We start from the raw sequence: 112,771 nt of genomic DNA, 5'->3' as shown, positions 1-112,771 counted from the left end.
GGGTGGTCAGCGTCAGGTTCAGAATATTCCAGGAGTTGGTCAGGTATTCCAGCTGTTGTTTATCAGTGATCTCTTTTAACAAGTCCTGAATATTGTTTTCTACATCGGGCAGGGCGTCGAGGGCGGTGCGCAGTTTTGTGTTGTGTTCCTTGAATTGATCAACCAGTTGCGACTTGTTTTGCACGGCGTTGAGGTAGCCCTGTCGGCGATCATTCCATAAGGTGGACAGCGGGCCGGAATTGTTCAGTTTATCCAGTTGGTCCCATCGGTTACCTGATTCGGCGGGCGTTCCCAACTGCAAGCTACTGTTGATGCCGATTTTCGCCCTGAGGATTTTCACCGCCCAGTTGGCATCCAGTTGCTTTAGTTGACGAACAAAGTCACGGGATTCGAAGTAGGTTGAAGTTTCATAGGAATACGACTTTATAAGCAGGAATATGAGTGCCGCAAAAGTTGTAAGCGTTATGGCTGTCAGGACGGTCCATTTGTAACGGCTGCTGATTTGCATAATGTGCTTCTACTCCCTGTAAACGGAAAATACATCCATCACGCAAATATCAACGTATTTCATATTTTAGTCGTGCGCTGGGAAACTGCGCGGAATGAGACGGAAAAGCCCCGGTGCCTGAAAAAGGCACCGGGGCTTTTTTGCCGAATACGATGTGGCGACTGCTGTGGATGCCCGGCGCGGCCGCTACGTCAATGGAAATCAGGCAGCCATTTGTTGCTGCAATTGCAGGTTGCCATCCACATCCTTGACCAGCCCACTGGCCAAAAACAGAGGCATCAGGCGCTTGTGCAATTGCGGCTCGACGAACTCCTTGACGGTCGCCAGCGCCAGGCTCCCGTAAACCTCCAGCTCCGCTTTGGTATACGACAACCAGGCCTTTTTCAGCGCCATCAGCACATCGCTGCCGGCGGTGGAGGCGAAGCGGCGGTTGACCACTTGTCCTTCAAGATTGAAGGTGTGCTGGTACTCGTAACCGGTCTCGTCGCCCGCGCTATCGACACAACGGATGCAGGTGCATTTACCGTCGCCGAAGGCCGTGCGCAGATAGCTGTTGAAGTCCACCACGGGCTTGAGCCCCAGGCGCTTATCATCGACTTCAAACAGATCCCCGGTCAGTTTTTCTTCAGTACTCAACGTTCATTCCCTCACTGTCATGCGGTGTTGTTTCACAGCGCTGCACAATACCAGCCGGATCGGCCCTGCGGGTATTTTCCACTTCTGCGAAATGCGCTGGCGGGGGCATGCCGGTTTAGCTGACGCCCTGGTCAGCGGCCCGAATGAAATGCTCTCGAAGCCATTGATGCGCCGGGTCTTCATGGGACCTCGGGTGCCAGGCCATGGCGACATCAAACGCGGGCAGATGGATAGGCAGGGGCAAAATATCCAGGCCAGCGGCATACCGTTGCAGCAATCGATCGGGGAGTGTGGCGACGCAGTCCGTATCCTCCAGCACCAGGGGAATCTGGTTGTAACCGGAGACGGTCAGCGCGACGTGGCGCTGATGGCCCAGATTTTCCAGGGCATTGTCCACGCTGCTTTTGAATTGCCCCTCTTGGGAAACCATGACGTGAGTGAGCGCGCAGTATGCTTCCAGATCAGGATTTGCTGTACCTCGGGGATGCCCCTTGCGCTGGGCCAAACGAAAGGTATCTTGCAGCAAGAATCTCGACTTCAATGCCTCGGGCACTTGTCGTGTCAGACCGACATAGAGATCAATCTCACCTTTTTCCATCCTGTACGTCAGGCTTGCCTCGATCGGCGTCACAAAGCTCAGGCGTATGCCGGGTGCCTGATGCGCCAGCACCGACTGCGCGACGCTCAAACCCACCAGCGTGAAAATATTGTCGTTCACGGCCACGACAAAATCACGCTTGGCCGTCAGCGGCTGGAAGTCTTCACTCAACGCCACGGCACCCTGAAGATCCAGCAATGCCTGATGCAGTCGGGGTTTAATCGCCAGGGCGCGATCAGTCGGCACCATGCCACGACCGGCTTCTGACGGGACCAGCAGCGGATCATCAAACAGATCTCTCAATCGCCCTAACTGCGTGGATAACGCTGGCTGGCTGATGTTCAGTCGCTTCGCCGCGCGGGTGACGTTTTGCTCTTCAAGCAGCGCATTGAGTGAAATGAGCAAAGGGAGATCCGAACGCCGGATATCCATATTCGATATACCTCGTATAGGGAGATGCAACTCACGGCTGCGACTATGAGGCATTAGGGTGTGGATTGAACCGATTTTGCCTTATGGAGTTACTTATGCGAGTGAACAGCTTTTTCGTTTCGAGTGTGCTGGCGGCGTCGATAGCAATGATGGGGGTTATTACTTCAGGCTCAGTGGCGGCGGCCGAGGCCCAAGCGACGCCGGCCGCCCAAGTTCACGCCCAGGCCCCCGGCGTCTACCGTTACCGAGTCGGCGATTTTCAGGTGACTGCCTTGTCCGATGGTACGGTGCCCCAGAACCTGCATGCGCTACTGACCAATACAACGCCGGCTGAAACGGACGGTTTGCTCAAACATGCCTTCTTGTCCAATCCGGCTGAGGTATCGATCAATGCCTTCCTGATCGACACTGGCACCCGGCTCGTGTTGGTGGACACGGGCGCTGGTGCGCTCTTCGGTCCGGGCAAGGCCGGCAAGCTGCTCGGCAGTTTGAAATCGGCGGGCTATGCGCCGGAGCAGATCAACGACATTTTGCTTACCCATATCCACACCGATCATAGCGGCGGCCTGGTCAGCGAAGGGCAACTGGTTTTCCCCAATGCCACCGTTCACGTGGGCAAGCCCGATGTGGATTTGTTCCTTGATCCGAAGAACATCCATGGCGTTAACGGCTACGACAAGCGCTACTTCGAGGAGGCGGTCAAAACCGTCGGCCCCTATGTTAAAGCCGGAAAACTCGTGCCGTTCACTGGCGTGACCCAGTTGTTCCCGGGGGTTGAAGGGATTCCAACGCCGGGCCATACACCTGGCCACAGCTTCTATCGATTTGAAAGCAAAGGTGAGTCAATCGAGTTCATTGGCGACATCGTGCATGTTGCGTCGGTGCAGTTCACGAAACCAAAGATCACGATTGTTTACGACGTCTCACCTAAAGAAGCCGCGGCCCAGCGTGAGAAGCAGTTCGCCAGTGCGGCTTCTCAGCGTGAACTGGTGGCGGGCGCTCACCTTCCTTTTCCGGGATTGGGGCATATTCGAACTGAAGGTGAGGGTGGTTTCACGTTCGTGCCGATCGAATATCGCGATCGCGATCAACCTTAAAGTCTTCTGCGAAGACAAAAACGCCACTCATTGAGTGGCGTTTTCGTTTGTGCACCGTGGGTGGTCAACTCATCCAGTTCCCACCATCCACGTTATACGTCTGCGCCACGATGTAATCACTCTCGGCCGACGCCAGGAAAATCGCCATCCCCGCCAGGTCTTCGGCGGTCGCCATGCGTCCGAATGGTACTTCCTCGCTGACCAGTTTTTTCTTCTCCCCGAGCGGCCGGTTTTCATACTGGGCGAATAAGGCATCGACACCGTCCCAGTGTTCGCCGTCCACCACACCCGGTGCAATGGCGTTCACATTGATACCGTGTTTGATAAGGTTCAGACCGGCCGATTGCGTGAGGCTGATCACCGCCGCTTTGGTCGCGCAATACACCGCCACCAACGCTTCACCGCGTCGGCCGGCCTGGCTGGCCATGTTGATGATCTTGCCGCCATGGCCCTGGGCGATCATTTGCCGGGCGGCGGCCTGCAAGGTAAACAGAGTGCCGGCCACGTTGATCGAAAACAGCCGCTCGTAGCTGTCGCGAGAGATGTCCGTGATTGGCGCGAGATCAAACAGTGCCGCGTTGTTGATCAAGATATCGAGCTTGCCGGTTTTCGCGACGACGGCTGCGATTGCGCCGTCTATCGATGCCTGATTCGTAACGTCCATCTCGACCGCATAAGCCTTGGGGCCCAACTCGGCAGCCGTGGCTTGTGCCCGTTCCAGGTTGATGTCGGCAATCGCCACGGTCGCGCCTTCGTGGATGTAGGCTTGCGCGAAGGCTCTGCCGATGCCACGGGCCGAACCGGTAATGAGGGTGCTTTTTCCTTCCAGACGTTTCATTTATTCCATCCCAATGACTTGGTTTTTACCGATGACTGCTTCGCAGCAGACCTGTGAAGATCCAGTGTGGAAGCGAGCCCTGATTATTTGGGATACCCGGCGCGTTTCATCTCGCGTTCGGTGCTCTGTTGGGCGCTGGCCAGGGCCTGCTCGACCGACATCTGCCCGGTGAGCGCCGCGGATAACTGCTTGCCGACCGACGTGCCGATGGCCTGGAATTCGGGGATGGTCACGTACTGGATCCCGACGTAGGGCACGGGCTGCATGGACGGGTGCGCCGGGTCGGCGTTCTGCATCATCTGCAACGTGACTTTGGCGAAGGGCGCGGCCTGCAAGTACGCATCGCTGTAGGTGGACATCCGGGTGCCTGGCGGAACATTGGCAAGGCCATCCTTCGCGGCGACCAACTGGATGTATTCCTTGGAAGTGGCCCAGGTGACAAAGGCTTTGGCTGCATCCTTGTGTTGCGAGCTGGTGGGGATCGCCAGCGACCAGGCATAGAGCCAGGACGAGCCCTTGTCCGTGACCTGCGTAGGCGCGGCGACGAAGCCGACCTTGTCAGCGACATTGCTCTGGGTTTTATCGGTGATGAAGGAGCCCGCAACGCTTGCATCGACCCACATAGCGCACTTGCCGCTATTGAACAGCGCCAGGGTTTCGTTGAAGCCATTGCTCGACACACCGGGCGGGCCGTAGCGCTTCAGCGTATCGACGTAGAAGTTGGCGGCGGCAGCCCACTCAGGCCCGTTGAGTTGAGGTTGCCACTTTTCGTCGAACCAGCGCGCCCCGAAGGCATTGGCCATGGTCGACAGCAGCGCGATGTTTTCACCCCAACCGGCCTTGCCGCGCAGGCACATGCCGTATTGCTCTTTGTCCGGGTGGTGCAGTTTGCCGGCGAACTCCGCAAGCTGGGTCCAGGTTGGGTGCTCGGGCATGGTCAGACCGGCGTCCTTGAACAGATCGGTGCGGTAATAAGTGACGGTGCTTTCGCCATAAAACGGCAGGGCATAGAGCGTGTCGTTGACTGAAAGCCCCTGGCGAACCGAGGGAAAGATGTCCTCGACGTCATAGTTGGCGGGCAAATCCTTCATCGGTTCAAGCCAGTTTTTGGCAGCCCACAGTGGCGTTTCGTAAGTGCCGATGGTCAGCACATCGAACTGACCACCCTGAGTAGCAATGTCGGTAGTCAGGCGCTGGCGCAGGACGTTCTCCTCCAGCACCACCCAATTGAGCTTGATGTCCGGATGCTCGGCTTCGAATGTTTTCGATAGCTTTTGCATGCGGATCATGTCGTTGTTGTTCACCGTCGCGATGGTGACGGTGTCGGCTGCCTGGGCGAGCAGGGCGCAGGAAAAACCGGCGGACAGAAAAAGTGCGTTGGGCAATAGCTTCATCGTGTTCTCCGCTCTGCGGCGTGGGCAGCAGAATCTTTTATTGTTGTAATCCGGGATGGCGAGCCGATTACAACAGCTACCCAAGGGCCTAACAAATGAACGGCATACGCCACACTGATACTTTTTTAACTGCTCGTGCGCGCGGAAAAAAAGTATCAGTCGCCCCCCATCATTGCGCTAGGCAACCCACACTGCTTAGTGGGAGTCTTGCTTAACCTACAAGAACAAGAAGGACGCGATAGTGATAAGCCATTACGCCACCGCGGACAAACAGCCTGCGCTCGAAGTCATCCTGAACGAACCACAACACAGCTTTCGCTGGTATCAGCATGACTATCCCTTCGACCTGGCTCGCTGGAATCATCATCCCGAATTCGAAATCCACCTGATTCGTGAAGGCAGCGGCCGGTTGTTGGCAGGGGATTACATCGGCCTGTTCGAGGCCGGGCATGTGGCGCTGATCGGGCCGGGGCTGCCGCACGACTGGATCAGCGATCTGGGCAAAGGTGAGTTGATTGCCGGCCGTGACGTGGTGTTGCAGTTCGATGGCCAGGCATTGATGCAGTTGCGCAACCTGGTGCCCGAGCTCAATGAACTGCAAAGCCTGTTCCGGCAAGCCGCTCAGGGCATCGAGTTCTGCGGTGCGACCCGCAGGAAAGCAGCCAGCCTCCTGGAACAGATCGGTCAGAGCCAGGGATTCGAGAGGTTGTGCCTGTTCCTGGCGTTGCTGCAGTTGCTGTCCTCGGCACCCGAGGCCGAAAGAAAAACCCTCGCCAGCCTGCAATATGCGCCGATGCTCGACGCCCTGACGGCCCAACGCATGAGCATCGTCTTTGACTACATCCTCAACGACCTCGCCGAGGAGTTGCGCTTGTCCGTCATCGCCCAACGCCTGGAGATGAGTGAGCCGGCGTTCTCCAAGTTCTTCAAACGCGCCACCGGCCATACCTTCGTCGATCTGACGCGCAAGCTGCGGGTCCAGCGGGCGTGTCGGTTGCTGGCGCAGAGCGACCTGAGCGTCGCCAATATCTGCTTCGAAGTGGGCTATGCCAACCTGTCGAATTTCAACCGGCACTTTCGCCATGAAATGCAGGAAACGCCGAGTGAGTATCGACAGCGGTTGCGAAGGGCGGTAATGGCAACATAACTATTTATGCCGACTGTTATAAAAAGTCGAAAACATGTAAGTGCTGGCAACTCATTGAACATTTAGTTTTAAGTGGGCTGCATAAAACAGCGCAAACAAGCGCGCGGTTACGGGCATTTTATAACATCCCGTTAAATTCACTGTATAAGGCATTTTACTTCTCTGTCGGTCTGATAGATTCATTCGCGAAACAAAACGACAGGCCACCGGCATGCCGTCATCAGTTTGAACACTCAAAGACTAACCAGACCTTTCAATCGAGAGCGTCTAACGGAGGATTAATGGATTTTTGGACGACCCTGCAGGTATTGATATTAGGGATGGTCGAAGGCCTCACGGAGTTCTTGCCCATCTCCAGTACGGGACACCAGATTATTGCCGCGGACTTGCTCGACTTCGGGGGGGAGCGAGCCATGGCCTTCAATATCATCATTCAGTTGGGGGCTATCCTGGCGGTCGTCTGGGAGTTTCGCCGCAAGATTTTCGAGATCACGACGGGATTGCCAACCCAGCGAAACGCCCAACGTTTCAGTTTGAATGTGTTGATCGGGTTCCTGCCGGCGGTAGTACTCGGGGTGATGTTTGCCGACAAGATTCATGAGTATCTTTTCAATCCCATCACTGTGGCCGTAGCGCTGGTGGTGGGCGGGATTGTCATGTTGTGGGCAGAACAACGCGAGCATGTAGTGCGCGTCGATCACATTGACGATATGCGCTGGACCGATGCCCTGAAAGTCGGCTTTGCCCAGTGCCTGGCGATGATCCCCGGCACTTCGCGCTCGGGGGCGACCATTATTGGCGGGTTGCTGTTTGGTCTGTCACGCAAGGTGGCGACCGAGTATTCATTCTTTCTGGCGATGCCGACCATGGTCGGGGCCGCAGTCTACTCTGGCTTCAAATATCGTCACCTGTTCCAGGCCAGCGACTTGCCGGTGTTTGCCTTGGGATTTGTGGTGGCGTTCTTCTTCGCGATGATTGCCGTGCGTGGTTTGCTCAAGTTCATCGCCAGCCACAGTTATGCGGTGTTTGCCTGGTACCGGATCGTATTCGGTCTGTTGATCCTGGCGACCTGGTGGCTGGGCTGGATTCAGTGGTCTGAGCACCCCTAGACAGGTGAAGCCTGCCGCCAATCACTGGCGGCGGGCTTGCGCAAGCGCCGGGGATATCAAGCGTTACAGGAGGCCATCTGCAGCGTGCTGACCCCTCTCAACGGCAGGCAGATTCGCTGTTCGCGCTGCAAAAAATTCATCAGCACGATCACTCGCTCTTCACCGTCCATGGCCAGGAACACCGCCTCGAGTTCAGCAAAGGGGCCTTCATTGATGCGCACGAGTTCTCCGGGCTTGAGCAGCGTTGTCACGATGGCCTGGTTGTCCCGTTCCTGGAGGTCGTCGACCAGCGCATCGCTGATCGGCAGTGGTTGACCGCCGAAGGCGACAACCCGCAAAACCCCGCGCGTCGAGCGCAAGGGTCCCCAACTGTCCTGCAGGCTCAATTGAATAAACAGATAGCCGGGAAACAGTGATTCGCTGGTCATGTGGCGCCGGCCTTTGAGCAGGCGTTCACGTTGGTAGGTAGCGCGAAAACAGGCATAACCCTGGCGCAGCAGATGCTCTTCGGCCCGCTCATCCTGTCGGGCTTTGCACTGGACCAGATACCAGGCTTTGGCCGCGTGTTCGGTCATCGCATTCATGAGGTGTGCTTCCTTTGTCGGTGTCTCATTCGGCCCCAGCGCCGATCTGCTCCAGGAGTTCCGCGGTTTTCAGCTGCATCAACTCGATGTCGCCGCGACTTTCCACATTCAGCCACGTCGTGCGGCCGTTGCCCGCGAGTTGCAAGCTGAAGCGCCAGTCGGCAAAGACCAGGTTCAGCCCGTCGTTTTCCCGGATTTCCAGTGCATTGCTGGCGTAACGGTTCTTTATTCTCGCCAACAGTGCAGGTCCATCCTGGACGTGCCGGCGGATCTCCCCGGAAGAAGGAAAGGCACCGATGCGCTCCACCAGCAGCACCGGTGGTTTGCGCGTGCGCGGGAAGACCAGCTCCGACGCATAGGCACGGACGATGAGGTACGCAAGGTTGTTTTTGAGCTCAGCGCCATACGGCTGACGACCGTCACGCGTCTTGAAACCGCTTAACGTATTCATAGGGTGCTTTGATGCAGGTGTTCGAAGCAGAAATTGGTCGCTTCGATGTAACCTTCGGCACCGCCGCAATCGAAGCGTCGGCCCTCGAACTTGTAAGCCAGCACGCAGCCGTCCTGGGCTTGTTTCATCAGCGCATCGGTAATCTGGATTTCGCCGCCCTTGCCAGGTTCGGTGTCGGCGATCAGGTCAAAGATGTCAGGGGTCAGAATGTACCGGCCGATGATCGCCAGGTTGGAAGGCGCGTCCTCCGGGCGGGGTTTCTCGACCATGCTGTTGACCCGGTAAATCCCCTCGCTAATCAACTGCCCGGCAATCACGCCGTACTTCTGAGTGTGCTCGATAGGCACCTCCTGGATCGCCACGATCGAGCAGCGGAACTGCTCGTAGAGCTTGAGCATCTGCGTCAGCACGCCGTCACCGCCTAGGTTCAGGCACAGGTCATCCGCCAGTACCACCGCGAAGGGCTCGTCACCGATCAGTGGGCGGCCGCTCAAAATAGCGTGTCCCAGGCCCTTCATTTCTACCTGGCGGGTATAGGAAAAACTGCAGGTGTCGATCAATTCCCGAGTGCCCGCCAGGAACACTTCTTTAGCGGTGCCGCGAATCTGATGTTCCAACTCGAAGCTGACATCGAAATGGTCTTCCAGCGCTCGCTTGCCACGACCGGTGACGATGGCCATATGTTGCAGGCCGGCATCGCGCGCTTCCTCGACGGCGTACTGGATCAGCGGCTTGTTGACGATTGGCAGCATCTCCTTAGGCATGGCCTTGGTGGCGGGCAGAAAGCGGGTCCCATAGCCAGCAGCGGGGAACAGACATTTACGAATCATGAAAGCGTCCTTGAAAGTAGACTGATGTATTGGCAGTGGCAGTAAGAAAACTCGAACCAGGTTGAGGGAACCGACAACGCTGGGTGAACGGCTATACATTATCCATTCTCTAAGTAACGCGTAATTTAGAGGGATCGCCCGCGGGAAAGCCGCAACTGTTAGAAACTGTCGGAATAAATATCGATGCTGGCCAACTTCTGCCGGCTAAAGGTCGAAGTGTTATTTATTGTCCGTAGAAAAACTTGAGTGAATTTCAAGTGCCATGGTAATAAATATGTCCTTGGTTTTTTAAAACCGATTCTGCAATGACCGGGCAAACAGATGCCCAGGTTTTTCCGTGGCTAAAAACTCTTATGTTCGGCAAGTGCCGTGTCACCGCCAATGTTGACAAGACGGGGAAGTTTATCTTGCTTAAAAGAGTTTTGATTGTCTGTGTTGGCAATATATGCCGTAGCCCCATGGCGGAAAATCTCCTGCGCGGGGCACTCGCTCATTCCGATATCGACGTCAGTTCCGCCGGACTTGCCGCATTGGTCGGTGAGTCGATCGAGCCTACGGCGCGCGCGGTACTCGAAGCGCATGGGCATTCGCCCAATGAGCACCACGCCACGCAACTTGTGCCTCAAGCGATCAGCGAGGCGGACCTGATTCTGGTGATGGAGCGAAAGCATGTCAGCGGCGTGCTCAACATGGCTCCCGAGGCACGGGGCAAGGTGTTGATGCTGGGGAAATGGCAAAACGATCGCGAGATCGGTGACCCCTATCGGCAAGGCAAACCTGCCTTTGCGCACGCTTATGCGTTGATCGAAGAAGCCGTAAACGCATGGGCACAGCGTCTAGTACGTTGATCGCCACTGCTTTCTGAATCGTAATAAAGGCAAAGAATCCGACTTATGCAGCAAGCGCCAGTAGTCACCGTACGGGAAGACGACAACGACGAGATTGATCTCCTCGGTTTGTTTGGAACACTTATCGACCATAAATGGTTGATTGCCGCGATCACGGGCGCCTTTATGGTGACAGGGGCGGCTTATGCGGTGCTGGCAACCCCGGTTTATCAGGCAAATGCGTTGCTGCAGGTGGAAGCGAAAAAGAACGACTTGCTGGGCTTTTCCGATGTCAGCAGCATGTTGGGCAAAGAGTCGCCTTCCGCTACCGAGATTGAGCTGATCAAGTCACGTGCAGTGATTGGCAAGACCGTCGATGAACTGAAACTGGCCATTATCGTAGAGCCCAATTACTTCCCCGTCATCGGTGAGTTCTTTGCGCGCCGGTTCAAAAATGCAAACCCTGACGAAGTCTCCAGCCCATGGTTGGGGATGGCGGGTTACGCATGGGGAGGCGAGTCGTTAAAAATAGCTCGCCTGGATCTCCCGCAAGACAAACTCGCGAAAAAACTGACCTTTATTACCGGCGAGAATGGCTATTTCAAGCTGCTCGATGAAGATGACCAGCTATTGGTCGAAGGGCAGGTCGGCGAGCTTGCCGAGCAACGCGGCGCCAAGCTGTTTGTCGAAGAGTTGCGTGCCAACCCCGGCACCCGGTTTCGTATAGTCCGTAAACCACGCCTGACTAGCATTCTCGATTATCAAGAGGCGCTAGACGTCATTGAGCGCGGTAAAGAGTCGGGCATTATCGGGTTGGCATTAGAGAGTACCGAGCCAGAGTTGGCGGTGAAAATCCTCAACAAGATTTCCGAACTCTACGTCGAGCAGAACGTGCAACGCACGTCGGCTGAGGCGGCTCAAAGCCTGGAGTTCTTGAAGGAACAGCTGCCTCAGGTCAAGAGTGACCTGGAAAAGGCCGGGAATGCGCTCAATGCGTACCAGACTCGCACCAAGTCCGTGGACATCAGCCTGGAAACCAAAGCGATCCTGGACCAGATTGTCTCGCTTGATACCGCCATCTCTCAGTTGAAACTCCAGCAAGCCGAGATGGACAGAAAGTTCACCCGCCAACACCCGGCCTACCGTGCGTTGATTGCGCAGATTGGTGAATTGAGCAGCAAACAACAAAGACTGTCAGAGAAGGTTCAGGACCTTCCTTCTACGCAGCAGGAATTACTCAGCCTGAATCGTGATGTCGAGGTGGGCACGGCCATCTATACGCAACTACTGAACAAGTCCCAGGAGCTCGATGTCATGCGCGCCGGGACGGTGGGTAATGTGCGCTTGATTGATACGGCGGATGTAAACCTGATCAAGCCGATCAAGCCGAAAAAGATCCTGATTGTTTTGGTCGCAACCTTCCTTGGCGGGTTCCTCGCGGTGCTGCTGGTTTTACTGCGCAAGGCATTGAACAGAGGCATAGAGAGTCCGGAAGCCATTGAGAAACTCGGGCTGCCGGTCTACGCGTCCATTCCCTACAGCACCCTGCAAAAAGACGAAGAAGAAAAAAATACCCGGACGGGGAAACGTCTGAGTCGTGGTGTCTCGCTGCTGGCCATCAACCACCCTACAGACCTGGCCATTGAAGCGCTTCGCAGCTTGCGCACCAGCCTGCATTTTGCGATGCATGAAGCGGACAACAATCGATTGATGATCTCTGGTCCCAGTCCGCAGGTCGGTAAAACGTTCGTGTCTGTCAATTTGGCTGCGGTAATCGCCCAGACAGGGCAACGCGTATTGGTGATCGACGTCGATATGCGCAAAGGCTACATCCATAAAGTCATGAACACCCCCAGCACCAATGGGCTGTCCGATGTCCTGGCCAAACGCTGTGATCTGAAAACCGCTATCCATAAAACGGAGATCGACAATTTCGACTTCATTAGCCGGGGGCAGATACCGCCGAACCCTTCGGAGTTGCTCATGCATCGCAACTTCAGTGAACTGCTGTCGCAGGTCAGTGGGATGTATGACCTGGTCATCCTCGACACCCCTCCGTTGCTGGCAGTAACAGATGCCGCGATTGTCGGACGCCAGTCAGGAACCAACCTGATTGTCACACGCTTCGGTTTTAACCCTTCCCGAGAAATAGAACTCACCATTCGCCGGTTCGCGCAAAACGGAATCGAGCTCAAAGGCGCCATTTTCAACGGTGTCGAAAAGCGCGCGTCAGCGAAATACGGGTATGGCGCTTATGGTTATTACAACTACGAGTACAAATCAGATCTGAGCTGATCCGGATAGGCTGATTTATCAGCTGTTTTAACTGTGTATGGCATCCGCTGAGCGGGCAGGGTGCCATCAACTGATGCAAATGTTGACCCTTCAGTAACGACATCGTGTTCTCGGGAAAATGACTCTAAATCCTGGGGCGGTAGCGTGGGAAATTAAAATAAATCTGTCGAGAAGCCTGCATCCAGAGTTCAGGAAGTTGGGATGTGATGGGCGTGTAGTTCATTGAGTTCAGGTAGTTCCTCCTGATAGATATTGAGAAAAAGATGGCAATAGCTAATAAACAGGGATTCTACGTCGAGCTGGAGTCTATTCGGGGGGTGATGGCGTGGTGGGTCGTTTTTGGGCACCTATACTCCTGCTTCCGTCAGGCAGTGGGGAACGTTCCTCCCATGATCAACGAAATTTTATTGGCCACCGCTATTCCGGTGGACATCTTCATTTGTCTAAGTGGCTTTTTTATCGCGAAAGCCTTAAGTGGAAAAAATAGTGGTTACGGGCCGTATATTATTCGGCGCGCTTTCAGAATCATTCCGATCTACCTGCTGGCCATTTCCATGGCTGCATTACTGTTCAATGACCGGATGAGCGTTCGCATGGACATGCCATGGAATACACCGGGTCAAATAGCCGCCATCGAAAGTTACTGGACCAGCATCAGCGCAAATATAACGGCATACCTGGTTCCCTGTCTGATGTTGCTTCAGGGCGTCATTCCAGATCAATGGCTCCCCCATGCGGGAGATGCCTTTTTGGCCCCGGCCTGGAGTCTTACCCTTGAGTGGCAGTTTTACCTGATCGCGCCGTTGATCGTGGGGGGCTTCGCGCTTAAACGAGGCAAGACACTAATCGTTGGGGCAAGTTTGCTTGTACTGATGCTCCTGGCCAATTCCGGCCTGACCTTCTCCTACGGCAGTTTCATTTTTTTGAAGTTGCCAGTGTTCATCATTGGCATGTTGACCCACGATTTGATTCGTCGTGATGAAGGTGAGTTGAAAAATGCCATTTTGATTATGCTCATCGTCCTCGCGGTGGGGCTCATTACCCGATCCTTCGCCAGTTTTGCCTCTGTCGCTTTATGGGCTGGGTTAGCGATTGTGTTCAAACTCAATAGCACATTGGATCTGCCGTTGCTTACCAGAACATTAGATCTTTTTAAAGCGCCACTAAGGAATAAAGTACTGGTAAGGCTGGGGGTGCTGTCGTACTCCACCTACTTGATTCATATTCTGATTATCGATTCGGTGATGATCGTCGCAAGAAAGTTGGGTGATCTAAGCGCTGATCAGGTGCCTTTGTTTATCGCGCTCTCAATAATGCTCACTTATGTGACCTCGTCGGTGATCCATCGGTGTGTCGAGATACCCTTTATTGATGTCGGTAAAAGAATAGCGGCGTCTGTCTATTCTCGAGAGTTAAAATGCGAGTAACGGCCCTTGTAAACTATATGCTGTTTCCACTGCTGTTGGTGGCGACGGCGTTCAATCTGCGGTATCGGCTGACGGGTGCTGATATACACCTGGGGGGCGCCGAGTTGTCTATTGCGCCCTATGATATTTTTCTTTTTCTGATTCTGGTTTCAATCGTCTTTTTCAGTAAGAAAATCAATCTTGAAAAAATCAAGATTGATCGAATTACTGCAATGGCCATGTTTTTTGTCGTGTTGTCCTCCGTATCACTGATTAATTCGGAGGCGGCAAATTTCACGCTTTATGAAATTTTCCGGCACTGGAAAATTATCGTCCTGTTTCTTGTGGTGCGGTCGGTATTCCAGGATGGACAGTCGATGGATAAATTCACCAGGGTTGCGGCGTTATTGATCCTTTTCGAAACGTTGTATGCCGCCTATCAGTTGGCAACAGGCGATGTCACTGAAGATGCTCAACAAGTAAAAGAATTATTCGTGGAAAATGGCATCACCCGAGTCACCGGTACGCTACGGCATCCGGCATTGCTGTCCCTGTTTACGGTGCTGTTATTGCCGTTCTGTGTATACGGTGCGGTTAATGGACGGGGCAGGCTGCTGTACATCGGTGCGATTGCCGCTGGCTTTGTGGTTATTTGCCTGACCTACTCAAGAACGCAGATTGTGTTGTATTTCTTTGTGGTGGGGCTGTGCCTTTTCTATTTCAAGCGTCCGAATGGCCGCTCGATTTTAAGAAACAAAAAAATCATCTACACCTCGGTGATCTTTTCCTTGGTGATTATGGCAGGTGCCATTTACAACCTTGAAAACCTCTATGCCCGATTCTTTGATGCGCCTGAGTCGAGTACGACTTCGAGGCTGATTTTGGCAAAAATCGCACTCAATATGTTTGTAGAGCACCCAGTCATTGGGGTGGGTTGGAATAATTTTGTCGATGTCATGGAAAAGTATGATGAGTTTGGCGCCTCGAAGAGCTTTAGATATCCCGCGCACAACATGTATTTACTGGTCATGGCCGAGACGGGACTCTTGGGGATCATCAGCTATCTGGCGCTTATATTCGGTATCTACAAACTTCATAAAAACACCATAAGGAGAGGCGGTGATGTTTCCATTAACAACGCTTCCGCAGCCGCGCTGGTGTCCATTATCGCGATCCTGATAACCGGTATTCAGGGCTGGTCATTTAGAGCCGACAGCATCCAGGCCATTATCTGGATAAATTTCGGAATAATTTGCGGCCTTAATGACCGAGCGAAACGACATGCTTAGAAGAACCTTCTTATGCGTATTGCTGCTGGTCATTGGATGCAGCGCTCAGGCGGCCAACCGGCAGGCGCAGGATTATAAAGCCGGCATGCCGCTACGGGGTTTTAATATTGATTTGAATTTAACCGAGCAGGATTTCAAAAATCTTGATGACTTAAATGTAAATGCGGTACGTGTTGCGTTTGCCTCACATCCACTGTTTGACGAAAAGGGCGGGTTGGATAATACGGCGGTTGCTGTGCTTGATCGCTATGTCCAATACGCGAAAAAATACAATATTCTGATGTTGGTCGATGTTCATACCTTTCCTGGTAATGTCAAAAAATATTCGGGGTCGGTTGAGGACGAATATTGGCGTAATGCTGACTTGATGAGCAAACTGATCGAAAGCTATGGACAGCTTGCAGAAAAGTATAAAGATCAAAGCATGGTGATTGGGTACGACATCGTAAATGAACCGGCCCCCACTGAACTTTCTGGCTATCTGGATTTTTTAAAGGAAGCCTCGGCAAAAATATTAAATATTTCACCAGGCAAGGTTGTGCTTATCCAGCCACGCATCACCATTCAACCCAACGGTATCCCTAACGGACAGCGCTCCAACTGGCATGAAATCACCCGCCTGATTGATGACAAGCAAATAATCGGAAGCCTGCATTATTACGACCCTGGTTATTTTACTCACCAAGGCGTCCGAGGCTTTCCAACGGATCAGCGTTTGCCATTTTTACTAAGAGGTGAACGAAGCTTGAGTCTCTATTTTCGGAAGACACTGTCCCGTGTCTTAAGGCATTCCGGGCCGGTTATCGTCGGGGAATTCAGCGTGTCGAATTACAGCCCGGTGGATGACGCTGAGTTGTACATGAAAACGTTGATTGATCTGTTTGAACAAAATCGCTGGAGTTGGTTTTATCACTCTTACAAAGAAGCGGATATCTGGAACCCTCAACTGTCACTGACCAAAACAGGTTTGGCTGCAGATTCGGCATCAAAGAAATATTTGCTTTTGAAGGAGTATTTTAAATTGAACGACCGCTTTCAGTCCCTTGACTGAAAGCGGGCAGGAGTTTTTTCTTGAAAGCGATTCAACTGCTTATCTCATCGTTTGGCGCTGCCGGCGCAACGTTTTTACTCCAGGTCATACTCAGTAGAACTCTGGATGCTGCCAGCTTCGGCCTTGTGTCGTTCTCTAACGCGATCACTATCACACTCGGAGCGTTGGCGTTCAGTGGTGTAAACAGCTTGCTGTTGCGACGCGTCAGCAGGGCGCCGGGTGACTATGCGCACTATATGAAAGTTGCGTACGTCTGCCTGCTCATCAATACGCTGGTCGCCTACGTCGTCAGCATTGCGCTGTTGTATGGCGCCGGAATAGATATTTTTGCCGCTACAGCGCTGGCAACGGGCGTAGTGGCCCTGGCGGCTCAGTCGATCGTCATCACGCAAGGTCAACTCAAGAGCAGTCCCCTGCGGATTTCCCTGGGCCAAGTCGTCGTGCCGCTCTCAAGAATAATATTCGTCGTCGCGATTTTTTATTCCATGGCTGCCAATTTAATGAGCGCCGCTGCGGGATTAGGCGCCGCCAACATTTTTTGCGCACTGCTGTGTTTGGCGTTAATAACGCGTCATGGGAAGTCTGCAGGAATAAGGATTGGCGGGTTTCTGAAGGACTCTATTAAATACTCACTGAATGGCGCTCTGAATATTGCTCAGCTGCAAATCCCCATTTCATTGTTGGGGCTTATTTATGGATCGACCTATTCTGGTTATTTGGCTATTTGCAATACGTTGCTCACGGCGCTGTATATCGCGCCTAACACTGTATTCAATACCTACCTGATAAAGAAATATCATGCGCTGACCAATAGCGAAAAATCCTTGCCCATAAAGCACGCACTTTATTCATGCGGCGTAGGGGTGATAGTGGGTGGTTGCCTGAGTGTTTATTCCCATGATCTTGTTCATCTGGTTTTCGGTGGCGAATACGCTTATGCCGCTCAGGTATTACAAATAGCCGCCTTGTCCATTGCATTCAGGTTTTTTGCGACACCTTTAGGTGCAGCACTGTTGAGTGAAGAGTGGGTCAGCAAAAAAATAATCGTTGCCAGTATTGGGGTAGCACTGCAAGTCGGGTTGTTTGTTTTGTTGATGCCGTTTGAAGCAAAGGGCATTGGCGCAAGCATCGTGGTTAGCGAGTTTTTCATAGCCGTCTCGTACTACATTCTTTATAGAAAGAGCATCCGTGCATGAATGTTTCTGTCATTGGGTATTATGGAAATAACTTCGGTGATCTTTTAATGCTGAAGTCGCTGCTGTCTGTGCAAAAGCCGGGAGTGGTGTATACAGTCTTGACGTATGGGGATGGCGAATCGCTTAAAAAACAAAGTTTCATTAGCGCTGGCAAAATCGGCGTAGTGGATCTTAATAAGGCAAACAGATTGCACGCCTATAAAAGCGTTATTAAAAGCTCCGCGATTGTCTGGGGTGGCGGAACGTGCTTCATGGATGAGGGCGGGACGGGTGGGATCAAGTACATGGCGTTGGCGCGCGTGTTTGGCGCCAAAGTTATTTATGCAGGCATCGGCATAGATAATCATGAAAAATTGAAAACCCGGTTGATTTTGTTTTTTGCGACACTGATATCGAAGGCCCTTTATATTCGAGACTCGGCCTCACTTCAGGCCATCAAGAAAATCAACCCGTGGATTCGTACCGGCAAACTAAAACAATCAGTGGACCTAGCGTATGCGTTGGATATTGACGACAACGGCTCTGTGGAGAATCTGGAAGCTAGCGACAATTACATCATCGTGTGCCTGCGCGATCTTGAACACTATGGCGGTCAATCCAGTGACGACATATACAGTCAGCTGCTGGATGTTTCGATCAGGATTTGTTGGAAATTGGGTGTCAACAAAATCGGTATATTTAATGCCGATGCGGAGGTGGACGCCGGCGTGTCACGCTACGCGGAGAGTGAGTTGAGGGACAGGGGCTTTACGGTATTCAAAATCGAGGGCTCCGATATTGACAGTTCCATCGCTTATATAAAACAGGCGAAGCACATACTCAGCGCACGCTTGCATCCGGCGGTGGTCGCCTACTCAATAGGTACGCCGTTTTCTTTGTATAACTACTCGGATAAAAACAAAAAGTTCACCGCTGAAACGAATACCGAGTCGTGCTTGATTAACCGAGGCGCAATCGATGAATTCGTACCGGATTACACGCCTGGTTTTACAACTGGAAAAAGCGCGCATAAACAGCTGGCGCAGTCGACGATTAGCGAAATATACCGGTTGTTAAATTGAACTGAATAAGGATTTTCTCATGGGTCATTTGAGTTATTTCATTATTGAACCAGTCGGCGGGCATGGCGGGATGAATTATTACAATACCGGTCTAGGGCAAGGACTGGTTTTGAATCGCGCTCGCGTCAATCTCTATACGTGCCCTGAATCGCAAGAGCAAAGCTCCGACAATTTTACGATCAATAAATTTTTCAAAGGTGTTTACGGCAAATCCAATAAATTCGTCAGGCTTGCACGCTTTGTTATCGCGCTAATGCGGTCCATTGTGGATATCAAGAAAAAAGGCGGAAAAACCTGTCATCTGCATTTTTTTCAATATTCGCTGCTTGAGTTGATCACCTGCAATTTGTTGAAAATGAGCGGGGTAAAAATCATTGCAACTATTCACGATGTTGAATCATTTTCAGGGAACTCGCTGACTCGCACCCATGCCTCTATTTTGCGAGCGCCGCAGGAATTTATTGTGCATAACGAGTTTTCGCGGCAAGAGTTACAGGGCGTGATTGCTGCGCAAGGTCTCAACCGCAAAATATCCGTTATTCCTCATGGTAATTATCTTCCGTTCGTGAAGCGGCAAGAGGCGGTCGTTTCACGCCAGCGTTTACTACTGCCTGAAAACAAAAAGATCATTCTGTTTTTTGGGCAGATAAAAAAAGTAAAGGGGTTGGATGTACTGTTAAGCGCGATGGAAACTGTCTCGAAGCTTGAGCCCGACGCCGTGCTATTGATTGCAGGGAAAGTGTGGAAGGACTCATTTCAAGACTATGAAGACTTGATAAAGTCGAAAAATATATCGGACGTGGTTATTCCACATATTCGGTACATCAAGGACGAGGATGTCGACTTTTATTACTCCGCCGCCGACATAGTGGTCCTGCCCTATAAGAAGATCTACCAAAGTGGCGTACTGCTGATGGCCATGTCGTATGGCTGTATTACCGTCTCTTCGCGTTTACCCGCCATGGCGGAAGTTGTCGATGAAAACAACAATGGTTTCTTGTTTGAAACGGATAACCCGCAAGATTTGGCGCAACAGATACTCGTGGCGCTGGGGTCAGACAGTGCAAGACAAATTTCGCAACGTGCCCAAACCACGATGCAGGAAAAACATGATTGGAAGCGTGTAGCGCATCTGCACATTAAGGTGTTTGAAAACTATGAGTAGGCACTTGTTGATTCTTGGGATAAGAGGCATTCCGGCACAACACGGAGGCTTCGAGACATTTGCCGAAAAACTGGCAGTCTATTTGAAAGCCAAAGGCTGGAAAGTAACGGTGTACTGTCAAGACAGCGGAAGTGGCGCGGTCACCGAAACAGACTGGAACGGTATTCGTCGTGTTCATATACCGGTTTCCAGAGAGGGCGCGCTGGGAACGGTTATTTTTGATTTGAAGGCTGTCTGGCATGCATTGAGCGAGCGCGGGCTGTTTCTGACGCTGGGCTATAACACGGCCATTTTCAATCTGCTTCAGCGACTGAAAGGCCAAGTCAATATCATCAACATGGACGGTATCGAATGGCGTCGGGAGAAGTGGGGCGCAATTGCCAAGACCTGGTTTTGGTTGAATGAAAGAGCGGGTTGCTGGATCGGCAACCATCTGGTGGCTGACCACCCGAAGATCAAGGAGCATCTTGCGACGCGCGTCAGCGCCGACAAGATCACCATGATTCCCTACGGTGGAGATGAAGTGAAATTGGCATCCACCGATGTATTGACGGCTTTCGCCCTGGAGCCGAACAACTTCTCGATCATTATTGCGAGGCCCGAACCGGAAAACTCGTTTTATGAAATGGTCGCGGCATTCAGCTCGTCGGTGAGAAATCACAAACTGGTGGTTCTTGGGAACTTCACTCCCGATACCAATGAGTACCATAAGAAAGTGCTGGATGCGGCCAGCGATGAGGTGATATTCCCAGGCGCCATCTACGACGCAAAAGTTGTTCAGGCGCTGCGTTACTTCAGTCGTTTCTATCTACATGGCCATCGTGTCGGCGGCACCAACCCATCACTGGTCGAGGCGCTGGGCGCTGGCTGCGCAATCATTGCACACGACAATTTATTCAACCGTTGGGTAGTGGGTGAAGGCGCCGCGTACTTTGCTGATCAGCAGGCTCTTTCCCGGTTATTGGGTGAGTTGCTGGGAGACCCGCAAACCATTGCGACATTGAAACAAGCCGGTGCGGCGAGATTTGCCGAGTGTTTCAAATGGGAAAAGGTACTGAGTGCCTATGAGCAACTTTTCATTGAATGGCAGCCCTCGTAAGCCATTCATCACTTCAATCCAGTCCAAACTTTTACTTGTCGATGAGGTGTTAAATGATTCCGGTTATTTTATCTGGAGGCACGGGCTCGCGCCTATGGCCACTCTCCCGTCAGTTGAACCCCAAACAATTTCTGTCGTTAGTCGATACTGAGCTCTCCTTACTTCAGGCCACTATCCAGAGGCTGGACGGATTGGAGATACGCACGCCCAGACTTGTTTGTAATGAAGAACATCGTTTTCTCGCCGCCGAGCAGCTGCGAAAACTGGGTTTGGAAGGCGCGAACATATTGTTGGAGCCCGTAGGTCGTAACACCGCGCCGGCAGTGGCGTTGGCGGCGTTGCAGGCGACTGCCGAGGGTGAGGACCCGTTGCTGTTGATCTTGCCTGCGGACCATATGGTCAAGGATGTTGCTGCGTTTCAAGCCAGCATCCGGACAGCAATCCCGTTGGCCCTGGATGGCAAGTTAGTCACCTTTGGCATCGTCCCTGCGTACCCGGAAACGGGCTATGGCTATATCGAGAAGGGCGAGAGTATCGGCGACGGCGGTTTTCGCGTGAACCGCTTTGTCGAGAAGCCCGAGCTGGTGGTGGCTCAGGAATACCTGCTGACCGACGCCTTCTTCTGGAACAGCGGTATGTTCCTGTTCCGCGCCAGTCGTTATCTGGAGGAGCTGGAAAAATACCGCCCGCAAATCCTCTCTGTCTGCATTGAAGCCTTGAACAACGGCTCCCAGGATTCGAGTTTTACCCGGGTTGACCGAGCCTTGTTCGCGACGTGCGTCGAGGACTCAGTCGACTACGCGGTAATGGAGCAGACCGCCGACGCGGTCATGGTCGCGATGAATGCTGGCTGGAGTGATATCGGGTCCTGGTCCGCACTCTCAGATACCTTTGTCAAAGACACTGAAGGCAACGTGTTCAAGGGTGATGTTGTTGCCGAGAACACCTTCAATACCTACGTTCATTCCAATAGCCGTTTGATTGCGACGGTGGGTGTCGAGAACCTGGTGATTGTTGAAACCAACGACGCGATCCTGGTTGCGCACAAGGACCACGTGCAGGATGTGAAGAAGATAGTCGAGCAACTCAAGCAATCCGAGCGCAACGAGTACGTCAACCACAGGGAAGTCTATCGCCCGTGGGGCGTGTATGACTCGATAGATAAAGGCCACCGCTATCAAGTCAAACGCATCACTGTGCAGCCGGGAGCGAAGCTGTCTGTGCAGATGCATCACCACCGCGCGGAGCACTGGATCGTCGTTAGCGGTACGGCCAAAGTGACCAATGGAGAGAACACCTATCTGGTCACCGAAAACCAGTCTACGTACATACCCATCGGCCAAGTGCACGCACTCGAAAATCCGGGGGTCATTCCCCTTGAACTGATCGAAGTACAGTCTGGCTCTTATCTGGGCGAGAACGACATCGTGCGCTTTGAAGATAAGTACGGCCGGGCATGACAGTCCGGTCATCCGCTAATCAATAGCGGGTGTCTGACATCGATCTGTTGTTTATCTCATCGTCAGGAACTCCACTCATGTTTAAAAAAATCCTCGTTACCGGTGGGTCCGGTTTCATTGGGTCAGCAGTGGTACGCCACCTGATTAATGAAACCACTTGCAGGGTCGCGAACGTTGACAAGCTGACGTACGCGGGCAATCCCGACTCGCTGTCCAGTGTCGACGAATCCGAGCGCTATCACTTCTTCAAGGCCGATATCTGTGACGGTCCGGCACTGGATGAAATCTTCACGATGTTTCGCCCGGACGCGGTGATGCATCTGGCTGCGGAGTCTCATGTCGATCGCTCTATCGACGGCCCCGCTGAGTTTATCCAGACCAACATTGCAGGCACTTACACGCTGCTTGAAGCGGTTCGGCGCTACTGGAACGGGCTGTCGCCGCAGCTTAAACAGACATTCCGTTTTCACCATATTTCCACGGACGAGGTCTACGGCGACCTGGAAGGCACCGACAGCCTGTTCAGTGAAACGACACCTTACGCGCCCAGTTCTCCCTATTCAGCGTCCAAGGCCAGTTCGGACCATCTGGTTCGGGCCTGGCAACGGACTTACGGTCTGCCCGTGCTGGTGACCAATTGCTCGAATAACTATGGCCCTTATCACTTCCCCGAGAAGTTGATTCCGCATGTGATTCTGAATGCCATACACGGCAGGCCTCTGCCGGTATATGGCGACGGGTTACAGGTTCGCGACTGGTTGTTTGTGGAGGATCACGCGCGTGCGCTGTGTGAAGTTCTACATAGGGGCTCGATCGGCGAAACCTACAACATTGGTGGGCATAACGAGAAATCCAATATCGAGGTGGTGCAAACCCTTTGCGATCTGCTCGAAGAGTTGGCGCCCGACAAGCCCGCCGGCGTCGAGCGTTATCGCGATCTGATCACCTTTGTTAAAGATCGACCAGGCCATGATCTTCGATATGCCATTGATGCCGGCAAGATTGAGCGCGAAATCGGTTGGCGGCCGCAGGAAAGTTTTGAAAGCGGCATTCGAAAAACCGTTCAGTGGTATTTGCAAAACACCGAATGGTGGCAACGCGTGCTCAATGGTCAGTATCGGCCAGAGCGCCTGGGCCAGAACGTTTGATACCGGCAGACCTGCCCCAGATTTCGACACGTTTAGAAGGGAATCCCTCCATGAAAGGCATTATTCTCGCGGGCGGCTCCGGCACCCGTTTGCATCCCATTACCCGCGGTGTATCCAAACAACTGCTGCCCATTTTCGACAAGCCGATGATTTACTACCCGTTGTCGGTGTTAATGCTGGCGGGTATTCGCGAGGTATTAATTATCTCCACCCCTCAGGACTTGCCCAACTTCCGCAACCTGTTGGGCGATGGTTCTGCTTTCGGTATTGAACTCAGTTATGCCGAACAGCCGTCCCCCGATGGTTTGGCACAAGCCTTTATTATCGGTGAGCAGTTTATTGGCGACAGCAACGTCGCGCTGATTCTGGGCGACAACATCTTCTACGGTTACGGTTTCAGCGCCTTGTTGCGCGAAGCGGCGCAGCGACAGAGCGGCGCGACGGTTTTTGGCTATCGAGTCAGCGACCCGGAGCGTTTTGGTGTTGTCGAGTTCGACAGCAACGGCAAGGCGATTTCGATCGAAGAGAAGCCTGCGCGTCCCAAGTCCAACTTTGCGGTCACAGGTTTGTACTTCTACGACAACGACGTGGTGAACATTGCCAAACAGGTAAAACCCTCGGTTCGCGGCGAACTGGAGATTACCGACGTGAACAATGCTTACCTGCAACGCGGCGATCTGCACGTCAGTGTACTGGGGCGTGGTTTTGCCTGGCTGGACACCGGGACCCATGAATCATTGATGGAGGCCGGGCATTTCGTCCAGACCATTGAAATGCGCCAGGGATTGAAAGTTGCTTGTCTTGAGGAAGTGGCCTTCCACCAGGGCTGGCTGTCGGCTGAACAACTGGATAAGCAAGCCACGGCTCTACACAAAACCGGGTACGGCCAATACCTGGCGCAGGTGCTCGCTTCGGAGCCCGGGAAATGAACGTCATCAAAACCAGATTGCCTGGCGTACTGATTATCGAGCCCAAGGTCTTTGGCGATGCCCGTGGATTCTTTCTTGAGAGTTATCACCAGCAGCGTTATCGCGACATCGGTATTGAACTGCCTTTCGTGCAGGACAATCACTCGCGCTCCCAACAGGGTGTATTGCGTGGCTTGCACTTCCAGCGCAGTCGGCCTCAGGGCAAGTTAGTGCGGGTAACCCGCGGCGCGGTTTACGACGTGGTCGTGGACATCAATCCGGCGTCGGCAACGTGCGGTGAACACGTGGGCGTTGAGTTGAACGCCGATGATCATCTCCAGCTATGGGTGCCACCGGGTTACGCCCATGGTTTTTGTGTGCTGAGTGATGTGGCTGACTTTCAGTACAAATGCACCGATGTGTACGATCCGCAGGACGAGGGCGGCCTGCTCTGGAATGATCCGGAGCTGGACATTGCCTGGCCTGTGAACTCGCCGCAACTTTCGGAAAAAGACCAGCAGTATCCGCGCTTGCGCGAGTTGCTGAGCGGGGACTGACCATGAGGGTTCTAGTGGCCGGTGTGGTATTGCAACAATCGGGAAAAACAATCTCCGATATTTGAACGCTATAGGGGCCATTGTTATTTACGGTCTATATAGAACCGCCAATGTTATTCTTTGACGCTGTTTTTTCAGGAACTTTCACCTATTCAAACCTCCTGAAGCAGAATAGGTCAAAAAATTCCTGACGAATAATAACAATGGGCGCAAGGCCTGAATGACGCCCATTTGAAACTTTGCGCTGAAAACCCTCGTTTCGGCGGTAGATGTCGCAAAAAGTCGTCAATATCCATCAATAAGTACCGGCGGCGCCAAGGTGTTTCGACACCCGCATCGCGCCGGCCGGTCTATGGTGCGTCACACCTATAAATGACATGCTCCAAAGGAGGCAAAGTGCAAGGTCTGGCTCGTTATACCTACGGAGGTCAGTTCATATGCATGCTGCCGCCAATTCACAATCCCTTAGTTACTTGTATAGGGTCGATGTCGAGAAGGAGTCTGATATGAAGAAGCTATTTGCCGCCGGATTGCTGTCTCTGTTGAGTACTGCTGCACTGGCCGTAGAACCTGTGGCCGAAGAACCGCTGAGCCTGAGCACCCCGGTGCTGGGTTCAGTCACTGTCGCGCAAACCGCGCTGGCGGCCGTGGCCATTATCGGCACGGCGGTAGCCGTCTCCAGCTCCGGTGGCAGTTCCAATGGCGGGACGGCTGGTTCCACCGGTACGACGGGAACTACCGGAACTACGGGTACCCAGTAATCCCCCTCTGAAGTGCGTTGTTCAAGATCACTCATAACGGTATGAGTGATCTTGTTTTAGACTTGCCCTCGACTAGTGTAGTGCCATTATGATCCGTAGGTTTTCTGTTGTGATGCTGGCAAGTATTACCTTGCACGGCTGTATGTTTTCCCCTGGTCAACATATGGATACCGGTCAATTGACGCGTGACGGTTCTCCCGAGAGTAGTCGGGTGGAACTTATTCCCATCACGCCTAAGTTGATTGCCATGGACGCCGCTCTGCATGTTCGCGAGTCGGTTCCTCCCGAGTTGTTGTCTTATGCTCCAGGTGGTTATCGCGTGGGCGCCAATGACTTGTTGTTTATCACGGTTTGGGATCATCCCGAGTTAACGGCACCTTCGGGGCCACAACAACAACTCGATGCCAACGGTCGTCTGGTTCGTCCGGACGGCACGTTGTTTTACCCCTATATCGGCAATGTCCAGGCCGCGGGTAAAACCATCGAAGAGTTACGGGCCTTTATCTCCGAACGTTTGTCTCAGTTTGTTGAAAGTCCTCAGGTGGACGTCAGCGTATTGCGCTTCGCCAGCCAGATCGTGGTGATTTCCGGTGCCGTGGTAAAAGCGGGCCAGCAGCCGATCACTACCACTCCGCTCAGCGTGGTGGAAGCTGTCGGAGCGGCCGGGGTGGACACCTCCAATGCGGACTTGTCAGGGTTGACGCTGACCCGTGACGGTCGAGAGTACAAGCTTGATCTCGATACGCTCAATCGCCAGGACTCGCAGTTGCACCGGGTCTACCTGAAAGGGGGCGACCAGTTGTACTTGCCCTATAACGATCTGAAACGGATCTACGTCATGGGCGAGGTCAACCAGCCTCGTGCGCTGAGTTTCAAGAACAAGTCGATCAACCTTTCCGATGCTCTGGGCACGGTGGGTGGCTTGAACCAGACCACCTCCAATGGCAACGCGGTTTACGTGATTCGGGGCGCGGATAACCTGGAAACCGAACCGGCCAAGGTGTTCCAGCTTAATGCCGAGTCACCTTCAGCCCTGGTCCTGGCCACTCGTTTCGACCTGCAGCCGCAAGATATCGTCTATGTCGGCCCGGCCGGCGTGACGCGCTGGAACCGCCTGATCAGCCAGCTTCTGCCTACCGCCAGCGTCCTCGGGACCGGGGCCAGCTCCGTCAACGATCTCAGTGAAGCCAACAGCAGATAAGGCTTAATCAATCCGTGAAAATTTTGCATACCTGCGCCTGTCTTACGACGGCGCTACTGCTGTGTGGGTGCAATCCGTTGATGACGGCCTCTTGGCAGACGATTAAAGCGTCTGCCAGCGGGCCTGCTTCGATCGAATTGACCCGTGCTCAAGTCGATGCCGTCCCTTATCCGCAGATTCTGGTCACCACCACCAGCAGTGAAGGGGTGATGGCCATGGCTCGCCGGCGGGGCGACCTGGAGTTCTGGGTCGCCTCCGGCAAGCAAGTATTGATGATGCGTGACGGTCTGGTGGTGCGCAGTGTCGGGCTGGGTGTTGCCCTGGATGGCACTCGCTTCAATGGCGAATCCCCGTTCAAACGTGGCCTTCAGCGATTGCCCGACGGCTACACCAGCACGCGCTGGATCGATATCTACGAGGGCTATCGCGTCGGTATCGCGGTCAATAGCCGGTTCAGCACACACGACATCGAACGCATCAGCATTCTGGACAAGGATTACGCCTTGCTGCGGGTCGACGAGCAAGTGGATGCACCCGCCCTGGATTTCCATGCCACCAACCGTTACTGGGTCGACCCCCAAGACGGTTTCATCATGCGCAGCGAGCAGCATCTGACGCCGCAGATTTCCCTGAAGATCGTGCAGTTGCGCCCTGAGCGGGGAGTGGTTCGGTGAAGTGTCCAAACCTTTTGTTGCTCGGCCTGCTCTTGATCGGTGCTGACGTGAGCCAGGCCGCCGTCACCGTCAGTGGCGATGTCCGAAGTCCCGGTGAAGTCGCCATCACACCCGGCGCACGCCTGCGGGACGTCATCAGTGCCACTCAACCCAATGCCGAAAGTTACTGGCTGGGCGCGGCATGGCTGCACCGTTCGCTGGAAGCCAAACAGACGCGGTTGAAGGCCGGGGTGCTGTTCGATCTGAAACTGTTGCAGCGGGTTGCCCTGCTGGATGGGCGAGACACGCGGGCAGCCTTGAGCGCGCGCCTGTATGAGCAAGTCGAGCAGCTGCCGGTAACCGGACGCCAGGTAGCGGTGCTCGATCCGATTGCCCTGGAAGTCGGGTTCGCGCTCAACGCGTTGCTCGATGATGGCGACCGCCTGATTTATCCGCCCCGACCGTCCACCGTGGAAGTCTGGGGGGCCGTCGCGCAACCCTGTCATGTGCCTTACAACGCGATGCAGCAAGCCCGGGTTTACGCCGAACACTGCACCATTCTTGGCGACGCTGAACGCGATTATCTGTGGCTGATCCAGCCGGACGGCCAGGTACGGCGTGTGGGCGTGGCGGCATGGAATCGTGAGGAGGGCGTTGTGCCTGCTCCCGGCAGCACGATCCTGGTGCCGATCAGAAGTGACGATCTGGAATCGCCAACCCCTGAGCTCAATCAACAATTGGCCGAGTTTCTCGCCACTCAACCCTTGGCTGAGGTGGCCCCTTGAAGCTACGTTTTGCTGCTGTTTTGCTCCTGCCTTGTGGATTCGTTCATGGCGAACCGCGTTACACCCAGAATGATTTTGGCGGTGTCGGCCTGTTGCAGACACCGACCGCGCGCATGGCCCCAGCGGGGGAGTTGAGCGCCACGGCCAGTCGTACCGACCCTTACTCGCGCTACAGTTTTTCCTTGCAGCCGTTCGATTGGCTGGAAGGCTCGTTTCGATACACCGCGATCACTAACCGCAAGTACGGCACCGATGCGTTGAGCGGCGATCAGAGTTTCAAAGACAAGGCCATCGACCTGAAAGCACGGCTTTGGGAAGAAACTCATTGGGCCCCACAAATCGCGCTGGGGGCCCGGGACATCGGCGGCACCGGATTGTTTTCGAGCGAATACTTCGTCGCCAACAAGCGTTACGCCGACCTTGATTTCAGCCTGGGTATTGCCTGGGGTTACTTGGGTAACCGGGGTGATTTCAGCAACCCGCTGGCGGTACTGGGCAGCAAGTTCAATGACCGGCCGCAGAGCAGCGCGGCTGTCGCCAGGGCAGGGGGTGTGAACTCCAATGCTTACTTCAGGGGACACCCTTCGTTGTTCGGCGGGGTTGCCTATCAAACGCCCTGGGAACCGCTGAGCCTGAAACTCGAATACGAGGGCAACGACTACAAGAACGAGCCGCTGGACAACCCGATCAAACAAGACCTGCCGATCAATATTGGCGTGGTCTACAAGTTGGCCGACAGCGTCGATCTGAGTGCCGCCTGGGAGCGCGGCAATACCGCGATGTTCGGCATCACCTTGCACACCAATTTCGTCAGCCGCAAGGCTCCGGCCAAAACCTACGACCCTCCTGCCGAACCCTTGCCGGCGCAGGTGCCATCGACCCCGCCTGACCAAGTCAACTGGGCCAAAGTCGCCAGCCGATTGCAGCAAAATGCCGGCTACAAAGTGAAACGCATCGCCCAGCGCGGTCCGGAGTTACTGGTGTATGGCGAGCAGTCCCGCTACTTCTACCCGGCCAAGGCCGTGGGGCGGGCCAGCCGGATTCTCGACAACAGCGTCAATCAGGACATCGACTGGTTCACCTTGGTCGATCAGCGTTACGACATGTCGATAGAAGAAACCAGCGTGCCGCGCGAAACCTTCCGTGCGGTGCTGAACAATGACCAACCGCTCAAAGACCTGCACCGTACGACTGAGGTCAATCCGGCGCTGGCTCACCAGGAAACCACGCTCTATACCCAAGCGCTGGACCCGTTCAATTATGGCTTCGGCCTCGGGTACAAACAGAACATTGGCGGCCCTGACGGACTGCTCTATCAGTTCACCGCCGATGCCGATGCGCAGTACCGTTTTACCCGGGACATCTGGTTGAGCGGCATGCTCAGCGCCAACCTGTTAAACAACTACGACAAGTTCACCTACGATGCGCCGAGCGGGCTACCTCGCGTGCGCACCGATCTGCGCAAATACCTGACCACCTCCGATGTGACGATGCCAACATTCCAGCTCAACCATGCGGTGCAACTGGATCAGAACCTGTATGGCATGGTCTACGGCGGCTATCTGGAATCAATGTTTGCCGGGATCGGCAGCGAAGTGCTTTATCGGCCTGTGGGGCAGCGTTGGTCTGTGGGCGCGGACTTGAACTTCGTCCGCCAGCGCGACTTCAATCAAGGCTTTGGATTGCGTGATTACCAGACCGTGACCGGCCATGTGACCAGCTATACAGAGCTGCCCGGTGATGTGAAAGCGGCCGTCAGCGTCGGGCGTTATCTGGCGCGTGACTGGGGCACCACCGTGGACCTGTCGCGCGAGTTCAATAACGGCGTGAAGTTTGGCGCCTGGGTGACGCTGACCACGGCGTCGAAAGAAGACTATGGCGAGGGCAGTTTCGATAAAGGGATCTATATTTCCATACCGTTCGACGAAATGATGAGTACCTCGACGATGCGTCGGGCCAATATCGTCTGGGCTCCACTGACCCGCGATGGCGGTGCGCGCCTGAACCGCGCCTACTCGCTGCAGACCATGACTGACGGGCGTGACGGCGACCTGTTCTACAACAACTTCGAGAAGATCACGCAATGATGGTATGGGTCAGGCGTTTGGTCGAGTTGCCATTCTGGTTTCGCGGGCTGGCCTTTGCCGCCGTCACCCTGGTTCTGTTGGTTGCGGGTTTGCGCCCGCAGCCAATCCCGGAACTGTTCGTCCAGGAGGACAAGCTTCATCACTGGATCGGTTTCCTGGTCTTTGCGTTTAGTAGTCGCCTGGCTTTCCCGCGGCAGAAGTGGTGTTGGTTAGCCTTGGGTTGTTTGCTCACCGGTGTGCTCATCGAGGGCGCGCAAGGTTTACTGCCGCTGCGCACGGCATCGCCCTACGACATGCTGGCAAACAGTTTTGGCGTGTTGACGGGGCTGCTGCTGGCTTGGCGCTGGCTGCGCTGAGAAGAGGGCGGGACGGGGTTGCTACCCCGTACCCGCCCTTTGTTTTGTCATATCGAGGCGCTGGGTGCGTCTGTTTGAATGCAAGTCATTGTGCCGCCCAGGTCAGCACTTCCTTCCTGACCGCTAACACCGATGCCTTCGTGCATGGGGTTATGTCTGTCTTCACCCGCCAGGGTAAACCCCTCCAGCAATCCACCTGACTTCTCTCAATGTCTGCGGGCGAATAGCCTGTGCGGGGATCACGGCGCCGAAGCGCCGTTGGGAAGTTGGGAGCCGGGTTCAAGTCTTGGATAGCGCTGAACGCGCCTGAGGCGTTGTTAATAGATGTCTTTGGAAAACAACGTGAAGGGCGTCTTGATCAAAATCTTTATGTCGAGCCACAACGACCAGTTGTTGATGTAGTTGAGGTCGATTTCCACACGTTTCTGCATCTTGTCGATCGTCTCGGTTTCACCACGGCAGCCGCTGATCTGCGCCAGGCCGGTAATGCCCGGTTTGATCCGGTGCCGTGCCATGTATGCGCGGATCTTGCCTGTGTAGTAGTCGTTGTGGGCGACGGCGTGCGGGCGCGGCCCTACCAACGCCATATGCCCCTGTAGAACGTTGAAAAACTGCGGCAACTCATCAATGGACGTGCGTCGTATAAAGCGCCCGATCGGCGTTATACGGGTGTCCTGGCGACTGGCCTGCTGAACCTGATGATCATCGTGCAGGCGCATCGAGCGGAACTTCCAGACCTTGATGATCTTGCCATTCCAGCCGTGACGCTCTTGTTTGAAGATGACTGGGCCGGGTGACGATAGCTTCACCGCGAGCGCAATCACCAACAGCAGCGGACTGAAGCCGATAAGTGCCAGGGCGGCCAGGCTTCTGTCGAGCAGCGCCTTGCTCAGCGCCGCCGTCGGGTAACTGGTCAGCGGGCTTTCATTGAGATGGATGGCCGGCAAACCATCCACCTCGCTGATGGAGTGATTGAGCAACGTCATGCTGCCCAGGTCGGGTACCCAAACGACGTCCACGTTCGAGTCAAGAAGATCGATATACAGCGCTTCGACCTGTTTGGCTTCACTCAGCGACAACGCAATGTACAGCCGCCGGATATCGTGAACCCTGATGAGTTCGCGCAGCTCCTCCAACGGGCCCACGACTTTGTGTGTGTTGAGGTTGGTCGACAGCTGGTTCGGTTTAGCGCTGATCAGGCCAATCAGCGGCGGATATTCAGTCATCGCCAGCTTGTCCGCCAGTTTTACCGCCAGTGGGTCGGTGCCGATAATCAGTGTGTTGTTCTGGCTGTGCAACTGCCGATGGTAGTGCCTGGAGATGCTGTGCAACGGCAAGTACAGCAACGCTTGCAGACAAAAACCGGCCAGCGCCCAGATCAGGATGACCTCCCGGGAAAACAGCTCACTGGTTTTGCTGAGAAATCCGATGCTCGTCAACCCGGTTAACGTCAGCAACCAGCCGAGCAGCAGGCGTCCCAATCCGGTGAGGTAGCCGTGGCGTTTGTGATAGACCTGCAGCAGCGAGTAGGAAGGCACCGAACCCAGGAAGGTGAGCACCGCAAGCACACGGTAGTGGGCCTCGACTTCACCGGTTTGATAAAAGGCGAGGGCAAATAGCAGCGCATTGACCGACGTGATTGCAATTGCCCATTGTCCCCAGAATGTAAGTCCTTTGGTGATGCTGTTGCGATTAATACGATGATGTTCCATAGCGGTATCCCTCGGGCGTGCGCCACGTTGTATTCGAGTCGACGGTTAATAACTGGCAGCCACGCACAAAGAGCCAATACACCGCCATCAATGTGTATTGATAGGCGTGTATAACGGCGGGCCTGAAAGAACGAGTCGGGTAGTTTTGTTGTTTTGTTTGATGTCGGCTGGCACGTTTCTTAGTGGCCGGTTTTATACTAATCCCTTACTCTTTTCGGGTATCAGACGATTTATAACGGGTGCACTCTTGCTCGGGCAGTTATAAAACGTCGTACAGTTCTAATAGGCGGGCGGTCAAAAAAAAGCTATAAAATTTCGACCGCTATGTATGGGTTTGGCAGTGGGGGTATGGAGCAACATGAGGAAATGGCGTGCACCACTGTATTGCGCATGACAGTGCAATCGTGGCGAGGAGGCAGGTATTAAAACGTACGGCGTGTCGATGCAGATGAGGTGTCGCATATATTGTTATTTTTGTAGTTGCGACGTCAGCAATCAGTGGGCTACTCGAATCCTTTGTGCCAGGCAATAGCCGCGATTTCTGACTGAGCGTAAGAGCCGTGCGCCATTCGCCGCGTTTTTGAACTTAGTTTGCAAACGGCTCAAGCACATTTCGAGGCCGCTGTAGCGTTCGGGATCTTTTTCAATACGCAAGATGAGATCGGTTTTGCTCAGAACACGCCGGTCGTTGAGTACCAGTTGTGTGAGCATCAAGGCTTCCGTGCCGGTAAGAGCAATAGTGATATCGTCTTTGATCAATGTGCGTTCGTCACCATTGAACCACCAGGTCTCCGGGTTGTTCAGTAGTTCTTTACTGCGGCTTACTGCCGAGATGAACTCTTCATCGGCCAACGGCTTTTTCAGAAAGCGGTCTATTCCGAAATGCGAGAAGTGGTTAAGTTCGGAGTGTTCCGAGTTGAGCGTGATCAAGATGATTTCCGCATCTTTCTGATTTTTCCGAATGAAGCTGACATCGTTCAAGGATATGTCAGCCTGGTCGAGCAATATATGACTGAAGCGTTTTTTTCTGATCTGTTCGCTGCTGAGTTTTCCAGACTCGATTTCAAAGTGGGAACACAAGCGCTGTGCGAGAAGAGACTCGATGGCTTGTCGTGCAAGTTGATCGCGGGTGAAGATCAGAAAGTTATTGCTGGGGGTATTCACAATTAAGGCTCCTTCCTAGATAGGTGAAATGGATGCGGATTAAATAATTTCGGTGGGTGAGTAGTAGCGACCTTGGAAAAAGTCGAATGGCATGCTCCGGGCCAGCGTATGGAGAGCTCTATGCTCCACGCGGTCCGCGATGAATTTGATTTTGCTGTTATGGATCATGCTGCTCAGGCAGTCATAGGATCGGTTGAAAAAGTCCTGACTGTTGTCGACCATGATGTCAAAGTTTGATTTTGTCAGATCAACTTTCACATAGTCGAAAAAGTCCAGGCTGATCAGAGACTCGGCGCTGTCATCGCTCAAGTCATACCCCTCGAACGCAATTTCGACCCCGTTATCCTTCAACAAATGAATGTGACTGATAATGGTTCTTTTTTCTTTTAGGTTGTTTGCCCTGAACGATCCCACCTGAATGCTGGGCACTAATTGTTGTTCGTGGGCCTTCAATGTCGCTTGAATGCTGTTCATCTCCTTGATCAAGGCGTTATCCAGTAAAGCGGAGTGGCTCATCGTTACAAATTTTCTGTTTGGATTATTGGCCAATGCTTCTGGATGGGGCGTCGATTGCGGGACGGTATTTAACCGGATGCGCGCCAGTACTTCGCGATAAAGAACCAGCGGATGATTGTCGCGCCGTGGTTGATAGGCATTAAGGTGTGCGTGATGTTTTACGGCCTTGGCATAGAACTCACTACCAAACAAATCATTGTTTCTATTGAGTATCGATTGCCTGAAAAAACTTAAAGTAAAACTTTCTTGAATGGCGTGTTGCTTGCTCGGTTCCATGACTTAGCTCCTTTGAGAGTTCCCCGTATGCTATTTGACCGACATGACCCCTCGTAACAGTCGGTAGCCATAGCCTCTAACGCTGTAAATTGTGTTGATGCCGAAATGTGTCTTTATTTTGTTTCTGAGTCGACTGATGGACTTTTCGAGGACGCGTGAGTCGTAGAGCTTTATATTAAGCCCCATGGATTCGGCAATGCTGTCATGGTGCAAGATATGGCCTTGCGCATTAATCAGTGCGTCCAGTACTTTTACTTCCTGATAAGCAAGATCAAGTATTAGGTTTTCGTCGCAGACATGCAGGCATGTGGAGTCCAGGGTTAACTTGACTGAGGAACTCCATTCAGGGCTATTGAGAAAAGCAGAGACCAGTTGTTCTTTTTTGTTCGGGTCGTTGGAGACAGAAATACAATGATCGGCACCCGCCTGGTAACATTCAATCTTGGCGTGAGGAGCGCTATAGTTAATGTTGGTGACGATAATTAACCCGGCATTGTTCTCGCGCAACTTTCTGATGAGCGTCAGGCTATCATCAAGATCGGCAGGGGTGGCGACCTCTATTAATAGGGCGTCAGGTGCGTCGCCTTGAACATCACTTTTAAAGGCGTTAGTGCGATCTAATGTAGAGTTGTGTAGAGGGTTTGTTACGATCAACGGTTCTAACGTACCCGTCGAACTCCAGGAGTTCCCAATGGCAATAATGCTCTTTTGGTTACTTTTGATCTTGCTATCCGTATTCATCATGCTAATGACTCATATGTGCTGGCGTCGCAATCTTAATACACAAAATACTGGAGTTATCTGACGTTTTATAACAATCGCTTCCGCTGTCTGAGGCCTGAAATTGATCATTTCGCCGTGATCAATTTCATGCTGTTCAACGACATAGCTACTTGCAGAAGCTGTATCTCGCTTGTTTTTGTGATAGGCGACTAGTTTGATACGTAGCCTCTCGGGCTACCGGGGGATCTGTGGGTTGACTTTTCCACGGCTGCACTAGGCAATGGATTCAATAGAGGGAGATGTATGATGTCCAGTAGAGGGCGCCATAAGGGGGCGGATACGCGAAAATTTGCGTATAAACTGTGCAAGGTTCACATTTTTGAGCATTGAAATTGACTTATAAGATTATTCCATAGTGTTCTATGAGTATTATCAGTGCGCCTATCATAGTGATCAACACAATGATTGCCTCTTTTTAGGGCGCAAGGATGGGCCGCTTATTTTAGTTCGTTTTTTTTGTATTGAATTTGTAATTCGTTGCAACAAATGTCTGCTTTTTTGAACAGGTCGACATTTTTCTCTGATCATCTAAGAATGCCAAGAAGTGATATCAATTAGATATCACCTCTTGAGTTGCTGAATAACTTTGCGCGAATATCAGCGCTTGGAAGGCGCAAGGCACGGACGGCGCTTGCGCATGTCCTGACCGCCAGTTCGATCAGGTGAGGCTGCAGAGGCTGCGGTTGCAGGCCAGCGCTATCGTCCAGGTGTCGCCAGCCATTCGCCGACAATTTTCTGATAGTTACCGGTGACCTTGCTCAGGTGCAGCCACTGATCGACGTACTGTTTCCAGGTGATGTCGTCGCGCGGCAGTAGATAGGCTTTTTCGCCGTACTGGAAGTACTGGCTCGGGTTGACGGCACACAGCCCCGGTTTGAGTTTTTGCTGGTACAACGCCTCGGACGCATCGGTGATCATCACGTCGGCTTTTTTGTCCAGCAGCGCCTGGAACAGCGTCACATTATCGTGAAGCATTAGCTGCGCCTTGGGCAGGAAGGCATGCACAAACGCTTCATTGGTGCCGCCAGCCGGTTCGATCAACCGCACCGTTGGCTGGTTGATCTGTTCGATGGTCTGGTAGCGCGACTGATCTTCGCAGCGCACCAACGGCACCTTGCCGTCGACGTCGAGGGTGCTGCTGAAGAACGCCTTTTTCTGCCGCTCCAGCGTTACGGAGATGCCGCCCATCGCGATGTCACATTTGCCCGCGAGCAGATCGGGCATCAGGGTTTTCCAGGTGGTTTGCACCCATTGCACCTTGGCCCCCAGGCTGTCAGCCAGTGAGCGGGCCATCGCAATGTCGATGCCTTCGTACTCGCCGTTTTCGTTTTTGTAGGTGTAGGGTTTGTAATCGCCGGTGGTGCAGACCGTTAGCTGGCCCTGCTGGATGACGCTGTCCAGATGCGAAGGCGTTTCCTGTGCGTGCACGCCCCAGGGCAGGGCGAGCAATCCGCAGAGGATCAAGGTGTTTTGTTTGTGATTCATATAGTCGGCGCTCACTTTCAAATCCTATGAGAGGTGCGCCGAGTATCGCCCAAAGCAATAGCTGTTTGTTGCTTCAACGCTTGAGTTGCGAAAGGCATCCCAACCCTGCCAGGGTCGCTTCGACTGCGTGCTCCAGCGGCGTGTGCGGTTCACTCCCGAGCACCGCCAGCAAACGACTGTTGTCCATGCGCAGCGGCTGCTGCCACAGGTAACGCATCTCCAGCAGTTCGCGCAGGGTGGTCACGAACGGCGAGACGAGACGCGCCAGCCACCAGGGGAATGCACGCACTTTCGCCTGGCCGCCATGTCGTTCGACGCATCGGGCGATGGCGGCGGCAATCCGGGTGCCATCCGCGTCCCAATGCCCGGCCATGTGGAAGGACGAGAAGGGCGTCAGGTTTTCCCGAACATTCAGCAATTGCACGATGGTCTGCGCGGCGTCCGGCAAATAGGCCCACTGATGGCCCACGCCGGGATCGCTCGGCAACTGAATGCGCTTCACCGCTTGCCCGGGCTTGATCATCCCTTGGGAAAACCAACTGTTGCCGGCCCGTGGACCAAAAAAATCCCCGGCTCGTAGCACAATTGCCCGCGCGCCTTGCTGCGTTGCGGTGAGCAAGCGTTGTTCCAGTTCAACGCGGATCAGGCCTTTGCGGGTCTGCGGGTGCTGAGGTGAATCCTCGGTCAACAGCGGGAAGGCATCCGGGCCAAAGTTGTAGACCGTGCCTGGCAACACAATGGTGGCGCCTTCCTGCCGGGCCGCCGCGATGGAGTTGTCCATCATCGGCAGCACCCATTCATTCCAGCGGCGATAGCCGGGCGGATTGACCCCATGGATCAGCACACTGCAACCCCGGGCGGCGTGCATCACGTCCTCGCGGTTCAGCGCATCGCCCCGTAGGTAGAGAATGCCCTCGCGGGTTTCGCTGCTTTGGCTGAGCCCGCGCTGCAGAGCCTGGACTTGCCATCCCGCATCGCGCAATTGGCGTGCCACTTCACCGCCGATGCCTCCGGTGGCTCCCAGTACCAAAACCTTATTGCTGTGCGCCATAGCCGCTTCTCCCAAATTGAGAAGTCATTCTCGTGCCGCAGACAGGATGAAAGAAATTGCTGAATATCCACGACTAGCTATACATTTATGTATGACTAAATCGATTGGCTGGGAACTCTATCGAAGCTTTCTGGCGGTGCTGAGCCACGGCTCGCTGTCCGCTGCCGCGCGTGCGTTGGGCATTACCCAGCCCACCGTGGGCCGGCACATTGCCGAGCTGGAAGCGTCGTTCAAACAAACGCTGTTCACCCGTTCAAGAACCGGGTTGATGCCCACCGAGGCGGCATTGACCCTACGCAGTTATGCCGAGGCCATGAGCAGCAACGCGGCCGCCCTGGAGCGGGCGATGGCCGGGCATGGGCAAACCACTGGCGGCACGGTGCGCATTACGGCCAGCGAAGTGATTGCTGTGGAGGTACTGCCACCCGCGTTGGCGCAGCTACGGCAGGCGCATCCGCAACTGATCATTGAAGTGGTCGCCAGCAACCGCGTGCAGGACTTGTTGCAACGGGAGGCCGACATTGCGGTGCGCATGACCCCGCCGAAACAGGAACAGCTCATCGCGCGCGGTGTCGGTCACGTCGGGATCGGGCTCTACGCGCAGGCTGATTATCTGCACCGGCAGGGCACGCCTGAGCGGCCGGCGGATCTGGCGCGGCACACGTTGATTGGTTTCGATACTGAAACGCCGTTCTTGCGTGCAGCGAGCAAGCAGGTGCCGGGATGGACCCGCGAAGCGCTTTCACTGCGTTCTGACAGCGACCTGGCTCAGCTCGCCTTGATCCGGGCAGGCGCCGGCATCGGGTTTTGCCAGTCGCCGCTGGCCAGGCGCGATGCCAACCTGGTGCGGGTATTGCCCGAACACTTCAACTTCCAGCTGGACGCCTGGGTCACCATGCATGAAGACCTGCGCAACAGCCCGCGCTGCAAAGTGGTCTTCGATGCATTGGTGCAGTGTTTACTGGCGCATACCGCTATTTAACCGCATACACCTTGCGCACATACCGCGTGCTTTTCCACGCACACGGCGCTCCTTGCGGCACGAACACCGTGTCGCCGGTGTTGACCGTTACGCTTGATCCATCCGGTGCGAGCAGGGTCACGCTGCCTTCAATCAAGTGCATCAGCTCATTGAGCTTGTGCGCTCGGCCATGGCGTTCGTAAGGCGTCGAATCCCAGACGCCTACGCGCAGATCGGTTGCCGCGTCTTCGAAGGCATTGCGCGACCGACATTGCGGTGTCGGGCCGATCAGTATTTGCGGCTCCGGCGCTGCTGAAGGCGAGAGCATTGCCAGCGGGTCAATCAAGGTCAGGCCGGGTGTCGGCACCTCGGTTTTCATGGCACAAAATGCCCACTGTGTGCCGGGGTGCGCCTCGATTCGCAGCGTCGTGCCGCGACCGATCACCGCGCTGGCGCCAACCCCCAGTTCCAGCGTCTGCTCAGGGGTTTTCAGTACTACGTGACCGGCGTGGACTACCAGCACTTCGGTGTGCGGAAAATCATCGAGATCAAACACGTCTCCGGTTTCGACGATGCCTGCAGACACGCCATCGACACCGGACCAAGCGAGGTGGCGAGTATCGATAAACGGATCGGCCGCACTCAGTGCCAGCGTTTTGAAAGGCGTGACAACGCGGCTGCCGTCGGCGCGCGCCAACAGCAGAATGGTAGGTTGGGACATACGGGTGACGCTCCAGACAATAAAGGTGTGGTTGTGATCAGCCGATGGCCTGGGTGACCAAAGCGAACTGGGAGATGCCGTTGGCCGCTTGCGGTGGCGTGCCACGGGCCATTTGCGCCACGGTATCGACCTGCTTCAGGCCAGCGCTTTCCAGCCAGTCGCTCAAACCGCAATCCGCCGGGATGTCGATGCGCACGAAGGTTTCCGGCACCTGGGCCAGCAACTCTGCGATCAGGTGTTGGGCCTGCTCAAGATTTTCGGCAACCACCGGGCCGATACCTCGCCCCCGGCCGTAGGGGCGGAGCATGGCGAAGCTGCGCAACTGGCCGTCGCGCTCGATGCCTACCGAAGACTCGATGACATCGAACAAATCGGTCATCACTGCTCGGCGATCCAGCCCGGTCCCGCCGTTGGCCAGTTCCAGCACCCGCGCCTGATCAGCGTTACGCAGCGGCCGACAGGTTTCACCCTCGGCCAGCGGCGTAGGGGCAGGGGGTTGCACCAGGCCCTGATGTTGCTGAACCCGACCAAACTCGACAAAACCCTGGCTGACGTACAGCGGCGCGCCGGCGAGGGTCGCGTTTAAAATCGGTGTGCGTGACTGGCACGCCTCAAGCGCCAGTTCCATCAACTTGCGACCGATGCCCTTGCCCTGATAGTCGTCACTGACAATCACCAGCCCAATGGTGGCGAAATCCCCTTGAGGGCAGGCGAACGCCGTACCGATCAGACGCTCGCCATCCAGCGCGACAAAGCCATCGCTGATGCGCAACACCATCGCCCAGTCGTCCAGCCGATGGGGCCATTTCAACTGCACCGACAAGGCATGGGCGGCGGTCAGATCGGCGTCGGTCATCGGGCGATAAAGGTAGGGGGCGGACATGGCGAGTCTCCGTTGAACAGTGTGCAGGTGCGGCCGATTTTCCGGCGTGATGGTGCCTGTATCCCATCTGCGTGAAGGCCTGACAAGAGGGCTCGAAACATTCGGCAGATTCCGCGAGACAGAGGCCACAAGACCACACTTGCTGCTTAATTGCACCGCAAGGTCGGCAGCAAATGCTTGGGCTTTTTTTCTACGATGGAAGCCTGAGTCAACGACTCGCCGACCCTATTTGGAGTGCTCCATGGATAGCTTCGATCCTCGTCTTATCGCTGTGCGCAGCGCTCACTTTATCGGCGGCCAATACCGCGACGCTCAACCGGGACTGGAGGTGGTGCGGCCCTCGGATGGCCAGGTGTACGCTGAGTTGCCGATTGCCGATGCCGACCTGGTGGACGAAGCGGTCAACAATGCCTGGCAGGCCTTCAACCGCAGTGATTGGGCCAGCCGCCCGCCCCGGGAGCGCGCGCGAGTGATGCGGCGTTGGGCCGATTTGATCGAAGCGGACGCCGAGATTCTCGCACCGTTGGAAGCCGTCGGCTCGACCCGCCCGCATAAAGACGTGATCGCCTGGGACATTCCTTATGTCGCCGAAGGCATTCGTTTTTTTGCTGAGCTGGCGGACAAGCACGGCGGCCAAGTCGCAGCGACCCAGACTGAGCGACTCGGCATGCAGATCGCCGAACCCTACGGCGTGATCGCGGCCATCGCGCCGTGGAATTTTCCGCTGAGCATGGCTTCCTGGAAAGTCGCCCCGGCACTGGCGGCAGGCAATGCCGTGGTGCTCAAACCGTCGGAACTGACGCCGTTCTCCAGCCTGCGTTTTGCCGAACTGGCGTTGCAGGCGGGCGTTCCGGCGGGGATTTTCAACGTGGTACAGGGCGATGGCCGCACCACCGGCGATGCTTTGTGCCGTCACCCACGCATCGGCAAAGTGACCTTCACCGGTTCCACCGCGACCGGGTCGAGCATTATGTCCACCTGCGCACTGGTGGGGCCCAAACCGGTCACGCTGGAGCTGGGTGGCAAGAGTCCGCAACTGGTGTTCGCCGATATCCCGGACATCGCCAAAACTGCGCGCACCGTGGCGCTGGCGATTACCGGTAACGCCGGGCAGGTCTGCGTGTCCGGTTCGCGGCTGTTGATTCAGCGCTCGATCATGGAGCCGTTTGTCGCGCACTTGCAGGCGTATTTCGAAGAGCTGCGCCCCGGCCCGACCTGGTCGCCGCAGAGCACGCTGTCACCGATCATTTCCCGGCTCCAGGCCAGTCGTATTGACGGCATCGTCCAGCGCTCGCGCCAGGCCGGGGCCGAAGTGCTGACCGGCGGCGGATTGTTTGAAGGGCTGGGCGGTGCTTACTACCAGCCGACGCTGCTGGCCGGCCTCGACAATCAGAATCCGGCGGTCTGCGAAGAGATCTTCGGCCCGGTGCTGACGGTGCAGGCGTTCGATGATGAAGAACAGGCGCTGAGCCTGGCCGCCCACGCCACTTATGGATTGGCGGCGGGGGTGCACACGGCCGACATCAACCGCGCCTTGCGGCTGGTGCGCAAGCTGGAGGCGGGGACGGTGTGGGTCAACCGTTACGGGCGCAGTAACGACTACATCCTGCCGACTGGCGGCTACAAGCGTTCCGGCATCGGCAAGGATCTGGGGCGTGAAGCGTTCGAGGCCAATTTGCGCTTCAAAAGCGTGCTGATCGATATCCTCCAATAACTCACAAATCCCCCTGTGGGAGCGGGCTTGCTCGCGAAAAGGGAGTGTCAGTCGACATTAATGCTGGCTGACACACCGCCTTCGCGAGCAAGCCCGCTCCCACAGGATCTCGGCAGACAACAGATCTTCAACAAGCCAAACGGGCGCTTCCTCAAGGAAGCGCCCGTTTTTATTCCGTCCGGCGCAGTTTCTGCGGCCAATCGCGGCACACGCAGGTCGCACAGGGCTATAAAGGTCCATAAGAGCGCACAAATACGGGGTTTGCCCAAGGCTGGAGCGAGCCGCAAAGTCTGCTGAGGGGGGTGGCTAAAACGGTGGTTTGTATCGGGCAGAGGCTGCTTTTAACGCCATCTGCTGATTTCACGGTGTTGTAATGACGGTGTGCTGCAGCGTTGCATCAGCGCTTCGCAAATGAAGCAAATGCTCGTCGCGCCATGACCTCAACGAACTTCAGGACCGCACTCAATGAGCTTTCTTCGCCCCAAATTCATTACGTTCGACTGCTACGGTACGCTGACCAATTTCCACATGGGCACGATGACTCGCGAGCTTTTCGCTGATCGCGTTCCTGCCGAGCAGATGGATCAGTTCGTCAAGGATTTCTCGGCCTATCGCCTGGACCAGGTCATGGGTGACTGGATGCCCTACGACGAAATTCTTAAGACCGCCCTGGCTCGCACCTGCAAGCGTTGGGGCATCGAATACCGCGACGAAGGCCAGCTGTATTACGACGCCGTACCGACCTGGGGCCCGCACCCGGACGTGCCGGCCGGCCTGTCGAAAATTGCCGACAAAATCCCCCTGGTGATTTTCTCCAACGCCAGCAACAGCCAGATCATGTCCAACGTCGACAAGCTCGGCGCGCCGTTCCACAAGGTCTTCACCGCGGAACAGGCCCAGGCCTACAAACCGCGTCTGGCAGCGTTCGAGTACATGCTCGACAACCTCAACTGCGGCCCGGAAGACATCTTGCATGTGTCCTCCAGCTTCCGTTACGACCTGATGCCGGCCCACGACATGAAGATCAAAAACAAGGCCTTCGTCGCCCGTGGTCATGAAGTCCCGGGCAATGCCTTCTACGGCTACCAGCAGATCACCGATATCGGTGGGCTCGCGGCACTGGTTGGTCTCTGAGTCACTACCGCAAAAGGGGTTGGACATGGGCAGTGAATCCTACTGGCTCGACACCGCACCGGCCTTCACCGGTGCCCAGCTCGGCGCATTGCCGGGACAGGTCGACGTGGCCATCGTCGGTGGTGGTTTCACCGGTCTGGCGGCGGCCCGGGCGTTGGCCCTGAAGGGCGCCAGTGTGGTGGTGCTCGAAGCCGGACGGGTGATCGGCGAAGCCTCGGGGCGCAACGGCGGTCAGTGCAACACCGGGGTGGCCCAGGATTACGCCGGGCTCAGCGCCAGCCTCGGTGCCGACAAGGCCCGGGCCTATTACCAGGCCTACGAAAGCGCCGTGCAAAGCGTGGTGTCACTGGTGGAGCAGGAGCAGATTGCTTGCGACCTGATCCGCAACGGCAAGCTCAAGTTGGCCGCCAAGCCGATGCACTACGAAGGCCTGGCGCGGACCTGCGAATTGATTCGCAAGGAAGTCGATGCCGAGGTCGAGTTGCTCTCCGCCGAGCAGACCCGCGCTGAAGTGAATTCGGCGCAGTTCCACGGTGGCTTGCTGCAGCGTAACGGCGTGCAGATGCACGTCGGGCGTTTCGGCGTCGGCCTGGCCGAAGCGGCGGCACGCCACGGCGCGCTGATTCATCAAGGCACCTCGGTGCTGGACTGGAAAGCCCTGGCCGGCGGTTATCAGGTCAACACCAGCAAAGGTTCGCTGCACGCCGGGCAGGTTTTGCTGGCCACCGGCGCCTGTCAGCACGGTGGTTTGGGCTGGTATCGGCGGCGCATCGTTCCGGTGGGCAGTTTTGTCATCGCCACCGAAGTGCTTTCAAAAGAGTTGATCGAGCAACTGCTGCCGGGCCGTCGCGCTTATGTCACCAGCCGCATGATCGGCAATTACTTCCGCCTGACCCCGGACAACCGCCTGCTGTTCGGCGGCCGTGCCCGGTTCGCGATGTCCGACAGCGTCAACGACGCCAAGAGCGGCAAGGTGCTGCAAGCGGCGATGGTGCAGATGTTCCCGCAGTTGGCCAACGTGAAAATCGATTACTGCTGGGGCGGGTTGGTGGACATGACGTCCGACCGTTTGCCTCGGGCCGGCCAGCACGGCGGGGTTTATCACTCCATGGGCTACAGCGGCCACGGGGTGCAGATGTCGGTGCACATGGGCCAGGTCATGGCCGAAGTGATGGCCGGCAAGGTCGAGGCCAACCCGTGGCGCGAACTCGACTGGCCGGCGATCCCCGGGCATTTCGGCAAGCCGTGGTTCCTGCCGTTCGTGGGCGCCTATTACCGCTTCCAGGATTATTTGCATTGAGTTGATGTTGTGGCGTCACCGTCGTTTGCGTTTCAACGCTCCGGACAACCCGAGCCTTCTCATTATCGACAGGTACAACTGATATGACTGACAAAAAGATCGACTCCCCACTGATCTCCGGCCAAGAAAGCCTGCGAGTGTTTGAAGGCCTCAATCGCGGCATGTCGCGCCGCAACGCTCTGCAAATGCTCGGCGTAGCGGGTGTCGCCGCAGCGGGCGCCGGCAGCCTGTTTGGTGCCGCCGGCAAACTGTTCGCCGAAGAAGCCGCCACCCCCGGCAAAGGCAAGCCAGGTGGGCGGATTCGTGTCGCCGGCATGTCCAGTTCCACCGCCGACACCCTCGACCCGGCCAAAGGTGCGCTGTCCACCGACTACGTGCGCCACTTCATGTTCTACAACGGCCTGACCCGTTTCGACACGCACCTGGTGCCGCAACTGGAATTGGCCGAGCGCATCGACAACACCGACGCCACGCTGTGGACCATCACCCTGCGCAAGGACGTAACCTTCCACAACGGCAAGACCCTCAGCGCCGCTGACGTGGTGTACTCGCTGTCGCGGCACAAGGACCCGCTGACCGGTTCCAAAGTCATGCCACTGATGGAGCAGTTCGCCGAGATCAAGGCCACCGGCACCAATGAAGTACAGATCCGCCTCAGTGCGCCGAACGCCGAGCTGCCGTCGATCCTCGCCGTGTCGCACCTGCTGATCGTTCCCGAAGGCACAACTGACTTCAACCAGGGCATCGGCACCGGGCCGTTCAAGGTCAAGGAATTCAAACCGGGCGTGCGTTCGATTGCCGCGCGCAACACCGGCTACTGGAAACCCGGTCTGCCGTACCTCGACGAGATCGAGTTCATCGCGATTGCCGACGAACCGTCGCGAGTCAACGCGCTGCTGTCCGGCGACGTACACATGATCAACGAGGTCAACCCGCGCTCCACCACCCGGATCAAGGCCAGCGCCAAGCACCGGGTCGTCGATGCGCCATCGGGCAACTACACTGACTTGATCATCCGTCAGGATCAGATGCCCGGCAAAAGCGCGGAATTCACCCAGGCCATGAAGCACCTGATGGACCGTGAACAGATCAAATCCGCCGTATTCCGTGGCTTTGCCGTGGTCGGTAACGACCATCCGATTGCCCCCGGTTCGCGCTACTACAACGCCGACCTGCCGCAAACCGTCTACGACCCGGAAAAAGCCAAGTTCCTGCTCAAGAAGGCCGGCATGGAAAGCATCAGCATGCCGCTGGTCGCGTCGCCAGCCGCCACCGGTTCGGTGGACATCGCCGTGCTGTTGCAGCAATCGGCGAAACAGGCCGGGCTCAAGCTCGACGTCAACCGCTTGCCGAGCGACGGCTACTGGTCCAACCACTGGATGAAACACCCGCTGAGCTTCGGCAACATCAACCCGCGACCGAACGCCGACGTGATGTTCTCGCAGTTCTTCCAGTCGAAGGCGCCGTGGAACGAGTCCGGTTGGCAGAACGACCAGTTCGACCAGTTGCTGATGCTTGCTCGCGGTGAAACCGACGACGCCAAGCGCAGCAAGATGTACGCGGACATGCAAACCCTGGTGCATGACCACAGCGGCATCGGCGTGCCGGTGTTCATCAGCAACATCGATGGCGTCGACCAGCGCATCAAAGGCTATGGCAGCAATCCGCTGGGTGGCTTCATGGGTTACATGTTCGCCGAGCAGGTCTGGCTGGACGCTTGATGGGTAGTTGGGTTGTACGTCAGGGACAGTGCAGGAGGGTAGGCGATGAATAGCAACACACTGTGGTTGATCGGCCGGCGTCTGGGCGCCGCGATCGTGACTTTGTTGATCGTGTCCATGGTCGTGTTTGCGATCACGGCGGTACTGCCGGGGGACGCGGCGCAACAATCCCTCGGGCAGTTCGCCACGCCGGAACAGGTGGCGGCACTGCGCCTGAAACTGGGGCTCGACCAGCCCGGTGTGCTGCGTTACCTGCACTGGTTGATGAACCTGCTCAGCGGCGACATGGGCCTGTCGGTGTCCAACGCGATGCCGGTCGGCGAGTTGATGGCCGGCCGCGTGCCCAACACCCTGATGCTGGCGGCCGCCACCGCGCTGGTTTCGGTGCCGGTGGCATTGATCCTGGGCATCGGTTCGGCCATGGGCCGGGGCGGGCGCATCGACAGCTTTCTGAGCTTCTTCACCTTGGCCATGGTCGCCGTCCCGGAGTTTCTGGTGGCGACCCTGGCGGTACTGATATTTGCGGTGAACCTTGGCTGGTTGTCGGCGCTGTCGTATGCCAGCGACATCACCTCGCCGTGGCAATTCATGCGCACTTACGCTCTGCCGGTGATGACCCTGTGCTGCGTGATCGTCGCGCAAATGGCCCGCATGACTCGCGCCGCCGTCATTGATCAACTCGACAGTCCTTACGTGGAAATGGCCCGGCTCAAGGGTGTCAGCCCGATGCGCATCGTGCTGCGCCATGCCTTGCCCAACGCGATCGGGCCGATTGCCAACGCCATCGCCCTGAGCCTTTCGTACCTGCTGGGCGGGGTGGTGATTGTCGAGACGATCTTCAACTACCCCGGCATCGCCAGCCTGATGGTCGATGCCGTGACCAACCGTGACATGGCGCTGGTCCAGGCCTGCACCATGCTGTTTTGTACCGCGTACCTGGGGTTGGTGCTGATTGCCGACCTGTGCGCGATTCTGTCTAATCCGAGGCTGAGAAACCAATGAACAATCTCATTGTGAAATCGACGCCTGCGACCCCTGACCTGTCGGTTGGCAAGGTGTCCCATGGCCCGGCGTGGCTGGGTCTGATCGGCGCCGCGATGTGTGTGATCTGGTTGCTGGTGGCGGTTTTCGGCCCATGGCTGGCGCCGCACCCGGTGGGTGAAGTGGTCTCCGATAATGTCTTCGATAGCATCAGTGCTCTTTACCCGTTTGGCACCGATTACCTGGGCCGCGACATGCTCAGCCGTGTGCTTGTCGGTGCACGGTTCACCGTTGGCCTGGCGTTGATCGCGGCGGTATTGGCCAGCGGCCTGGGCACCAGTTGCGCGTTGCTATCAGTGGTATCGCCGAAATGGCTGGATGAAGTGATCAGCCGTTTGATGGATGCCTTTATCTCGATCCCGAGCAAGATGCTGGCGCTGATCATGGTTTCGGCTTTTGGTTCGTCGGTGACCTTGTTGATCTGCACCGCCGTCCTGAGTTTCACCCCCGGCGCATTCCGCATTGCCCGCAGCATGGCGGTGAACATCGAAGCCCTGGAATACGTGCAAGTCGCCCGTACCCGTGGCGAGCGCCGCTTGTACATCGCTTGCGTGGAAATCCTGCCGAACATGCTCAACCCGGTGCTAACGGACCTGGGCCTGCGTTTCGGTTTCATCGTCTTGCTGCTCAGCGGCATGAGTTTCCTCGGCCTCGGCGTGCAACCGCCGGATGCCGACCTCGGCTCGCTGGTGCGGGAGAACATCGGTGGCCTCAACCAGGGCGCGCCGGCCATCGTGATTCCGGCGCTGGCCATCGGCACCCTGACCATTGGCGTGAATCTGTTCATCGACAGACTGTCGTCCCGACGTAGTCGCCGCACGGGAGGGCATTGAAATGAGCGAATTGATTCGAGTCGAAGACCTGCGCGTGGTCGCCTGTGGCGAGCGCGGTGAAACGGAAATCGTCAAAGGCGTGAGCTTCGCCCTGGAAAAAGGTGAAGTGTTGGCACTGATCGGTGAGTCCGGTTCCGGCAAGACCACCATCGCCTTGGCGCTGTTGGGTTATGCGCGGCGCGGCTGCCGGTTGTCCGGCGGCGTGGTGCAGGTCGGCGAGCACAACATGCTCGCCCTCAGCGAAAAGGAATTGCAGGGACTGCGCGGCAACCGGGTGTCGTACATCGCGCAAAGCGCGGCGGCGGCGTTCAACCCGGCGAAAAAGTTGATTGATCAAGTGGTGGAGGGCGCATTGATTCATGGCCTCGGCACTCGCGCCGTGCTGGAAGCCAAAGCCATCCAATTGTTTCGCGACCTGGCGTTGCCGGACCCGGATCACATTGGCCAGCGCTACCCGCATCAGGTGTCGGGCGGGCAACTGCAACGGGTGATGGCGGCGATGGCGTTGATCAGCGATCCGTTGCTGGTGGTGCTCGATGAGCCGACTACCGCCCTCGACGTCACCACGCAGATCGACGTGCTTCGTGCCTTTAAACGGGTGGTCCGGGAACGCGGCGCGACGGCAGTCTACGTGTCCCACGACCTTGCGGTGGTCGCGCAAATGGCCGATCAGATTGTCGTGCTCAACGGCGGCCAGATCTTCGAACAGAGCGCCACCGCGCCGCTGCTCAAAGCGCCAAGCCACGAATACACCCGAAGCTTGTTGGCGGCGGCGCGGCCGGACACGACGATTCGTCCGCCCTGCGGCGTAGCCGAAGACACGCCATTGCTGACCATCCAAGGCCTGACCGCCGGTTACGGCAACAAGAACATGCACGGCATGCCGGCGATTCGCGTGCTGGAAGACATCGACCTGACCGTGCGCCGAGGCCAGGCCATCGGCGTGATCGGTGAGTCGGGCTCGGGCAAATCAACCCTGGCCCGAGTAGTCGCGGGCTTGCTGACCCCAGCGCTCGGCGGCTTGACCTTCGACGGTCAGCCCTTGGGCGGCTGCTTGTCCGAGCGCACCGACGAACAGTTCCGTCGCATTCAGATGGTGTTCCAGAACGCCGACACCGCGCTCAACCCGATGCACAGCGTCAGCACCATTCTGAGCCGGCCATTGAAGATGTATTTCGGCCTCAAGGGCGCCGCGTTGCGCGAGCGCATCGGCGAGTTGCTGGACCTGGTGCGCTTGCCCCGGACCCTGGCCGAACGGCGGCCGAATGAGTTGTCCGGCGGGCAAAAGCAACGGGTCAACCTGGCCCGGGCGCTGGCGGCGAAACCGGATCTGATCCTCTGCGATGAAGTGACGTCGGCACTGGACACGGTGGTCGGCGCGGCGATTCTCGAACTGCTGCGCGACCTGCGTCAGGAGCTGGGCGTTTCCTATCTGTTTATCAGCCACGACATTTCTACCGTGCGTGCGCTGTGCGACGACATTGTGGTGATGTACAGCGGCCACAAGATCCAGGCCGGCACCCGCCAATCGTTTGCCCAGGCGCCGTTCCATCCGTACACCGACCTGTTGATTCATTCGGTGCCGGAACTGCGTCAGGGCTGGCTGGAAAACTGTGGCACCACTTGCGCTGAGCTGCCGCCGATTGGCGCCAAGGCCAACGTGCCGGAGCTGTGCACTTTCCTCAGTCGCTGCCCGGTGCGGGTCGATGGCCTGTGCAATCGCACCGCGCCGAACCGCCGGACCATCGATGGCGGCAGTGAAATCCTCTGCCACCACGACAGCGCCGAGTTGCTGAAAACCCAGCAGGATGTGATCACCATGAGCCACGGAGCCTACGCATGAAGGGACGTTTTGTGAGGCTGGCCGAGCAGGGCCGGCCGACCGTCAAGCTGCAAGTGGACGGCACCGCCATCGAGGCGTTGCAGGGCGATACCCTGATGGTCGCGTTGCTGACCCAGGGCAATGCGTTGCGCCAGTCGGAGTTCGATTCCGGCCGGCGCGCCGGTTTCTGCCTGATGGGCGCTTGCCAGGATTGCTGGGTCTGGACCCGCAGCGGCGAGCGTTTGCGTGCCTGTTCCAATGAAGTCCGCGAAGGGCTGGACATCGTCACCACACAACCGGAGGCGACATGGCCACTGCACGGATAGTCATCGTCGGCGCCGGGCCGGCGGGTATTCGCTGTGCCGAAACCTTGCTGGCGGCGGGGTTCAAGCCAATCCTGATCGATGAAAATCGCCGGGATGGCGGGCAGATTTATCGTCGTCAGCCTGAAGGATTTACCCGCAATTACGCGACGCTGTACGGCACCGAAGCGCGCAAGGCCCGCGACCTGCACGACAGCTTTGATCGCCTGCGCGGTTCAATTGATTATCGCCCCGACACCTTGGTGTGGAACCTGACGCCGGGGCAGTTGTGCTGCGTCAGCCAGGGCAAACACTCGACGGTGGATTACGACGCGCTGATCCTCTGCACCGGCGCCACCGACCGCTTGATGCCGATTGAAGGCTGGCAACTGGCGGGCACCTACAGCCTCGGCGGGGCGCAGATTGCGCTCAAGTCTCAGGCAGTTTCGATTGGCCACAGCGTGGTGTTTATGGGCAGTGGGCCGTTGCTGTACCTGGTCGCCAGTCAGTACGTGAAGGCCGGCGCGAAGGTGGCAGCGGTGCTCGACACCTCGCCGTTCAGCAGACGTATTGGAGCCTTGCCAAAATTGTTGGCGCGGCCCGGATTGCTGTTCACCGGGATGAAACTGTTGGCGCAGTTGTATCGGGCGAAGATCCCGGTGCATTTGGGGATCAAACCTTTGCAAGTACTGGGCGATGCGGCCAGCGGTGTCAGTGGCGTGCGAGTGCTGACGGCGCGTGGCGAGGACTTGTCCGTCGATTGCGATGCCGTGGCGCTGGGTTATCACTTGCGCCCGGAAACCCAATTGGCGGACCTGGCCGGTTGCCGCATGCGCTTCGACGAGGCGTCCGGCCAATGGTGGCTGGCAGTGGATGAGGAAGGCCGGACCTCGGTCAGTGGTGTGTATGCCGCTGGCGACGGCTCAAAAATTCGTGGTGCAGATGCCGCTGAACACGCCGGTCGGCTGGTGGCCATGGCGCTGCTGGAAGACCTGCAGCAACCGGTGAACGCCGGATTACGCGACGAACAACGCCAGGCCTTGGCGGTGATGGACCAGTTCCGTCTCGGTCTGGCCCAGGCGTTTCCCTGGCCCACCGAACAAGCCAAAGCCTTGCCCGATAGCGCCATCGTGTGCCGCTGCGAGATGATCAGCGCCGGTGAACTGCGCCGTACCGTCAGCGAGAAGGGCGCCTGCGAAGTCAATCGGGCCAAGGCCTTCAGCCGGGTCGGCATGGGCCGTTGCCAGGGCCGTTATTGTTCCCAGGCCGGGGCCGAGGTGATTGCCGCAGCGGCGGGCGTCAGCGTGCAACAAGTCGGCCGCCAACGCGGTCAGGCACCGGTCAAACCGCTTTCGATGCTCACCGAGGAGGTGTCGCCATGACCGTACAGAAAGCCGATGTGTTGATTGTCGGCGGCGGCCTGATGGGTTCGGCGACGGCATTTTTCCTGCGCAAGCGCGGCCAGTCGGTGATCCTGCTGGAGCGCGACCAGATCGGTCAGTACGCCAGTGGCGTGAACTTCGGCAACGTGCGGCGCCAAGGGCGTTACCTCGGCCAACTGGAATTGGCCAACCGCTCCTGGGCGTTGTGGAAACGTTTGCCGGAACTGATCGACGATGATCTGGAGTTCATTGCCAGCGGTCACATGCGCGTGTGTTATCGCGAAGATGAAATTGCCGAGCTTGAGGCCTATGCCGCAGCGCCTGAGGCGGCGCAACTGGATCTGAAGATTTATCGCGGTGCCGAGCTGCACCAGCGCTTTCCGTTTCTCGGGCCGGATGTGAAGGGCGGCTCTTATGCGCCTCACGACGGTCACGCCAACCCGCGTCTGGCTGCACCTGCGTTTGCCCGTGCAGCACGGCGACTCGGCGCGCAGATTGAAGAGCAGACCGAAGTCGCCGAGGTGCAGAAGGTTGGCGGCGAATTCAGCGTCACCACCACGGACGGCCGTCAGTTCAGTGCCGCACAACTGCTGATCACGGCCGGTGCGTGGGGGCAAAAGCTCTCGGACCAGTTCGGCGAACCGGTGCCACTGGACACCCACGGCCCGCAAATGGCCGTGACTGAACCGGTGCCCTACGCCTTGCCGACGGTAATCGGCGTGTACACCAAGATTCCGGAGGAAGTGATTTACTTCCGGCAGATTCCGCGCGGCAACATCGTCATTGGCGGCGGCTATCGCAGCAAACCCGACATGCTCAATCGCCGGGCCTACGTCGAGCCGCGCAGTATCCTCAACCAGATGAATCAAATGCGCCGCCTGCTGCCGGGTGTCGGCAACCTCAACATCATCCGCGTCTGGAGCGGCATCGAAGGTTATCTGCCAGATTCCTTGCCGATCATGGGGCCGAGTGGCACTGTCGACGGCTTGTTCTACGCGTTCGGCTTCTGCGGTCACGGCTTCCAGCTCGGTCCTGGCGTCGGCGATGTGATGGCCGAGCTGATCAGCACCGGCAGCACCAGCACTTCGATTGAGCCGTTTTCCATTCGCCGGTTCGCCCATTTAGCCGAGCAACGGAGCAAGGCCTCATGAAACCCCGTGTACTGGATATTCTCAAACGCCTGATGGCCTTCGACACCGTGTCTTCGGAGTCGAACATGGCCCTGATTGAATACGTGCGCGATCTGCTGTTGAGCAAGGGCATCGAGTCGCTGATCGTCAAGGATGAAACCGGCAAAAAGGCCAACCTGTTCGCCAGCACCGGCCCGAAAAACCTGCCGGGAATTCTGCTGTCCGGCCATACCGATGTGGTGCCGGCGGCAGGGCAGGCCTGGACCGTGCCGCCGTTCCAGGCGACGGTGCAGGACGGCAAGATCTACGGGCGCGGCAGCTGCGACATGAAAGGCTTTATCGCGTTGGCCATCGACGCCATGCTCGACGCCGCCGACCATTCGCTGAGCCGGCCATTGCAACTCGCGCTGTCCCATGACGAAGAGACCGGTTGTGTCGGCGTGCGCCGCTTGCTCGACGTGCTGCACCTGACCCCGGTGCGGCCGTTTTTGTGCCTGATCGGCGAACCGACCAACATGCAATTCGTGCTCGGGCATAAGGGCAAGGGTTCGTATCGCACGTATTGCCGGGGCCTGGAGGCGCATTCGTCGCTGGCGCCGCGCTCGGTCAACGCAATCCACGTGGCCTGCGATTTCATCGCCGCGTTGCGTCAGAGTCAGCAGCAACTGCAAGAGCAGGGCGCCCAGGACGCTGATTACGACGTGCCTTACAGCACCGTGCATGTCGGGCAGATTGGCGGCGGCCGGGCGCTGAACATCGTGCCGAATTTGTGCACCCTGGACTTCGAAGTGCGCAACTTGCCGGCGGATAATCTGGATCAGTTTCTGGAGCAGATGCAGGAACGCGCCGAAGTGATCGTGCGCGAGGCGCGGTTGCTGTCGAGCGTGGCGGCCATCGAGATCGAAACCCTTAACGTCTATCCGGGCCTCGACACGCATCCGAGCGTTGAAGCGGTGCGCTTCCTGAAAAACTTCGCCGCGCCGGATACCGGGACGGCCAAGGTTTCGTTTGGCACCGAGGGCGGGTTGTTCAAGCAACGACTGGATGTGCCGGTGGTGGTGTGCGGGCCGGGCTCGATTGAACAGGCGCACAAGCCGGACGAGTTTATCGAGATCAGCCAGATGGAGGCCGGGGAGCGGTTTCTTGAAGGATTGCTCGGTTCCCTGAAGCTGTAGAGATCCAATGTGGGAGCGGGCTTGCTCGCGAAAGCGGTGTATCAGTCAACGATGATGTTGAATGTTAAACCGCTTTCGCGAGCAAGCCCGCTCCCACAGGGTTTTGTGTTTGATCGTTCCCACGCTCCGCGTGGGAATGCAGCCCGGGACGCTCCGCGTCCCATCCAGAGCCGAACGCGGAGCGTCCGTTGAGGCATTCCTTTGCTGCGCGTGGGAACGATCATCTGCTGTGGCGCGGCGAATTTCAGCATCCGACACTGTCCTCAAATCGCTTTCAGCATCCTCATCTGCCACACCTCCCTAGACTGGAGCATGTCTCGGATCAGGACTCGACCATGCTCAAGAATTGTTTGAAAGACCCCAGCCTTCTGGCAGAACTCGCGTATGTGAACGGGCAGTGGATCGGCGCCGATAACGCCGCGACCCTGGACGTTATCGACCCGGCCAGCGGCCAGTTGCTCGCCCGTGTGCCGGCCATGCAAGGCGCAGAAACCCGACGCGCCATTGAGGCTGCCGACAAAGCCTGGCCGGCCTGGCGCGCACGTCCGGCCGCCGAGCGTGCGGCGCTGCTGGAGCGCTGGTATCAGGCCATGATCGACAACCTCGACGACCTGGCGCTGATCATGACTTGCGAGCAGGGCAAACCACTGAACGAAGCCAAAGGCGAAATCCGCTACGGCGCCGGTTTCGTCAAATGGTTCGCCGAAGAGGCCCGGCGGGTCTACGGCGAAACCATGCCGGCCCCCAGCGGCGACCGTCGATTGCTCACGCTCAAACAACCGGTGGGCGTCTGCGCAGCGATCACACCGTGGAATTTCCCTAATGCGATGATCACCCGCAAATGCGCACCGGCATTGGCGGCGGGCTGCCCGATTATCGTCAAGCCATCGGACCTGACACCGCTGTCGGCCCTCGCTTTAGCGGTATTGGCCGAGCGCGTCGGCATTCCGGCCGGGGTGTTCAACGTGTTGACCGGCATGCCCGCCAGTATCGGCGAAGAGCTGGCCAGCAACCCGACGGTGCGCAAGATTTCCTTCACCGGTTCGACTGCCGTGGGCCGCTTGCTGATGCGCCAGAGCGCCGAACACATCAAGCGTTTGAGCCTGGAACTGGGCGGTAACGCGCCATTTATTGTGTTCGACGACGCGGACCTGGAGCAGGCAGTAGCGGGGATCATGCTCAGCAAGTTTCGCAACGCCGGGCAAACCTGCGTCTGCGCCAACCGGATTCTGGTGCAGGACGGCATCTACGAACGCTTCGCCCAGCGCCTGGTGGAGGAGGTCGGCAAGCTCAAGGTAGGCAATGGCCTCGACGCCGACGTCACCATCGGCCCGCTGATCAACCCGGCCGCTGTCAGCAAGGTCGCCCGGCACATCGACGATGCGCTGAGTCAGGGTGCGACATTGCTCTGTGGCGGTATTCCCGAGGGCGACAACCAGTTCGTCCAGCCCACGGTGCTTGGCGACACCCACGCCGGCATGCTGTTGGCCAATGAAGAAACCTTCGGCCCGGTCGCACCGCTGATGCGCTTTACCGATGAAGCGCAAGCCCTCGCGTTGGCCAACGCCACGCCTTACGGTCTGGGCGCCTACTATTTCACTCAGGATCTGCGTCGTTCATGGCGTTTTGGCGAGGCGCTGGAGTTCGGCATGGTCGGCCTCAACACCGGGATCATTTCCATGGAAGTCGCGCCGTTCGGCGGTATCAAGCAATCCGGTCTGGGGCGCGAGGGCAGCAAGTACGGCCTGGATGAATACCTTGAAGTCAAAGCCTTCCACATCGGCGGGCTGTAATTCACAGACACTGGGGGAGGCATATTGATGAGCAAGACATTCAGAATCGCCGCGATTGCCGGCGATGGCATCGGCAAGGAAGTGTTGCCGGAAGGGTTGCGGGTGCTGGAGCAAGCGGCGAAGAAATGGCAACTGGATCTGAGCATCGAAGTGCTCGACTGGGCGCATTGCGATTACTACCTGGAACACGGGCAGATGATGCCCGATGACTGGTTCGAACAGCTCAAGGGTTTCGACGCGATCTACTTCGGTGCCGTCGGTTGGCCGGACAAGGTGCCGGACCATATTTCGTTGTGGGGGTCGTTGCTGAAGTTTCGCCGCGACTTCGACCAGTACGTGAACATCCGCCCGGTGCGACTGTTTCCCGGCGTGCCGTGCCCGTTGGCCGGACGCAAACCGGGGGACATTGATTTTGTGGTGATCCGTGAAAACACCGAGGGCGAATATTCCTCGGTCGGCGGCAAGATGTTCGAAGGCACCGAGCATGAATTCGTGCTGCAAGAATCGGTGTTCACCCGCCGTGGCGTGGACCGGATTCTCAAATTTGCCTTCGACCTGGCCCAGACCCGACCGCGCAAGCGGCTGACGGCGGCGACCAAGTCCAACGGGATTTCCATCAGCATGCCGTATTGGGATGAGCGCACCGCATTGATGGCGGCGAAGTACCCGGAGATCACCTGGGACAAGCAGCACATCGACATTCTGTGCGCGCGGTTTGTGCTGCAACCGGATCGGTTTGATGTGGTAGTGGCGTCGAATTTGTTTGGCGACATTCTTTCCGATTTGGGGCCTGCGTGTGCGGGGACCATTGGGATTGCGCCGTCGGCGAATCTTGATCCGGAGCGGCGGTTTCCGTCGTTGTTCGAACCGGTGCATGGTTCGGCGCCGGATATCTATGGGCAGAACATCGCGAATCCGATTGCGATGATCTGGTCTGGGGCGTTGATGCTGGATTTCCTCGGCAATGGCGATGAACGCTATCGCGCGGCGCATGATGGGATTTTGCAGGCGATTGAACGAGTGATTGCGGACGGGCCGATCACCCCGGATCTGGGCGGGAAGGGCTCGACGCAAGACGTCGGCAAAGCCATCGCCGACATTCTCTAACCTCTCGCCCGCCCCCCCTGTAGGAGCGAGGCTTGCCCGCGAAGGCGTCGTGCCAGTCAATATTAATGTCGTCTGACACACCGCTTTCGCGAGCAAGCCCGCTCCCACAGGGGATTTGCGCCGCTAAGAAGTTCTCTGTCAAACATCGACTCAGTGTGGGAGCGAGCCTGCTCGCGAAGGCGGACTAACATTCAACATGCAAGTTGACTGACATTCCGTCTTCGCGAGCAGGCTCGCTCCCACAGGGGTTATGGGTTTTGTTCAGTAACCCTGGCTGCGGTCGATCTGGCCCACCATTGGCTCGCCTCGCTCAAACCGCCGAATATTCTCCAACAACACCCCAAACGCACTCTCTGGCTGAGTCATCGCCGCAATATGCGGTGTCAGCAGAATCTGCGGATGCGCCCAGAACGGATGATCCGCCGGCGCCGGTTCCTGCTGCAGCACATCCAGCACCGCGCCGCTGAGTTGTCCGCTGTCCAGCGCCTCCAGCAGATCACCTTCCACCAAATGCCCACCACGCCCCATATTGATCAACGCCGCACCGTGGGGCAGTTGTCGGAACAGCTCTCGATCCAGAATTCCCTGGGTCTGATCCGTCAGCGGCAACACACACAACAAAATGTCGCACTGGCTGAGAAACGCCGGCAGTTGCTCGCGACCGGCATAACAATCCACGCCCGCAACCTGATGCGCACTGCGCGCCCACCCCTTCAACGCGAACCCCAGCGGCTGCAATGTCGCCAGAATCTGCTGCGCCTGCGCACCCAGCCCCATCACCCCCACCCGACGCTTGCTCGCCGGTTGCAGCAAGTGCGCCTGCCAACACCGCGCCATCTGCTGCTGCCGATAACGCAGCATGTCCCGATGCAGGCTGAGCACGGCAAAACTGGCGTATTCGCACATGCCACGGGTGATGCCCGGATCGAGTAATCGCACCACCGGCAAACTCGCCGGAATGCGGCTGAGGTCCAATTGATCGACCCCAGCGGACAGCGCAAACAAAACCTTCAGGTTCGGCAACAACGTTTGCAGATCATCCGGCGCCTGCCACGCGGCCAGGTATTCAATCTGCGAAGGATCGCCAATCTCCGGCCAGGCGCGCCATTCGATATCCGGGGCGTGTTCGGCGAACAGCGCTTGCCACTGTTCGCCGCGCACGGGGTCAGCTTTATAAAGCAGGGCCATGGGCAATTCCTGAATGGATGAAGGTGCTCTCATCATCGCGCAATGCCAGCGCAGGATCTGTCGAAAGCGCCGGGTTAAACGGCTCGGGCCACGTTGTATCGCCAAGGCTGCGGCAGATTCGGCGGGCTGAAGGAATCTGCCGTTTGGCAGGGTGAAAACAGTCGATCCGAATTTCTCAGGGGCCAAGTTCGGCGTAGTTCGTTTCGCTCAAGCCTTAATCTGAACACCATCGCAACCACCTCCCGGTTGCCGGACTCACGATGGGAAATGCCATGAATAGCAAAGTCGACGAAACCCCTCATTTGCTCCGTCAGCGCGATCAATTCGTGCCGCGTGGCCTGGTCACCGCTCACCCGTTGGTGATCGATCGCGCCCTAGGTGCCGAGTTGTGGGATGTGGACGGCAAGCGCTACCTGGATTTTGTCGGCGGCATCGGCGTGCTGAACATCGGCCACAACCACCCGAAAGTGGTCGCGGCGGTACAAGCGCAACTGCAAAAGGTCTCCCATGCCTGTTTCCAGGTGGTCGCGTACAAGCCTTATCTGGACCTGGCCCAGCGCCTGTGCGAAATGATCGGCGGTAAAGAAGCCTATAAAGCGGCGTTCTTCACCTCCGGCGCCGAGGCCGTGGAAAACGCGGTGAAGATCGCTCGCGCGCATACCAATCGTTCGGCGGTGATTGCGTTTCGTGGCGGCTTCCACGGTCGCACCTTGCTCGGCACCACGCTGACCGGCATGAGCCAGCCGTACAAACAGAACTTCGGGCCGTTCGCACCGGAGGTGTTCCATACGCCGTATCCGAATGCCTATCGAGGCGTCACCAGCGACATGGCGCTCAAGGCACTGGACGAATTGCTCGCTACTCAAGTGGCGCCGGAGCGGGTCGCCGCAATCATCATTGAACCGGTGCAGGGCGACGGTGGTTTCCTCTCGGCGCCGGTAGAGTTCCTTAAAGGCCTGCGCGCACTGACTGAGAAGCACGGCATCGTGCTGATCCTCGATGAAATCCAGACCGGTTTCGGCCGCACCGGCAAGTGGTTCGGTTTCCAGCACGCCGGCATCCAGCCAGACCTGGTGACTGTCGCCAAGAGCCTGGCCGGTGGCTTGCCGCTGTCGGGTGTGGTCGGCAAAGCCGCGATCATGGATGCGCCGCTGCCCGGTGGCCTCGGTGGCACCTACGGCGGCAACGCGTTGTCGTGCGCGGCGGCACTGGCGGTGATCGATGCGTTCGAGGAAGAACAGCTGCTGGCGCGCGGTGAAGCGTTGGGCGAGCGTCTGCGTCAGGGACTGCTGAAATTACAGAGCCGTCACCCGCAAATCGGTGACGTGCGCGGCGCCGGGTTCATGCTGGCGATTGAGCTGATCAAACCGGATGAGGCGCGCACGCCAGACGCCGACCTCAATCAGCGGCTGATCGATGAAGCGCGCAAGGGCGGTTTGCTGGTGATCAAGTGCGGCGTGTACCGCAACGTCCTGCGGTTCCTCGCGCCACTGGTGGCGACCGAAAGCCAGGTCGACGAAGCGCTGCAAATTCTCGAAGCCGCTTTGGCACGCGTCTTGAACTGAGCTCCTGCAAGCTTCGGGCGCTGCTGCAAGGCAGCGCCCGTGAGCGTTTATGGAGCATGGATTGATGGAATGCATCATCGGAGGCTTTGCACACCATGGGGCTGACTGAATATCGCGCGCTGCTCATCGATTGCGATGAAGTCCTGGTCGATCGCGACTCGGGGGTCTGGGCGGCGTTGCAACCGCTGCTCGACAGCCGGGGCGGGCACCCGGACAAGGAACAGGTGCTGGCTGAATACGGCGAGGTGGTGCGTGCCCTGTATCCGCGCTTCGGTGAGCTAGGCTTCAGTGGACTGCTGTGTTTCGCCCATCGCCAGTTGGCCGAGCGCTGGGGCCTGAAAGCCAGTTGGGAGGAGGGCATGAGCTTCGCCCGTTCGGTGGCCGGCTGGTCGCTGTTCGAGGACGCGCCGGGGGCAATGTTGTACCTGCGCAAGTTCTATCGCCTGCTGGTGCAGGGCGACCGGGACGCCGAGGACCGCGGGCAGCTTTGTGAACGTCTGGGGATCATGCCCGATGACTTTATCTCGCTGGCCAGCGATCCATTGCAGGACGCGCAATGGCTAGAAGTTAACGCGTACAAGCCCGGCGAGATTCTGCAAGTGACCCGGCCTTCCGCCAGTCGGCAGGCGGTCAGCGATGTGTGCCTGATCTGTCGCGGCCGGGTCAAACACCCGACACCGTGCGCGGCGGATTACTGCATCAACAGCATGGCGGATCTGGTGGCTCAGCATCAGCTGTCTTTACGGCGCTGATTTTGCTAGAAGATTGTCTTACAAACGGCAGTCAAGAGGTACGCAATGGAAGGTTTAGTAAAACTGGACCGAATCGATATCAGCATCCTGGTTGAGCTGCAAAAGGATGGGCGCATGACCAACGTCAGCCTCGCCGATGCCGTGGGATTGTCGGCCAGCCCCTGCCTGCAACGGGTCAAACGGCTGGAATCGGCCGGGTATATTTCCAGCTACAAGGCGCACCTGAACCTGGCGAAAATCACCGATTCAGTGACGGTCTTCACCGAAATCACCCTCAGCGACCACAAGCGCGAAGACTTCGCCAAGTTCGAGTCCAACATTCGCCTGGTGGATGAAGTGCTCGAATGCCATTTGATCAGTGGTGGCTACGATTATCTGGTGCGTTTCATGACCCGCAGTATTCAGCACTATCAGGAAGTCATCGAAAGCCTGCTGGACAAGAACATTGGCATCTCCAAGTACTTCAGCTACATCGTCATCAAGTCGCCTGTGCTCAAGGACGGCGTGCCGTTGCGTAAGTTGTTGCGGCACTGACTGGCAGCATTCCCACCCCCAACACCAATTTCCCTGTGGGAGCGGGCTTGCTCGCGAAGGGGCCGTGTCAGTTGATAGAAATGTCGACTGACACGGCCCCTTCGCGAGCAAGCCCGCTCCCACATTGTTTTTTAGTGCTGCATGCACCGCGTTTGGACATGAGTCCGCTAGAACCACCTATCCCGCCTCATCCTGGCGCAAGCCGCATAAACCACCGTTTCCCGCCGTAAAAACAGTTTCCGATAGCCCCTCACGCACTGATTTCAGAACAACGCGCAAAAGTCTTCGCGCTGTAATGCGTACAGAGAGAGGGGCGCGGTTTGTGATGTCGCTGATTTCGGGAGGATGAAGCGGCTGTAACGAATCGCTGAATAACACCAATCGGAGCCAAAAAAATGCGAATGAGCAACGCAAAAGCACTGTTGGGTTACGGCGTTTTCCTGCTGGCTGGCAGCAGCGAGGCGCATCAGATCTGGTACGAACAGCCACCAGGGCAACCGCTGGCGTTGTACTACGGGGAATACGACAAGAACATGCTGGAGGTGACGCCGGGCGGGATGGACCGGTTCCAGCAACTGAGGGGATGGTCGATCAGCAACAATTCGAAACCATTGAATCTGACCTTGCAGCGTCAGGCGTTCGCGGTGGCGCATCAGGCCAAGAGCGATGACTCACTTCTGGCCCAAGATCCGCATTATCCGATCTTCGACCTGCACGAAGCCGACAAGACGCTGAAAACCCACTGGACGCCGGCAACCCGATGGGTCGGCGATTTGCGCGGGCGAACCCCGGAACTGACCCTGGACATCGTGCCCACCGGCATCGTTGACACAAACAAGGCGCAGTTCCAAGTGTACTATTCGAAAAAACCGCTGGCGGATCAGGACGTTATGCTGGAAACCGGCTCCGGCGAAGTCTTCACCCAGCGCACCGATGCGTCGGGCAAGGTCAGCTTCGAGTTGCCCTGGCAGGGCACGTATGTGGTGGCCGTCGAATACAAGGACCGCACGCCCGGTGAACGCGTCAGCCCCCAAGGCAAGGCCGAGCCGTACGACCTGAAGAGCTTCAGCTCCACGCTGTCGTTCTACCGGGCCGAGGGCAAGCCGTCGTTGCCACGGGCACCGTCGCAGCTGCCGGCCTCTGAAGTTGCCCGGTTAAAGAAACAGGCCTGATTCGTCGCCCCCTAAAGGAGTCACCACTATGTCCCAATCTTCAGGATTGGCCGGGCAGGCGGGAAGTATTTCCCCGGCGCTGGCCACCCCCGCGGTAGAAGCCAACACCCGGATGTTGGCAATCGATGCCCTGCGCGGTTTTGTCATGCTGTTGATGTTGATTGACCACGTGCGAGAAACCTTTCTGCTGCACCGTCAGGTCACCGACCCGATCGACGCCTTGAGCGTCACGCCGGACCTGTACTTCACCCGCATGCTCAGCGAAATCTGCGCCCCGGTGTTCATCTTCCTCACTGGCCTGTCGGCTTGGCTCTACAGCCAGAAACACACCGCCAGCGAGACCTCGGTGTTCCTGCTCAAGCGCGGGTTCTTCCTGGTGTTCCTGGAAATCACCTTCGTCTGCTTCGCCTGGAACGCCGAGTTCCCGCCCAAGACCCTGTGGCTGCAAGTGATCTGGTGCATCGGCATCTGCATGATCGTGCTCGCGGGGTTGCTGCACTTCAAACGCAGCTGGTTAATTGTGCTGGGGCTGGTCATCGTCGCCGGGCATAACCTGTTCGATAACGTGGTGGTCGGGCCGGAATCGCCATTCTATGTGCCGTGGTCGATCCTGCATCAGAAAGTGTTTATCGACATCACCGAGTTCACCCGGGCGCGCACGACGTATCCGGTGCTGCCGTGGATCGGCGTGATCCTGCTGGGCTGGGCCATCGGGCCATGGTTCGGCAAGGACATGGAACCGGCGGAGCGGATTTCACGTCTGGTCAAACTTGGCGTGGGCTTGCTGGTAGCGTTCGTGTTTATCCGTTACCTGAACGTCTATGGCGAGAAGCCGTGGGTACAGACGGGGGATTCGTTGCGCACGTTCATGAGCTTCATGAGTGCGAAGAAGTATCCGCCGTCGCTGATGTTCCTGATGCCGACCCTCGGTCTGGGCCTCCTCCTGCTGGCGCTGTTCGAGAAGCTGCAGGATCGCTGGTCCACCGCGACGCTGGCGATCTACGGCGGGGCGCCGATGTTCTTCTATTTGCTGCATCTATACGTGCTCAAGGCCATGTACCTGGTAGCCGTTGCAATCTGGGGCGCCAATCAGGGCGCGTATTACGGCTTCGATAACCTGCCGACGGTGTGGCTGTGGAGCGCGATCCTCGGCGTGTTGATGTTCTTTCCGACGCGCTGGTTCGCCAGCCTCAAGCAGCGCCGTCGCGACATCGCGATCCTCAAATACCTCTGAGTTGACCAAGGGTGTCCCGCATCTGGCGGGACACCTTGCAGACCCTGAATTTCGTGGAGTTGCCCTGTGAAAATCCTATCGACACACACCCTGCTCTTGGCATTGGGCGGGCAGTCGCTGCTCGCCCTGGCTTCAGAGCAAGACAACGCAAAAGGCTTTGTCGAAGACAGCCAGTGGAGCCTGCTCAACCGTAGCGTCTACGACCGGCGCGACTATCAACACGGTGCCCTGAGCAACGGCGCACGCAATGCCTACAAGCCGCGCGCCCAGCGTAGCGACCTCGCCGAAGAATGGGCCTACGGCTTGATGGCCGATTTCGCCTCTGGCTATACACGCGGCATCGTAGGTTTTGGTCTCGACGCTCACGCCTATTCCGGCTGGGAACTGGACAGCGGAGGCGGGCGGGCCGGCAAGGCGCGGTTGCTTGGCGTGGACAATGACGGCCATCCCAAGGATGAATTCAGTCGCGGTGGCGCAGTGGCCAAATTGCGCTTCTCCTCGACTGAACTGCGTTACGGCGAGCAGCGGGTGAAAACCCCAGTGTTCGGCTCGTCCGACAGCCGCCTGCTACCGGAAACCGCCACCGGCTGGTTGCTGACCAGCCGCGAATTACCCGCCACCACGCTATACGGCGGTCACTTCAACGAAAGCACTGACCGTAACGCCACCAGTCATGACCAAGGGTTTGTGGTCAATTACTCCAATGGCAAGCAGGGCGACAGCTTCGATCTGGTAGGCGTGCGCAACACCGCGGTCAAAGGGCTGAATGCCAGCCTGTTCAGCGCGGTTTATGCCGACACCTGGCGTCAGCATTATTTGGGCGCGGTCTACACCCAGCCGATAGCGGACGGCCAGGACCTGACCTTTGACCTCAATCTGTATCGCACCCAGGACACCGGCAAAGCTTTGTCCGGCCGGATCGACAACACCACCTGGAGTTTTCTGACGACTTATAAGGCCGGCTCCCACAGTTTTGGTCTGGGCTATCAGAAAGTCGATGGCGACACGCCTTACGACTACGTCACCCGAGGCGCGATCTACTTGAGCAACGCCGTGGCCTTGTCCGACTTCAACGCCCCGCAAGAAGCGTCCTGGCAAGCCCGCTACGACCTGAACCTGGCCGGCTATGGCATCCCCGGCCTGACCTTCGGCGCACTCTATGTCCGCGGCAGCGGCATCGACAGCAGCCACATGGACCCGAATGGCGGTTACAAATGGCTGGGTTACGGGCAGGGGGGTAAACACTGGGAGCGCGATGTCCAGGCCAAATACGTGGTGCAATCAGGCGCAGCGAAAAACCTCGCGTTTACCTTGCGCCATGCCGTCCATCGAGGGAATGCGGCCCAGGCTGAACTGGATGCCAACCAGATTCGGCTCGCGGTGGAGTATCCATTGGGTGGCAAATTCTGAAGAGCAAACGGCGACGAGGCGTGAAACCGGGGTGATCAACCCGGAAGAAATTTTTTTGAAATCAAGGGGTTGCCAGCCTCGGGAAATCAGTACATAATTCACGCCATCGAAAGCACTGACGGCTTAAAAAGCTCAATGTTTTCAACGAGTTAGAGAATGATTCGATTATCTCTCGAAGCTCAGCGTTTGTATGCATTTGGTGTCGTGCTACTGACATCAGATGTTTGAGGCCGAGTAGCAAAATGGTTATGCAGTGGATTGCAAATCCACCTACGCCGGTTCGATTCCGACCTCGGCCTCCACTTTAAACGAGCTCCGTAGATCCTTGATCTACGGAGCTTTTTTATTTTCGCTGTCCTGCAAGATTTAGTCTTGAAAAGGACATATGCGAACTTGCTTCACGGGGGAGGGATGTATATATTTCCACCTCTGCTGCACAAGCGTCGGAACTGCCAAGCTTCAAGTGGCAACTTTCAGACTGCTTCACCGCGCTACCGCCCGAATGGCGAAACTGGTAGACGCATGGGACTTAAAATCCCCCGCTCGTAAGGGCGTGCCGGTTCGATTCCGGCTTCGGGCACCATCTAAAATCAAGGGTTTGCGGGCGAAAGCTGATGCAAACCCTTGTTTGTTTCCGGTCAGTAATTTTTGATCATTTCTGTTGGATGCGCTCAAGGAGCCGGCCTATCTGGCCGATACGTTCCAGTCTTGGTATTGATTCCAATAAATTTGAGCGCTGGAGATCCGAATGGTCCTGCATAAAATGTTCGCACGCCTAAGCATGGCGATGATTGTCGGCGCATGCGTCTATTCAACTCAGGCGATGAGTGACGCTGTTGCAGACCACGACACTGCGGTTACGGTTGTAGCCGCTACTCAGGTGTGTGCAAAACAAAATCCCAATGCGGGAATTTCCGTGGAAAAGTTCATCCTTCAGCAGAAAGCGGACATCACTCCCGACATGGAGAAGACCATCAAAGAGGTGGCGACAAACCCCATGTACGCCGGTGAAGTGAAGCAATCGTTCAACTTCTTCAGTAGCCCGGATGGCTTGAGGCTTGTGGAGAGTATTTGCAAAGGAATGATAGCGGCTAAGTAATGTTTTATCCGTTATAGATCAAAGGCCTGCATGAGGTTTCTCATGCAGGCCTTTATCATTTTTGATCACGGCTTTTTAATTGTGTGCTAAACAAACGCTTGGCCTCTGAACCCGCGTGGCAACCTTTGCAGCCCCGCCATATCGGTCAGCCTTTGAACCCATTCCGCCCGCCAATCATTGGCTGTATGAGTTACCTTGGCCTTGCGCGCTGCGCGACGCGCCGCATTGCGTTCGTCTTTACGTGCGTCCTTGAACGCATCGGTGTTGCGGCAGCTTCTGCATTTCACCTGGGTCAATATTTTGCTCGAAACCAGGTTGTTGCCTGTGTGACCGCAGGCCAGGTGCCCGCCGACTTTGAAGTGAGTGACCATTGGAACGTCTCCTTCGTGACGTGTGATTGTTTGACCTCCAGTCGTCGGCAGCGTTCGTTAGTGAACCCAAGGGCAAAAAAAAGGCCCGCATGCGGGCGGGCCAAGGGATTCTTCAAAGGAGTGGTTTCACAGTAGGGCGTTGGTTGTGAACAGGATGTGAAAGCAATGGCGCAAAAAAAAGCCCAGCGCGAGGCCGGGTTGCGGGTATAGCAGGAGGCTATCAGGCAGGCAGGCTCTCGGTGACCAGGCGGTCGCCGTTCATGCTTCCTGAATCAGGCCTGTCCTTAATGATTATCTAAACCGGGGCAGCGGTGGTTCGACAGGGCGCAGAGAAGACAGCGTGCTGCGAATCAGCGGTGCGTCCTTCTCGATGTCGTTCAGCCGGTCACGAATTTTAAGTGCCGTAGGATGCCCGCCTTGATGATCGACCCAGTCGGCAATTTCTTTGCAAGCGGCCGCGAGACGAGCCTGACGGGAGTCAAGCAGAGTGAGAAGGGTGGTGATGGACTCTTTTTCAGACATGACACACCTCCATTTAAAGCAAACCTGGCAGTGGCAGCAAAAAGCCCGCTGATGCGAGCTCTCTGCCGATGGGGTCGCTGGTCCTTCAGCTGATTTCAGTATAGACCCGGTAAAAAATCTTGAACCATTTCAGCTTTGCCGGGCTGTCACTTGTGAGCGGGCATTGAGCTGATGGCACTCACGTCGGGCGTCTTCTTCATGATCGTAGCCGTCACCGATAAAGCCGCGGGTGCGGGTATCGGCGATGCGGTACCAGACGGCGGCGTCCGGTGGCGCGTGGTTCACTTCTCCGGCCCGGCGGCCATGAATGATGATTTTGTTGCAACGTTTCACAACGAAAATGTCTTCCATGGCACCACCGTAGCTGATTCGTGTTCAGATCAACTATAGAAGCCCTTTGCGATCGTGCAAAAAATAGGCAGGTCAGTTCGTCGGTTGAATGCCTGATAAATCGTCAAAAGGTTTGAACTGCCAACCCATCGGGTGCCACTTCAACGTATGAGTCGGTGCCAGCGCCGCGAGAAACGCGGGGTCGTGGGATGCCGCGATAATCGCCCCCGGAAAATCCCGTAATGCCTGTTCGAAGGCCTGGACGGACTCAAGGTCCAGGTGATTGGTCGGCTCATCAAGCAACAAAAGCTGTGCCGGTATTTTGCGCCAGAGCGCAATGGCGACGGCCGCCTTGAGGCGTTCGCCGCCACTGAGAGAGCCGCTTGGCCGGGTGACTCGGCGCGCATCCAGTTGCAACTGAGCCAAATGACTGCGCAACGTCCCTTCGGTCAACGGTGTATCGAGCAGTCCCAGTTGCTCGACGATGGAACGTTGATCGTCCAATAAGGCCAGTTGCTGATCGAGAAAGGCGCTGGGTACATGGGTGATGCATTGGCCGCGACGGGGCGGGAATTCGCCGGCCAGCATGCGTAACAAGGTGGATTTGCCACAGCCATTCAGTCCGCTTACGGCGATGCGCACAGGACCTGAAATCGACAACGTGAGTCGGGACGCAGACCAGGGCAGTTGCGCATCCACCAGCGTCAGCACCTGCCGATTGGTCGGCACGACGGTGCCTGGCAGGCTCACCACCACACAGTCTTCGGGCAGCACCTTGGCATTGGCTTCCCGTACCTGTGCATCGAGCCCGTTTTTGCGGGTTTGATGCGCCTGGCGCACCGACCCCATGGCATCCCTGGCCGAGCCTTTCATCCTGGCCCGCTCAGGACTTGAAACATTGGCGGTATCGGCCTTTTTCAGGGTTCCGGCAGCGTGACGCTGGAGGGTGTCGTGCTCGCGCTGCAACCGGCTGCGTTCGCGATTGCGCTCGGTACGGGCCTGATCAAGGACCATTCGGGCGGCAGCCTGGTTGATCTCTCGGTGAGCCTGGAACGCCTGGTAATTGCCGCCAAATACCTTGGGCCCAAGCGGAGTCAGTTCGACAATGCGTTGCATGTGGTTCAGTAGCTGCCGGTCATGGCTGATCACGATCAAGCCACCGCGCCATTGTTCAAGCTTGCGCATCAGCCAGCAACGCCCGTCGGCGTCCAGGTGGTTGGTGGGTTCATCCAGCACCAACAACTGCGCCCGCCCCAGCAGGGCGCCGATCAAGGCGATACGTGCTTGTTGTCCGCCGCTGAGGGTTTGTGTCAGATGCTCGGGACCGATGTCAGCCAGTCCCGCCTCATCCAGCGACAGACGCAGGCGCTCGGGCAGGTCCCAGCGGTCTGCAAGGGTGTCGAAATCTTCGCTTGAGGCGAGGCCGAGATTCAACCGGCCGAGGGCCTTGAACGCTGGTGCGCAAGCGGTGGCGTCGGCGACAGTTTGTCCTTCGGTGCTTGAAAATGTTTGCGGCACATAGGCGATGCTTCCCTGGCAAGTCAGGCTGCCAGCGGTGGGCTTGAGTTGCCCGGCAATCAATCGCGCAAGGACGCTTTTGCCGATGCCATTACGGCCGACGATGGCAGTGGGGATGCGGTCGAAACTGAGGTTCAGTGAATCGAAAATAATCTCGCCATTGGCGAACTGAAAACCCAATTGGTTCAGAGAAACGAGTGCAGGCAGACGCGTGACGTGAGTCATCGGCACCTCCAGAAAATGTCGAAAAACCAACAAGCGCCATTGGCGGCTTGTCGCGGAAACATTTTGGAAGGCTTAGTTGTTCACGTTTGCGGGCGTCCTGGGGAGGTGAGGGTGGTCAGGCTAGACGAAGACTTGAACTCGATCAAGCCCCCGTAGGAGCTGCCGAAGGCTGCGATCTTTTGATCTTGATTGTAAAAAACGAGATCAAAAGATCGCAGCCTTCGGCAGCTCCTACAGAGTGAACGTCAGGACTTTTGGGCGGCCGCGACCATTTTTTCAAGGAAGATCGCCAGCCCGACTTCTTCGACCCTCAGTCCTTTGCGTACCCTCGGGCGCGGCAATTGCGCTAAGGCGCCAAGCAAAAAGCCCTCCAGCACCGCCGGGTGGATGTAGCACTTGCGGCACACTGCCGGGGTGTTACCCAGTTGTTTGGCGACATTCTTGACCATCTCCACCACGTGCCGTTTGGCGTCGGACTCCGGTTCCCATTGCAGTTCCCGCAACACTGCCAACGCCAGCGCGCTGCCGGCCCAGGTGCGGTAATCCTTGGCGGTGAAGTCGGCGCCGGTGAGGGTTTGCAGGTAGGCGTTGACGTCGGAGGAGGTGACGGTGTGGCGCTCGCCGTTTTCGTCGAGGTACTGAAACAGGTTTTGTCCGGGGATTTCCAGGCAGCGCTTGATGATCCGCGCCAGACGCCGGTCCTTCACGGTGATCTGATGTTCGACGCCACTCTTGCCGCGAAACTGGAACAGGATCGCACTGCCATTGACCTCCACGTGTCGATTACGCAGTGTGGTCAGGCCATAGGAACGGTTGTCCCGGGCGTATTGAGTGTTGCCGACGCGGATCAGCGTCGCGTCGAGCAAGGTGATAACCGTGGCCATGACTTTGTCGCGGCTGAAGCCGGGCGCCGCCAGTAAGGCCTCCAGTTGCTTGCGCAATTTCGGCAGCGCCAGGCCGAAGTCGCGCAGTCGCGAATACTTGTCGGCATCACGCACCTCGCGCCAGCGCGTGTGATAACGGTATTGCTTGCGCCCCCGGGCATCTCGGCCGGTGGCTTGCAGATGACCGCGCGGGTCGGCACTGATCCACACGTCGGTGTAGGCCGGCGGCACCGCCAGGGCGTTGATGCGCTTTATTTCGTCGGGATCGGTGATGCGCTGGCCGGTTGGATCGAAATAACAGAACTTGCCGCGCAATTTCTTGCGGGTGATGCCGGGCTGGGTGTCATCGACGTAATGCAGGTCGGGTGGCAACACATCGGTCAGCGCGGTATCGGGCATGGCGGTAGTCCTTGGCATCGAATCGAGGGCTTGTACAGCCATTGACCGCGCGCTATCGCCGTGGTGCCAACAGATTCAGGCCAGCACTGCTACTGCCTTGATCTGCGCCCAAAGTTGCTGGCCGAGGTGGATGCCCAACTGATCCCGGGAGTAGCGAGTGATCCGCGCCAGCAGCGGTGTGCCGCCAGCGTCCAGCCGAATCAGCACGTGGGCGGCGTTGTCGGCGCTCAGTTCACTGATGACCGTGACGGGCAGGCGATTGAGAATGCTGCTTTGCTCAACGCTGTGCAGGCTCAGACTGACGTCCCGCGCCTGTACTTTGCAGCGCAGGGCCTGGCCTTCGGTCATTGGCGAATGGGGCACGCGCAAATTCAGAGCGGAATTGGGCAGTTGCAAGGTCAGCAATTGATAAGCGCTGTCGTAGGCGCTGACGTGTCCTTCAATTACCACGCCAGCGTCGTCACCCAGCGCCAGTGGCAGGTCGAGACGGGCCAGGGTTTCACCGATCGGGCCGCTGGCAAGCGCCTTGCCATCGCTCAGCAGCACAATATGGTCGGCCAGCCGCGCCACTTCATCCTGGGAGTGGCTGACGTAGAGCACCGGAATGTCCAGCTCATCGTGCAGCCGTTGCAGGTACGGCAGGATTTCGTTTTTGCGCTGGCTATCCAGCGCTGCCAGCGGTTCGTCCATCAGCAACAGTTTCGGGCTGGTGAGCAAGGCACGGGCGATGCCGATGCGTTGGCGCTCGCCGCCGGACAAATGCTGCGGGTGCCGGTCCAGCAGATGGCCGATGCCCAGCAGTTCGGTGGCGTGAGCCATATTGACCCGGCGCTGCAGTTTCGGGATGCGCTTGAGGCCGAACTCCAGGTTGGCTAGCACTGACAGGTGTGGAAACAGGCTGGCTTCCTGAAAGACGTAACCGAGCGCGCGTTTGTGCGGCGGGACGAAAATCTTCCGGCTGCTGTCTTGCCAGACCTCATCGTTGATTTGGATGAAGCCTTCTTCGGCTTTCTCCAGCCCGGCGATGCAGCGCAGGCAGGTGGTCTTGCCCGAGCCGGAATGGCCGAACAAGGCAGTGACGCCGCGACCGGGCAATTGCAGATCCACATCGAGGGCGAACCCTGAGTAACTCAATTTCAGACGGGTTTGAATCATCGATCAGCTCCAGCCCGCTTTGGTTTTACGGCTGGAGTAGAGCGCCAGCAACACCAGGAAAGAGAACACCAGCATTGCCCCGGCCAGCCAATGGGCCTGGGCATATTCCATGGCTTCGACGTGATCGTAGATTTGCACCGACACCACGCGGGTCTTGTCCGGGATATTGCCACCGATCATCAGCACTACGCCGAACTCGCCGACCGTGTGGGCGAAGCCGAGAATCGCGGCGGTGATGAAACCGGGACGGGCCAGGGGCAGGATCACGCTGAAAAAGGTGTCCCAGGGATTGGCGCGCAACGTCGCGGCGACTTCCAAGGGGCGGGTGCCAATGGCGGAAAAAGCGTTTTGCAGCGGCTGCACTACGAACGGCATCGAGTAGAGCACCGAGCCGATCACCAACCCTGCAAAACTGAATGTGAGGGTGCCGAACCCCAGTGATTGGGTGAACTGGCCGACGAAGCCGTGAGGCCCGAGCGCCAGTAACAAATAGAAGCCAATCACCGTGGGCGGCAACACCAGGGGCAGGGCGACGATCGCCCCGACCGGGCCGCGCAACCAGGAACGGGTGCGCGACAGCCATAACGCAATCGGAGTGCCGATAACCAACAGGATGACGGTCGTCAGGGACGCCAGTTTCAGGGTCAGCCAGATGGCGGAAAAATCGGCACTCGTCAGCGTCATTTAGAGTTGGTAACCGTAGGACTTGATAACGGCAGCGGCTTTCGGACCTTTGAGGTATTCAACCAGAGCCTTGGCGGCCGGGTTGTCTTTGCCTTTATTGAGGATCACCGCGTCTTGTTTGATCGGGTCGTGCAGGCTCGCCGGAACGATCCACGCCGAACCGCTGGTGACTTTGCCGTCTTTGTAGATCTGCGACAAGGCCACGAAGCCCAACTCAGCGTTGCCGGTGGAAACGAACTGGTAGGCCTGGGTGATGTTCTGGCCTTCAACGATCTTGTCCTTGACCTTGTCGGTCAGGCCTTCTTTGGCCAATACCTGGGTCGCGGCCAGGCCATATGGCGCGGCTTTCGGGTTGGCAATGGACAAGTGCTGGTATTCGTTCTTCTTCAGGACTTCGCCTTTGGCATCGACATAACCTTCCTTGGCCGACCACAGCGCCAGCGTGCCGATGGCGTAGGTGAAGCGCGAGCCTTTTACGGTATCGCCTTCGGTTTCAAGTTTTTGCGGGGTGGTGTCGTCCGCCGAGAGGAACACTTCGAACGGCGCGCCATTCTTGATCTGGGTGTAGAACTGACCGGTCGCGCCATAGGCTGCCACCAGTTTGTGCCCGGTGTCTTTTTCGAAATCAGCGGCGATCGCCTGGATCGGCGCGGTGAAGTTAGCGGCGACAGCCACCTGGACTTCATCCGCCTGGGCCGAGCCGAAAGCGAAGACAGCGAGCAGGCTCGCCAGGCAAGTAGGGGCAAAACGTGAGGCACGAATAGTCATGGAACGGCTCCGTGGTAGGCAAGTGCAGTGGGCAGTTTTTATAGGGGGTGAACTGCGCCGATGCGAGGGGTGAAACGCTATATATCGGAATATATAGCGAAATGCCTTTAAACGGAACTTGTTGGTATTGCGCGGGATTTGATTGGCGCTGATAACCCTGTGGGAGCGGGCTTGCTCGCGAAGGCGGTAGGTCAGGCGACATTAATGTTGAATGTGCCGGCCTCTTCGCGAGCAAGCCCGCTCCCACAGGGTTTTGTGTTTAGTGGCGAATCAGTTTCGCCAAAGCCTCTTCGGCCAAGCGCCGGGTCAACTCTGCCGTGGGCAATTCAACGCCCAACCTGAACGCCTGTCCGGCCCACAAGTTGGCGAAATCCGCCGGATCCTTGGCCCGCAATGGCATCAATGCACCGCCGGCCAAAGGAAAGGCGGGCGCCTTGTCGCTCATTGGCCCTATCTCTCGCATCACCCGATTCAGCAGCCCCCGCGCCGGGCGCCCGGTGAAGAGGTTTGTGACCGCGGTTTCGCTTTCCTTGGCGGTGCGCAAGGCCTTGTGGTGCGCCGCGCTGATCTTCGCTTCCGGTGTGAACAAATACGCCGTGCCCACCTGCACCGCTGAGGCACCCAAGTGGAACGCGGCGGCAATCCCACGCGCGTCAGTAATTCCTCCCGCCGCAATCACCGGCACTTTAACGGCATCGACGATCTGCGGAACCAGCGCGAAAGTGCCGACCTGACTGGTCAAGTCATCGCTGAGAAACATACCGCGATGACCACCGGCCTCGTAACCCATGGCGATGATCGCGTCGCAGCCGCGCTGCTCCAGCCACACGGCTTCTTCAACCGTCGTCGCCGACGACAGAATCTTCGCTCCGGTGGCTTTTACCCGATCCAACAGCGACTTTTCAGGCAGACCGAAGTGGAAGCTCACGACCTCGGGGCGAAACTCTTCGATCACTGCGCAAGCGGCTTCGTCGAACGGTGCACGGTTGGACACCGGTGTCGGTGCGTCGAAATCAACGCCCAGTTCGCGATAGTAAGGTTCCAGCAGATTTTTCCAGGCGCGGGCCTTTTGCTCGTCAGGCGGCGGCGGTTGATGGCAGAAGAAGTTAACGTTGAACGGGCGCTGGCTGTGCTGGCGAATGGTTTTCAGCTCTTCGCGCAACTGCTCGATGCTCAACAGCGCGGCGGGCAACGAGCCCAGGCCGCCGGCGTTACTCGCCGCAATCACCATGGCTGAATCGTGGGCACCGGCCATGGGCGCCTGGATGATCGGCAGTTCGATCCCGAGCAGGTCAAGTATGCGGGTGTCTGGCCATTGGCTCATTTGAATCATCTCCGACATCGACGGTATTGCCCGTTTTGTATCAGCAACGAGGAGGGCAGGCCAGTCGGTTTTTCTGAACGGTCCGAGTCGGTTTTTCAGAATGGACCGATGCCGGCGTTTATGCCTTTGGCAGCCAGGGTGCCGCGAGAGCCAGCGCTCCATGGCCGCCACGGCGGACGCAAGCCAGAACCTGTACCCACGTCAGTTCGGTCAGGCGAACCTGGGAAGCCGGGACCACGCGTACTTCGCCCGAGGTGCCGCCCGCTGGGCCTGCATCCAGGATAAACACCGAATACCATCCCTGCTGTTGCTCAAGTACCAGGCAAAACAACCAGCCATCGTCCTCGTTGATCAACCCGACCTTGGCGCCCTCGACATTTTCCAGGCCGGCCAGATGCGCCGTCGCATCCTTGAGCAGGGCATAACCAGGCACTTTACCGAGCACATTGTTTTCCAGCGCCTTGAACAGTGAGGTGCCCAACCGGGTCTTGGCCAAGAGCCCGGCGAAAAAGCAGATCAACACCAGCACCACCAACGCCACGAGGGTGAACAGCGTCACCCCCGCGACGCTGTATTCGGCAAACATCGGCAGCAGTTTGTGTATCGGTTCGCGCAGCAGATGCACGCCTTTTTCCAGCAGTAAAAACACCAACACCAACGGCAGGATAAACAGCAGCCCACCCGCCACTGTGGTTTTGATAAAACGAAACATGGCAGCCCCTTCAGCGGTCATTCAACGGCATTTCAACGACGATGGAATCCGCCACCACCCCCTCCGCCGAACGAGCGATTCATGACCTGGGAGGAGTTGTGATAGTTGTTGAAGCGTTCATTGCCCAAAGAGCGCGCCGCCGATTCGCGGTTGAGATTCTGCACCTGGGCGGTGTTTGCCGGGTTGACCCGTGTCGCGCCACCCTTGACCATCGATTGCCAGCCGTCGTCGGTCTTTTTGTAGACGTTGCCGTCATGCCCGGCGTAGACGTTGTCACCCACTTTCGCGGCGCCGCTGTTGCGTCCGCGTATGGCGCCGTACTGGGTGGTTTTGTCGGTGTTGGGGTTGTAGACCGCGCCGCGATTGGCGGTGACCTGGGTGCCGTTGCGCACATTGCCCGCTGTGACTTTGCCGCCGGCAATCGCTGCGCCGTTAGGCCCGACGATCTCGCCACTGCGCCCAGCGGCGTAATTGCCGGTGTAGACATTGTGTACCGCGCCACGCTGACCGGCCGTAGCAATACCGGTGCGCGAGTTGTAGGAAGAACCGACCTGGCCGGCCCAGCGATTGCCGGTCCAGGCGTTGTAGCCGGCACCATAACGGCTGACTGATGCACGATCACCCCATTGGCGATAGATGTTGCCCGTGCTGCCGGCCCAACCGCCGGGTCCCCAGGCGACTGCGCCACCGTGATAACCATAGGCCGCGCCACCCCACGGCATCGGCGCCGGGTAAAGATGCGGGCCCCAGGCGTAACCCCAGCCGTAATTGCCCCACCAAGGGTAAGCGCCCCAGCCCCAGCCCATGGCCACGGTGCTGCCACCCCAACTCCAGCCAAAACCGAAACCGAAGGTCCAACCGGTCCACGGGGTATAGCGAATCGCGACGCCAAACCCGTAGGTCACCGGCGGCCCATACCAGACGCTGCCGACCCACGGCGTATATGGATAACCGGTGCCATAAACCACCACGCCGCTGGCCGGGTCCACCGTGGAGCCCTGATACCCCGGCGTATAACCCACGACCACCCTATCGCCGTTGGCCTCATAGACTTTCACGTAGGTGATGTAGTGCATCGGCGAACTCGGCGGAATCGAATAAATCACCGCCGGCACTGAGGTCGCGACCGACCACGGGCCCTGGGCCGAAGTAGCGTTGAACCAGATACCGTTCTCCACCGCGTACCAACTCTTGGCATCGACCATGATGATGGGCGTCGGTGTGTTCACCACGTATTGCAACGGCGTACCGCTGATGGCCTTGAGCTGCGGTTGACCGTCGAACTGTGGAGCGGTCATTTTGACTTGGCTTTTCTTGATGGCCGAGGTTTGCGCAATGGTCGCTGCAATCGCCGCTTCCCGGGCCTGGGGAGTGCCGGCCACCGAAGCCTTGACGTTTTCTTTGGCGCTGTCATCGGGAATGTTGGCGAAATCGGCCGGTAATTTGTCGGCCGGGGCGAAGGTCCAGGGGCCTTTCATGTCAGTCGCTTTGAACCAGCGCCCGGAGATCAGCACATAACTGACCTGGTCACCGATTTCCTTGAAAATGTGCCCGGTTGTGTTAGTCACATAGAGCAACTGCGTGCCCTGGATCGGCTGCCACTGGGGGGCACCATCGGTGACGATCAGCTCGGTGGGTGTCGTTGCAATATGGATCTGCGGGATCGGTGGTTTGGCCAGTGTAGGAATTTTGTCCTTCGGATCACTCTGGCCGGTCAGCAAATCAACCTGACGACTCTGGATCGCCGCTTTCTTGGCTTTTTCCAGATCGGCGGAAGGCGAGGACAGCGGCGCGTACTGGCCGCCCAATTCATCGGCGACCATCCAGCCGTCGAATACATGTAGGTAATGTTTGCCCTGGGCATCCTTGAGCAGCAGTGGCCGAGTGTTGATCACTCGTTGCAACGCCGTGCCGTCTACCGGCCGGTAAGCCGGCTCGCCGTCGACATACACCAGCAATGCCGGGACGTCGGAGGTAATGATAGTCGGCGGGGTGTTTTCGATTGGATCGCTGCTGGATTTCTGCTCGGCCGCGAGGACGCCAACGGCGGCTTCGAGCTGGTCCAGGGAAATGGTTTTCTTGCGGTTCGCCGCGTCTTTTTTCAGAGCTGCGACCCAAGCGTCGGCCTGCGCGGCGCTGGACGGAAAATCGGCTTTGGTGAGGGTGTATTGATCAAGCGCCACCCAGCGCGTGGCCTTGTCTACGAGGGTATGGGCGCTGAACTGCACGATGCCGTAGGTGGATTTTCCGTCGGCCCCGGTAGCCTCGACCGCTGCCCGCGCCTGAAGGGTATAACCGTCCCAACTGTCGAGTTGCGGCTGATAGATCGTCAGTTTGGTATCACCGGCGTTGAGTACTTGCGGCCAGGTCGGACTCGCTGCAGCCTGGGCAACAGGGGCTGTCGATGCTTGAGGCTGTGCAGCCTGGGCGCTGCTGAACGCCGGCAGGCAGAGCATCAGCAAAACGGAAATCGAGCGAAGGTAAGGCATTGTCAGCTCCATCGACAGGGCGGCTTTTTCAGGTAATTCAGGGCCGCGAAAAAAGCATAGCTTCCGGTTTTGGAAACGCCCGGTGGATTTGGCGATTGGATGAAAGTCGGGTAGGGCAAAGTGTTGCTTTGTGTTATTTCAATGACACTTCAACCTCAGCGAACCCATTGGGAGGCAGCGATGTTCAAGGGCATTTTGATCGACAAAGACGACAGCGGTTACCGGGCCACACTGCAAGAGATCAATGACGATCAACTGCCCGAGGGCGACGTAACCGTGCGCGTGGCGTACAGCACGCTGAATTTCAAGGATGGCCTGGCGATCACCGGCAGTAGCCCGGTGGTGCGAAAATTCCCCATGGTGCCGGGGATCGATCTGGCAGGCAGCGTCGAAGTCAGCGGGCATCCGGACTACAAGGTGGGTGACCTTGTCGTACTTAATGGCTGGGGCGTGGGCGAAGGGCATTGGGGCGGATTGGCGCAGAAGGCGCGGCTCAACGGCGACTGGCTGATACCGCTGCCGAAGGCTTTCACGACGGCTCAAGCGATGGCCATCGGCACAGCCGGTTACACGGCGATGCTGTGCATCCTGGCGTTGGAGCACAACGGCGTCACGCCGGATCAGGGCGAAGTGCTGGTGACCGGCGCCAACGGCGGGGTCGGCAGTTTCGCCATCGCGCTATTAAGCAAGCTCGGCTACCGGGTGGTGGCGTCGACCGGTCGCACCTCGGAGCACGATTACCTTAAACAGTTGGGTGCCAGCGAAATCATCGATCGCGCCACCTTGTCCGAGCCGGGCAAACCGTTGGCTAAGGAGCGTTGGGCGGCGGTGATCGATTCGGTCGGCAGTCACACCTTGGCCAACGCCTGCGCCAGCACCAAGGCCAACGGCACGGTCGCTGCGTGTGGCCTGGCGCAAGGCATGGACTTTCCGGCCTCCGTTGCACCCTTCATTTTGCGCGGTGTGACCCTCGCCGGAATCAACAGCGTGACTCAACCGAAAGCCAAGCGGGTGCAGGCCTGGAATCGCCTGGCCGAGGATCTGGACTTTGCCCTGCTGCCGCTGATCAGCCACGAAATCGGCCTCAGCGAAGCAATCGAAGCGGCACCGCGCTTGCTCGCCGGGCAGTTGCGGGGAAGGGTTGTCGTCGACGTCAATCGCTGACAAGGTAGGCGCCGTTGCGGCTCGAAAGGGCCGCATACCTCAATAAAAAAGGAGTGGCGTCTCAATGGAAGTCAAACAGGTTTACGTGGCTCCGTTCAGTGTTTCGGGACTGCAAGTACGCACCCGCAACAGCGATGAACTGGCCGCTGAAACAGCGAAGATTGGTCCGATGTGGGGGCATTTCTTCGGCGAAGGGTTGAATGAGCGAATTGCGCCACAGCAAGCCGCCTCACCAGTCTATGGCGTTTATTCCGGGTATGAATCCGATGCCTTGGGCGCGTTCGATGTGACGGCCGGAATGGCGGTCGAGGAACCTGCGCAAGGTTATGAGACCATCAACATTGAAGAGGGCCGCTACCTGGTATTCGAGGGCAACGGTCCGATGCCTGATGCCGTCATCGCTGCCTGGCAATATATCTGGAATTATTTCGAGGCCAACCCGCAGATCCAGCGCCGGTTTGCTACCGACTTCGAAGCCTATACCGGCCCTGAGTCAGTTGCGGTGCATATCGGCATCGTCTAAGGCTGCGATTCACGTTCCAGCAACTGCCGCTTGCGCTCCACTCCCCAGCGATAACCCGACAGGTTGCCGTCGCTGCGCACCACCCGGTGACAGGGAATTGCCACGGCAAGGCTGTTCGCGCCGCAGGCCTGGGCCACGGCGCGCACCGCTTTTGGCGAACCAATGCGCAGGGCGATATCGGCATAGCTGGCGGTGTTGCCTGCGGGAATCTGCCGAAGGGCTTGCCAGACTCGTTCCTGAAACGCCGTGCCGCGCACATCCAGGGGTAAATCCAGCCCAATGGCCGGCGCTTCGATGAAGCCGACGACCTGGGCAATCAATTTCTCGAACCCGTGATCGGCGCCGATCAGGTTGGCGCGCCGAAACTTGTCCTGCAGATCGCACACCAGCTGGTGCGGGTCGTCCCCCAACAGAATCGCGCAGATACCCCGGTCACTTTGCGCCACCAGGATCGCCCCAAGGGAACATTGGCCGACAGCAAAGCGGATGTCGTTATTCTGGCCTTCGGCGCGGTAGTCGCCGGGTTTCATGCCCAGCAACTGGTCGGCGGCCTCATAGAACCGGCTATTGGAATTGAAACCAGCGTCGTACAGCGCGTCTGTCACCGAGCCGCCATCGCTCAACCGTTCGCGAACCTTACGTGAGCGATGTGCACTGGCGTAACCCTTGGGCGTCAGGCCAGTCACGGCCTTAAACACACGATGGAAGTGGAAACTGCTCAGGCCTGCCGCTTCGGCGAGTTCGCCCAGCGTGGGCAGATTCTCGGCCGATTCGATCTGACGGCAGGCAGCCGCCACGGTCGCGGCATGTTGTGCCGCGACCTCGCTTTGATCCTTCACCGCCCGTTTGCTGGGGCGATAACCCGCCGCTTGGGCTTGCTCTGCGGTGTCGAAGAATTCGACATTCTGCGGCTTCGGCAAGCGCGCCAAGCTACTGGGGCGGCAATAGATGCCGGTAGTTTTTACCGCGTATACAAACTGCCCGTCAGCCTGGGGATCGCGGGCGACGACGGCGGCCCAGCGAGGGTCGTTTTCGATGGCGATGTTGGGCGAACGAGTGGTCATGGCTTCAGGTCCGTTGACGGGTTTCATACAGGTTAAGCCGCCGGTAGAGGTGTAGCACCCCGGGTCTTGCGGTCAAATTCAACCCGCGCTACGAAACGTAAAATTGATCCGCTGCTCGCCTAGTCGCGGATGCTGCCCGTCTTTGATTGGCAAGACCCCGTGATAGCGCAAGCGATCGACACCACCCCAGACCACGATGTCACCATGAAACAATGGCACACGCTGGCTTTTGTCACTGCGTTCGAAGCCGCCAAATAAAAACATCGCCGGCAACCCAAGGGACACCGAAACGATAGGCGCGGCGTAGGAACCTTCGTCTTTGTCCTGATGCAATGACATCTTGGCCCCTGTGACATAGCGGTTGATCAGGCAGGAATCCGGCTCGAAATCGGTAAATCCTGCTGCCAGCGCCGCCGCTTGCGCCAGTTCGAAAAACACCTCGGGCATCGCCGGCCAGGGTTGCCCGGTTTGCGGATCGTTGCGGGTGTAACGATAGCCACTGCGGTCAGTGGTCCAGCCCAGCGTGCCGCAACTGCTCAACGCCACTGACATGGTAAAGCCGCCGGGCGTGACCATTTGCCGAAACGGCGCGGCTGCCAGAACCAGCTCGAGCGCCGGTAGTAGGCGGTCGATCAGCGGCAGGGCAAAGCCTCGGAGGACGTAGGACTGTTCGCCGATCTGCTCGCGTCGGGGCGGCTGTTCGGGCTCACTATCGGCGAACAAATCGAGAGTGGTCGGGTTCATGGGGTCATAACGCATCGTGAAAGATGATTCCAAGGGTATGCCGTTTGCCGCTGTGCAGGCGACTGACGCCGTGGCGCATTGTGACTCGGTAATAGCCGCGAACGCCTTTGACCGGTCGCTGGTTGACGGCAAAGATCACCGCGTCGCCTTTCTTCAAGCCGATCACCTGGGGCCGCGATTGCATTCTCGGGCGCTGCTCGGTCAGCACAAATTCGCCACCGGTGAAGTCTTCGTCCGGTTCTGACAGCAGAATCGCTACTTGCAGTGGGAAAACGTGCTCACCGTACAAGTCCTGATGCAGGCAGTTGTAGTCCTCAGGGCCGTATTGCAGCAACAACGGTGTCGGGCGCTCCTGACCAGCGGCATGACAGCGTTCGAGAAACGCTGCGTGGCTGTCGGGGAATCGGGTCGGCAGGTCCATCCGCTCGCACCAGCGATTGGCAATGGGCACCAGTCGCGGGTAGAGCGCGCTGCGTAAACGGGCTACGGTGTCCGGCAACGGGTACTTGAAATACTTGTATTCCCCGCGCCCGAAGCCGTGACGGGCCATCATCACTTGTGAGCGGAAGGGCTCGGGCCGGGGGTACAACGCGCTGACCTGATCACAGGTTTCGTGGCTCAACAGCGAACGGATAATGGCGCAACCGTCCTGATCGAGTTGTTGTTCCACCAACGCCCAGTCGAGCTTGCTCATTGGCGCGCCTCGCGTTCCAGCAACTGCCGTTTACGCTCCAGGCCCCAACGATAACCGCCGAGGTTGCCATCCTGGCGCAGTACTCGATGGCACGGCACGATCACGGCAACCGGGTTGGCTCCGCAGGCATTGGCTACCGCGCGAAAGGCCTTGGGTTGGTCAAGACGTTGGGCGATGTCGCGATAGCTGGCGGTTTTGCCGACGGGGATTTGCCGCAGGGCGTCCCAGACCTGGCGCTGAAAGGCACTGCCTGCCAGATCCAGCGGCAAATCGAATGCCGTGTTTGGATTGTCGAGGTGTCGCAGGGCTTTCTCCAGCGCTGGCGTTAAAGCCTCATCGCGTTGGAGTTCGCCACTAAACCGCCGCGCCAGATCGCGCTCAAGGCTTGTGAGGTCATCACCGAGCAGCAGCGCACAAAGCCCCTTGTCACTGAAGGCCAGCAACAATACGCCCAGCGAGCAAGCGCCGCTGATGTAGCGAATCGAGGAAGTAGACATGTTCTGACTCCTTAACCAAAGGTTGAGGTGGCCAGTCTAGGGAGCGTCGATCGGGCGAACACTCCGGCGCTTGCGGTCGAACTTCAGGCGGGGGAGCCGACGTCCCTGTTGTCGCTCCCAGTCGCGTTACAACGCTTTGCTGACACTGATGTCGCTGATCACGTCTTCGCCTTGGCCATGAATAGCATCCAGCGCTGCTTTGGCTTCTTCGGCGGTGCCGTTTTCAAGCTGGGCAAATTCGAAGCGGCGCTCGCCGTTGAGTTTGTATTTGATGACGTACTTGGTCGTTTGGGCCACGGTGATGTCTGCCTGTTTGCGTGTGTGGACGTTGATCAGCTCAGTTTTGTGCTGGAACGACGGACGATCTTGATCGAGTGGGTCAGGGTCGGCTTGCGCGTAACGCTGATGGCTTTGCGGCTGTTGACCATGTCGATGGTGATGTTCCAGAAACCGGTGCTCGGTGCTGTGATGCGAGCCGGGAACGTGTCAAATGCGCCGCCGTGGTAAGTGTGACGGCCGCCATTTTTGAAACTGCGGAAGTTGGCGTCGTTCATCAAGCGGATGTTGCACATTTGGGAGCACTGGATGACGACAATGTCGTCTTCATTGAGGTGCTCGCGCTGGTGGATAAATTTCATGAGGCGCCTCCAGAAGGGCTTTTTCTACAAAATCAAAACGATAGCAGGGCAATTGGCGCAGTTTATCAGCCCGAACGGGTTATTATCCGGCTGTCAGCGTCGTGTTTGACAATTAAAAACAGTTATTCGGAATTCTATGAGCGATAAAAGCAATGAGCCTCGGAGAAAAACGGCATTTACGCTGTCGGAGGGTCTTTATCGGAGGTTTTGTATGAAATGGGGTGTCCTGGTCTTGCCACTGGCATTGGCGGTGAGTGGTTGTGCAAATGTCGCAGAAATCAACGAGACACTGCCGACCATGAGCGTGATCTCAGGTAAAAAGCCCCATGAGTACGCGCAATGCCTCGTCGAGAAACTGGCCCCCAGCCGCGGCGCCCTGCAGCTTGAGCCGCACAAAGATGGAGTGCGTGTGATCGTCCCAGGGAAATTTTCCTCGGGGCCGGCGGCGGTATTCGATATCGAAGACCGCTCCGGTGGCAGCGGCATCAAACTGCATGAGCGCATGTCCAACGTGCCGGTACGTCCCAAGGATGTACAGCATGCCGCCACCGCGTGCATTTCAGGCTGATAGACTATCGACAGTCGCCTGATGCCGCCAAAGCACTGCTTTGGCGGCATTGTCATTTCTGGAGCCGCGCATGAAGCGAGAGCAAGTACGGGAACGCCATGCAGAGGGCCATATCTCTGCCACCCACGTGATTCAGAACCCGGCGAATTCGGGGGAATGGATCGTGTTTTTCAAGAAAAGTGCCGGGCGCAGTTATTTTCTGGTGGATGATAACGATGAAGTCGAATCGTTTAGTCGCCTGGACGATTTGATCGATACCGTGCGCGGCCTCGGGATCAAGTTTGCCGAAATTCACATGTAGGGCAGGGCGCCCTACTTGCAGACCACTACCACGTTGCGGTTCTTGAAGTTGCCAACATCGACGCCCAGGGTCTTGTCGCTTTCCTTGGTTGAAGGTGTGCCGTCGGTGCCAACGATCCGGTAGCCGGTGCCGGCGCAAGAGTCATCGGCTTTTTCGTAGCAGGTGGCCCAGGAATTGGCTTCCCCGGAGCAGTCGATAGTCAGGCCTTGCTCGCCATTGTTCAGGTAGGTTTTCTCGGAAGTGGCGCACCCAGTGAGCGCCAGAACCGTAATCAGTGCCAGAAGTTTGTTCATGTCGTTGTCGTCGTCAGATGATGGGGCTAAGCCTGTGACAGCAGCGGCGTCAAAAGGTTATAGCGATTGGCCACTTTGTTGCAGGCAAACACAAAAAAGCCCTGCGCGAAGGCAGGGCTGTTCAAATCAGGTGCGTTTCAGGACTTGTCCTTGCCGCGCCGCTTGGGGCCTGCGGGTTGATCCTGCAACACCGATGCCACCTCAATCGCCAACGCTTCGGTAGGGAAAGGTCCGGCGATGTTCTCGCCAGCGACGCTGTCTACCCACCATTGGCCGTCTTTCGCCTGGTTGATCAGGTACCCGTTGACGCTTTTTGCTACCGACATCTATCTGCCTCTTTGGCTGGTTCAATCGCGCCATGATACCGCCAATTGCACTCAACAGGTGCTGATGGGCGTATGGTGGTGCGATTGTCGGTCAGCCCGGAACCGGCGGTCTGTGCTATCAATAAAGGCTTACGGGAACTATCCGCCAGAATATTTCTCTATGATGGCATCGGTTAGCCAGTGCGGGGCATTGTAAGGTGCGCGCCGCCTGATTAGACTGCGCCGAAACTCGTACACACAGCCCTTTCAAGGACTTATATGATCAAGAAATGCTTGTTCCCAGCAGCCGGTTACGGTACTCGCTTCCTGCCAGCGACTAAAGCCATGCCCAAAGAAATGCTGCCGGTGGTAAACAAGCCACTGATCCAGTACGGCGTCGAAGAAGCACTGGACGCTGGGTTGACCGAAATCTCCATCGTGACCGGTCGCGGCAAACGCGCTCTGGAAGACCACTTCGACATCAGCTACGAGCTGGAAAACCAGATCAAAGGCACCGACAAGGAAAAATACCTGGTCGGCATCCGTAAACTGCTCGACGAGTGCTCGTTCTCTTACACTCGCCAGACCGAAATGAAAGGCCTGGGTCACGCTATCCTGACCGGCCGTCCGCTGATTGGCGACGAACCGTTCGCCGTGGTGCTGGCGGATGACTTGTGCGTCAACCTCGACGGTGACGGCGTCCTGACCCAGATGGTCAAGCTGTACAAACAGTACCGCTGCTCGATCATCGCGATCCAGGAAGTCGACCCACTGGAAACCAACAAGTACGGCGTTATCGCTGGCGACTTGATCGGTGATGACCTGTACCGCGTGCGCAACATGGTTGAGAAACCAGCGCCGGAAGATGCACCGTCGAACCTGGCGATCATCGGCCGTTACATCCTGACGCCGGACATCTTCGACCTGATCAAGCAAACCGAGCCAGGCAAGGGCGGCGAGATCCAGATCACCGACGCCCTGATGAAGCAGGCGCAAAACGGTTGCGTGATCGCCTACAAGTTCAAAGGCAAGCGTTTCGACTGCGGTGGCGCCGAAGGCTACATCGAAGCGACCAACTTCTGCTTCGAGAACTTCTACAAGACTGGCAAGGCTTACTGATAGCGCCTGACCCACTTGTACTGAGAAAACCACCTTCGGGTGGTTTTTTCGTTTTCCGGCCCCATATTGTTCGCAGCGTTTGCCCAATGGGCGTCTGCGGGTATGCTGATGGCCTGCCGAGGAGATAGAAATGGCTTACGATTTTGACCTTTATGTGATTGGCGCCGGTTCCGGCGGTGTGCGGGCTGCGCGATTTGCTGCCGGTTTCGGCGCGAAAGTGGCTGTGGCCGAAAGCCGCTATCTGGGCGGTACTTGCGTGAACGTCGGCTGCGTGCCGAAAAAACTGCTGGTCTACGGCGCGCACTTCGCCGAAGACTTCGAGCAGTCTTCCGGTTTCGGCTGGACCTTGGGCGAAGCAAAGTTCGATTGGGCGACGCTGATCGCCAACAAGGATCGCGAGATCAATCGCCTGAACGGCATCTATCGCAACCTGCTGGTCAACAGCGGTGTGACGCTGCATGAAGGTCACGCCAAAATCGTCGACCCGCATACCGTCGAAATCAATGGCGCACGCTACAGCGCCAAGAACATTCTGATTGCCACCGGCGGCTGGCCGCAGATCCCGGAAATTCCGGGGCACGAGCACGCGATCAGCTCCAATCAGGCGTTTTTCCTCAAAGAGCTGCCGAAGCGCGTTCTGGTGGTCGGCGGTGGTTATATCGCGGTGGAATTCGCCGGGATCTTCCACGGCCTCGGCGCACAGACCACGCTGCTGTATCGCGGTGATCTGTTCCTGCGCGGCTTTGACGGTGCGGTGCGCAAACACTTGCAGGAAGAACTGACCAAGCGCGGCATGGACCTGCAATTCAATGCAGACATTGAGCGCATCGAGAAGCAAGCCGACGGCAGCCTGAAGGCGACCCTCAAGGATGGCCGCGAGCTGGAGGCCGACTGCGTGTTCTATGCGACCGGACGGCGTCCGATGCTGGACAACCTCGGACTGGAGAATACCGGCGTCAAACTCGACAAGAAGGGTTTCGTCGAGGTGGATGAGCAGTATCAGACTGCCGAGCCGTCGATCCTGGCGTTGGGCGACGTGATCGGTCGCGTGCAGTTGACTCCAGTAGCGTTGGCCGAAGGCATGGCCGTTGCGCGACGCTTGTTCAAGCCCGAGCAGTATCGTCCGGTGGATTACAAGATGATCCCGACGGCGGTGTTCAGCCTGCCGAACATCGGCACCGTCGGCCTGACCGAAGAAGAAGCCCGGGAGGCCGAGCACGAAGTGGTGATCTACGAAAGCCGTTTCCGGCCGATGAAGCTGACCCTGACCGAGTGTCAGGAGCGCACGCTGATGAAGCTGGTGGTGGACGCCAAGACCGACAAGGTGCTGGGTTGCCACATGGTCGGTCCTGATGCCGGGGAAATCGTCCAAGGCTTGGCGATTGCCCTCAAGGCTGGCGCCACCAAGCGTGATTTCGACGAAACCATCGGCGTGCATCCGACCGCCGCCGAAGAGTTCGTCACCATGCGTACGCCCGTCGCGAGTTAATCGTCCTTCGCTGCGTCTGGCGCGGTCGCAACGACTGCCGCCAGGCGCGCGCTTTCATCCAGGCTGGCCTGGGTCTTCGCCAATTCGATTTCCAGTGACTGATTGATCTGCGATTGCTCGTCGACGTTCTGTTTGAGCGCCTGGCTTTCCAGCAGGGCGATGCGCAAGCGTTCCTGGAGGAGGGTGCGTTCGCTGTCGACGCGGTTGGCTTGTTCCAGCAGTTGATCCTGGCGAGTGTTGGCTTGTTTGAGTTGCTCTTGCAGCAGGCTTAACTCCCGCAGCGTTCCACGGTTTTCGGTCAGCAAGCGTTCGTTGTCGCGGTGCAACTGGGTGATTTCGTCCTGGCGGACGAGGGCGCTTTGTTGGGCCTGGCGCAATTCCATCTGGATCTGTTGCACTTGGCCTTCATGGCGGCGCTGGTCCTGTTCGCGCTGCTCTTTGACGGCGTTGCGATAGTGTTCCAGCGCATCCCGGGCGTGCAGGTGTTTTTCTTCGAGGGAGCGGATCTGCTCGTCCTTGTCCTTCAACCGCAATTCAAAATCTGCCAGCGCCTGGTTCAGTCCGGCGTTGCGGGTCTGCTCGGTCTGCAGCATGGAGCGGGTTTCCAGCAGCGCGTCGGATTCCTGAGTCAGTGCCAGGCTTTGAATCTCGTATTGCTGATGCAGTTCCGCGTTGGCCTCGCGGGCTTCTTCGAGCTGCGTTTCCAGCTCCTTGCGTTGGCGATCGAACTGCTCGCGCGCCTGGTCGATGGGCTCTTGGGCCTGCTCTTTCAAGCGTTGCGCCAGGCGTGATACCAATCCGGCCAGTTCATCATCGATAGGTTCGGACGTCGCTTCAGTACGCTCCGGGCTGCCATCCAATTCCTTCAAATAGCGATGAATCGTGGTTTTCGAGCCGGTATTGCCCATCTCGATTCGTACAGCATCAATGCTTGGGTTTTCTCCGCGGGCGAGGATCGCTAACCGTGCCGCTTGCACCACTGCTTTATTTACACCGCCACGAGCCATGAGTCTTCCTACGATTTCGTAATGTGGTACGTACCACTGTTGTACACATTGTACCATCGTATATGAAAAGTTAAATACTTTGAATTACTGGCGCGGGATATACTGGTATTACCCCGTGTGATGAGTTGTAGGCGCGGTTTTCACCTGCCAAAACGGTACGTTTTAGAGAGTTGAGCCCATGTCCGATCTGGATCGCTACCTGCAAGCCGCCACCCGCGATAACACTCGTCGCAGCTACCGCGCGGCCATCGAGCATTTCGAAGTCAGTTGGGGCGGATTTCTGCCGGCGACCAGCGACAGTGTTGCGCGCTATCTCGTCGCGCATGCGGGTGTGCTGTCGGTGAATACGCTGAAGCTGCGCCTGTCGGCGTTGGCGCAATGGCACAACAGCCAGGGCTTTGCCGACCCAACCAAGGCGCCAGTGGTGCGCCAGGTGTTCAAGGGCATTCGCGCGTTGCACCCGGCGCAGGAGAAACAGGCCGAGCCCTTGCAGCTTCAACACCTGGAGCAAGTGGTCGCCTGGCTAGAACAGGAAGCGCAGACCGCTCGAGCAGAAGGCGATCAGCCAGGATTACTGCGGGCTCGACGCGACATGGCGCTGATACTGCTGGGCTTCTGGCGCGGCTTTCGCAGCGATGAGTTATGCCGGTTGCAGATCGAGCACGTAAAAGCCATCGCCCAATCGGGCATCACGCTCTATCTACCGCGCAGCAAGAGTGACCGCGAAAACCTCGGCAAGACTTATCAGACTCCAGCATTGCAACGCTTGTGTCCGGTGCAGGCTTACATCGACTGGATCACCGAAGCCGCATTGGTGCGCGGGCCGGTGTTCCGCGGCATTGACCGTTGGGGCCACCTGAGTGAGGAGGGTTTGCACGCCAACAGCGTGATTCCACTGCTGCGCCAGGCACTGGAGCGCGCCGGCATCCCGGCCGAGCACTACACCAGTCACTCATTGCGTCGCGGTTTTGCAACATGGGCCCATCAAAGTGGTTGGGATTTGAAGTCGTTGATGAGTTACGTGGGCTGGAAGGATATGAAGTCCGCCATGCGCTATGTTGAAGCCAGCCCGTTTCTCGGGATGACGCCCCTCGCGGAAAAAACCATTGGCACTGCTCAGTAAGTTTTCTTCTATTAATACACTCGGCTAATAGCGAAAACCAATGAGCAGCATGAGCTTTGCCAATGAGCCATCCGGCCATCGAGTGGGTAGGATTCACCCCATCAACTTTTCAACCGAACTTTTCAACCCTGACGGAGAGTCACCGATGCCTATCATCAACAGCCAAGTAAAACCGTTTAAAGCTACTGCTTACAAAAATGGCGACTTCGTACAAGTGTCGGACGCAGACCTGAAAGGCAAGTGGTCTGTCGTGTTCTTCTACCCAGCCGACTTCACCTTCGTTTGCCCAACCGAACTGGAAGACCTGGCTGACAACTACGCAGCGTTCCAGAAACTCGGCGTCGAAATCTACAGCGTTTCCACTGACACTCACTTTGCTCACGCTGCCTGGCACAACACTTCGCCAGCCATCGGCAAAATCGAATACACCATGATCGGCGACCCAACCCACGCCATCTCCCGCAACTTCGACGTACTGATCGAAGAAGTTGGCCTGGCTGACCGTGGCACCTTCGTGATCAACCCTGAAGGCCAGATCAAAATCGTCGAGCTGAACGACGGCGGTGTTGGCCGTGACGCTTCCGAGCTGCTGCGCAAAATCAAGGCTGCCCAGTACGTTGCTGCTCACCCGGGCGAAGTCTGCCCAGCCAAGTGGAAAGAAGGCGAGGCCACCCTGGCTCCGTCCCTGGACCTGGTCGGCAAGATCTAAGTCTGTGACACAAGCATCATCAGGGCGGGTTTCCGCACCTAAGTAAGCTGCAACCGCCCAATAAAAACGCCCGGGCGAGATTCGCTCGGGCGTTTTTTTTCGCCTCAAATAAAGTAAAGGAAATCGCCCGTATGTTGGACGCCAATCTTAAAGCCCAGTTGAAATCGTACCTGGAACGGGTCACCCAACCGATCGAGATCGTTGCCTCCCTCGACGACGGTGCGAAATCCCAGGAAATGCTCGAACTGTTGAAAGACGTTGCCAGTCTTTCCACGCAAATTACTTTGCTCGACAACGGTGATGACGCTCGCAAGCCATCGTTCTCGATCAACCGCCCGGGTGCTGACATCAGCCTGCGTTTCGCCGGTATCCCCATGGGCCACGAATTCACGTCGTTGGTGCTGGCCTTGTTGCAAGTCGGCGGTCACCCTTCGAAAGCCAGTGTCGAAGTGATTGAACAGATCCGCTCGCTCGAAGGCGAGTTCAGCTTCGAGACCTACTTCTCGCTGTCCTGCCAGAACTGCCCGGACGTGGTCCAGGCGCTGAACCTGATGGCCGTGCTCAACCCGAACATCCGCCACGTCGCCATCGACGGTGCGCTGTTCCAGGCTGAAGTCGACAAGCGCCAGATCATGGCTGTGCCAAGCGTTTACCTGAACGGCGAAATCTTCGGCCAGGGCCGCATGGGCGTAGAAGAAATCCTCGCCAAGATCGACACCAGCGGTGCCGAACGCCAGGCCGAGAAGATCAGCGCCAAAGAAGTCTTTGATGTATTGATCGTCGGCGGTGGCCCGGCCGGTGCTTCGGCTGCTATCTACGCCGCCCGTAAAGGCATTCGTACCGGCGTAGCCGCAGAGCGTTTTGGTGGGCAGGTGCTCGACACCATGGCCATCGAAAACTTCATCTCCGTGCAGGAAACCGAAGGGCCGAAACTGGCCAGCGCCCTGGAAGAACACGTCAAGCAGTACGACGTCGACATCATGAACCTGCAGCGAGCCACCGCGCTGATCCCGGCGAAAAATGCCGGCGAGCTGCACGAAGTGCGCTTCGAAAGTGGTGCCAACCTGAAAACCAAAGCACTGATCCTTGCCACCGGCGCCCGCTGGCGCGAAATGGGTGTTCCGGGCGAGCAGCAATACAAAGCCAAGGGCGTGTGCTTCTGCCCGCACTGTGACGGTCCGTTGTTCAAAGATAAACGCGTGGCCGTGATCGGCGGCGGTAACTCCGGCGTAGAAGCAGCCATCGACCTGGCCGGTATCGTCAGCCACGTCACACTGCTGGAATTCGACAGCAAGCTGCGCGCCGATGCGGTACTGCAACGCAAGTTGTACAGCCTGCCGAACGTCAACGTCATCACCAGTGCGCTGACCAGCGAAGTGAAGGGTGACGGGCAGAAGGTGACCGGTCTGGTCTACAAGGATCGCGATTCGGGTGAGTTCACCACGGTCGAGCTGGAAGGGATCTTCGTGCAGATCGGTTTGCTGCCGAACACCGACTGGCTCAAAGGCACGGTCGAGTTGTCACCGCGTGGCGAGATCATCGTCGATGCCCGTGGCGAGACTTCGCTGCCGGGTGTGTTCGCCGCCGGTGACGTGACCACCGTGCCGTACAAGCAGATTGTGATTGCGGTGGGCGAGGGCGCCAAGGCTTCCCTGAGCGCATTCGATCACCTGATCCGCACCTCGGCCCCGGCTTAAACGCCAGCGCCGAAAGCACAAAACCCCATGAGTGATCATGGGGTTTTTTTGTGCCTTGCAGATTCCCAATGTGGGAGCGGGCTTGCTCGCGAAGGCGTCGTGTCAGTTAACATTGATGCTGGATGACACACCGCTTTCGCGAGCAAGCCCGCTCCCACAGGGTTCTCTACTAAGTTTTACATCGGTGCTGGCTGAATGATTTCGACCCAGTAAGCATCCGGGTCTTTGATAAACGCCAGGCTCTTCATCCGGCCATCGTTCAAGCGCTTCTGGAAATCACAGCCCAGGGCTTCGAAACGTTCGCACGCCGCGCGGATGTCCGGCACCGAAATGCAGATATGACCGAAGCCACGCGGGTCGGTGTTGCCATTGTGGTAGGCGAACTCCGGATCGTTTTCGGTGCCGTGGTTGTGGGTCAGTTCCAGAATGCCCGGGATCGACTTCATCCATTCGGTGCGTGCTGCCGCATCGGCCGGGATCTGGCTTTTATCGACCAGCGCCAGGAAGTACAGGCTGAACTCGGCTTCCGGGAAGTCGCGCTTTTCAACCAGCGAAAAACCGAGAATGCGCGTGTAGAAATCCAGGGACTTGGTGATGTCCTTGACCCGCAACATGGTGTGGTTGAAGACGAACTTCTGGGTCGCGGTGTCCGGTGCGGCGGTGACGCCGGGGAAGGTGTTCAATTCGTGCAGGCTCATGGGCCCTCCGGAAAATAAGTGGGGCTGGCGAATGGTCGCAATGATACGCAAGCGTCCCGACATCGCCAAACCAAAACGCCCGGCTATTGCCTGCCGGGCGGGTGAGGCTCAGACTTTGTGGTTCAATCTGTGAGTGCCTCTTGTAATGATCCGACCGTTTGCATCGCTATTCGTTTTCATGGGTTTGTTTGCGCTGGCCTCGACGGTGCAGGCGGACACCCCAAGCATCACCTGGCCAAGTGGCTGGGAAGTGGAAGTCGTCGCGCCAAATGAAGCCGCGCCGCAAGTGTCCCGGCAGCGCGCTGTGAAAACTGACGCCGATGGCAATCAGGTGCTTGTAATGGAGCTGACCATGACCCCTGTGGAAAGCGGCCACCAGGTGAACTTGCAGGGTGTGCTGCTGGAGATGCGCAAATCGGTGCAGAAAGACTTTTTTCAGGGTGGCTATCAAAGTGTCTGCAACAAGATTCACCCGGCTACATTGAGCCAACTGTCAGCGCTGGAAACCACTTGCACGGTTACCCAGAACGGCCGACATGTGCTGTCTCAAACACTGGTCGCCGCCGTGCAGGCAGATAAGGCTTATGTACTTTCCTACGCCGGGCAGGCTGACGTTTATAAGGCAAGCCAGGAAGAAATAGCGGCTGCCCGCAACAGCTTGAAACTTTAGGTGAAGCATTGAAGGGCTTTGCATGTCAGCCCGCCCCGGCTTTTTTAGATGCCCAAAGGGATTAAGCATAAAGTTAGCAGGAAAGTATGATGGGCTCGGCGACGCAGCTACAGCGTTCTCAATGTGAAGAATGTTTTTATTGCGCTGGCGGTGACACCTCGTTACAGGGCATTTCCAACTTGATCGGCGACTATCGTTGCATTTGTTAGATGTCACCCATGAAAAAGCCCCGCATTAGCAGGGCTTTTTTGTTGCCGCGAAAGGTTAACCGCGCAGCCAGGAATCGACGGTGGCGGCACCGTACTGTTCCTTCCAGGCTTTCAGGCCGCGGTGGTTACCGCCCTTGGTTTCGATCAGTTCACCGGTGTGCGGGTTGTGATAGACCTTGACCACACGGGCGCGGCGGGTTTTAGGCGCTGCGGCCTGTTGCAGGCCCGATTTTGCCGGGTTCGGATCGAGAATGGCGATGATGTCGCGCAGGCTTTTGCCGTAGGTTTTCATCAGCCCCTGGAGCTTTTCTTCGAATTCGATTTCTTTCTTGAGCCCGGCATCGTTCTTCAAGGATTCCAGCTGCTTGAGCTGTTCTTGAAGGGCCTTTTCAGCTGCACGAAATTCAGCGAGTCTGGACAATATCTTTACTCCAATAGTGTGTTTGGCTGATACCAACCGCAAACAAAGCTATAAGCCAAGAGCCTTGAAGCGACTCGGTGATAATGGCTCACCTGCTAATCTTGCACAGGCAAGAAAAATTGTAGTAGTTAATTGCCCAAGAGTAAATCCTGTCTTTTTCTTCATGTAACAACAGCAGTCTTTTGATTCAATTTGGTGCGAGCTTTGGTTATCTGCCCAAGCGTTTAATGGTGACTTAATGCATTAATGAAGTCCGCGCCAGGCATCGGCCGGCCGAACAGGTAGCCTTGCAGGAAGTTCACGCGGTGGGCCGTCAGGTAATCGCTTTGCTCCTCGGTTTCTACACCTTCGGCAACAATTCCAAGGTCCAGCTTGGCCGAGAGTTCAATGATGCTGTCCAGAATATGTCGGGAAAGGGCATCGGCACCGATCATGGCGACAAAACTCTGATCGATTTTCAGAAAATCCACGTTGAATTGGCGCAGATACCCCAGGCTCGAATGGCCGGTGCCAAAGTCGTCAATCGCGATCATCACGCCCAACCCGTGAAGCTGCTCGAACAACTGGTGAGTCAGGTCCGTCGGTTCGATCAGTTCGCGCTCGGTCAGCTCCAGCACCAGGCTGACGCTTCCCGGCGTGAAGGCGCTGAGAAATTCTCGGCAATCTTCCACCAGTTCCAGGTCCTGACAGTGGCTGGCGGTGATGTTGATGCCGATATGAAACGGCCCGTCAAACGTGGCCGATACCGGCGCCAGCAACGCGGCGGTCTGCTGCATCAACAAGCGGGTCATCGGCACGATCAGCCCCGAGTGTTCGGCGAACGGGATAAACAGATCGGGGCGCACCAAACCTTCCTTCGGGTGATTCCAGCGCATCAGCACTTCGGCGCCGCTCCACTTTTTCGTATCGCCATGCACCACCGGCTGAAAATACGGAATGAATTCCCTGGCCTCCAGCGCGCGTTGCAGTTCAACGCTGGGCGATGAGGCGCGTTTTTGCAGGATGTGCCCGATCGAGCCCGACACCACACCAAAAAACAGCAGCAGACTGAACAGTGGCGGGTACTCACGGCTCATGTAGCGCCAGGTTTCGCCCTCGGGGAAGCCGGCGGCCACCTTAAACGCGTACTGCTCGGAAACCCGCGTACTTTGCGCCACCGGAAAGATGGGCAGGGCACTGTCCTGCACCTTGCCGTCGGCAGACAACCAGTTATTGCCCACTTGCAGCAACAATGAAGTCTGGCGACCGATCAGCCGCAGCACGTTGCTCAAGTGATAACCGTCGAGGGTAGTCAGCGCACCCTTTTTGTCATCGCTGAGACGATAAACCAGCAATGCGGTGTTGGGCGTGACGGGGTTGCCGTTCATCAACCACAACTGACCTTGGGTGTAGTCACCAGCGTTTACTTTCTCCTGATAATCGCCGAACAACGAACTGCAATAGATATTGTTGTCCCACACCAGATTGGTCGAGCGTACAAACGGCCGACGAGTCACCTGTTCACGCAGCGCCAATTTGGCGTCGTTGCAGTTGTCTCCGGCCAAGGGCAGCAACACCCGCGCGGCTTCTGCAGTGTTGTCGAGCATCAGATTGAATTGGCGCAGGGCTTCGTCGGCGGTTTGCTCGGTGCTTTGCTTGAGCACGCGCCCGGCCTGCATATAAAGGATGGCGAAGCCCAAAAGAACCGGGAGCACGCCGCTCAAAACGGTCACAGCAATTCGGGTGCTGCGCTTGCGGCGGGACTTTACGGTCAGGGGCATTTACGAAACCTTCAACTATGGAGTGGGATTTCCCATGGCCATCATAGTTGGCTGTTGGCAGTTATGCCGATCAGCGATAGCTCAAGCCCGAAGCCAGCTTGATAAAGGCCATTGTCGCCGGGGATGACTGGCGCTGATCCAGCACCGCCAACCCGACCTGGCGTTTGACGGAGGGTGAAAGCGGTTTCTTCACACAACGACGGTCAATGTCTTGCGGCAATGAGCTTTCGGCGACGACGGTCAGGGCATTGCCACGACTCACTGTGTCCAGGGTGCTGAGCAGTTGCGAACATCGATAACGAATGTTCGGCGTCAGCCTGGCGGCGTTGAACAGCCGCGAAACCAGTTCGGAAGAACCGGCCTCGGTCAGCACGAAAGGGTCATGACACAAGTCCTGCAAACTCAAACTATCGTGCGCAGTCAGCGGATGATCGACTGGCAGCAGCGCAACCATCTGATCCTCGATCAGCGCGAACGTGTCGAAACGCTCCTCGGGCAGCACCACAAAACCCACATCAATGCGCCGCTCCTCGAGCCATTGCATCACCTGACGGTCCGGGCCTTCGTCGATATGCACTTCAATGCCGGGATGGGCCGCACGGTATTGCTCAAGGATCATCGGCAGCAACTTGATCGATGAGGTCGGGCCGAACGAACCAATGCGCAACGTGCCGCGTTTCATCCCGCGGGCATCGGCGGCTTCCTCGCGCAACGTATTGGCCAGCCCGAGCATCGCCCGGGCGCGCAGCAGCAGTTGCTGACCGATGTCGCTGAGTTCGACTTGGGACTGGTGGCGGCGCAGCAACTCGACGCCCAGTTCCTGTTCCAGTGACTTGAGTGCGTGGGAAACCGCCGATTGCGAAATTCCCAGGCGATTGGCAGCCGCCGTGAAACCGCGCAGTTCGGCGACCAGAGAGAAGATTTCCAGTTGGGTCAGGGTCATGAGTATTTACTCATTTTACGATGATCAGGCATGAGCCCGATGATACGTCATCCGTTCTTCTGGTGACTTATGAATAGCTATGAACAAAGCCTGACAAAACCCTCGGATGTCCCGGTTTATCTGAAGTTGGCGGCGGTGACGATGATTTGGGGCGGGACCTTTGTGGCCGGCCGTTTTTTGGCCGACAGCCTGAGCCCGCTGTTTGCCGCGAGCCTGCGTTTTTTGCTCGCCAGCGTGGCGTTGCTGCTGTTTGTGCTGTTGGCCCGCGTGCCGCTGGTGCGACCGAGCCAACGTCAATGGCTGCAACTGGCACTGCTGGGGTTCTTCGGGATTTTCTTCTACAACCTGTGCTTCTTTTATGGGCTGCATTACATCAACGCGTCCCGGGCGTCGCTGATCGTGGCGTTGAACCCGGCGGTGATTGGCCTGGCGTCGTGGTTGCTGTTCAAGGAGCGCTTGAGCCGGATGAAAGTGGCGGGGATCGCGATCTGCATCGTCGGGGCAGGGCTGGTGATCGTCAGCCGCAACCCGCAATTGCTGGCGGCCAATGCCGACGCATGGATTGGCGATTTGCTGATTTTCGGCTGCGTGTTGAGTTGGGGCGTTTATTCGCTGTTTTCCAGGGAACTGAATCAGACGCTGGGGCCGGTACAAACGGTGACGTACTCGATTCTACTGGGCACGGCGATGCTCTGGATAACCAGCGCGGCGCGCGGCGAGTTGAGTGTTGATGCGCTGCTCAGCCTGGGTCCGCAACAATGGCTAAGCCTGATGTACCTGGGCGTGCTCGGCTCGGCGCTGGCCTACATTGGCTATTACGATGGCATCCGCAAAATCGGCGCGACCCGTTCCGGCGTGTTCATTGCCTTGAATCCGCTGACCGCCGTGATCTTTGGGGCAATGTTGTTGGGCGAGCAATTGACGCTGGCCATGTGCCTGGGTGGCGGGCTGATTCTGTCGGGGATTTACCTGTGTAACAAACCGCTTGCACCGGCCACGAAAAAGGGGATTTGATACAGAAGGCGGACAAACCGTTTTACGCTGTGTAGAATCGGTTTACGCATACAATAATAAACGTCTTCTGGCAGCAGAAGCCTCGCCCGCAAGAGCCTTGGGTCGACAATGAAGAGTTTTGGGTTTCAATTGATCTACGGTGACTTCCTCGCCCGCAGCGTTCGGGGCATCTCCTGTGCGCCACCCGCCAGTCTCAGCATTGCTAGCAACTAACGATCCGTTAATTCAGCCGTTAATTTCAAATGCAGATGATGAGGCGCCAACCATGGCAGATTTATACGAAAACCCAATGGGCCTGATGGGCTTTGAATTCATTGAGTTCGCATCGCCGACCCCGAACACCCTGGAGCCGATCTTCGAGATCATGGGCTTCACCAAGGTCGCGACCCACCGTTCCAAAGACGTGCACCTGTATCGCCAGGGCCAGATCAACCTGATCCTCAACAACGAACCCCACAGCGTCGCTTCGTACTTCGCGGCCGAGCACGGCCCGTCGGTGTGCGGCATGGCGTTCCGCGTCAAGGATTCGCAAAAAGCCTACAAGCGTGCCCTCGAACTCGGCGCCCAGCCGATTCACATCGAAACCGGTCCGATGGAGCTGCACCTGCCAGCGATCAAAGGCATCGGCGGTGCGCCGCTGTACCTGATCGACCGTTTCGGCGAAGGCAGCTCGATCTACGACATCGACTTCGTGTTCATCGAAGGCGTGGACCGCAACCCGGAAGGGGCGGGCCTGAAGATCATCGATCACCTGACCCACAACGTCTATCGCGGGCGCATGGCCTACTGGGCCAACTTCTACGAGAAGCTGTTCAACTTCCGCGAAATCCGTTACTTCGACATCAAGGGCGAATACACCGGCCTGACCTCCAAGGCCATGACGGCGCCGGATGGCATGATCCGCATCCCGTTGAACGAAGAGTCGTCCAAGGGCGCTGGGCAGATCGAAGAGTTCCTGATGCAGTTCAACGGCGAAGGCATCCAGCACGTTGCGTTCCTCAGCGACAACCTGATCGACACTTGGGATCGCCTGAAAAAAATCGGCATGCGCTTCATGACCGCGCCACCGGAAACCTATTACGAAATGCTCGAAGGCCGTCTGCCAAATCACGGCGAGCCGGTTGATCAACTGCAAATGCGCGGGATTCTGCTGGACGGCTCGTCCGAGTCGGGCGACAAGCGTCTGCTGCTGCAGATCTTCTCGGAAACCCTGATGGGGCCGGTGTTCTTCGAATTCATCCAGCGCAAAGGCGATGATGGTTTTGGCGAAGGCAACTTCAAGGCGTTGTTCGAATCGATTGAGCGCGATCAGGTGCGTCGTGGTGTACTCGCGACTGAGTAAGCCGCTTCAGATGTAAAAAAGCCCGGTCAGCAGCAATGCTGGCCGGGCTTTTTATTGGTGTATACAAAACCAATGTGGGAGCGGGCTTGCTCGCGAAGAGGCCGTGTCAGTCGCCATCTATGTTGACTGATACACCGCCTTCGCGAGCAAGCCCGCTCCCACAGGTTTTTGTGCAGACTTTAAGGTCGGCGACTGCGCATCATGTGCTTGAACCCTTCAAACACCAGCACCACCACGGCCAACCAGATTGGAATGTAGGTCAGCCATTCTCCCGGCTTGATGCTTTCCCCCAGCAACAACGCCACGCCCAGCAACAGCACAGGTTCAACGTAGCTCAACAGCCCGAACAGGCTGAACGGCAACAAGCGGCTGGCGATGATGTAGACCACCAGTGCCGAAGCGCTGATCAATCCGAGTACCGGGATCAGCAGTGACAACCACGGGTATTGGTCAAACACGCCAAAACCTTGCTCGCCGCCCCAAACGAACCAGAACGCCACTGGCAACATCAGGCTCATGTCCAGCCAGAGCCCGCCGAGGTTGTCGGTCTTCAGCCACTTTCGCAAAACGAAGTAGGTCGGATATCCCACCACGACCAGCAAGGTCGCCCAGGAAAAGCCGCCCACCTGATACAACTCGTTGAGCACGCCGAGGGAGGCGAAAAACACCGCGACCTTTTGCAAGTAGGACAAACGCTCGCCGTAAGCGATGCGCCCGGTCAGCACCATCGACAACGGCAGCAGGAAATAACCCAGCGACACATCGAGGCTGTAGCCATTGAGCGGTGCCCACATGAACAGCCAGAGTTGCAAGCCAAGCAGCGTCGCAGACACGATCAGGGCACCCAGCAACTTCGGCTTGCCGCCCAGGCGCTTGAGGATCTCGACCGCGCGCCGCCATTCGCCGGACACCAGCATGAACACCGTCATGCAGGGCACAGTCAGCAGCATCCGCCAGCCAAAGATTTCTACGCCGCTCAACGGGGTGAGCAGCGAAGTGTAGTAATACATGACGGCAAACAGCACCGAGGCTGTGACCGATAAAGCGATACCTTTAGACAAACTGTCCTCGCGGGGGGTGAACGTGAAACGGGGCGCAGAGGATACGTGGTTTTAGCTTAGAACATTGATCGATTGATCAAGAACAACGCAAAACCTGTAGGAGCAAAGCTTGCTCGCGAAAGCCGTCTATCAGCCAACATGGATGTTGAATATAAAGCCGCCTTCGCGAGCAGGCTCGCTCCCACATTTGATTTTTGTCACCTACAAGATTTGCAATCAACATAGATCCCCTGTGGGAGCGGGCTTGCTCGCGAAGAGGTCGTGTCAGTCGACATCTGCATTGCCTGACACACCGCCTTCGCGAGCAAGCCCGCTCCCACAGGTTATGGGTTTCGTCAGTTATTACGGGGTTTACGGCCGGAGACGAAGTGGCTCACGTCATTGAACCCCGGTGTCGAGGAATGCCCCGGCGTTACCAGCGAATCAATGAAGGCCTCATCTTGCGCGGTGATTTTCACCGCTTGCGCCTTGGTGTAGGCATCCCACTGTTCTTCGGTGCGCGGCCCGACGATGGCCGAAGTGACGGCGCTGTTGTTGATTACCCAGGCAATGGCGAATTCGACGATGCCCACGCCACGGCCCTGGGTGTACTCCTGAATCTGCTGGGCAATGCGCAGCGACTCAACGCGCCATTCGGTTTCCAGGATGCGTTTGTCCTGACGGCCCGCGCGGCTGTTGGCGTCCGGCTTCACGTCCGGTGCGTATTTGCCGCTGAGCACGCCACGAGCCAACGGGCTATACGGCACGACACCCAGGCCATAGGCGTGGGCCGCAGTGATCTGCTCGGTTTCAGCCTGACGATTGACGATGTTGTACAGCGGCTGACTGATCACCGGCCGGTCGACCCCGAGTTTGTCCGCCACGCGAATGACTTCGGCGATGCGCCAGCCACGGTAGTTGGACAGGCCCCAGTAGCGGATCTTGCCTTGGCGAATCAGGTCGCCGATGGCCGAAATCGTCACTTCCAGCGGCGTGTTGTGGTCTTCGCGGTGCAGGTAATAGATGTCGACGTAATCGGTGCCCAAGCGCGTCAGGCTGGCGTCGATGCCGTTGAAGAGGTGCTTGCGGCTCAAGCCGCTGCGGTTCGGTACGCCGTCCACCGGGCCGAAGCCGACTTTGGTGGCGAGCACCCATTCGTGGCGGTTGCCGGCAACGGCTTCACCGACGATTTCTTCGGAACGTCCGCCAGTGTAGACGTCAGCGGTGTCGATGAAATTGATGCCCTGGTCCCAGGCCTTGTCGATGATCCGCAAGGAATCTTCGGTGCTGGTCTGTTCGCCGAACATCATGGTGCCCAGGGTCAGGGTGGACACCTGCAAACCCGAATGACCCAGTGTGCGGTAGCTCATGACGAAATCCTTTTGCCGATGGGAAAGGCGTCAATCAAATACCAAAAGGACAGCCGGGAGCAACCGCAATTATCGACTCGGTCCAATGTGGGAGCGGGCTTGCTCGCGAAAGCGGTGGCTCAGTCAATAATGATGTCGACTGACGCGACGCCTTCGCGAGCAAGCCCGCTCCCACAAGGGGAACAGCGGTGGACTCAGGCGCGCAGGATGCGCGTCATCCGCAACGCCAACACACTCCCGCACACAATCACACCCGCCAACAGATACAACGCCGCATCCGTCGAACCGGTGCTGTCCTTGACCCAACCCACCAGGTACGGGCTCAGGAACCCGGCCATCTGCCCCATGGAGTTGATCAACGCCAGGCCACCCGCTGCGGCGCCCGCGCTCAGCAGAGCGGTGGGCACCGGCCAGAACATTGGCAGGCCGGTGAGGGCGCCCATGGTGGCGATGGTCAGGCCGAGAATCGCAATCGCCGGTGTGGTGGCGAAATTCACCGCGATCAGCAAGCCCACCGCGCCCATCAGCATTGGCACCACCAAATGCCAGCGACGCTCTTTGCGCAAGTCCGCTGACCGACCGACCAGCAACATGAACACCGCTGCCAGCAGATACGGAATCGCGCTTAACCAGCCAATCACCAGGTTATCGCTGAACCCGAGGTTCTTGATGATCGACGGCAACCAGAAGTTGATCGCGTATACACCGCTCTGGATGCAGAAATAGATCAGGCCGAACGCCCAGATCGCCGGGTTCTTGAACACTGCCGCCAATGAATCTGTGGTGGTTTTCGGCTTATTGGCCAGGTCTTCAGCGTGGTCCGCTTCCAGCACCTCGCGCTCAAACGGCGTCAGCCACTTGGCATTGGCATAGCTGTCGCTGAGCAGGAAGTAGGCGAGGGCGCCGAGGATTACCGTCGGGATACCTTGTAGCAAAAACATCCACTGCCAGCCCGCCAAACCCGCTTGACCGGCACCGAAGTGGTTGAGAATCCAGCCAGAGAACGGGCTGCCGAGCAGGCCGGACACCGGGATCGCCGACATGAACAGCGCCATGATGCGGCCACGGCGGAAGGTCGGGAACCATTGCGAAAGATAGAGCACCACGCCTGGGAAGAACCCGGCTTCGGCTGCGCCGGTGAACAGGCGCAAGGTGTAGAACTCGGTCGGTGTGGTGACGAACAGCAAGCACGTCGAGAGCGAACCCCAGACGATCATCATCAGCGCGATCCAGCGCCGGGGGCCGAACTTGGTCAGGGCCAGGTTGCTCGGCACACCGCACAGCACGTAGCCGATAAAGAAGATCCCGGCCCCGAGGCCGTACACGGTTTCGCTGAATTTCAGCGCGTCGAGCATCTGCAACTTGGCGAATCCAACGTTCACCCGGTCGAGGTAGTTGAACAGGTAGCAGATGAAAATGAAGGGGATCAAACGCAGGGTAATACGTTTGTAGACAGCGTTTTTGTCGTCAGCAATGGTCTGGGTAGCGGCTGCGCTCTGTGACATGGCGGGCTCTCTCTTTATTATGATTTTTTGCGATGCAAAGGGTAACGTTGATCGCCCTGTGAGTCTCGGCCACCCTTTAGGTGGTTGTCTTTGTGCCTGAGCACAGGGTTTGCCAACAAGGCCTGTGCGGGTGAACAACCCGTCCCACCCCGTTTTCAAGGACCTGCCCCATGTTTGAACTCGATCACGACCTGGCCCAGGACATCGTCGACCGGGCAATGGCCATCCTGCCGTACAACGTCAATGTCATGGACAGTCAGGGGTTGATACTCGGCAGCGGCGAACCGGAGCGGATCAACACCCGCCACGAAGGTGCGCAACTGGTGCTGGCCAACGGGCGGGTAGTGGAAATCGACGCCCAAACGGCGATTCACCTCAAAGGCGTGCAGCCGGGGATCAACCTACCGCTGTTGCTCGATCAACGGCTGATCGGCGTGCTTGGCATTACCGGTGAACCGGAGCAACTACGCACCTATGCGGAGCTGGTGCGCATGACCGCCGAGATGCTGGTGGGCCAGCGCAACCAGCAGGCCGAACAGCAATGGCGGCGTCAACGTTGCGATGACTTGCTCGCATTGTTGCTGACCGACGCCGGGGATTCGCCACGCCTGGTGGACGAAGCGCAACAACTGGGACTCAAACCACAACTGACGCGGGTGCCCTATCTGTTCGAGTTGGGCCTGGAGCACGGGCCGGGGCAGACCGTTGAAGCGCTCAGCGCCTGGTTGATCAGTCGTTATCCCGACAGTTGGTGCGTCAGTTCCGCCAAGTCGTCGCTGCTGTGGTGCCGGCCGGCGAGTCAGGCGATCGAACATGAACGATTGCTGGAGAAACTCGATGGCCTGGGCTGGAACATTCTGCGCATTGCCGTCGGTGGGCAGGCCGATGGACTACCGGGTTTGCGCCGCTGCTATCGCCGGGTCGCGGATTTGCTGGCCTATGGTCGCGATGTGTTGCCGCGCTCGCGCCTGCTGACGCTGAACCGTTATCGGCTGCCGGTGATGCTCTGGCGGCATCGCAACGACGATGCGCTGGACGAACTGCTCAAGCCGTTGCGCAAAGTCATCGCCAAGGACAGCAACGGCCAATTGCTGGCGACCTTACGCAGTTGGTGCGACCACGACGGGCAGAGCCAGGCGTGTGCCGATGCGCTGGGGATTCATCGCAACAGCTTGCGCTATCGCATGGAACGGATTGCCGAGCTGAGCGGAGTTGATCCGTTGCGGCTGGACGGGATGCTAGCGCTTTATCTCGGCGTGCAGCTGCTTCCGCAAACTGATTAAAAGATGTGGTGGTTGTAGGGACGCCTTCGCGGGCAAGCCTCGCTCCTATAGGGATGGCGCCGCTCCGGTAGGAGCGAGGCTTGCCCGCGAAGAGGCCCTCCCAGTCAACATAAATACCCGGTTTGTAGAAATGAACAACAAACGCCCCCCTAGCTTGTGCAGCGGACCGGCGTCAGCGCGTTTGGCAACTGGCAGCATGGAGGCACTGAACTGGAGAATTCATATGAAAATCGTCATTGCCCCCGATTCGTTCAAGGACAGCCTGAGTGCCCAGGGCGTAGCCGATGCCATCGCGTTGGGCCTGGCCGAGGTCTGGCCGGACGCGCTATTGGTCAAATGCCCGATGGCCGACGGCGGGGAAGGGACGGTCGAGTCGATTCTGGCGGCCTGCGCCGGTGAGTTGCGCCGCACCACCGTGCGCGGCCCGTTGGGTGCGTCGGCCGAAGCTGCTTGGGGCTGGTTGCCGCACAACCACACCGCAATTATCGAAATGGCTGAGGCCAGCGGCTTGCAACTGGTTCCACCGGGGCAACGCGATGCGTGCATCAGCAGTACTTTCGGCACCGGCGAATTGATCCGCGCCGCACTCGACGCCGGTGCACAACGGGTGATTCTGGCGATTGGCGGCAGTGCCACCAATGACGGCGGTGCCGGGGCGATGCAGGCCTTGGGCGTCAAACTGTTCGATGCACAAGGCTCGATTCTTCCGCCGGGCGGCTTGGCATTGGCACAATTACACCGCATCGACCTGAGCGAAATCGATCCACGCCTGAACGCGGTGCGTTTCGACATCGCTGCCGACGTCAACAATCCCCTGTGCGGCCCCCATGGTGCCTCGTCCATTTTCGGCCCGCAAAAAGGTGCTTCGCCAGCGCAAGTCCAGCAACTGGACCATGCCCTTGGACACTTCGCCGACCTGTGTGCGCAGGCACTGGAAAAAGACGTGCGCGACGAACCTGGCAGCGGCGCGGCGGGCGGCCTGGGTTTTGCGGCCAAGGCGTTTCTCGGCGCGCAATTTCAGGCGGGTGTGGAAGTCGTCGCCGAACTGGTCGGCCTGGCCGAAGCGGTGAAGGGCGCGGACCTGGTGATTACCGGTGAAGGCCGTTTCGACGCCCAGACCTTGCGCGGCAAGACGCCGTTTGGCGTGGCACGGATTGCACGGCAGCAGGGCGTGCCGGTGATTGTCATTGCCGGGACGCTGGGTGACGGTTATCAGGAACTGTATGGCCACGGCATTGATGCGGCGTTTGCCCTGGCGAGCGGGCCGATGACGCTGGAGCAAGCATGTGCTGAGGCACCGCGGTTATTGCGCGAGCGGGCGAGTGATATTGCGCGGGTTTGGCGGATGGCTGCCGACAAAGCCTGACCTTAACCCCATGGTGAGTAGACTTTGTGGCGAGGGGGCTTGCCCCCGTTCGGCTGCGAAGCAGTCGCAAAACTTGCCGATACGGTTTTACTGACAAAATGCCGGGGCCGCTTCGCGACCCAACGGGGGCAAGCCCCCTCGCCACAGAAGCGCAATCCTCTCCGGCACGGTGTTTCACCACTGAAACGCCCGCAACCTCCTGAAATATATTTCCACTTGCCCCGCAAAAAACCTCAAGCCCTGCCGATAACCCTCATAGGCGCGCACAAACCAATTACAACAGTGGCGCCAAGCTGATCCGGCCGGCTTACACGTCCGCCTGACAGCGATCACGGCACGGATGCTCGAAGCTCAATCACCCGAGAATCATCCTATGTCCATGCGTAATCTGAATATCGCGCCTCGAGCTTTCCTCGGTTTTGCCTTCATTGCCCTGCTGGTCATCGCGCTGGGCGTGTTTGCAGTGAGTCGCATGTCGATGATCCGACAGGCCTCCGTGGACATGGAAAGCAATCAGCTTCCCAGCGTCGCCTTTCTGGGCACCATGACTGAAAACGTACTGCGCCTGCGCATTCTCTCGTTCCGTGTTCTGGTGAACCGCGAAGCCGCTGGCCTGCAGGAAGCCGAAACCCGCATCGGCGTTCTGGTGGACAAGGTCAAACAGGCACAGGCCGGTTATGCAGCATTGCCCGCTGGCGGAGAAGAAGCAGCGTTGTACAAGACTTTTTCCACCACCCTGGACAACTACCTGCAAGCCCAGCGCGAGATGATGGACCTTTCGCGCCAGAACAAGCTGGACGAAATGCGTAACCTGATCAACACCCGGATCAAGGACGGTACCGACCAGATGGGCGAGCAGTTGAACAAGCTGATTGCGATCAATCGGGCTGATGCAACCGAGGCAGATGCGACGTCCAGCGACCAGTACGACTTTGCCATCGACGGCATTATCGCCGTGTCGGTGGTGGCGGCCCTGATGACGGTGCTGCTGGCCTGGTTGTTGACCCGCAGCATCGTCGGACCGTTGAACCGTGCGGTGCAGGCCGCCGAAACCATTGCCGGCGGCAACCTGACCAAAACCATCGATGTCGACGGCAAGGACGAACCGGCCCGCCTGCTCGAAGCCTTGTCCGCCATGCAGAACAACCTGCGCAAAACCATCGAGCAGATCGCCGGCTCCGCCACCCAGTTGGGTGCCGCCGCCGAAGAACTCAGCACGGTCACCGAAGAGGCGTCCCGCGGCCTGCAAAAACAAAACAACGAAATCGAACAAGCCGCCACGGCGGTGAATGAAATGACCGCCGCCGTGGAAGAAGTGGCGCGCAACGCGGTGTCGACTTCCGAAGCCTCGAACCAGTCGACCCAGGCGGCTCGTGAAGGTCGCAACCGTGTGGTGGAAACCGTTGACGCGATCCAGACCATGACCCACGACGTGCAAAACACCTCGGTGATGATCGAAGGCCTGGCAGCCCAAGGACGTGACATCGGCAAGGTGCTCGACGTGATCCGCGCCATTGCCGAACAAACCAACCTGCTGGCGCTCAACGCCGCGATTGAAGCCGCTCGCGCCGGTGAAGCCGGACGAGGTTTTGCAGTGGTGGCGGACGAGGTTCGGGCGTTGGCTCATCGCACTGCACAATCGACCCAGGAAATCGAAAAAATGGTCGCCGGCATTCAAAACGGCACCGGCGAAGCGGTGTCCTCGATGCAGCAAAGCAACCAGCGCACTCAAAGCACCCTGGAAATGGCCCGCGCCGCCGGTGTCGCACTGGAGCAAATCACCCAGTCGATCCACCTGATCAACGAACGCAACCTGGTGATCGCCAGCGCCTCCGAAGAACAGGCTCAGGTGTCTCGCGAAGTGGACCGCAACCTGGTCAACATCCGCGACCTCGCCACTCAGTCCGCCGCCGGTGCCAACCAGACCAGCGCCGCCACCCACGAACTGTCGCGTTTGGCAGTGGATTTGAACGCGATGGTGGCGCGTTTTGTAATTTGAGATAGGGTTGAGTCTGGAGCACGCGCGACAGGAGAAGTAAATGCGCTATTCAGCCTTGACCCAACGCATTGCCGGTGACGGAGCGGCAGCCTGGCAGATTCATGATCGAGCGCTGGAGTTGCGCGAGCAGGGCGTTGATGTGCTGCTCCTGTCGGTGGGCGATCCGGATTTCGATACGCCCAAACCCATCGTCCAGGCGGCCATCGACAGCTTATTGGCCGGTGACACTCATTACTCGGATGTGCGCGGCACCCGGGCGCTGCGTACCAGCATTGCCACCCGCCACCGCCGCCGCAGCGGTCAGGCGGTGGATGCCGAGCATGTGATCGTGTTGCCGGGGGCGCAATGCGCGGTGTACTCGGTTGCGCAATGCCTGCTCGATCCGGGCGATGAAGTGATTGTCGCCGAACCGATGTACGTCACGTACGAAGGCGTGTTGGGTGCCTGCGGTGCCAAAGTGGTGCCGGTGGCGGTGCGTCCGGAGAACGGTTTTCGGGTGGATCCGGCGGATGTCGCGGCACTGATTACACCCAAGACCCGAGTCATTCTGCTCAACAGCCCGAACAATCCTTCCGGCGCCAGTCTTTCCCTGAAGATCTGGCAGGAACTGGCGGTGCTTTGCGTTCGCCACGACTTGTGGCTGATCAGCGATGAGGTCTACAGCGACTTGTTGTACGAAGGCGAGCACATCAGCCCGGCCAGTTTACCGGGCATGGCCGAGCGCACCGCAACCCTCAACAGTTTGTCCAAATCCCACGCCATGAGCGGCTGGCGCGTCGGTTGGGTGATCGGCCCCAAACCGTTGGCCGAACACTTGGTGCACTTGTCGTTGTGCATGCTGTTTGGCATTCCGGACTTCGTGCAAAAAGCCGCGCAAGTCGCGCTGGACAGGGACTTGCCGGAAGTGGCGCAGATGCGTGAAGAGTATCGCCAGCGTCGGGATCTGGTGTGCGCGCGGTTGAGCAATTGCCAGGGAGTCCGGCCGATCAAGCCCGATGGCGGGATGTTCGTGATGGTCGATGTGCGCCCGACCGGGCTATGCGCCCAGAGCTTTGCCGAGCGGTTGCTGGAAGGCTATGGCGTGTCAGTGCTGGCGGGAGAAGCCTTCGGGCCGAGTGCGGCGGGACACATTCGGATTGGCCTGGTGGTGGATCAGGTGAAACTGGCGGATGCGTGTCGGCGGATAGCGTTGTGCGCGGCGGATCTGTTGGAAGCGCGTAGGGCCTGATGGTTTTGTGGTGGGCTTGAGGGCCTCTTCGCGGGCAAGCCTTGCTCCTACAGGGATTGCGGTGAACCTGTAGGCGCGAGGCTTGCCCGCGAAGGCGTCTTGGCAGGCGCCAAATCTCTCAGATCTTCACGCCTCGTATTGTTTGGCCGACCTCATCGCGAGCAGGCTCGCTCCCACATTTGGAATGCGTTCTCCTTGTAGGAGCGAGGCTTGCCCGCGAAGGCGTCTTGGCAGACGCCAAATTTCTCAGATCTTCACGCCTCGTATTGTTTGGCCGACCTCATCGCGAGCAGGCTCGCTCCCACATTTGGAATGCGTTCTCCCTGTAGGAGCGAGGCTTGCCCGCGAAGGCGCCCTGACAGGCGCCAAATGGCTTAAGCCTTCCACGCCTTGGCATTCACCAGATTAACCGGCCGCTCACCTGCCAACGCCATCAGCAGATTGTCCACCGCGCATTTGGCCATCGCCTCTCGCGTCTCATGGGTCGCCGAACCAATGTGTGGCGTCGCCACCACGTTGTTCAACTGCATCAATGGCGAATCATGGTTCAGCGGCTCGCGCTCGAACACATCCAGCCCGGCTGCGCGAATCTGCCCCTCACGCAGGGCTTGAATCAACGCCGCTTCGTCCACCACCTTGCCCCGGGAAATATTGATGAAGATCGTTTCCGGGCGCATCAGGGCAAATTGCTCGGCACCGATCAAGCCTTCGGTTTCAGCCGTCAGCGGCAAGGTCAGGCAAACGAAGTCTGCCTGCTGCAACAGCTCCGGCAGGCTGCGGTACTGCGCATTGAAGCGCTGTTCCACCGCCGGTTTTGGCGAATGGCTGTGATAGATCACTGGCATGCCGAAGCCGAAATGCCCGCGCTGGGCCAGTGCTTCGCCGATGCGACCCATGCCAATAATGCCCAGGGTTTTGCCGTGTACATCGGTACCGAACTGCGCCGGGCCGATGTTGCGATGCCAATGGCCGGCGCGAACCATGTTTGCCAGTTCCACCACGCGCCGGGCGGTGGCCAGGATCAACGCGAAACCGGTGTCTGCGGTGGTTTCGGTGAGCACGTCCGGGGTATTGCTGAGCAGAATGCGTCGCTCGGTCAGGTAATTGATGTCGTAGTTGTCAACGCCCACCGAGACGCTGGCAATCGCTTCCAGGTTCGGCGCGAGATCGAGTAAAGCCGCATCCAGTTTCAGGCTTGCACCCAGCAAGCCTTGAGCGTGGGGCAGGGCCGCGCGCAACTTGGCCAGACCCTCGGCATCGAGGCTGTCGATCAGCGTCACGTCGGCGTGTTCATGAAGGCGGGCCATCAGCAATGGCGAGAGTTTCTTGTACAGCACAACCTGCTTTTTCATCGTTATCGTCTCAACTTCAATTCAAGGGTGAGCGGGCACCGGCCGTTTCACAGCGGCTTTGGCCACGACCCGGTCACTGGCGCCGGGCTTGAGGAAAATCGTCAGCACCACCGAGAGCATCAATGCGCCGCTCATCAACAGATACGAAGCACCGGGCGAACCGGTGGTGCTGTTCAGGTAACCGACCAGATAGGACCCGCCAAACGAACCGAGGGCACCCATGCTATTGATTAGCGCCATGGCACCACCGGCGACGTTGGCCGGGAGGATTTCCGGGACGATCGCAAAGAACGGCCCGTACGGCGCGTACATGCAAGCCCCGGCGATCACCAGCAAGGTGTAGGACCACCAGAAGTGTTCAGCGCCCAAGGCATAGGAACCGTAGAACGCGATCGAGGCGATCAGCAGCGGCGGCCAGACGAAACGTTTGCGCTTCTGCAACTTGTCCGAACCCCAGGACACCGCGAGCATGCCAATCACCGCCGCCAGGTACGGCAGCGCCGACAGCCAGCCGGCTTCGACCATGTCCATCTGCAAGCCGGCCTTGAGGATCGACGGCAGCCACAATACGAAACCGTAGACGCCAATGCTCCAGCAGAAAAACTGCAGGGCCAGCACGATCACTTTTGGCGAACGGAAAGCTTCGGCGTAATTCTTGACTGCTTTGATGCCGACCTGTTCAGCGGCGAGTGCGCTTTCCAGGTCCTGTTTCTCTTGATCGCTGAGCCACTTGGCCTGGGCCGGACGCTCATCGGCCAGGCGCCACCAGATAAACGCCCAGATCACCGCCGGCAAACCTTCGACGATGAACATCCAGCGCCAGCTGAAGTGCTGCACCAAGTACCCGGACACAACCGACATCCACAGCATGGTCACCGGGTTGCCGAGGATCAGGAAGGTGTTGGCCCGTGACCGTTCGGCGCGGGTGAACCAGTGGCACAGGTAGACCAGCATTGCCGGCATCACCGCGGCTTCGACCACGCCAAGCATGAAGCGGATGACGATCAGCCAATAGGCGTTGGAGACGATCCCGGTCAGTGTGGCCAGGCCGCCCCAGAGGATCAGGCTGACGAAAATCAGTTTCTTCACGCTGTGTTTCTGGGCGTAGATCGCCCCCGGCACCTGGAAGAAAAAGTAGCCAAGGAAGAACAGCGCGCCGAGCATGGACGACAGGCCTGGGGTGATCATCAGGTCGGCGGCCATCCCGGAGGCGGCGGCGAACCCGTAGTTGGCGCGGTCCAGGTACGCCAGGCTGTAGGTGATGAACACGATGGGCATGATGTACCACCAGCGGCGGGTGGCGAGTGTTGCGGTTTTCATGATGGTGCTCCTGAGCTTGTTGTTTTTGTCGCAGCAGGTAACGGTCTAAATCTTCAGTGCTTGTGCGGGCCTCTTCGCGAGCAAGCCCGCTCCCACAGGTGAACGCATTCCAATGTGGGAGCGGGCTTGCTCGCGAATGGCGGTTTCAAATTCAGCCGATAATTCAGCCCGGGTCGGCAACCCCTCCATATCCCCCCGACTTTGCACCGCACGGCTGCCAATCCAGTTGGCGCGCTGCACAGCGTCGGCAAAGCTGTGGTTTTCCAGTAGGGCGCTGATCATGCCGACGGCAAAGCCATCACCGGCGCCCACGGTGTCGACAACGGTTTCCACCGGCACACCAGCGACGAAACCCTGATCCAGATGCGTGCGGTAATAGGCGCCGTGCGGCCCAAGCTTGATCGCCACCGCTTCAGCCCCTTGGTCGAGGTAAAACGCCGCGATGTCCGCCGGGTCTTCAAAACCGGTGAGCAAACGACCTTCACTCAGCCCCGGCAGCACCCAGTGGGCGAGGGCGGCGAGACGGTTGATCTCGGTGATCATCTGTTGCTCGCTGGCCCACAGGCTTGGGCGCAGGTTCGGGTCGAAGGACACGCTGCGCCCGGCTTCGCGCATGCGGGTCATCAATTCGAAGGACATTTCCCGGGCAGTGGTCGAAAGCGCTGGAGGAATGCCGGTGGCGTGCAAGTGCCTGGCGGTCAACAGTTCAGGGGTAATCGATTGCACCGACAAGTAACTGGCCGCCGAGCCGCGCCTGAAATACTCGACCACCGGATCGCTGGCATCGTCAGTGCGTGACTTGAGCTGAAAGCCGGTCGGATGCACGGGGTCGATAGCGACATTGCGGCAATCGAGGCCTTCTTTTTCCAGCGTATCGATGACAAAGCGACCCAGGGAATCAGCGCCTACCCGGCTTAGCCAGGCGACATTGAACCCCAGCCGCGACAAGCCGATGGCGACGTTGTTATCTGCCCCGGCAATGCGCTTATGAAACTGGCCAACCGCCGCCAGATCACCGCTCTGTTCGGCGACGAACATCGCCATGGTTTCGCCGAACGACAGAATATCGATCTCAGACATGCGCGCTCTCCAACCGTGATTGACCGAGACGGGCGAGGGTGGCGACGTGTTCGGTGGTCAGTTGCACCAGATCGTCGCCTTGCAGCGGATATTCCGCCGCCCGCATTACGCCTTGGGCCATGTGCCGCAGCAGTTGTTCCCACAAATGCAGGTCGCTGGCGCTGGGCGGCATCGCTACCAGTTTGCCGTCGGCCCGACGCGCCACCGCTTTGCAGTGCACATAACCGACATGCCGACCCAGCGCACGCGCGGCGCTGGCAGCGGACTGGTCCTGCCATTGCCAGTTGCCGATGTCGAAAGTCATCTTGATCGGCAAATTGTGCTGCTCAACGTCGGCGAAGAAGCGCTGGAACGGTTCAATGCGCCCGCCGTGCAGGGTCTGGTCGTTTTCCACCAGCAGTTGCACCGGGCTCTGAGTCAGCAGTCGGGCCAAGGCCTGGAGGTCATTGTTGTCGGTGAAATAACCGAGGGAGACTTTCAGCCATTTGGCGCCGAAGGCCTGGGCTCGTTGCAGGGTCGGGACCAGTTCGGGATTGGGCCGCGATTGACCGGCCAGCCACAGTTCCATGGGCGAGGAGTACACGCTTTCCAGCCCTTGAGCCTGGGTGGCATCGGCCAGTTGCGCCGGTTCTTCATGGGTCAGCAACTCCTCGCGCCATTCAATGCGCGTGGCGCCGGCGGCGGCCAACAGGTCGATGAAACTGCCTTGGCCGCGCTGGCGAACCAGGTCGGCGCCGTAGCTCGACAGGCTGATGGAAACGGGTGGTTTATTCATTGTTGTTTACCTCTGAAACCGGTTTCATTTTTGTTCAAAAAAATAGGGCTGAAATAGGGGGTGTTCTTTTGGGCCTCTTCGCGGGCAAGCCTCGCTCCTACAGGTTTTGCGGCGTTCGGATAATGAGTGAACGACACAAATCCTGTAGGAGCGAGGCTTGCCCGCGAAGGCGTCAGAATGGTCACCCGCTC

At 57.7% G+C, this 112,771-nt stretch carries 109 protein-coding genes and 2 tRNA genes (2 of these 111 running past the window's edge); 61 read left to right on the top strand and 50 right to left on the bottom strand.

The window, feature by feature from the left end; translation table 11 throughout:
- The 3 genes from ACWIKB_RS06365 to ACWIKB_RS06355 form a co-directional block, all read right to left on the bottom strand.
- Positions 1-508, bottom strand: partial view of a DAHL domain-containing protein gene (locus tag ACWIKB_RS06365; protein ID WP_475265831.1) — the beginning only. The gene continues 1,325 nt to the left of window position 1, outside the view; the window shows 508 of its 1,833 coding nt (coding positions 1-508); it begins with the start codon at positions 506-508; its stop codon lies beyond the left edge, outside the window.
- A 201-nt stretch (positions 509-709) separates the two neighbouring features.
- Positions 710-1,144, bottom strand: coding sequence for a hypothetical protein (locus tag ACWIKB_RS06360; RefSeq protein WP_475265830.1), 435 nt, complete (start codon positions 1,142-1,144; stop codon positions 710-712).
- Between the two features lie 115 nt (positions 1,145-1,259).
- Complete coding sequence (locus tag ACWIKB_RS06355; protein ID WP_475265829.1) at positions 1,260-2,174, bottom strand: LysR family transcriptional regulator; 915 nt, start codon at positions 2,172-2,174, stop codon at positions 1,260-1,262.
- A gap of 95 nt (positions 2,175-2,269) precedes the next feature.
- On the opposite strand from ACWIKB_RS06355, the gene ACWIKB_RS06350 reads away from it, so the two are divergent.
- On the top strand, positions 2,270-3,271 hold the full coding sequence (locus tag ACWIKB_RS06350; protein WP_475265828.1) for an MBL fold metallo-hydrolase: 1,002 nt from the start codon (positions 2,270-2,272) through the stop codon (positions 3,269-3,271).
- Between the two features lie 64 nt (positions 3,272-3,335).
- Here ACWIKB_RS06350 and ACWIKB_RS06345 read toward each other — a convergent pair whose 3' ends face one another.
- Together ACWIKB_RS06345 and ACWIKB_RS06340 are read right to left on the bottom strand one after the other, a co-directional pair.
- A complete protein-coding gene (locus tag ACWIKB_RS06345; RefSeq protein WP_475265827.1) occupies positions 3,336-4,109 on the bottom strand; it encodes an L-iditol 2-dehydrogenase in 774 nt (257 codons plus the stop codon).
- Positions 4,110-4,192: 83 nt separating this feature from the next.
- Positions 4,193-5,503 carry an ABC transporter substrate-binding protein gene (locus tag ACWIKB_RS06340; RefSeq protein ID WP_475265826.1) on the bottom strand — a complete coding sequence of 437 codons (1,311 nt, stop codon included), beginning with the start codon at positions 5,501-5,503 and terminating at the stop codon, positions 4,193-4,195.
- Positions 5,504-5,747: 244 nt separating this feature from the next.
- Between ACWIKB_RS06340 and ACWIKB_RS06335 the strand changes: the two genes are divergently transcribed.
- Positions 5,748-6,650 (top strand): helix-turn-helix domain-containing protein, encoded by a 903-nt coding sequence (locus tag ACWIKB_RS06335; RefSeq protein WP_475265868.1) that lies wholly within the window; start codon positions 5,748-5,750, stop codon positions 6,648-6,650.
- A 281-nt stretch (positions 6,651-6,931) separates the two neighbouring features.
- Positions 6,932-7,759 (top strand): undecaprenyl-diphosphate phosphatase, encoded by an 828-nt coding sequence (locus ACWIKB_RS06330; RefSeq protein WP_475265825.1) that lies wholly within the window; start codon positions 6,932-6,934, stop codon positions 7,757-7,759.
- Positions 7,760-7,815: 56 nt separating this feature from the next.
- Here ACWIKB_RS06330 and rfaH read toward each other — a convergent pair whose 3' ends face one another.
- From rfaH to galU (ACWIKB_RS06315), 3 genes are read right to left on the bottom strand one after another with little or no spacing between them, the layout of a single operon-like run.
- Complete coding sequence (rfaH, locus tag ACWIKB_RS06325; protein WP_475265824.1) at positions 7,816-8,343, bottom strand: transcription/translation regulatory transformer protein RfaH; 528 nt, start codon at positions 8,341-8,343, stop codon at positions 7,816-7,818.
- A 25-nt stretch (positions 8,344-8,368) separates the two neighbouring features.
- Positions 8,369-8,794 carry a phosphomannomutase gene (locus tag ACWIKB_RS06320; RefSeq protein ID WP_475265823.1) on the bottom strand — a complete coding sequence of 142 codons (426 nt, stop codon included), beginning with the start codon at positions 8,792-8,794 and terminating at the stop codon, positions 8,369-8,371.
- Positions 8,791-9,624: a UTP--glucose-1-phosphate uridylyltransferase GalU gene (gene galU, locus ACWIKB_RS06315; RefSeq protein WP_475265822.1), complete on the bottom strand. Its 834-nt coding sequence runs from the start codon at positions 9,622-9,624 to the stop codon at positions 8,791-8,793. The genes ACWIKB_RS06320 and galU (ACWIKB_RS06315) overlap by 4 nt, the downstream gene beginning before the upstream one ends.
- A 407-nt stretch (positions 9,625-10,031) precedes the next feature.
- Between galU (ACWIKB_RS06315) and ACWIKB_RS06310 the strand changes: the two genes are divergently transcribed.
- From ACWIKB_RS06310 to ACWIKB_RS06220, 19 genes are all read left to right on the top strand, one after another.
- Positions 10,032-10,472, top strand: coding sequence for a low molecular weight protein-tyrosine-phosphatase (locus ACWIKB_RS06310; RefSeq protein ID WP_475265867.1), 441 nt, complete (start codon positions 10,032-10,034; stop codon positions 10,470-10,472).
- A 45-nt stretch (positions 10,473-10,517) separates the two neighbouring features.
- The gene (locus tag ACWIKB_RS06305; protein WP_475265821.1) at positions 10,518-12,746 is read left to right on the top strand and encodes a polysaccharide biosynthesis tyrosine autokinase; all 2,229 of its coding nucleotides are present in this window, start codon (positions 10,518-10,520) and stop codon (positions 12,744-12,746) included.
- A 263-nt stretch (positions 12,747-13,009) separates the two neighbouring features.
- The gene (locus tag ACWIKB_RS06300; RefSeq protein ID WP_475265820.1) at positions 13,010-14,173 is read left to right on the top strand and encodes an acyltransferase family protein; all 1,164 of its coding nucleotides are present in this window, start codon (positions 13,010-13,012) and stop codon (positions 14,171-14,173) included.
- 17 nt (positions 14,174-14,190) lie between these two features.
- Positions 14,191-15,441, top strand: a complete 1,251-nt coding sequence (locus tag ACWIKB_RS06295) for an O-antigen ligase family protein (RefSeq protein ID WP_475265819.1) — start codon at positions 14,191-14,193, stop codon at positions 15,439-15,441.
- Complete coding sequence (locus ACWIKB_RS06290; protein WP_475265818.1) at positions 15,434-16,492, top strand: glycoside hydrolase family 5 protein; 1,059 nt, start codon at positions 15,434-15,436, stop codon at positions 16,490-16,492. The genes ACWIKB_RS06295 and ACWIKB_RS06290 overlap by 8 nt, the downstream gene beginning before the upstream one ends.
- 20 nt (positions 16,493-16,512) lie before the next feature.
- Entirely contained in the window at positions 16,513-17,688 is a 1,176-nt protein-coding gene (locus ACWIKB_RS06285) for an oligosaccharide flippase family protein (protein ID WP_475265817.1), read from the top strand.
- Positions 17,685-18,749: a polysaccharide pyruvyl transferase family protein gene (locus tag ACWIKB_RS06280; protein ID WP_475265816.1), complete on the top strand. Its 1,065-nt coding sequence runs from the start codon at positions 17,685-17,687 to the stop codon at positions 18,747-18,749. Before ACWIKB_RS06285 ends, ACWIKB_RS06280 begins: the two co-directional genes overlap by 4 nt.
- A gap of 19 nt (positions 18,750-18,768) precedes the next feature.
- A complete protein-coding gene (locus ACWIKB_RS06275) occupies positions 18,769-19,914 on the top strand; it encodes a glycosyltransferase family 4 protein (RefSeq protein WP_475265815.1) in 1,146 nt (381 codons plus the stop codon).
- On the top strand, positions 19,907-21,013 hold the full coding sequence (locus ACWIKB_RS06270) for a DUF1972 domain-containing protein (protein ID WP_475265814.1): 1,107 nt from the start codon (positions 19,907-19,909) through the stop codon (positions 21,011-21,013). The genes ACWIKB_RS06275 and ACWIKB_RS06270 overlap by 8 nt, the downstream gene beginning before the upstream one ends.
- A gap of 53 nt (positions 21,014-21,066) precedes the next feature.
- Positions 21,067-22,473, top strand: coding sequence for a mannose-1-phosphate guanylyltransferase/mannose-6-phosphate isomerase (locus tag ACWIKB_RS06265; RefSeq protein ID WP_475265813.1), 1,407 nt, complete (start codon positions 21,067-21,069; stop codon positions 22,471-22,473).
- A gap of 77 nt (positions 22,474-22,550) precedes the next feature.
- Entirely contained in the window at positions 22,551-23,621 is a 1,071-nt protein-coding gene (gene rfbB, locus ACWIKB_RS06260) for a dTDP-glucose 4,6-dehydratase (RefSeq protein WP_475265812.1), read from the top strand.
- A gap of 50 nt (positions 23,622-23,671) precedes the next feature.
- A complete protein-coding gene (rfbA, locus tag ACWIKB_RS06255) occupies positions 23,672-24,550 on the top strand; it encodes a glucose-1-phosphate thymidylyltransferase RfbA (protein WP_475265811.1) in 879 nt (292 codons plus the stop codon).
- Positions 24,547-25,086, top strand: coding sequence for a dTDP-4-dehydrorhamnose 3,5-epimerase (rfbC, locus tag ACWIKB_RS06250; protein WP_475265810.1), 540 nt, complete (start codon positions 24,547-24,549; stop codon positions 25,084-25,086). The genes rfbA and rfbC overlap by 4 nt, the downstream gene beginning before the upstream one ends.
- Positions 25,087-25,592: 506 nt before the next feature.
- A complete protein-coding gene (locus tag ACWIKB_RS06245) occupies positions 25,593-25,847 on the top strand; it encodes a hypothetical protein (protein WP_475265809.1) in 255 nt (84 codons plus the stop codon).
- A gap of 88 nt (positions 25,848-25,935) precedes the next feature.
- Positions 25,936-27,048 (top strand): polysaccharide biosynthesis/export family protein, encoded by a 1,113-nt coding sequence (locus tag ACWIKB_RS06240; protein ID WP_475265808.1) that lies wholly within the window; start codon positions 25,936-25,938, stop codon positions 27,046-27,048.
- Between the two features lie 14 nt (positions 27,049-27,062).
- Positions 27,063-27,722, top strand: a complete 660-nt coding sequence (locus ACWIKB_RS06235) for a YjbF family lipoprotein (RefSeq protein WP_475265807.1) — start codon at positions 27,063-27,065, stop codon at positions 27,720-27,722.
- Entirely contained in the window at positions 27,719-28,486 is a 768-nt protein-coding gene (locus ACWIKB_RS06230) for a capsule biosynthesis GfcC family protein (RefSeq protein WP_475265806.1), read from the top strand. Before ACWIKB_RS06235 ends, ACWIKB_RS06230 begins: the two co-directional genes overlap by 4 nt.
- Complete coding sequence (locus tag ACWIKB_RS06225) at positions 28,483-30,573, top strand: YjbH domain-containing protein (protein ID WP_475265805.1); 2,091 nt, start codon at positions 28,483-28,485, stop codon at positions 30,571-30,573. Before ACWIKB_RS06230 ends, ACWIKB_RS06225 begins: the two co-directional genes overlap by 4 nt.
- The gene (locus tag ACWIKB_RS06220) at positions 30,570-30,929 is read left to right on the top strand and encodes a VanZ family protein (protein WP_475265804.1); all 360 of its coding nucleotides are present in this window, start codon (positions 30,570-30,572) and stop codon (positions 30,927-30,929) included. Before ACWIKB_RS06225 ends, ACWIKB_RS06220 begins: the two co-directional genes overlap by 4 nt.
- Before the next feature lie 317 nt (positions 30,930-31,246).
- Here the strand turns inward: ACWIKB_RS06220 and ACWIKB_RS06215 are convergent, their stop codons facing one another.
- The 6 genes from ACWIKB_RS06215 to ACWIKB_RS06190 all read right to left on the bottom strand — a co-directional run bounded on the left by ACWIKB_RS06215 (position 31,247) and on the right by ACWIKB_RS06190 (position 37,916).
- The gene (locus ACWIKB_RS06215; RefSeq protein ID WP_475265803.1) at positions 31,247-32,641 is read right to left on the bottom strand and encodes an undecaprenyl-phosphate glucose phosphotransferase; all 1,395 of its coding nucleotides are present in this window, start codon (positions 32,639-32,641) and stop codon (positions 31,247-31,249) included.
- A gap of 495 nt (positions 32,642-33,136) precedes the next feature.
- Positions 33,137-33,805, bottom strand: a complete 669-nt coding sequence (locus ACWIKB_RS06210) for a response regulator (protein ID WP_475265802.1) — start codon at positions 33,803-33,805, stop codon at positions 33,137-33,139.
- Positions 33,806-33,844: 39 nt separating this feature from the next.
- On the bottom strand, positions 33,845-34,597 hold the full coding sequence (locus ACWIKB_RS06205; protein WP_475265801.1) for an EAL domain-containing protein: 753 nt from the start codon (positions 34,595-34,597) through the stop codon (positions 33,845-33,847).
- A gap of 30 nt (positions 34,598-34,627) precedes the next feature.
- Positions 34,628-35,341 (bottom strand): winged helix-turn-helix domain-containing protein, encoded by a 714-nt coding sequence (locus ACWIKB_RS06200; RefSeq protein WP_475265800.1) that lies wholly within the window; start codon positions 35,339-35,341, stop codon positions 34,628-34,630.
- Positions 35,342-36,076: 735 nt separating this feature from the next.
- Positions 36,077-36,865: a transporter substrate-binding domain-containing protein gene (locus ACWIKB_RS06195; RefSeq protein ID WP_475265799.1), complete on the bottom strand. Its 789-nt coding sequence runs from the start codon at positions 36,863-36,865 to the stop codon at positions 36,077-36,079.
- A gap of 73 nt (positions 36,866-36,938) precedes the next feature.
- Positions 36,939-37,916, bottom strand: coding sequence for an NAD-dependent epimerase/dehydratase family protein (locus ACWIKB_RS06190; RefSeq protein WP_475265798.1), 978 nt, complete (start codon positions 37,914-37,916; stop codon positions 36,939-36,941).
- A gap of 91 nt (positions 37,917-38,007) precedes the next feature.
- On the opposite strand from ACWIKB_RS06190, the gene ACWIKB_RS06185 reads away from it, so the two are divergent.
- Entirely contained in the window at positions 38,008-38,898 is an 891-nt protein-coding gene (locus ACWIKB_RS06185) for a LysR family transcriptional regulator (protein WP_475265797.1), read from the top strand.
- Here ACWIKB_RS06185 and ACWIKB_RS06180 read toward each other — a convergent pair.
- Both ACWIKB_RS06180 and ACWIKB_RS06175 read right to left on the bottom strand, forming a co-directional pair.
- A complete protein-coding gene (locus tag ACWIKB_RS06180; protein WP_475265796.1) occupies positions 38,891-39,598 on the bottom strand; it encodes a cupin domain-containing protein in 708 nt (235 codons plus the stop codon). The genes ACWIKB_RS06185 and ACWIKB_RS06180 overlap by 8 nt on opposite strands.
- Before the next feature lie 37 nt (positions 39,599-39,635).
- Positions 39,636-40,481 carry a GNAT family N-acetyltransferase gene (locus tag ACWIKB_RS06175; protein WP_475265795.1) on the bottom strand — a complete coding sequence of 282 codons (846 nt, stop codon included), beginning with the start codon at positions 40,479-40,481 and terminating at the stop codon, positions 39,636-39,638.
- Between the two features lie 241 nt (positions 40,482-40,722).
- On the opposite strand from ACWIKB_RS06175, the gene ACWIKB_RS06170 reads away from it, so the two are divergent.
- From ACWIKB_RS06170 to ACWIKB_RS06110, 13 genes are all read left to right on the top strand, one after another.
- Positions 40,723-42,195, top strand: a complete 1,473-nt coding sequence (locus ACWIKB_RS06170) for an aldehyde dehydrogenase family protein (protein WP_475265794.1) — start codon at positions 40,723-40,725, stop codon at positions 42,193-42,195.
- Positions 42,196-42,660: 465 nt separating this feature from the next.
- Positions 42,661-43,329 (top strand): haloacid dehalogenase type II, encoded by a 669-nt coding sequence (locus ACWIKB_RS06165; RefSeq protein WP_169369265.1) that lies wholly within the window; start codon positions 42,661-42,663, stop codon positions 43,327-43,329.
- Between the two features lie 25 nt (positions 43,330-43,354).
- Positions 43,355-44,629 (top strand): NAD(P)/FAD-dependent oxidoreductase, encoded by a 1,275-nt coding sequence (locus tag ACWIKB_RS06160; RefSeq protein WP_475265793.1) that lies wholly within the window; start codon positions 43,355-43,357, stop codon positions 44,627-44,629.
- An 83-nt stretch (positions 44,630-44,712) separates the two neighbouring features.
- Complete coding sequence (locus ACWIKB_RS06155; protein ID WP_403022679.1) at positions 44,713-46,350, top strand: ABC transporter substrate-binding protein; 1,638 nt, start codon at positions 44,713-44,715, stop codon at positions 46,348-46,350.
- 45 nt (positions 46,351-46,395) lie between these two features.
- Positions 46,396-47,352, top strand: a complete 957-nt coding sequence (locus tag ACWIKB_RS06150) for an ABC transporter permease (protein ID WP_054050496.1) — start codon at positions 46,396-46,398, stop codon at positions 47,350-47,352.
- Positions 47,349-48,224, top strand: a complete 876-nt coding sequence (locus ACWIKB_RS06145; RefSeq protein ID WP_403022676.1) for an ABC transporter permease — start codon at positions 47,349-47,351, stop codon at positions 48,222-48,224. The genes ACWIKB_RS06150 and ACWIKB_RS06145 overlap by 4 nt, the downstream gene beginning before the upstream one ends.
- Before the next feature lies 1 nt (position 48,225).
- Complete coding sequence (locus ACWIKB_RS06140) at positions 48,226-50,067, top strand: ABC transporter ATP-binding protein (RefSeq protein ID WP_475265792.1); 1,842 nt, start codon at positions 48,226-48,228, stop codon at positions 50,065-50,067.
- On the top strand, positions 50,064-50,372 hold the full coding sequence (locus ACWIKB_RS06135) for a (2Fe-2S)-binding protein (RefSeq protein WP_163910356.1): 309 nt from the start codon (positions 50,064-50,066) through the stop codon (positions 50,370-50,372). Before ACWIKB_RS06140 ends, ACWIKB_RS06135 begins: the two co-directional genes overlap by 4 nt.
- On the top strand, positions 50,354-51,730 hold the full coding sequence (locus ACWIKB_RS06130) for an FAD/NAD(P)-dependent oxidoreductase (RefSeq protein WP_475265791.1): 1,377 nt from the start codon (positions 50,354-50,356) through the stop codon (positions 51,728-51,730). The genes ACWIKB_RS06135 and ACWIKB_RS06130 overlap by 19 nt, the downstream gene beginning before the upstream one ends.
- Complete coding sequence (locus ACWIKB_RS06125; protein WP_475265790.1) at positions 51,727-52,881, top strand: NAD(P)/FAD-dependent oxidoreductase; 1,155 nt, start codon at positions 51,727-51,729, stop codon at positions 52,879-52,881. The genes ACWIKB_RS06130 and ACWIKB_RS06125 overlap by 4 nt, the downstream gene beginning before the upstream one ends.
- Positions 52,878-54,035 (top strand): acetylornithine deacetylase, encoded by a 1,158-nt coding sequence (gene argE / locus ACWIKB_RS06120; RefSeq protein WP_475265789.1) that lies wholly within the window; start codon positions 52,878-52,880, stop codon positions 54,033-54,035. The genes ACWIKB_RS06125 and argE overlap by 4 nt, the downstream gene beginning before the upstream one ends.
- Positions 54,036-54,370: 335 nt before the next feature.
- Positions 54,371-55,828: an NAD-dependent succinate-semialdehyde dehydrogenase gene (locus ACWIKB_RS06115; RefSeq protein WP_475265788.1), complete on the top strand. Its 1,458-nt coding sequence runs from the start codon at positions 54,371-54,373 to the stop codon at positions 55,826-55,828.
- A gap of 27 nt (positions 55,829-55,855) precedes the next feature.
- A complete protein-coding gene (locus ACWIKB_RS06110) occupies positions 55,856-56,935 on the top strand; it encodes a tartrate dehydrogenase (RefSeq protein WP_163910351.1) in 1,080 nt (359 codons plus the stop codon).
- Positions 56,936-57,196: 261 nt separating this feature from the next.
- On the opposite strand, the gene ACWIKB_RS06105 is transcribed toward ACWIKB_RS06110, so the two are convergent.
- Positions 57,197-58,123, bottom strand: coding sequence for a 2-hydroxyacid dehydrogenase (locus ACWIKB_RS06105; RefSeq protein ID WP_475265787.1), 927 nt, complete (start codon positions 58,121-58,123; stop codon positions 57,197-57,199).
- A 272-nt stretch (positions 58,124-58,395) separates the two neighbouring features.
- Between ACWIKB_RS06105 and gabT the strand changes: the two genes are divergently transcribed.
- The 9 genes from gabT (at position 58,396) to ACWIKB_RS06060 (ending at position 65,889) form a co-directional block, all read left to right on the top strand.
- On the top strand, positions 58,396-59,688 hold the full coding sequence (gabT, locus tag ACWIKB_RS06100) for a 4-aminobutyrate--2-oxoglutarate transaminase (protein ID WP_475265786.1): 1,293 nt from the start codon (positions 58,396-58,398) through the stop codon (positions 59,686-59,688).
- 95 nt (positions 59,689-59,783) lie between these two features.
- Positions 59,784-60,440 (top strand): HAD family hydrolase, encoded by a 657-nt coding sequence (locus tag ACWIKB_RS06095; RefSeq protein ID WP_475265785.1) that lies wholly within the window; start codon positions 59,784-59,786, stop codon positions 60,438-60,440.
- Positions 60,441-60,485: 45 nt separating this feature from the next.
- Positions 60,486-60,974, top strand: coding sequence for an Lrp/AsnC family transcriptional regulator (locus ACWIKB_RS06090; protein WP_008055821.1), 489 nt, complete (start codon positions 60,486-60,488; stop codon positions 60,972-60,974).
- A gap of 401 nt (positions 60,975-61,375) precedes the next feature.
- Positions 61,376-62,146: a DUF4198 domain-containing protein gene (locus tag ACWIKB_RS06085; RefSeq protein ID WP_475265784.1), complete on the top strand. Its 771-nt coding sequence runs from the start codon at positions 61,376-61,378 to the stop codon at positions 62,144-62,146.
- Positions 62,147-62,174: 28 nt separating this feature from the next.
- Positions 62,175-63,380 carry an acetyltransferase domain-containing protein gene (locus ACWIKB_RS06080; protein WP_475265783.1) on the top strand — a complete coding sequence of 402 codons (1,206 nt, stop codon included), beginning with the start codon at positions 62,175-62,177 and terminating at the stop codon, positions 63,378-63,380.
- Positions 63,381-63,446: 66 nt separating this feature from the next.
- Positions 63,447-64,790: an OprD family porin gene (locus ACWIKB_RS06075; protein ID WP_475265782.1), complete on the top strand. Its 1,344-nt coding sequence runs from the start codon at positions 63,447-63,449 to the stop codon at positions 64,788-64,790.
- Between the two features lie 228 nt (positions 64,791-65,018).
- Positions 65,019-65,092, top strand: a tRNA-Cys gene (locus ACWIKB_RS06070).
- A 194-nt stretch (positions 65,093-65,286) separates the two neighbouring features.
- A tRNA-Leu gene (locus tag ACWIKB_RS06065) sits at positions 65,287-65,373 on the top strand.
- 165 nt (positions 65,374-65,538) lie between these two features.
- On the top strand, positions 65,539-65,889 hold the full coding sequence (locus tag ACWIKB_RS06060) for a hypothetical protein (protein ID WP_475265781.1): 351 nt from the start codon (positions 65,539-65,541) through the stop codon (positions 65,887-65,889).
- A gap of 86 nt (positions 65,890-65,975) precedes the next feature.
- Here ACWIKB_RS06060 and ACWIKB_RS06055 read toward each other — a convergent pair whose 3' ends face one another.
- The 11 genes from ACWIKB_RS06055 to ACWIKB_RS06005 all read right to left on the bottom strand — a co-directional run bounded on the left by ACWIKB_RS06055 (position 65,976) and on the right by ACWIKB_RS06005 (position 77,270).
- Positions 65,976-66,260, bottom strand: coding sequence for a hypothetical protein (locus tag ACWIKB_RS06055; RefSeq protein ID WP_475265780.1), 285 nt, complete (start codon positions 66,258-66,260; stop codon positions 65,976-65,978).
- Between the two features lie 291 nt (positions 66,261-66,551).
- On the bottom strand, positions 66,552-66,782 hold the full coding sequence (locus tag ACWIKB_RS06050) for a hypothetical protein (RefSeq protein WP_054050531.1): 231 nt from the start codon (positions 66,780-66,782) through the stop codon (positions 66,552-66,554).
- A gap of 129 nt (positions 66,783-66,911) precedes the next feature.
- Positions 66,912-67,133: a hypothetical protein gene (locus tag ACWIKB_RS06045; protein ID WP_054050533.1), complete on the bottom strand. Its 222-nt coding sequence runs from the start codon at positions 67,131-67,133 to the stop codon at positions 66,912-66,914.
- Between the two features lie 72 nt (positions 67,134-67,205).
- Positions 67,206-68,855 (bottom strand): ABC-F family ATP-binding cassette domain-containing protein, encoded by a 1,650-nt coding sequence (locus tag ACWIKB_RS06040; protein WP_475265779.1) that lies wholly within the window; start codon positions 68,853-68,855, stop codon positions 67,206-67,208.
- Positions 68,856-69,100: 245 nt separating this feature from the next.
- Entirely contained in the window at positions 69,101-70,138 is a 1,038-nt protein-coding gene (locus ACWIKB_RS06035) for a DNA topoisomerase IB (RefSeq protein WP_475265778.1), read from the bottom strand.
- A 75-nt stretch (positions 70,139-70,213) separates the two neighbouring features.
- Entirely contained in the window at positions 70,214-71,293 is a 1,080-nt protein-coding gene (gene modC, locus ACWIKB_RS06030) for a molybdenum ABC transporter ATP-binding protein (protein ID WP_475265777.1), read from the bottom strand.
- 3 nt (positions 71,294-71,296) lie between these two features.
- Entirely contained in the window at positions 71,297-71,977 is a 681-nt protein-coding gene (gene modB / locus ACWIKB_RS06025; RefSeq protein ID WP_163910289.1) for a molybdate ABC transporter permease subunit, read from the bottom strand.
- The gene (gene modA / locus ACWIKB_RS06020) at positions 71,978-72,745 is read right to left on the bottom strand and encodes a molybdate ABC transporter substrate-binding protein (RefSeq protein ID WP_054050541.1); all 768 of its coding nucleotides are present in this window, start codon (positions 72,743-72,745) and stop codon (positions 71,978-71,980) included. It abuts the gene before it with no gap.
- Between the two features lie 259 nt (positions 72,746-73,004).
- Positions 73,005-74,069: an NAD(P)H-dependent flavin oxidoreductase gene (locus ACWIKB_RS06015; protein WP_475265776.1), complete on the bottom strand. Its 1,065-nt coding sequence runs from the start codon at positions 74,067-74,069 to the stop codon at positions 73,005-73,007.
- Between the two features lie 118 nt (positions 74,070-74,187).
- Positions 74,188-74,781, bottom strand: coding sequence for a hypothetical protein (locus ACWIKB_RS06010; protein ID WP_475265775.1), 594 nt, complete (start codon positions 74,779-74,781; stop codon positions 74,188-74,190).
- Positions 74,782-74,813: 32 nt separating this feature from the next.
- A complete protein-coding gene (locus ACWIKB_RS06005) occupies positions 74,814-77,270 on the bottom strand; it encodes an autotransporter (protein ID WP_475265774.1) in 2,457 nt (818 codons plus the stop codon).
- Between the two features lie 180 nt (positions 77,271-77,450).
- On the opposite strand from ACWIKB_RS06005, the gene acuI reads away from it, so the two are divergent.
- Complete coding sequence (gene acuI, locus ACWIKB_RS06000) at positions 77,451-78,434, top strand: acrylyl-CoA reductase (NADPH) (RefSeq protein WP_290023789.1); 984 nt, start codon at positions 77,451-77,453, stop codon at positions 78,432-78,434.
- A 64-nt stretch (positions 78,435-78,498) separates the two neighbouring features.
- Positions 78,499-78,957: a GyrI-like domain-containing protein gene (locus ACWIKB_RS05995; RefSeq protein ID WP_475265773.1), complete on the top strand. Its 459-nt coding sequence runs from the start codon at positions 78,499-78,501 to the stop codon at positions 78,955-78,957.
- Here ACWIKB_RS05995 and ada read toward each other — a convergent pair.
- The 6 genes from ada to ACWIKB_RS05965 all read right to left on the bottom strand — a co-directional run bounded on the left by ada (position 78,954) and on the right by ACWIKB_RS05965 (position 82,594).
- Positions 78,954-80,021, bottom strand: coding sequence for a bifunctional DNA-binding transcriptional regulator/O6-methylguanine-DNA methyltransferase Ada (ada, locus tag ACWIKB_RS05990; RefSeq protein ID WP_475265772.1), 1,068 nt, complete (start codon positions 80,019-80,021; stop codon positions 78,954-78,956). The two genes, ACWIKB_RS05995 and ada, sit on opposite strands and share 4 nt — an antisense overlap.
- A gap of 78 nt (positions 80,022-80,099) precedes the next feature.
- Positions 80,100-80,780 (bottom strand): DNA oxidative demethylase AlkB, encoded by a 681-nt coding sequence (gene alkB / locus ACWIKB_RS05985; protein ID WP_475265771.1) that lies wholly within the window; start codon positions 80,778-80,780, stop codon positions 80,100-80,102.
- Positions 80,770-81,459, bottom strand: a complete 690-nt coding sequence (locus ACWIKB_RS05980; protein ID WP_475265770.1) for a 2OG-Fe(II) oxygenase — start codon at positions 81,457-81,459, stop codon at positions 80,770-80,772. The genes alkB and ACWIKB_RS05980 overlap by 11 nt, the downstream gene beginning before the upstream one ends.
- On the bottom strand, positions 81,456-81,956 hold the full coding sequence (locus ACWIKB_RS05975) for a methylated-DNA--[protein]-cysteine S-methyltransferase (RefSeq protein WP_475265769.1): 501 nt from the start codon (positions 81,954-81,956) through the stop codon (positions 81,456-81,458). Before ACWIKB_RS05975 ends, ACWIKB_RS05980 begins: the two co-directional genes overlap by 4 nt.
- A gap of 126 nt (positions 81,957-82,082) precedes the next feature.
- Positions 82,083-82,253, bottom strand: coding sequence for a hypothetical protein (locus tag ACWIKB_RS05970; protein ID WP_475265768.1), 171 nt, complete (start codon positions 82,251-82,253; stop codon positions 82,083-82,085).
- 35 nt (positions 82,254-82,288) lie between these two features.
- Entirely contained in the window at positions 82,289-82,594 is a 306-nt protein-coding gene (locus tag ACWIKB_RS05965) for a DUF1883 domain-containing protein (protein ID WP_054050556.1), read from the bottom strand.
- A 211-nt stretch (positions 82,595-82,805) separates the two neighbouring features.
- Between ACWIKB_RS05965 and ACWIKB_RS05960 the strand changes: the two genes are divergently transcribed.
- Together ACWIKB_RS05960 and ACWIKB_RS05955 are read left to right on the top strand one after the other, a co-directional pair.
- A complete protein-coding gene (locus tag ACWIKB_RS05960) occupies positions 82,806-83,162 on the top strand; it encodes a hypothetical protein (RefSeq protein ID WP_475265767.1) in 357 nt (118 codons plus the stop codon).
- Between the two features lie 70 nt (positions 83,163-83,232).
- A complete protein-coding gene (locus ACWIKB_RS05955; protein ID WP_475265766.1) occupies positions 83,233-83,463 on the top strand; it encodes a hypothetical protein in 231 nt (76 codons plus the stop codon).
- Positions 83,464-83,474: 11 nt separating this feature from the next.
- Here the strand turns inward: ACWIKB_RS05955 and ACWIKB_RS05950 are convergent, their stop codons facing one another.
- A complete protein-coding gene (locus tag ACWIKB_RS05950) occupies positions 83,475-83,756 on the bottom strand; it encodes a hypothetical protein (protein WP_475265765.1) in 282 nt (93 codons plus the stop codon).
- Between the two features lie 137 nt (positions 83,757-83,893).
- Complete coding sequence (locus tag ACWIKB_RS05945) at positions 83,894-84,082, bottom strand: hypothetical protein (RefSeq protein ID WP_054050563.1); 189 nt, start codon at positions 84,080-84,082, stop codon at positions 83,894-83,896.
- 258 nt (positions 84,083-84,340) lie between these two features.
- Here ACWIKB_RS05945 and galU (ACWIKB_RS05940) point away from each other — a divergent pair, with 258 nt between their 5' ends.
- Both galU (ACWIKB_RS05940) and gorA read left to right on the top strand, forming a co-directional pair.
- Positions 84,341-85,180, top strand: a complete 840-nt coding sequence (galU, locus tag ACWIKB_RS05940) for a UTP--glucose-1-phosphate uridylyltransferase GalU (RefSeq protein ID WP_054050566.1) — start codon at positions 84,341-84,343, stop codon at positions 85,178-85,180.
- Between the two features lie 130 nt (positions 85,181-85,310).
- Positions 85,311-86,669 (top strand): glutathione-disulfide reductase, encoded by a 1,359-nt coding sequence (gorA, locus tag ACWIKB_RS05935; RefSeq protein ID WP_475265764.1) that lies wholly within the window; start codon positions 85,311-85,313, stop codon positions 86,667-86,669.
- On the opposite strand, the gene ACWIKB_RS05930 is transcribed toward gorA, so the two are convergent.
- Positions 86,666-87,676, bottom strand: a complete 1,011-nt coding sequence (locus tag ACWIKB_RS05930; RefSeq protein ID WP_475265763.1) for a DNA-binding protein — start codon at positions 87,674-87,676, stop codon at positions 86,666-86,668. The genes gorA and ACWIKB_RS05930 overlap by 4 nt on opposite strands.
- A 178-nt stretch (positions 87,677-87,854) precedes the next feature.
- Here ACWIKB_RS05930 and ACWIKB_RS05925 point away from each other — a divergent pair, with 178 nt between their 5' ends.
- The 3 genes from ACWIKB_RS05925 to ahpF all read left to right on the top strand — a co-directional run bounded on the left by ACWIKB_RS05925 (position 87,855) and on the right by ahpF (position 91,205).
- Positions 87,855-88,799, top strand: a complete 945-nt coding sequence (locus ACWIKB_RS05925) for a site-specific integrase (RefSeq protein WP_475265762.1) — start codon at positions 87,855-87,857, stop codon at positions 88,797-88,799.
- Between the two features lie 145 nt (positions 88,800-88,944).
- Positions 88,945-89,508, top strand: coding sequence for an alkyl hydroperoxide reductase subunit C (ahpC, locus tag ACWIKB_RS05920; RefSeq protein WP_054050573.1), 564 nt, complete (start codon positions 88,945-88,947; stop codon positions 89,506-89,508).
- Between the two features lie 131 nt (positions 89,509-89,639).
- The gene (ahpF, locus tag ACWIKB_RS05915; RefSeq protein ID WP_475265761.1) at positions 89,640-91,205 is read left to right on the top strand and encodes an alkyl hydroperoxide reductase subunit F; all 1,566 of its coding nucleotides are present in this window, start codon (positions 89,640-89,642) and stop codon (positions 91,203-91,205) included.
- Positions 91,206-91,381: 176 nt separating this feature from the next.
- On the opposite strand, the gene gloA is transcribed toward ahpF, so the two are convergent.
- Positions 91,382-91,903 (bottom strand): lactoylglutathione lyase, encoded by a 522-nt coding sequence (gloA, locus tag ACWIKB_RS05910; RefSeq protein ID WP_123508222.1) that lies wholly within the window; start codon positions 91,901-91,903, stop codon positions 91,382-91,384.
- Between the two features lie 145 nt (positions 91,904-92,048).
- Between gloA and ACWIKB_RS05905 the strand changes: the two genes are divergently transcribed.
- Positions 92,049-92,573 carry a DUF4946 domain-containing protein gene (locus ACWIKB_RS05905; RefSeq protein WP_475265760.1) on the top strand — a complete coding sequence of 175 codons (525 nt, stop codon included), beginning with the start codon at positions 92,049-92,051 and terminating at the stop codon, positions 92,571-92,573.
- A gap of 264 nt (positions 92,574-92,837) precedes the next feature.
- Here the strand turns inward: ACWIKB_RS05905 and ACWIKB_RS05900 are convergent, their stop codons facing one another.
- The 3 genes from ACWIKB_RS05900 to ACWIKB_RS05890 form a co-directional block, all read right to left on the bottom strand.
- Entirely contained in the window at positions 92,838-93,203 is a 366-nt protein-coding gene (locus tag ACWIKB_RS05900) for a histone-like nucleoid-structuring protein, MvaT/MvaU family (protein ID WP_123408041.1), read from the bottom strand.
- Positions 93,204-93,427: 224 nt separating this feature from the next.
- On the bottom strand, positions 93,428-94,963 hold the full coding sequence (locus ACWIKB_RS05895; RefSeq protein WP_475265759.1) for an EAL domain-containing protein: 1,536 nt from the start codon (positions 94,961-94,963) through the stop codon (positions 93,428-93,430).
- 70 nt (positions 94,964-95,033) lie between these two features.
- Complete coding sequence (locus tag ACWIKB_RS05890) at positions 95,034-95,906, bottom strand: LysR family transcriptional regulator (protein WP_475265758.1); 873 nt, start codon at positions 95,904-95,906, stop codon at positions 95,034-95,036.
- Positions 95,907-95,975: 69 nt separating this feature from the next.
- Between ACWIKB_RS05890 and ACWIKB_RS05885 the strand changes: the two genes are divergently transcribed.
- Together ACWIKB_RS05885 and hppD are read left to right on the top strand one after the other, a co-directional pair.
- The gene (locus ACWIKB_RS05885) at positions 95,976-96,920 is read left to right on the top strand and encodes a DMT family transporter (protein WP_475265757.1); all 945 of its coding nucleotides are present in this window, start codon (positions 95,976-95,978) and stop codon (positions 96,918-96,920) included.
- Positions 96,921-97,185: 265 nt separating this feature from the next.
- A complete protein-coding gene (gene hppD / locus ACWIKB_RS05880) occupies positions 97,186-98,262 on the top strand; it encodes a 4-hydroxyphenylpyruvate dioxygenase (RefSeq protein WP_475265756.1) in 1,077 nt (358 codons plus the stop codon).
- 179 nt (positions 98,263-98,441) lie between these two features.
- Here hppD and rarD read toward each other — a convergent pair whose 3' ends face one another.
- The 3 genes from rarD to ACWIKB_RS05865 form a co-directional block, all read right to left on the bottom strand.
- Positions 98,442-99,323: an EamA family transporter RarD gene (rarD, locus tag ACWIKB_RS05875; protein WP_475265755.1), complete on the bottom strand. Its 882-nt coding sequence runs from the start codon at positions 99,321-99,323 to the stop codon at positions 98,442-98,444.
- A gap of 335 nt (positions 99,324-99,658) precedes the next feature.
- Positions 99,659-100,672, bottom strand: coding sequence for an aldo/keto reductase (locus ACWIKB_RS05870; protein ID WP_475265754.1), 1,014 nt, complete (start codon positions 100,670-100,672; stop codon positions 99,659-99,661).
- A 194-nt stretch (positions 100,673-100,866) separates the two neighbouring features.
- Positions 100,867-102,177, bottom strand: a complete 1,311-nt coding sequence (locus ACWIKB_RS05865) for an MFS transporter (RefSeq protein WP_475265753.1) — start codon at positions 102,175-102,177, stop codon at positions 100,867-100,869.
- Positions 102,178-102,347: 170 nt separating this feature from the next.
- Between ACWIKB_RS05865 and ACWIKB_RS05860 the strand changes: the two genes are divergently transcribed.
- The 4 genes from ACWIKB_RS05860 to ACWIKB_RS05845 all read left to right on the top strand — a co-directional run bounded on the left by ACWIKB_RS05860 (position 102,348) and on the right by ACWIKB_RS05845 (position 108,053).
- Positions 102,348-103,460 (top strand): sugar diacid recognition domain-containing protein, encoded by a 1,113-nt coding sequence (locus tag ACWIKB_RS05860; protein WP_475265752.1) that lies wholly within the window; start codon positions 102,348-102,350, stop codon positions 103,458-103,460.
- A gap of 223 nt (positions 103,461-103,683) precedes the next feature.
- Positions 103,684-104,826, top strand: coding sequence for a glycerate kinase (locus ACWIKB_RS05855; protein ID WP_475265751.1), 1,143 nt, complete (start codon positions 103,684-103,686; stop codon positions 104,824-104,826).
- Between the two features lie 373 nt (positions 104,827-105,199).
- A complete protein-coding gene (locus ACWIKB_RS05850; RefSeq protein WP_475265750.1) occupies positions 105,200-106,825 on the top strand; it encodes a methyl-accepting chemotaxis protein in 1,626 nt (541 codons plus the stop codon).
- Positions 106,826-106,865: 40 nt separating this feature from the next.
- Positions 106,866-108,053 carry a pyridoxal phosphate-dependent aminotransferase gene (locus ACWIKB_RS05845; RefSeq protein ID WP_475265749.1) on the top strand — a complete coding sequence of 396 codons (1,188 nt, stop codon included), beginning with the start codon at positions 106,866-106,868 and terminating at the stop codon, positions 108,051-108,053.
- Positions 108,054-108,427: 374 nt separating this feature from the next.
- Here ACWIKB_RS05845 and ACWIKB_RS05840 read toward each other — a convergent pair whose 3' ends face one another.
- The 6 genes in view from ACWIKB_RS05840 to ACWIKB_RS05815 are tightly spaced (at most 45 nt apart) and all read right to left on the bottom strand, a layout consistent with a single transcriptional unit that may run on beyond the window.
- On the bottom strand, positions 108,428-109,405 hold the full coding sequence (locus ACWIKB_RS05840) for an NAD(P)-dependent oxidoreductase (RefSeq protein WP_475265748.1): 978 nt from the start codon (positions 109,403-109,405) through the stop codon (positions 108,428-108,430).
- Positions 109,406-109,426: 21 nt separating this feature from the next.
- The gene (locus ACWIKB_RS05835; protein WP_475265747.1) at positions 109,427-110,725 is read right to left on the bottom strand and encodes an MFS transporter; all 1,299 of its coding nucleotides are present in this window, start codon (positions 110,723-110,725) and stop codon (positions 109,427-109,429) included.
- 45 nt (positions 110,726-110,770) lie between these two features.
- A complete protein-coding gene (locus ACWIKB_RS05830) occupies positions 110,771-111,805 on the bottom strand; it encodes a sugar kinase (RefSeq protein ID WP_475265746.1) in 1,035 nt (344 codons plus the stop codon).
- Positions 111,798-112,580 carry a sugar phosphate isomerase/epimerase family protein gene (locus ACWIKB_RS05825; protein WP_475265745.1) on the bottom strand — a complete coding sequence of 261 codons (783 nt, stop codon included), beginning with the start codon at positions 112,578-112,580 and terminating at the stop codon, positions 111,798-111,800. Before ACWIKB_RS05825 ends, ACWIKB_RS05830 begins: the two co-directional genes overlap by 8 nt.
- Positions 112,577-112,765, bottom strand: coding sequence for a hypothetical protein (locus ACWIKB_RS05820; protein ID WP_475265744.1), 189 nt, complete (start codon positions 112,763-112,765; stop codon positions 112,577-112,579). The genes ACWIKB_RS05825 and ACWIKB_RS05820 overlap by 4 nt, the downstream gene beginning before the upstream one ends.
- On the bottom strand, positions 112,762-112,771 hold the final stretch of the coding sequence (locus ACWIKB_RS05815) for a LacI family DNA-binding transcriptional regulator (protein WP_475265743.1). The gene runs 1,016 nt beyond the window's last position; the window shows 10 of its 1,026 coding nt (coding positions 1,017-1,026); the start codon falls outside the window, past its right edge — the gene reads right to left on this strand; its stop codon occupies positions 112,762-112,764. The genes ACWIKB_RS05820 and ACWIKB_RS05815 overlap by 4 nt, the downstream gene beginning before the upstream one ends.

The organism is Pseudomonas sp. 5Vm1k (assembly GCF_056161485.1).
Note: the sequence above shows the minus strand (reverse complement) of the source record. Positions and strands in the feature narration are given on the sequence as shown.

What these genes read in the sequence shown, in the direction of transcription:
- ACWIKB_RS05945 (WP_054050563.1), bottom strand. Translation starts at nt 84,082, where the DNA reads ATGTCGGTAGCAAAAAGCGTCAACGGGTACCTGATCAACCAGGCGAAA.
- ACWIKB_RS06240 (WP_475265808.1), top strand. Translation starts at nt 25,936, where the DNA reads ATGATCCGTAGGTTTTCTGTTGTGATGCTGGCAAGTATTACCTTGCAC.
- ACWIKB_RS05925 (WP_475265762.1), top strand. Translation starts at nt 87,855, where the DNA reads ATGTCCGATCTGGATCGCTACCTGCAAGCCGCCACCCGCGATAACACT.
- ACWIKB_RS05965 (WP_054050556.1), bottom strand. Translation starts at nt 82,594, where the DNA reads ATGAAATTTATCCACCAGCGCGAGCACCTCAATGAAGACGACATTGTC.
- modC (WP_475265777.1), bottom strand. Translation starts at nt 71,293, where the DNA reads ATGATTCAAACCCGTCTGAAATTGAGTTACTCAGGGTTCGCCCTCGAT.
- ACWIKB_RS06275 (WP_475265815.1), top strand. Translation starts at nt 18,769, where the DNA reads ATGGGTCATTTGAGTTATTTCATTATTGAACCAGTCGGCGGGCATGGC.
- ACWIKB_RS06145 (WP_403022676.1), top strand. Translation starts at nt 47,349, where the DNA reads ATGAACAATCTCATTGTGAAATCGACGCCTGCGACCCCTGACCTGTCG.
- ACWIKB_RS05930 (WP_475265763.1), bottom strand. Translation starts at nt 87,676, where the DNA reads ATGGCTCGTGGCGGTGTAAATAAAGCAGTGGTGCAAGCGGCACGGTTA.
- ACWIKB_RS06005 (WP_475265774.1), bottom strand. Translation starts at nt 77,270, where the DNA reads ATGCCTTACCTTCGCTCGATTTCCGTTTTGCTGATGCTCTGCCTGCCG.
- ACWIKB_RS06140 (WP_475265792.1), top strand. Translation starts at nt 48,226, where the DNA reads ATGAGCGAATTGATTCGAGTCGAAGACCTGCGCGTGGTCGCCTGTGGC.
- ACWIKB_RS06015 (WP_475265776.1), bottom strand. Translation starts at nt 74,069, where the DNA reads ATGAGCCAATGGCCAGACACCCGCATACTTGACCTGCTCGGGATCGAA.
- galU (WP_475265822.1), bottom strand. Translation starts at nt 9,624, where the DNA reads ATGATTCGTAAATGTCTGTTCCCCGCTGCTGGCTATGGGACCCGCTTT.
- ahpC (WP_054050573.1), top strand. Translation starts at nt 88,945, where the DNA reads ATGCCTATCATCAACAGCCAAGTAAAACCGTTTAAAGCTACTGCTTAC.
- ACWIKB_RS05870 (WP_475265754.1), bottom strand. Translation starts at nt 100,672, where the DNA reads ATGAGCTACCGCACACTGGGTCATTCGGGTTTGCAGGTGTCCACCCTG.
- ACWIKB_RS06170 (WP_475265794.1), top strand. Translation starts at nt 40,723, where the DNA reads ATGGATAGCTTCGATCCTCGTCTTATCGCTGTGCGCAGCGCTCACTTT.
- ACWIKB_RS06340 (WP_475265826.1), bottom strand. Translation starts at nt 5,503, where the DNA reads ATGAAGCTATTGCCCAACGCACTTTTTCTGTCCGCCGGTTTTTCCTGC.
- ACWIKB_RS06270 (WP_475265814.1), top strand. Translation starts at nt 19,907, where the DNA reads ATGAGTAGGCACTTGTTGATTCTTGGGATAAGAGGCATTCCGGCACAA.
- ACWIKB_RS06165 (WP_169369265.1), top strand. Translation starts at nt 42,661, where the DNA reads ATGAGCTTTCTTCGCCCCAAATTCATTACGTTCGACTGCTACGGTACG.
- ACWIKB_RS06215 (WP_475265803.1), bottom strand. Translation starts at nt 32,641, where the DNA reads ATGGAACATCATCGTATTAATCGCAACAGCATCACCAAAGGACTTACA.
- rfbB (WP_475265812.1), top strand. Translation starts at nt 22,551, where the DNA reads ATGTTTAAAAAAATCCTCGTTACCGGTGGGTCCGGTTTCATTGGGTCA.
- ACWIKB_RS06195 (WP_475265799.1), bottom strand. Translation starts at nt 36,865, where the DNA reads ATGAATCACAAACAAAACACCTTGATCCTCTGCGGATTGCTCGCCCTG.
- ACWIKB_RS06245 (WP_475265809.1), top strand. Translation starts at nt 25,593, where the DNA reads ATGAAGAAGCTATTTGCCGCCGGATTGCTGTCTCTGTTGAGTACTGCT.
- gabT (WP_475265786.1), top strand. Translation starts at nt 58,396, where the DNA reads ATGAATAGCAAAGTCGACGAAACCCCTCATTTGCTCCGTCAGCGCGAT.
- gorA (WP_475265764.1), top strand. Translation starts at nt 85,311, where the DNA reads ATGGCTTACGATTTTGACCTTTATGTGATTGGCGCCGGTTCCGGCGGT.
- ACWIKB_RS06300 (WP_475265820.1), top strand. Translation starts at nt 13,010, where the DNA reads ATGGCAATAGCTAATAAACAGGGATTCTACGTCGAGCTGGAGTCTATT.
- ACWIKB_RS05860 (WP_475265752.1), top strand. Translation starts at nt 102,348, where the DNA reads ATGTTTGAACTCGATCACGACCTGGCCCAGGACATCGTCGACCGGGCA.
- ACWIKB_RS06330 (WP_475265825.1), top strand. Translation starts at nt 6,932, where the DNA reads ATGGATTTTTGGACGACCCTGCAGGTATTGATATTAGGGATGGTCGAA.
- ACWIKB_RS06110 (WP_163910351.1), top strand. Translation starts at nt 55,856, where the DNA reads ATGAGCAAGACATTCAGAATCGCCGCGATTGCCGGCGATGGCATCGGC.
- ahpF (WP_475265761.1), top strand. Translation starts at nt 89,640, where the DNA reads ATGTTGGACGCCAATCTTAAAGCCCAGTTGAAATCGTACCTGGAACGG.
- ACWIKB_RS05855 (WP_475265751.1), top strand. Translation starts at nt 103,684, where the DNA reads ATGAAAATCGTCATTGCCCCCGATTCGTTCAAGGACAGCCTGAGTGCC.
- ACWIKB_RS06220 (WP_475265804.1), top strand. Translation starts at nt 30,570, where the DNA reads ATGATGGTATGGGTCAGGCGTTTGGTCGAGTTGCCATTCTGGTTTCGC.
- ACWIKB_RS06160 (WP_475265793.1), top strand. Translation starts at nt 43,355, where the DNA reads ATGGGCAGTGAATCCTACTGGCTCGACACCGCACCGGCCTTCACCGGT.
- ACWIKB_RS06180 (WP_475265796.1), bottom strand. Translation starts at nt 39,598, where the DNA reads ATGTCCCAACCTACCATTCTGCTGTTGGCGCGCGCCGACGGCAGCCGC.
- ACWIKB_RS06200 (WP_475265800.1), bottom strand. Translation starts at nt 35,341, where the DNA reads ATGATGAATACGGATAGCAAGATCAAAAGTAACCAAAAGAGCATTATT.
- ACWIKB_RS05835 (WP_475265747.1), bottom strand. Translation starts at nt 110,725, where the DNA reads ATGAAAACCGCAACACTCGCCACCCGCCGCTGGTGGTACATCATGCCC.
- ACWIKB_RS05825 (WP_475265745.1), bottom strand. Translation starts at nt 112,580, where the DNA reads ATGAATAAACCACCCGTTTCCATCAGCCTGTCGAGCTACGGCGCCGAC.
- ACWIKB_RS06350 (WP_475265828.1), top strand. Translation starts at nt 2,270, where the DNA reads ATGCGAGTGAACAGCTTTTTCGTTTCGAGTGTGCTGGCGGCGTCGATA.
- ACWIKB_RS06045 (WP_054050533.1), bottom strand. Translation starts at nt 67,133, where the DNA reads ATGGAAGACATTTTCGTTGTGAAACGTTGCAACAAAATCATCATTCAT.
- ACWIKB_RS06125 (WP_475265790.1), top strand. Translation starts at nt 51,727, where the DNA reads ATGACCGTACAGAAAGCCGATGTGTTGATTGTCGGCGGCGGCCTGATG.
- rfbC (WP_475265810.1), top strand. Translation starts at nt 24,547, where the DNA reads ATGAACGTCATCAAAACCAGATTGCCTGGCGTACTGATTATCGAGCCC.
- ACWIKB_RS06205 (WP_475265801.1), bottom strand. Translation starts at nt 34,597, where the DNA reads ATGGAACCGAGCAAGCAACACGCCATTCAAGAAAGTTTTACTTTAAGT.
- ACWIKB_RS05960 (WP_475265767.1), top strand. Translation starts at nt 82,806, where the DNA reads ATGAAATGGGGTGTCCTGGTCTTGCCACTGGCATTGGCGGTGAGTGGT.
- ACWIKB_RS06150 (WP_054050496.1), top strand. Translation starts at nt 46,396, where the DNA reads ATGAATAGCAACACACTGTGGTTGATCGGCCGGCGTCTGGGCGCCGCG.
- ACWIKB_RS06185 (WP_475265797.1), top strand. Translation starts at nt 38,008, where the DNA reads ATGACTAAATCGATTGGCTGGGAACTCTATCGAAGCTTTCTGGCGGTG.
- argE (WP_475265789.1), top strand. Translation starts at nt 52,878, where the DNA reads ATGAAACCCCGTGTACTGGATATTCTCAAACGCCTGATGGCCTTCGAC.
- ACWIKB_RS06355 (WP_475265829.1), bottom strand. Translation starts at nt 2,174, where the DNA reads ATGGATATCCGGCGTTCGGATCTCCCTTTGCTCATTTCACTCAATGCG.
- ACWIKB_RS06155 (WP_403022679.1), top strand. Translation starts at nt 44,713, where the DNA reads ATGACTGACAAAAAGATCGACTCCCCACTGATCTCCGGCCAAGAAAGC.
- ACWIKB_RS06085 (WP_475265784.1), top strand. Translation starts at nt 61,376, where the DNA reads ATGAGCAACGCAAAAGCACTGTTGGGTTACGGCGTTTTCCTGCTGGCT.
- ACWIKB_RS05830 (WP_475265746.1), bottom strand. Translation starts at nt 111,805, where the DNA reads ATGTCTGAGATCGATATTCTGTCGTTCGGCGAAACCATGGCGATGTTC.
- ACWIKB_RS05885 (WP_475265757.1), top strand. Translation starts at nt 95,976, where the DNA reads ATGAATAGCTATGAACAAAGCCTGACAAAACCCTCGGATGTCCCGGTT.
- ACWIKB_RS05975 (WP_475265769.1), bottom strand. Translation starts at nt 81,956, where the DNA reads ATGTCTACTTCCTCGATTCGCTACATCAGCGGCGCTTGCTCGCTGGGC.
- ACWIKB_RS06055 (WP_475265780.1), bottom strand. Translation starts at nt 66,260, where the DNA reads ATGGTCACTCACTTCAAAGTCGGCGGGCACCTGGCCTGCGGTCACACA.
- ACWIKB_RS06115 (WP_475265788.1), top strand. Translation starts at nt 54,371, where the DNA reads ATGCTCAAGAATTGTTTGAAAGACCCCAGCCTTCTGGCAGAACTCGCG.
- ada (WP_475265772.1), bottom strand. Translation starts at nt 80,021, where the DNA reads ATGACCACTCGTTCGCCCAACATCGCCATCGAAAACGACCCTCGCTGG.
- ACWIKB_RS05905 (WP_475265760.1), top strand. Translation starts at nt 92,049, where the DNA reads ATGATCCGACCGTTTGCATCGCTATTCGTTTTCATGGGTTTGTTTGCG.
- ACWIKB_RS06190 (WP_475265798.1), bottom strand. Translation starts at nt 37,916, where the DNA reads ATGGCGCACAGCAATAAGGTTTTGGTACTGGGAGCCACCGGAGGCATC.
- ACWIKB_RS05850 (WP_475265750.1), top strand. Translation starts at nt 105,200, where the DNA reads ATGTCCATGCGTAATCTGAATATCGCGCCTCGAGCTTTCCTCGGTTTT.
- ACWIKB_RS06040 (WP_475265779.1), bottom strand. Translation starts at nt 68,855, where the DNA reads ATGACTCACGTCACGCGTCTGCCTGCACTCGTTTCTCTGAACCAATTG.
- modA (WP_054050541.1), bottom strand. Translation starts at nt 72,745, where the DNA reads ATGACTATTCGTGCCTCACGTTTTGCCCCTACTTGCCTGGCGAGCCTG.
- gloA (WP_123508222.1), bottom strand. Translation starts at nt 91,903, where the DNA reads ATGAGCCTGCACGAATTGAACACCTTCCCCGGCGTCACCGCCGCACCG.
- ACWIKB_RS06320 (WP_475265823.1), bottom strand. Translation starts at nt 8,794, where the DNA reads ATGAATACGTTAAGCGGTTTCAAGACGCGTGACGGTCGTCAGCCGTAT.
- ACWIKB_RS06290 (WP_475265818.1), top strand. Translation starts at nt 15,434, where the DNA reads ATGCTTAGAAGAACCTTCTTATGCGTATTGCTGCTGGTCATTGGATGC.
- acuI (WP_290023789.1), top strand. Translation starts at nt 77,451, where the DNA reads ATGTTCAAGGGCATTTTGATCGACAAAGACGACAGCGGTTACCGGGCC.
- ACWIKB_RS06035 (WP_475265778.1), bottom strand. Translation starts at nt 70,138, where the DNA reads ATGCCCGATACCGCGCTGACCGATGTGTTGCCACCCGACCTGCATTAC.
- ACWIKB_RS06090 (WP_008055821.1), top strand. Translation starts at nt 60,486, where the DNA reads ATGGAAGGTTTAGTAAAACTGGACCGAATCGATATCAGCATCCTGGTT.
- ACWIKB_RS06050 (WP_054050531.1), bottom strand. Translation starts at nt 66,782, where the DNA reads ATGTCTGAAAAAGAGTCCATCACCACCCTTCTCACTCTGCTTGACTCC.
- ACWIKB_RS06130 (WP_475265791.1), top strand. Translation starts at nt 50,354, where the DNA reads ATGGCCACTGCACGGATAGTCATCGTCGGCGCCGGGCCGGCGGGTATT.
- ACWIKB_RS06080 (WP_475265783.1), top strand. Translation starts at nt 62,175, where the DNA reads ATGTCCCAATCTTCAGGATTGGCCGGGCAGGCGGGAAGTATTTCCCCG.
- ACWIKB_RS05845 (WP_475265749.1), top strand. Translation starts at nt 106,866, where the DNA reads ATGCGCTATTCAGCCTTGACCCAACGCATTGCCGGTGACGGAGCGGCA.
- rfaH (WP_475265824.1), bottom strand. Translation starts at nt 8,343, where the DNA reads ATGAATGCGATGACCGAACACGCGGCCAAAGCCTGGTATCTGGTCCAG.
- hppD (WP_475265756.1), top strand. Translation starts at nt 97,186, where the DNA reads ATGGCAGATTTATACGAAAACCCAATGGGCCTGATGGGCTTTGAATTC.
- ACWIKB_RS06305 (WP_475265821.1), top strand. Translation starts at nt 10,518, where the DNA reads ATGCAGCAAGCGCCAGTAGTCACCGTACGGGAAGACGACAACGACGAG.
- ACWIKB_RS05955 (WP_475265766.1), top strand. Translation starts at nt 83,233, where the DNA reads ATGAAGCGAGAGCAAGTACGGGAACGCCATGCAGAGGGCCATATCTCT.
- ACWIKB_RS05840 (WP_475265748.1), bottom strand. Translation starts at nt 109,405, where the DNA reads ATGAAAAAGCAGGTTGTGCTGTACAAGAAACTCTCGCCATTGCTGATG.
- ACWIKB_RS06095 (WP_475265785.1), top strand. Translation starts at nt 59,784, where the DNA reads ATGGGGCTGACTGAATATCGCGCGCTGCTCATCGATTGCGATGAAGTC.
- ACWIKB_RS06295 (WP_475265819.1), top strand. Translation starts at nt 14,191, where the DNA reads ATGCTGTTTCCACTGCTGTTGGTGGCGACGGCGTTCAATCTGCGGTAT.
- ACWIKB_RS05995 (WP_475265773.1), top strand. Translation starts at nt 78,499, where the DNA reads ATGGAAGTCAAACAGGTTTACGTGGCTCCGTTCAGTGTTTCGGGACTG.
- ACWIKB_RS06060 (WP_475265781.1), top strand. Translation starts at nt 65,539, where the DNA reads ATGGTCCTGCATAAAATGTTCGCACGCCTAAGCATGGCGATGATTGTC.
- alkB (WP_475265771.1), bottom strand. Translation starts at nt 80,780, where the DNA reads ATGCGTTATGACCCCATGAACCCGACCACTCTCGATTTGTTCGCCGAT.
- ACWIKB_RS06105 (WP_475265787.1), bottom strand. Translation starts at nt 58,123, where the DNA reads ATGGCCCTGCTTTATAAAGCTGACCCCGTGCGCGGCGAACAGTGGCAA.
- ACWIKB_RS05890 (WP_475265758.1), bottom strand. Translation starts at nt 95,906, where the DNA reads ATGACCCTGACCCAACTGGAAATCTTCTCTCTGGTCGCCGAACTGCGC.
- rfbA (WP_475265811.1), top strand. Translation starts at nt 23,672, where the DNA reads ATGAAAGGCATTATTCTCGCGGGCGGCTCCGGCACCCGTTTGCATCCC.
- ACWIKB_RS06280 (WP_475265816.1), top strand. Translation starts at nt 17,685, where the DNA reads ATGAATGTTTCTGTCATTGGGTATTATGGAAATAACTTCGGTGATCTT.
- ACWIKB_RS05895 (WP_475265759.1), bottom strand. Translation starts at nt 94,963, where the DNA reads ATGCCCCTGACCGTAAAGTCCCGCCGCAAGCGCAGCACCCGAATTGCT.
- ACWIKB_RS05980 (WP_475265770.1), bottom strand. Translation starts at nt 81,459, where the DNA reads ATGAGCAAGCTCGACTGGGCGTTGGTGGAACAACAACTCGATCAGGAC.
- modB (WP_163910289.1), bottom strand. Translation starts at nt 71,977, where the DNA reads ATGACGCTGACGAGTGCCGATTTTTCCGCCATCTGGCTGACCCTGAAA.
- ACWIKB_RS06265 (WP_475265813.1), top strand. Translation starts at nt 21,067, where the DNA reads ATGATTCCGGTTATTTTATCTGGAGGCACGGGCTCGCGCCTATGGCCA.
- ACWIKB_RS05865 (WP_475265753.1), bottom strand. Translation starts at nt 102,177, where the DNA reads ATGTCACAGAGCGCAGCCGCTACCCAGACCATTGCTGACGACAAAAAC.
- galU (WP_054050566.1), top strand. Translation starts at nt 84,341, where the DNA reads ATGATCAAGAAATGCTTGTTCCCAGCAGCCGGTTACGGTACTCGCTTC.
- ACWIKB_RS06175 (WP_475265795.1), bottom strand. Translation starts at nt 40,481, where the DNA reads ATGTCCGCCCCCTACCTTTATCGCCCGATGACCGACGCCGATCTGACC.
- ACWIKB_RS05950 (WP_475265765.1), bottom strand. Translation starts at nt 83,756, where the DNA reads ATGAACAAACTTCTGGCACTGATTACGGTTCTGGCGCTCACTGGGTGC.
- ACWIKB_RS06345 (WP_475265827.1), bottom strand. Translation starts at nt 4,109, where the DNA reads ATGAAACGTCTGGAAGGAAAAAGCACCCTCATTACCGGTTCGGCCCGT.
- ACWIKB_RS06010 (WP_475265775.1), bottom strand. Translation starts at nt 74,781, where the DNA reads ATGTTTCGTTTTATCAAAACCACAGTGGCGGGTGGGCTGCTGTTTATC.
- ACWIKB_RS06135 (WP_163910356.1), top strand. Translation starts at nt 50,064, where the DNA reads ATGAAGGGACGTTTTGTGAGGCTGGCCGAGCAGGGCCGGCCGACCGTC.